Genomic DNA, 115,343 nt, shown 5'->3' with positions numbered 1-115,343 from the left:
AAATGTAAAATAAATAATTGGTATCATCATGCTCAGCTCGACTGGGCATCGTAATGCATAATTAAGTAATTTTGTACTCTTTTATCGCTTTAAGGTTCCCGTTTTCACGGGAATGACGATCGTCGAAAATATCTCGTTATGCTAGCTCGACTGGGCATCTTAATGCAATGATAAAGTAAATTTCTTGCCTTTTATCGCATTAAGGTTCCCGTTTTCACGGGAAAGAAGACTTTGGGAAATATTTATAAAATATTATTTGGTACTACCTTCTATAGATTCGCCTTTAACATATAAAACCTTAATACTTGTTCTGGCATTAGAGGTTAATGTAATTGCCTTATTAAAAGGTAAAGGAGATCCTGCAGGAGTTAAAGTTACTTTTACAAATCCTTTTTCACCTTTTTTAACAGGTGTCTGCGTATATTCTCCCACAGTACATCCACAGGTAGTTTCTATCTTTGTAATAATCAAAGGAGCATCGCCAATATTTGTGAAATTAAAGGTGTAAACAACAGGTTTATTTAAGACTACTTTTCCAAAATCATGCGTTTCAGTCTCAAATTTAAACTCAGCAGGTTTAGTCTGTGCTTTTACAATCACGCTAATACCTAATATCAACACGGCTAACAGAATTAATTTTTTCATGGTTATTTCGCTTTTAACAAATTTACTATATAAAAGGGTAAAACAAAAAGTATTCCAAATATTATTTGCCTAGCTTATTAAAGCATAATTAGAAAGAATTGTATCTTTGTGCCCTAACCATAATTACTTATGATGTCAGATGGAAAGCTTACCACTAATCAGATTGATGCTTCAGAATTAAGTTTCGATGACTTTAAGTTAATCGTAATTAACGACTATAAAATAGCTTTTGAGAGCCGCCAGGCTAGTTTGCTTGGTCGAAAGGAAGTATTAACTGGTAAAGCAAAGTTTGGCATTTTTGGTGATGGAAAAGAAGTTCCACAAATAGCAATGGCAAAAGCCTTTAAAAAAGGCGATTGGCGCTCAGGCTATTACCGCGATCAAACTTTTGCCTTTGCAACTGGAATTGCTACAATAAAGGAATTTTTTGCCCAATTATATGCAAACCCAAGCGTAGAAGCAGATCCTTCATCTGCAGGTCGACAAATGAACTGTCATTTTGCTACACGTTCGTTAAACGAAGATGGTTCTTGGAAAGATTTAACCGATATTAAAAACTGTTCTTCAGATATTGCGCCAACAGGCGGACAAATGGCCAGGTTAGTTGGCTTAGCATATGCTTCTAAATTATTTAGACAAAATCCTGAATTAGATTATTTGAAGAACTTTTCTGTAAACGGAAATGAAGTTGCTTTTGGTACCATTGGTAATGCTTCTACTTCAGAAGGTGTTTTCTTTGAAGCGTTTAACGCCGCTGGAGTTTTGCAAGTGCCAATGGCAATTTCAGTATGGGATGATGGGTATGGCATATCTGTGCCAGCAAAATATCAAACCACAAAAGAAGATATTTCAGAGATATTAAAAGGTTTTCAACGAGAAGAAGGAACTAACGGTTACGAGATTTTTAAGGTAAAAGGTTGGGATTATCCTGCTTTATGCGAAACTTATCAAAAAGCAATTGATGTGTGTAGAACAGACCATGTGCCTGTTTTAATACACGTTACAGAAGTTACGCAACCACAAGGTCACTCTACCTCTGGCTCTCATGAGCGATATAAAGAAAAAAATAGGTTAGAATGGGAGAAAGAGCACGATTGTATTTTGCAAATGCGCAAATGGATGATCGAATCAGCTATTTCGACTGATGAAGATTTAACGGCATTAGAAGAGGAAGCTAAAGTATATGTTAAAAATATACAAAAAGAAGCTTGGAACGAATTTTTAGAGAGTATCAAACAAGAGCAAAGTGAAGTTATCAATATGATTAATGCTTTTGGAAATGATAGCCCGATGCTAACTAAAATTTCTGCTCAATTAGCTTCTACTCCAGATGCATTAAGAAGAGAAGTAATTTCTACTGCCCGCAAAGCTATCCGTCTAAGTGTCAATATGCCCTCAACAGAGCGTGATGTTTTGGTAAAATGGTATCAAAAGCAGGCAGGAATTAATGAAGAAAAATATAGCTCTAAGTTATTTACAGAAGGAAAAGAAAGTCCATTTTTAGTAAATGTAATTCCTGCTGAATATAGCGAAAGCAGCAAAATGATAGATGGTAGGGAATTGTTAAACGCTTGTTTCGATTCTAATTTTGGTAGAGACCAACGTTTAGTTGCTTTTGGAGAAGATTTAGGACATATAGGGGATGTAAATCAGGGTTTTGCTGGTTTGCAAGCTAAATATGGTGATTTACGAGTTACAGATACAGGTATTAGAGAAATGACCATTATTGGTCAAGGCATTGGATTAGCCATGCGTGGTTTACGCCCGATTGCCGAAATACAATATTTAGATTACTTGTTATTTGCTTTAAATATTTTAAGTGATGATTTAGCGAGTTTATCTTACCGTACCAAAGCCGGACAAAAAGCACCAGTTATTGTACGTACGCGTGGTCATCGTTTAGAAGGTGTTTGGCATTCAGGTTCACCAATGGCTGTAATTTTAGGTTCTTTACGTGGTTTACATATCTGTGTTCCGCGTAATATGACACAAGCAGCAGGAATGTATAATACACTTTTTAGATCTGATGAGCCTGCATTGGTGATAGAATGTTTGAATGGCTACCGTTTAAAAGAGAAATTGCCTGATAATGTAGGCGAGTTTACCATCCCTTTGGGTAAAGCTGAAATTATTAAAGCCGGAACAGATTTAACTGTAGTTACTTATGGTTCTACACTTCGCATTGTTGAAGAAGCGGCAGAAGAATTAGAGCAATTAGGTATATCTATTGAAATTATAGATCCACAAACTATATTACCATTTGATATGGATCAGCTGTGCAAAAAATCACTACAAAAAACTAACAAATTGTTAGTAGTAGATGAAGATGTGCCAGGTGGTGCGACAGCCTTTATTTTACAACAAATTTTAGAAGAACAACAAGGTTATTACTTACTAGATGCTCAACCTAAAACATTAACTGCAAAAGCACATCGCCCACCTTATGGTTCTGATGGTGATTATTTTAGCAAACCTTCAGTTGATGATGTAATTGAAGCGGTGTATGCGATGATGAACGAAAGCAATCCACAACAATTTCCAGATTTGTTTAACTAATCAACAATTTAACTTATATTGATCTATTCATCCCTAATGGATCGTTTTATGCTATTAACTCATTTTTTGGGGCAAACTATTGCTCTTAAATTCATCTGTAACTTATTTTAAGGATGAATTATAAATTTACGCTCTCTATCTCAAAAATATGTTTTCTTACTTATTGCTTGCTTTTAATCAGCATTGCAACATTTGCACAGGTAAAATCTCCTCAATTAAAACTAGATAGTTTATTAAAGGTCAATGCAAATCATGTAAAACAGGATTCTGCAAAGTTGGTCATCTTAAAAGAAGTTTATTATCAATCCATGCGGGTTAAAAACTTCGAGAAATCTGAAGAATTTGTAAATAAAAGTGTTCTTTTAGCTAGAAAATTAAACTTAAGAAGATTTGAAGCCCAAGCGTACTATAAGTTGGGAATGTTTTATCATGGTTTTACCAATTTCTATAAGGCAGAAGAAAACTATAAAAAAGCGATAGCAGCTTACACTGCTATTAATGATTTAGATTGGGTTGCCGGAACATATTTAAATTTAGGTGCACTTTATACAGGCGTTCCCTATTATGTTAAAGCATTAGATGCTCATCAAAAAGCAATCGATATTTTTTTAAAAAACGGTAATGAAGTTGACTTAGCAAGCTGTTACGCTAATATTTCAGGAATTTATATGGATTTAGGTCAGCAAGATTATGCCTTAAACTATTTACAAAAAGCACTAAAAATATTTATAAAAGAAGATCCAAACGATCGTGGCGTAGCTGTGGTTTACAACAGCATTGGTCAGGCTTATTTTACAGCTTCAAAAGAAGAGTTGATTAAGATGGGAGCGAAGCCAAATCAAAAAAATGCCCTTGCTTTAGAGAATTATAAAAAGGCTTTAAACGTTGCGCAAGTAAATAACGATTCAACTGTTTTAGGTCCACTAAATAAAGATTTTGGGAATGTATATGAGGCAATGGGTGAAAAAGATTTGGCACTTAAAGCGTATCAAAAAGCAAACGAAATTAATTCAAAAGCAGACCATAAAGATGATTATGCTAACAGTTTACTGGCGTTAAGTAATTTTTATGAAAAAAATAACGAGTATAGCAAAGCTGAAGATCTTTTAATAGAAGCCTTAAAAATTGGACAACAAGTGAACTTGTTAAATGTACAAAGAGATGCATATTTGAATTTAAGTTCAATAAATGAGAAGCAGGGGGATTTCAATCAATCGCTCAAAAATTATAGGCAATATATACGAGTTAGGGATCAAATTTTTAACCAGGAGAAAGAAAAGGAAATTATACGAAGGCAGTTACAAATTGATTTTGGTGTAAAAGAGAAAGATTACCAGTTAAAGCAACAATTAACAGATGTCGAATTACAACGACAGGTTTTATTGGCTAAGCAGCAACAACAAGAGTTGACTTTGAGTAACCAAGAAAAGATACTTCAGCGGTTAACATTTCTTAAAAAGCAAGCCGATTTAGAAAATGAAAAGAGATCTCAAGCTAACTTGCTAAAACAACAACGACTAAAAGCCCAACTAGATAAAGAGATAAAAGATAAGCAGATTGGATTGCAGCGAACTGAATTAAAATTCAATAGAAACGTAAATTTAATTTTAGGCATATTGGCTTCAATTTTATTAGCCTCTGCATTATTTGTATATTATACACAGCGTAAAACTGCAAAGCTGAATAAGATTGTATCGGAGCAAAAGCTAGAATTAGAAAAACTTGGAAAAGTAAAGGATCGCATATTTAGTGTTGTAAGTCACGATATGCGGTCTCCAGTAAACTCATTAATTTCATTTATACAATTGTTAGAAGACGGCAATATTAATCAACAAGATTTAACAAAATATGCTGGGCTTTTAAAAACTACTTTAGGATACACTTCATCTATGATGGAAAATCTGTTGAATTGGGCCTCAAGTCAAATGCAGGGTTTTAAGCCTATTATTGAAAGATTTGATGTTGAACTTTGTGCGCAAGAAGTTTTGAATTCACTCCACGCCAATGCAGTTCAAAAAAACATTACGATTATAAATGAGATTAAGTCCGGTAGTATTTGTTTGGCAGATATGAATATGACCGCATTGGTTTTGCGTAACCTAATTAGTAATTCCATTAAGTTTAGTGCAAAAAATGAAACGATTAAGTTGTCTTCAAAAGTAGAAAATAATACGATTGCAATCTCGGTAATTGATAATGGTGTTGGTTTATTAAAAGAGCAAATAGATAATTTTAATAATTCAGGTTACCAAGAGATAGGGAAAAGCACAATCGGTACCAATCAAGAAAAAGGTACAGGGATTGGATTGGTGTTGTGCCATACATTTACAACTTTAATGAACGGTTCTTTAAAAGTTAAAAGTGTAAAGAATAAAGGCAGTGTTTTTACTTTAGCTCTACCAAAAGCCTAATTAGCTGCAAATTTTCATCTTCAACTTCTATACTTTCATCGACTATCTTATTGGCTTCATCGACTTTCCAAAAAAAGATAACAATTTTTGTAGAAATTGTGAGCATTCAGTATCGCAAAAACTGATTCTTAACAATGAGTATTACAAAAATGAAAGCTTACGGAAAGTTCTTTGGTAATTTCTTTATCTACTTAGTACACCAAGGAATGAATAAGGATAGAATGGTAAAAAGGTCAAAATAGTTAAGGCTTATGCCTTGAAATAGTTTTATTTGCTATTTTTTCTACTAATTCTTGTCTATTGATTAAACTAACGGGAACAGTATTGTTATGATTTAATACAATTTCATTCTGTGTAATGGTAGCAATCTGATTAAGATTAATAATATACTGTTTATGCACTCTGATAAAGAAAGCAGGAAGTTGACGTTCTAAGCTTTTAAGGTTGACTAAGGTGACATGCTTATCATTGGCAGTATAAATCTTTGAGAAATCGCCCATGCTTTCTATATAAATCACATCATTATAATTTAATCTAGTAAAGCCTTTAGTTTCTTTAATAAAGAAGTGATCGTCGGTATCTTCTGCTGGAGGTGGATTGCTATTTAAACTTACCTTTTTTTTAAGGTCTAAATATTCTATTGCCTTTGTACTTGCCTTTAACAAACGTTCAAAAGTGGCAGGTTTTACAATAAAATCTAAAGCATCTAGATTAAAACTTTCTGCAGCATATTCCGTAAAAGAAGTAATGAAAATAAAAACAGGAGGGCTTTTTATGCTTTTCAATAAGCCCATTCCAGATAACTCTGGCATGTCAATATCAGAAAATACAATATCTATTGGTTCATTTGCTAGCACTTCTGCAGCTTCCACACCATTACTACAAACAGCCTTAATATCAAGTTGATTAACTTTACGCAGATACATTTCTATTGCATCACGTTCAATCTCATTGTCATCTACTATTAAACAGCTGTAGTTCATAATGCTTAAATTAAGATTTTTATAAATTGATAGGATATATAAATCTTACAACTTAGTCTACATTGCTGTATAACAGGAAATTAAATTTCAGATTTTTGTAAGCGCTAAATTCTAAAAGTATTTATTGATGTTTTTTAGTGCCAGTATAATTTTTTTCGCCAGCCAAAATAGAGATAGCTAAATCATTCTCTTCTGGTGGAACTGGGCATCGATACCCATCGCTATATGCACAATAAGGATTATATGCTTTGTTAAAATCTATTTCCACTCGATTATCTTTAATATCATTTAATGATAAATCAATATACCTACCGCCACCGTAAGTAATTTTACTATTGGTTTCATCGGTAAATGGCAAAAACAATAAATCTTTATAAGTTGGATTTGTAAGCAAACTGATGTTTCTGTACAAAATCATTTTTAATTTCTTTCCTTTTAAAGTAAACGTTATTTGCGCATAGCGGATAAATTCCTTACTTGTTCCATCATACGTTGGCATATTAAAAATTTTCTCGTTTTTTAATATTTCTACAGTGGCAGTTATTTTATAAGCGCTATCTGCATCGAAAAAATGAAGGTCTTTTAAATCAGCTTCTTTAAGCGGAGAACGAGTTTCTTTAATAAAATCTGCTTTATATGCTTCGCGATGTTTAGCAATTTGTTCCTTGTAATTTTGAGCAAAAACAGTAAAGCTGATGAAACTAAATACTACCAGAAAAGATATTTTAATTCGCATGATTGGTTAAAGATTAAATAGTAACGTCTTTCTCAGCTTGACTGAGAATCGTAATGCGAAGATAGGACTTGTTTATTGTATTACGATTCCAGCTTTGCGGGAATGACGGGCTTGAGTATCAATAAACTTTGTCAATCTTTAGAAGATTGACAAAGTTAAATCCTTACGACTTTATTTCTTAACAAATGGTCGGCTAGTACTAGAGCTACCATTGCTTCAACAATTATAACTGCTCTTGGCACAACACAAGGGTCATGCCTGCCTTTTCCTTTAATTTCTGCAGCTTCTCCGGCTGAATTAATGGTTTGTTGGTTGTGCATGATAGTTGCAACAGGTTTAAAAGCAACTACAAAATTAATATCCATTCCGTTTGCAATGCCACCTTGTATTCCTCCCGAAAAATTGGTCAAAGTTTTAGGTTGATCTCCCGCAAGGAAAATGTCATTATGCTCAGAGCCTCTCATTTCACTGCCAGCAAAACCAGATCCATATTCAAAACCATGTACCGCATTAATGCTTAGCATCGCTTTTCCTAAATCTGCATGCAGTTTATCAAAAACAGGTTCGCCTAAACCTACTGGGCAATTTTTGATGATACAACCTACCTTTCCGCCTACTGTGTCGCCATCTTTTCGCACGGAATCAATAAAATCTATCATTTGATTTGCAGTAGCAGGATCTGCACAGCGAACAATGTTTTCTTCTCTTTTTTCTAGCAAAGATAATACATCATTACTGTCTAAATTTGGTGCTACAATGGCTCCTACGGAAGTAACATGTGCGAAAATTTCGATTTCAAATTCCTTTAAGAGTAGTTTAGCAATTGCACCCGAAGCTACACGAGCAGCAGTTTCTCTAGCAGAAGAACGCCCGCCACCACGATGATCGCGAATGCCATATTTTGCATCATAAGTATAATCTGCATGAGAAGGACGATACACATCTACATTATGTCCGTAATCTTTAGAACGCTGGTCTTCGTTAGGAATTAATAAACTAATAGGAGTGCCTGTACTTTTTCCTTCAAAAGTTCCAGATAAAATCTGAACAGTATCACTCTCTTTGCGTTGGGTTGTGATTTTAGATTGGCCGGGTCTGCGTTTATCCAATTCAGATTGTATAAAATCTAAATCAATCGTTAGTCCTGCCGGACAACCATCAATAATTACGCCTATGGCTACACCATGCGATTCACCAAAGGTGGTTATTTTAAATAATTTTCCGAATGAATTGCCTGCCATTTTTGTTAGTATATAGTAATTAGTATCTAGTATTTAGTAGTTAGATTGGTTTGTTATAATAGTTTTCCAAGTTATAGTAAAATATCTAAATACTTTGTACTAAATACTAACTACAGTAAAACCTGCTTTCTCTAAGTCATCCCAAAAATAAGGATAAGATTTTTCAACTACCTGCTTTTCTTCAATTTCTACGGTGTTAATTTTTAAAGCTAAAGGAGCAAACGCCATTGCCATCCGATGATCTTCGTAAGTGCTAATGGTTATTTTTTCTGGGAAATGTAAACCAGAACAATCTAATTTATAGCTTAAATTCTTTTCAATAAACTTTACACCAATTTTAGCCAACTCAGTTTTTAAGGCTAATACACGATTGGTTTCTTTAATTTTTAAGGTTTCTAATCCAGTAAAAGTTGCATCATGTCCTAATGCCGCACATACTACAACAATGGTTTGAGCTAAATCTGGACATTCTTTTAAATCAAAAATTTTTCGTTCTACTTTTTTAGGCTCTTTTTTGAGATAAACACCTCCGTTTTTAAACTGAGAAGTAATTCCAAAGTTTGCCATAATCTCCGTGATTTTACTATCACCTTGTAGACTATAGCCATTTAAGCCAGGTAAAAAGATTTCTGCTTCATCAGATAATGCTGCAATAGCGTACCAATAAGAAGCTGCACTCCAATCTGGTTCAACATATAATTTTGCAGTTTTAAAAGATTGAGGCTCAATAGTGATGGTATTTTCATTCCAATCGTTTCTGATACCGACCTGCTCTAACATTGCCAAAGTCATATCCACATATGGCTTTGATGTTAATTCACCTTCAATTTCTAAAGTTAATCCCAATGGGAGAGATGAGGCGATCATTAGCAAAGCCGAAATATATTGACTGCTGATATCTCCTTTTATCTTAACTTTTGAACTTGTTTGCTTTAAAGGTCCAGAAATTTGTAAAGGAGGGAAACCATCATTTTCCAGATAGGTGATATTCCCTCCAATACTTTTTATAGCTTCGGCCAAAATCCCAATAGGCCTTTGTTTCATTCTTTCCGTTCCAGTTAATAAAAAGTCACCATTTTGAATAGCTAAATAAGCAGTTAAAAAGCGCATTGCTGTACCGGCAGGACCAACATCTACAGTTTGCAGTTGGGAATTATCAGTTTTTAAACCTGAAAGAATCCCATTCAAGGTAACCGTATCTGCGGCTACAGAGAGATTATCTACACTAACTAAGCCTTTACTCAATGCACTGATAATTAACGCCCTGTTGCATTCGCTTTTAGAACCTGTTAATTTAATTTCGGTATCAATTTGTTTGTTTCCTTTAAAAGAAAGCAATACGTTTTTAGACATTATCTTTAGTTCAATTGTTAATTTGTTCACTAGTTCATCGGTAAATCTACCTTGAAATATTGAACTTATACTCTTCATTAGTTTTCAACTAGCTCAACTGTTTTTGCGATTCCACAAATGAACGATTGAACTAATGAACCAATTTATTTCACCTCTGTATGCGCTTCAGCAGCAATTCCTGCTTCTGCTTTGCCAGCATTCATAATTTCTGTTTGTCTACGAATAGATTCGCCATGAACCAATTCTAAAAATTTCTCCGTAAAGTTTACATCTAATTTTAACGCCTTGGCAAAAGCAGTACGTTTTTTCATGATTTCATCCCAACGGTTAACCTGTAAAATGGTTACTTTGTTATCTCTTTTAAATTCACCAATTTTTTGAGTAATGCTCATTCGCTCAGCTAATTTTTGAATTACTAAATCATCGATTTTATCAATTTCCTTTCTTAGGTCGGCTAATTTATCTGCAAACTCTTCGTTTTTAGATTCAGGTTGACGTAAAGTAAACTTGCCTACCATTTCTGCTAAAGCTGCAGGTGTAACTTGTTGTTTAGCATCTGTCCAGGCAATTGAAGGATCTAAATGAGATTCGATCATTAACCCTTGCATATCTAAATCTAATGCTTTTTGAGCGATGTAAGGAATTAATTCACGGTTACCACAAATGTGACTTGGATCGTTAATAATTGGCAATTCTGGACATAAAGTTTTCAATTGGATTGCTAATTCCCACATTGGTTCGTTACGGAAAGCGCTTTTCTCGAAAGATGAAAACCCACGGTGAATAGCACCTAATTTAGTAATCCCAGCTTTGTTAATACGCTCTAAAGCACCAACCCATAATTGTAAATCAGGATTTACTGGGTTTTTAACTAATACAGGAATGTCTACACCTTGTAAAGCATCAGCAATTTCTTGTACCGTAAATGGATTTACCGTAGAACGAGCTCCAATCCAAAGAATATCTACTCCAGCTGCAAGCGCTTCTTCTACGTGTTTTGCATTGGCAACTTCAACAGCTGTTGGCAAACCGGTTTCTGCTTTTGCACGTTTTAACCATTCTAAACCAATACTTCCTATACCTTCAAACTCTCCCGGACGGGTACGAGGTTTCCAAATACCAGCTCTCAATACGCTAACTTTTCCAGTAGCAGCTAATAAATGTGCAGTCGATAATAATTGATCTTCGGTTTCTGCACTACAAGGACCAGAAATAAGTAAGGGTTCGTTTTTGATGTTTATCCAGCTATCTAAAGGTTGGATGTTTAATTGTAATTTCATTTTTTTGGGATTTGTATGTAAGTGTTTTTATAATTAGTATTTAGTAGTTAGATGTTTTTAGCACCTTGTCTTCCGGACTTTCCGACTGTTAAACGGTATCGTTTTTCTCGTATTCGCCCATGATGTTAAAGTTCACTGTATATTTTAATGCTTTACGAATGGCTGTATCATAATTTTCCATATTACTCCATTCCATATCAACATAAAAATAATATTCGTTTCTCTTACCCAAAACAGGCATCGATTGTATTTTGGTTAAGTTTACATTTAACTCTGCAAAAATATTTAACACTTTAGAAAGTGCACCAACATGGTTGCCTACTTGAAAGCAGATCGATGCTTTATTAATCTCTTTTGTGTCTTCTATTTTTTGTTTTTGAAGGATTAAAAAACGTGTATAGTTTTTCTTGTTTGATTCTATTCTGCGTTCTATGATGTTTAATCCATATAATTCTGCAGCTAAAGTATTTGCAATCGCAACAGTATCTGTCAATTGTTCATCTCTGATTTTTTTAGCACAAGCTGCAGTATCATTACTTTCAATTACCTGAATATTTGGATAATCGTCAAAAAAATCAACACACTGTCTGATGGCGATAGGGTGAGAGGTGGCGAATCTAATATCTTTAAACTTAACACCAGGTAGGGCCATTAAGTGCAATTGGATAGGTAAATAAACTTCACCGCTAATGGCAAAATTATATTCTCTAATTAAGGTATAATTGGGTAATAAACTACCAGCAATAGAATTTTCTATGGCCATAATTACAAAGTCAGCTTTATCATTTTCTAAACTTTCGCAAGTTTGTTTAAATGAATTACATTCGATGGTTTCGATATCTCTACCAAAAAATTTAAATGCTGCTTCTTCGTGAAACGATGCTTTAATACCTTGTATGGCTACCCTTGTTTTTGTTTTCATTTTGCGTTAAGCGTTAAACAAAAAAAGTCCCAGCTTTTGGCCGGGACTTTTTATATACATTCAATATTATTATCTATCTTTTTGCATACTAGCCCCGGCTCTTACTAAAATAGTAAAAGTAACCAAAGTAATATGTGTTTGTTAATTGCATTTTTTTCTTGTTGCTGACAAATGTACAATACAGAATTTAATTTGTCAATAGAGAAAGGAAAATAATTTAAACAGAATTAAATTTTATTTATTGTTTGCGAATTTAGCCTCTATGTAAGCTTTAGCTTTCTTGCTTAGCTGATTGTATAATCTTTTGTTGAACTCGCTCTTGTTCGTGTAATTCTTGCTGCATTACTTTAGCAATTTTTGTACTGCCGTCGTGGCTCCAACCAGGAGGATTTAAGATATATTTTACCTTAGCCATAAACGTGGGTGCTTTTTTAACATCAGCTTTTAAAGCAATAAACTCATGAAAGATAATATTAACCGGTCCCGTATCTTCTGGTTGAGTGGTTAAACCATATTTTATGGTGTCTTCTGGTAATTCTTCTTGAAAAGTGCCAAACCATCTATCCCATAAAATAAGCACCATGCCCATGTTTTTATCTAAATAACGTACGTTACTAGCGTGGTGAACACGATGATGAGATGGAGTTACGAAAATGTATTCGAACCAAGGATGTAGCTTGCCTACTGCCTGCGTGTGTACCAAATTACCATAAATCTGAGTTACGAGATAGGCAAAAAGGATATCTAGAGCGGTAAAGCCCATAAATGCTAGCGGTAGATAAAAAAACACACGGTATAGCGGTTCAAAAACTGTGGAACGGAAACCTGTAGTTAAATTAAAGTGCTCTGAAGAATGATGTGTAACATGCATTGCCCAAAAAAACCTTACATAATGTCCAACAGTATGTAAAAACCAATATAAAAAATCTTGTGCTAAGATTAAAACAATCCAATAAATCCACACATTTGAAATTTCAAATAACCTGAATTGGTAACAATAAGCTAATAAAAAGAAGGTAGCCGTTTTCATGCAAAGGTTAATCACCACTGCAACGGTCATTAAATAAATATTAGTCCAAGTATCACGTTTGGTGTATATTTTTTTGTCGTGTACATAACTAATATACATTTCAACTAAGGTTAAAACGATAACAAAACCAAACAACCCACCTACAGAAATATCGCTCCCAGTAAATTTCATCTTATAAACTATTGTAGTATGCTAAACTGCTTTTAATATCATCATTGGTTACACGGCAGTTAAAAACGCATTTGCCAATTTCATCTAGTAAAGAGAACATGATATGCCCATCTTCATTCTTTTTATCGCTTTGCATCAATTCTAATAAAGTATCAAAGCTTTTATCAACAATTTTATATTTAGGATAAATAGAAAGTAAGTATTTGCTAATATCCGCCAACTCATCTTCTGTTAAATTACAGTATTTTGCAGATAAATACGCTTCACAAACCATACCAACTGCAATAGCTTCGCCATGAGTTAATGGTTTTTTACTATTTGTTAAGGCATAACTTTCTACCGCGTGACCAATGGTATGACCAAAGTTTAAAATTTTACGTAATCCTTTTTCTAAAGGATCTTCAGTGACAACTTCGTTTTTAATTTCAATAGAACGATAAATTTCTTCAGGAATTAAAGTTTCGTAATTGCTTATTTTTAAACGTTCGTAATAGCTTTTATCTTTAATTAAACCATGTTTTATCATTTCTGCAAAGCCTGACAAAAGTTCTCTTTTAGGTAAGGTCGTTAAAAAAGAATTTTCGATAAACACAGCTTGTGGTAAACTAAATGTTCCCACCATATTTTTAACATTGTCGATATCAATTCCTGTTTTACCGCCAACTGAAGCATCAACTTGTGATAGGAGTGTAGTAGGGATATTAATGAAATCTATTCCTCTTTTGTAGGTTGAAGCCACAAAACCACCCATATCTGTAATTACACCACCACCTAAATTTATCATCAAACATTTGCGGTCGGCGTCAAAATCTAATAGGGTTTTCCAAATGCCAATACAGAAATCAATGTTTTTATTTTCTTCACCTGGGTCAGTTTCAATGATATCAAAATCTTCTAAATCATCTAAAAAAGCCCTAAAGGTAGGTAGACATAATTCTGCAGTATTGGTATCTGCAAAAACAAAAACCTTACTGTATTTATTTTGATCTAAGAGTTCTTTTAACGGACTTAAACCTGTTTCGAAATAAATAAAATGATCAGCGTTTTTTATAGGTTCCATTAAATTACTTCAATTATTTTGCCCATAAAATCAATTTTATCGCCAGTGCGCACTTTAAGACGTTTTCTATAATCTACAACGCCATTATATTTTACCAAACCATCTTCTACAACAGTTTGCGCTTCTCCACCACTTTGTACCAATGAAGTTGCTTTTAAGAGTGCAATTAGGGGAATAAATTCGCCTTCGAGTTTGAACTTTATCATTATTGTGCAAATTTACGAATATTTATAAAGTGTTTTGCCTTAACAATGTTTGTTATTTATATTTTTGCACTCTTCTGACTAATCAAAACACTCAAATGGAACTATCGCCCAGAAAAAAAATCAATTTTGACAATACAGAAATCGCTTTTCGTAATAAAACTAACGGTGAATTAAATCAAGCATATTGGTTATTTAAAATGATTGGCAGTAATTTCCTAACTAAAGTGGGCCCGCCAATTACTAATTTCTTGTTAAACATTGGTTTTCCGATTAAAGGGGCGATTAAAGCTACTATTTTTAAACAATTTTGTGGTGGAGAAACCATTAACGAATGTGAGCATACAATTGAGCAATTGAGTTTAGGAAATGTAGGAACAATTTTAGATTATTCTGTAGAGGGAGAAGATGAAGAGGAAGTGTTTAATTTTACATGTGAAGAGATTATCAGAACTATTCATAGAGCAGATGGTGATCCTAGAGTACCAATTACGGTATTTAAAATTACTGGTATTGGCCGATTTGCTTTATTAGAGAAATTAGACGCTAAACAGGAATTAACGACTACAGAAGCTGAAGAATTTAAAAGAGTGAAAGCAAGATGCGAGAAAATCTGTCAAGCAGCATTTGATAAGCAAGTTCCCATAATGATTGATGCCGAGGAAACTTGGATACAAGATACTATTGATGAATTAGCATTAGAGATGATGACCAAATTCAATAAAGAGAAATTGGTTGTTTACAATACCTATCAAATGTATCGCCATGATAAATTGGCAGATTTAAAAGCAGATTATCATATTGCAAAAGAAACAGGATTTATTTTAGGTGTGAAAATGGTTCGCGGGGCCTACATGGAAAAGGAGCGTAAACGCGCTGCAGAGATGGGTTATCCATCACCAATACAACCTGATAAAGCTGCTACTGATAAAGATTACGATGAGAGTTTAAGGTTTTGTGTGAAGCATATTGATCAAATTGCATTTGTTTGTGGCACGCATAACGAAGAAAGCTCTCGTTTATTAACAGAGTTGATTGATGAAAACAACATTCCGCACAATCATCCACATATTTATTTTGCACAACTATTGGGCATGAGCGATAATTTGAGCTTTAATTTATCTGATGCAGGTTACAATGTTGCTAAGTATGTTCCTTATGGTCCAATTAAAGCAGTAATGCCTTATTTGTTTAGAAGAGCGCAAGAAAATACTTCTGTTGCCGGACAAACAGGAAGAGAATTAGGTTTAATTAGTAAGGAGAAGAGTAGAAGGAAGTTATAGGAACAAGGATTAATCAATGTTCTTTTTATTCATCTACTTAACGATAAAATAACCAATTGCTAGCCAAACCAGTCCTTTGACTAAAAAGAAGAGAAAGCCCCAAAAGCCAAGTCTTTTGACCCACAACTTAATTTTTTCTACTCTTTCGGCTTTCATCTTGCAAAAATAATAAAACCTGTGTTTATTTAATAATTTAGTCTTTAAACACAGGCTTTTAAATCATTTGTAATCAATTGTTTAATATTTCTTCTGTAGTAAGTTTTCTTACTTTTAATATTTTGAATTCTTTAATTCCATCGGGCATTTCCCAATTGATTAAGTCGTTTGTTTGGTAGCCTAATAAGGCAATACTAATCGGGGCGAAAATGGATACTTTTTGAACTTTAATGTTTGCTTCTTTAGGCGTAACCAATTTAAAAACATACTCTTTATGATCTGCCGTGCTCACAATGGTGGCTTCTGTATATAAAGAAACTACATCATTTGGCAAATCTTCGTCGTTGAAGATCTTAGCATCTTTAATTTCAGCTCTCAATCGTGATTTGTTGTAATCACTCATAATTGCTTTTTCAAAATGTTCATTTAAAAATTTAAAATCACTTTTTGAAAGTAGGATTGATTTTTTCATCATCTAAAAAATTAGGTAAGTAAATATTCTACGGTTTTACCGAAGTTTTGAATAAAAGAAAAGAAATGAATAAGTAATACTTATTTCCCCGAGTTAAAAAGAAGGTTGGACAGAACCCGGGGTTAATTAATAAAGTCTTTACTTGAAGTTTGGAAAGTAAAGCCTATTGCATAATTTTTTCGCGATAACTTACTATTTAAAACAGCATAAGCCAATACTTGCCTTCTATTAAAGGCAAACATGAGATTAAGAAGCTGTTTTATGGTATGCATGTAGCAAATATGCCTTTGAATATTGATAATTCAAAATTTAGTGGGATTAATTACTTAAAAAGGAGAAATAAAAAATCTCAGCAAAATTAATTGCTGAGATTTTAACAGTATAATTCCTCGCAAGCTCGGAATGCCAAATTCTTTTATGCTAAATCAAAACGATCTAAATTCATGACTTTGTTCCAAGTAGCAACAAAATCTTTTACAAATTTCTCTTGGGCATCACTGCTTGCGTAAACTTCTGCAATTGCTCTTAACTCAGCATTAGAGCCAAAAACAAGATCTGCTCGGGTGCCCGTCCATTTTAATTCATTTGTTTTTCGATCTCTACCTTCAAATACTTGTTGATATTTATCGCTTGATTTCCATGCAGTGTCCATATCTAGCAAATTAACAAAGAAATCGTTGGTTAAAACTTGAGGCTTATCTGTAAATACACCGTTTTTAGATTGATCAAAGTTGGTGTCTAATACACGTAATCCTCCAAGTAATACCGTCATTTCTGGCGCCGTTAAGTTTAATAATTGTGCTTTATCAACTAACAAGGCTTCAGCAGAAACTCTATAATTTGAATTTTGATAATTACGGAAACCATCTGCTAATGGTTCCATAGCACTGAAAGATTCTACATCGGTTTCTTCTTGAGAGGCATCCATGCGGCCTGCGGTGAAAGGAACAGTAATATCTTCACCTGCATTTTTGGCTGCTTTTTCTATACCAGCACCTCCTGCCAAGACAATTAAGTCTGCTAATGAAACCTTTTTCCCATCCGTTTGTGCGTTATTGAAATCCTTTTGGATTTGCTCTAAAATGCTTATCACCTTATCAATTTGACCTGAAGTATTTACTTTCCAATATTTTTGTGGTGCTAAACGAATGCGAGCTCCATTTGCTCCGCCACGTTTATCAGAACCACGGAAAGTTGATGCCGAAGCCCAAGCAGTTGACACCAATTGAGAAATAGATAAGCCACTTGATAGCACTTTTTCTTTTAAGCTAGCAATATCGCTGTTGTCAATTAATTTATGGTTAATAGCAGGAATAGGATCTTGCCACAACAATACTTCAGTTGGCACTTCTGGACCTAAGTAACGCTCACGCGGACCCATATCACGGTGTGTTAACTTGAACCAAGCACGAGCAAAGGCATCAGCAAACTGATCAGGATTTTCTAAAAAGCGTCGTGAAATTTTTTCATATGATGGATCTAACCTCAAAGATAAATCGGTGGTCAGCATTGTAGGTTTATGTTTTTTACCAGCATCATATGCATCAGGAATAATGTCATCGGCATTTTTTGCCACCCATTGATGCGCTCCTCCAGGGCTTTTAGTTAATTCCCATTCAAAACCAAATAGGTTTTCGAAAAAATTATTGCTCCATTGAGTAGGAGTAGTAGTCCAGGTTACCTCTAATCCACTTGTAATGGTATCGGGTCCTTTACCACTGCCATAGCTATTGTTCCATCCAAAACCTTGTTGTTCTATGCTTCCAGCTTCGGGCTCTTTACCTACATGATCTGAAGAAGCAGCACCATGTGTTTTTCCAAAGGTATGGCCTCCGGCTATTAAAGCAACAGTTTCCTCATCGTTCATGGCCATACGTGCAAAAGTTTCACGTATATCTCTCGCAGCCGCTATCGGATCAGGATTGCCATCTGGTCCTTCTGGATTTACATAAATTAATCCCATATGTGCTGCAGCTAATGGTTTTTCTAAATCTCCAAAATGTTTTTTTCCATCGGCATCCTCATCAGAAGATACCACACCATGTGCTGCAACACCTTCTTCTCCCTTCGCATAGCGATCATCATTACCCAACCATGTAGTTTCAGATCCCCAATAAATATCTTCACTAGCTTCCCAAACATCGGCTCGACCGCCACCAAAACCAAAAGTTTTAAAACCCATCGATTCTAAGGCAACATTACCTGTTAGCACCATTAAATCTGCCCAAGAAATTTTATTGCCATATTTTTGTTTAATAGGCCAAAGCAAACGTCGAGCTTTATCTAAACTCACATTATCAGGCCAACTATTTAAAGGTGCAAAACGTTGTTGCCCTTGTCCAGCGCCACCGCGACCATCGCCTATACGATAAGTACCAGCACTGTGCCATGCCATACGAATAAATAAACCACCATAATGACCAAAATCTGCTGGCCACCAGTCTTGCGAGTCGGTCATTAAATCAGTCAAATCTTTTTTTAAGGCTCCTAAATCAAGGCTTTTAAATGCTTCTGCATAATCAAAGCCTTCATTCATAGGGTTTGATAAAGATGAGTGTTGGCGCAGCATATTTAAGTTCAACCTATTTGGCCACCAGTCACGGTTTTTTGTACCACCACTATTCACAGTGTTGTTTAAACTACCATTGTGAAATGGACATTTGCTAATGTCGTTAGAGTTATCTTCCATAATTCATTTTGTTTAGGGATACTAGTTCTAGAAAGAACGTATAGTAAATTTAACGAAACTATTTCAACTATAAACCTCGATTAGAATTTATAATTAATTTCTCGTCTTAAACAAATCTATATAGAATGGATTGGCAAAGCAAAAGCTTTTTATCTATACTGATATAGGTAAAAGCTATTTGACTCTGAAGGGCTGTTTGGCATTTAATAATTCCCAAAAAAGGATGAAATCACTAGCCAAACTGTACAATGGATATTGAAATGTAGCAGGTTTGTTTTTTTCGAAAAAGAAATGACCAACCCAAGCAAAACCATAACCGATAAAAGGGATAGCGACTATAAAACGCCAATCGTGAAATAACATTCCGGTAAACAAGGAAAAAATAAGTAATCCGGTTCCTATAAAATGTAAAACTCGACTGGTGAAATTTCTGTGCTCCGTTAAATAGAATGGATAGAATTCTTTTAAGGAGGTAAATCTTTTTTCGCTCATTTTATGGATTGTTTGTAAGCTTAAATTTAATAAAATATCTTGTTGAGTTTATAAGATATGATGCTGTTCTAAAAAACCTCTTAACTTTTCTGGATGAACATCCATTAGTAAAGTATGTAAACCTGCCTTTTTAGCGCCTTCAATATGCTGCGGACTATCATCTATAAAAAGTGTTTCATTAGGATTTAAGTTATTTTCTTTTAATACCTGCTCAAATATATTCACATTAGGCTTACGTAAACGCATGTGTTGCGAGAAATACGCCTTTTCAAAATGTTCATCGTAATTAGCTATGCCAAACTCTTTTTTAATATAATTGATAATCCATTCGTAATGAATTTCATTGTTATTGCTCAATAGAAAAGTACGGTATTTCTCTTTAACTTCTAATAAAACTTCGTGATTATTGCCCGAAACACCAATTAATAAACTGTTCCACGCTTCATCAATTTGTGCATCTGTAAGGTTCGGATTATGCGCTGCGGCTCTAATTCCAGCTCTAAACTCTGTCGCATTAATCCCAGCAGTCTCAAAATTATCAAATAATGAATTATGATTTTTATGTGCAAAAAACTCTTCTACATTGGTGATACCTAATTGTAATAGAGCGGCTTGGGTACGTTTAAAATTGATTTCGAAAATAACGTTACCGTAGTCGAAAATAATATTTTTTATTTTTTCCATAAAAAGGGTTTCCAAAATTCGTTGCAAATATGTAACATTGCACTCGCAAAACCTAATTGGTTTTTCGGGGCCTATAGCTCAGTTGGTTAGAGTAGAAGACTCATAATCTTTTGGTCCCTGGTTCGAGCCCAGGTGGGCCCACAAGCCTCTCAGTATCCTGAGAGGCTTTTTTTATGTCTTGAACCAACAAAACACTAATACAATGTGTAAGTTAAGTTATTTCCAACTGTCTAGGCTCATTGCTGGTAAACAATAGTTCAATGCTGGTTAACAAAGGCTCAATGCTGGTAAGCAAAGGCTCAATGCTGGTAAGCAAAGGTTCAATGCTGGTTAACAAAGGCTCAATGCTGGTAAGCAAAGGTTCAATGCTGGTAAGCAAAGGTTCAATGCTGGTTAACAAAGGCTCAATGTTGGTAAGCAATTGTTCAATGCTGTTAAGCAATAGCTCAATGCTGGTAAGCAATGGTTCAATGCTGTTAAACAATAGTTTAATGTTGCCAAGCAATTGCTCAATGCTGTTAAACAATGGTTCATTGTAAAGGCAATTAGACTTTTATCTTCTTTACTATCAGTCTTATGTTTAACTAATATTGACCTTAACCGATATTATAAGTAGATTTAGCCTCAATTAAGTTTTAATATCCCATCAAATGAAAAAGTTCTTTTTTACCGCATATTTAACACTTGCATTCTTTTGTCTTGCATTTGGTCAGCAGCTTAAATCCCCGAATGGGAAACTAACCATGAACTTTGCCTTGTTGGCAGATGGCAGTCCGAGTTATAGTTTAGCTTACAAAGACAAAGCGGTAATTAAAACAAGTAAATTAGGATTAGAATTAAAAAACGATCCAAAATCACTCTTAAACGATTTTACAATTACCAACACGCAGACCTCAACTTTTGATGAAAACTGGACACCTGTTTGGGGGGAAGTTAAAACCATTAGAAATCATTACAATGAGTTTGCAGTAACGCTAACCCAAAAAGTAACCAATAAACAAATTCTAATCCGTTTTAGATTATTTGATGAAGGTTTAGGTTTCAGATATGAATTTCCTACACAAAAAGGACTAACTTATTTTGTAATTAAGGAAGAAAGAACACAATTTGCTATGACTGGCGATCACACTGCATTTTGGATAGCAGGAGATTACGATACCCAGGAATATGATTATACGACTTCAAAGCTTTCGGAAATACGCGGTTATGCATCAAAAGCTAGAACAGAAAATCTTTCTCAAACCGGGTTTTCGCTAACTGGTGTACAAACTTCTTTAATGATGAAATCTGCTGATGGGCTTTACATCAATTTACATGAAGCAGCATTAATCAATTATCCATGTATGCATTTAAACTTGGATGATAAGAAAATGGTTTTCGAATCTTGGTTAACACCAGATATGAAAGGGGATAAGGGGTATATTCAAGTTCCTTTTAATACACCTTGGCGTACCATTATGGTAAGTGATGATGCTCGCGATATTCTTGCCTCGAAAATGATTTACAATTTAAATGATCCTAACAAAATTGAAGATACTTCGTGGATTAAACCTATTAAATATGTAGGTGTTTGGTGGGAAATGATTACTGGTAAAAGTTCATGGGCTTACACAGATGATTTCCCATCGGTACAATTAGGTATTACCGATTATAGCAAGGCTAAACCAAATGGAAAACACGGCGCTAATACTGCTAATGTTAAGAAATACATTGATTTTGCAGCTCAGAATGGTTTTGGAGGTGTTTTGGTAGAGGGATGGAATCAGGGATGGGAAGATTGGTACGGTAATTCTAAAGACTATGTTTTTGATTTTGTAACGCCATATCCAGATTTTAACATGGCAGAAATTAGAGATTACGCAAAATCGAAAGGTATTAAAATGATTATGCATCATGAAACTTCATCGTCTGTACGCAATTATGAACGCCATTTAGATACGGCTTACAAGTACATGAAAGCTAATAATTATGATGCTGTTAAGAGTGGTTATGTTGGTAATATCTTACCAAGGGGCGAAAATCATTATAGTCAATGGATTATCAACCACTATCAATATGCAATAGAAAAAGCAGCTCAATATAAAATTATGGTAAACGCTCATGAGGCGGTTAGACCAACAGGTATTGCTCGTACTTATCCTAATTTAATTGGAAACGAATCGGCTAGAGGTACAGAATATCAAGCTTTTGGTGGCTCAAAGCCTAATCACGTTACTATTTTGCCTTTTACACGTTTGCAAGGTGGTCCGATGGATTATACGCCTGGGATTTTTGAAATGGATATTAGTAAGTTAAACCCTGGCAATACTTCTCATGTAAATAGTACTATAGCCAATCAACTTGCTTTGTATTTAACCATGTATAGTCCTTTGCAAATGGCCGCCGATTTGCCTGAAAACTACAATCGCTTTCCAGATGCTTTTCAGTTTATTAAAGATGTTGCTGTAGATTGGGATGATAGTAAATACATTGAAGCCGAACCTGGTCAGTATATTACAGTTGCTCGTAAAGCGAAAGATACGGGGAAATGGTTTTTAGGAAGTGTAAATGGTGATAATTCTCGCACTGCGGAGTTTAAACTAGATTTCTTGGACAAGGGTAAAACTTACATTGCCACTATTTACGCTGATGCAAAGGATGCGCATTATAAAACAAATCCTCAAGCTTATGTAATTAGTAAAGTTGTAGTCACTGCGCAAACCAAACTTTCGCAATTTGCAGCACCCGGTGGAGGATTTGCCATTAGCTTTTTAGAAGCCGATAAAGCTCAAACTAAGGGATTGAAAAAACTATAGTATATCATGTCGTTATTCCCGCGTAAGCGGGAACCACGTAAGTGCTCAGCGAAGCTATCTTAAAGAACAAAGAGTTTTTATACGCATTAAGATTCCCAATCGAGTTGAGAATGACGAGCAGATCTTATCACATTTTTATGTTAGCCACAGGTTAACAGATTTCTATCAATTTATTTTGTCGTCATTCCCGCGTAGGCGGGAATCTTAAAGCGTAAAATTTAATTTATACGCATTAGGATTCCCAATCGAGTTGGGAAGGACGAGCAGATCTTATCACATTGTTATGTTAGCCACAGGTTAACAGATTTCTATCAATTTATTTTGTCGTCATTCCCGCGTAGGCGGGAATCTTAAAGCGTAAAATTTATTTATCGCATAAGAATTCCCAATCGAGTTGGGAAGGACGAGCAACTGCCTTATCATATCTTCATTGGTTTCATTGGTAGTCATTTCGAGCATAGCCGAGAACAACTTAGTGCTCAGCGAAGCTAAATCTTTGAACTTTGTAATAGTATAAGTTCAAAGATTTCTCCATTTCGCTACCCTACAGTCGAAATGACGGAGTGTTATTTACGTTGGAAGAATTTCATTCTTTAGGCAAGCTTTCTCTCACCTTTGTAATAGTACAAGTTCAAAGATTTCTTCATTGCGCTACGCTACAGTCGAAATGACGGAGTGTTATTTACGTTTGGAAGAATTTCATTCTTAGGCAAGCTTTCTTTCGCCTTAAAACTTTTTGGGGTATAAATTTGTTAATAAAGTAATTTTTTACATAAATGCATAGAATTATGAAATTTTCAATAGTAGCGCCAGCGGTGCTTTTAGTAGTCGCTCTAGGAACAGGTTGTGTAAGCAATAAAAAGTTTGCCGAACTGCAATCTAATAATACTAAACTACAGCAAAGTAACGAAGAACTTAATCAGAAATTAAGAGCTAGCGAAAGCGATGTTTCTGGGTCAAAAATTAGAATTAAAAGCTTAGAAGAACAGATAGCTGCAGAAAAATCTAATGCAGCCGCATTACAAGCTGCGTTAAATAAATGTTTAAACTCTACCAGTCAGGGTAATGTTAACATTTCTAAATTGGTAGATGAGATTAATAGCTCTAATAAATACATTCAACAATTGGTTAATGCTAAAAACAAAAGCGATTCTTTAAACATGGTCTTAACTAATAATTTAACAAGATCATTAAGCAGAGAAGAAATGGGCGATGTAGATGTAAAAGTGCTTAAAGGTGTAGTGTATATTTCACTTTCGGATAATATGTTGTACAAATCTGGTAGCTATGAAATATCTGATAAAGCTAATACAGCACTAAGTAAAATTGCTAAAATTATTACTGATTATAAAGATTACGACGTGCTCATAGAAGGTAACACTGATAATGTGCCAATTGCTAAGCCAAACATCAGAAATAACTGGGATCTAAGTGCGCTGAGAGCTTCTTCAGTAGTTCAAGCTTTGCAAAATAGTTATGGTGTTGATCCTAAACGTTTAACTGCAGGTGGAAGAGGAGAGTATAACCCAATTGCTTCTAATGATAGTCCTGCTGGTAAAAGTCAAAACAGACGTACACAGATTATCATTACACCTAAGTTAGATCAGTTTATGGATTTAATTGGTAAAGCACCAGCTGAAACGAAACCCTAAATTACAATTGTTATAAATAAAAAAACCGTAATCTGCGTTATGCAGGTTACGGTTTTTTTATTTAACGTTGCTCTACTTTTAAAGCATAAAAGAAGCAATATCCTGGTTACTTCGTTGTATATTAAAATTGCGGGCTATTAGGACCTGTTTCATTGTTATTTTCCCAATTCTCTGCTTTTTCGTGTTCTTTCTTAGCATATTCATCAGCTTTTTCATGAACATTATTAACGTTTTGATCGCTTTCGCTTTCCTTTGAATTAGGATTAAAGCCTTTATCTCCATGTTGATTAACACTAAAAGGCTCCATTTCCATATTTTCTGCACCTGGTTTTGCTTCACTTTGTTTTTTCGCAATATCGTGATCATGTGCTTCTTGGTCATGGTTTTTTCCTAGACCTGCTATATTTTCTTTATTTTCCATGGCTTTAAATTTTTAGGTATAGTAGCTTAACAATACCTAATCATAAAAGTTTGTTTTGAGAAAGTAAATTGGATTGTAAGAGATCTTTCGCTAGGCTCAGGATGACAAAGCAACTTATAATAGTTCTGCCAATTCTTTAGGAGAAAGTGGTTTTTTTAATAGCTTTATTACGTAAGGATTTGCTTCAGCCCTTTGTGTGTCGCCAAAATCTAGGGTAGAAGAAAGCATTGCAACGGGACATTTGTCGGTAAGTGTAGTAGGGAATTTTTTGTATTGCTCTAAAAATTCAAAGCCATCCATTTCTGGCATTTGAATATCTAATAAAATGAAATTTGGTAACTTATCATCGTCATTCATGTATTTATTTAAATAATCCAATGCTTCTTCACCTGATTGACAAATAATGATTTCTTGAAATAAGTTAGATATGCTGATGAGTTTGGAATTAATTTTTAAATCAATTTCATTATCATCAATTAACATTACTTTTTTAATATCACTTTGCATTAGGTATCGTTATTTTAAAAGTTGTACCATGGTCAATATCCGAACTAACAGATATTCGACCTTCAATTTTATTTAACGCTTCTTTTACAATGAATAATCCTAAACCACTGCCGTGATGTACTTTACTTTTAAAGAATTGAGTAAATATTTTCTCAAGGTGCTCGTTTAAGATACCCATTCCATTATCTGTAATGCTGATTTGTGCAAATTCATTGCTTACTTCAACATCTATATTTACTTTTTTGTTGAGCTCTGTTACCTTTTGGTATTTAATTGCATTAGATATAAGATTGCCAAGAATGACTTCAATTCTAAATAAGTCGCCGTTAAACTCTACTTGTTGATCAATATTAACTGTAAAGTTTGTGTCTTTATCCGTATAAGAATAAACATCTATCAAGTCGGAAATTAATTTATTGAAATCTACGGGGCTTTTATCTGCTACTGTTTTATTGTTTTTATAATATTGCAGTGTTTTTTGGATGTAATAATCGAGCTTATTAGAACAAGTTTCTATTAAACTCCAATATTCGCCACTAGAGTTAAATAAACCCTCCATTTTTACTAAGCCTACAATTCCAATTACTGAAACTAGTGGAGCCCTTAATTCGTGAGAAATGCTGTAAATAAAACGGTTCAATTCGTCATTCGTTTTCTCTAACTCAGCTATTTTATTGCGAAGATCTACCTTTGCTTTATAAGCATCATACGCATTTTTTATAGAGTTGTGGAGCTCTAAATCATTCCAAGGTTTAGTAATATAACGGTATACATCACCATGGTTAATTGCATCAGCCAATGCTTCAATATCTGTATAACCAGTTAAAATGATACGTATTGGATCTGGGAAGGTTTCTGTAATGCTTTTAAAAAACTCAACTCCAGTAATGTTGGGCATTTTCTGATCGGCAATAATAACATGAATGGTTACATTCTGAAGAATTTTTAAACCTTCTGCAGCAGAAATGGCAGTATAAATCTCATAATGACGTCTAAAGCTAGCTTTAAACGCTTGTAGGTTGTTATCCTCGTCGTCGATATATAAAACTCTTACAGTTGGCGTTTTCATGATTGCTTATTGCGGATTTATATTCAAGGTAATAATAAATTCCGTTCCTTCACCTAATTTAGAATTAACTTCTATATGGCCTTTATGTTTTTCGATGATGCTAAATACAATAGAAAGTCCTAATCCTGTACCTTCGCCAATATCTTTGGTGGTAAAAAACGGTTCAAATATACGATGTTTTACCTCTTCAGTCATTCCTATCCCAGTATCTTTAATACTAATTTTTACCTGCTGATCTTCGTACCATGTTTTAATTGTTAAAAACTCTTCTTCTCGCTGTACTTCTTTCGTTTTAATCGCTTGAATAGCATTAGATACCAAGTTCATAAATACCTGATTGATTTTTCCAGGTAAACATTCTACTTTTGGTAAGTTGCCATATTCTTTAATTACAGTTAAATTATCTGGTAAATTGTTTCTTACCAATACTAACGTTGATTGTAAACCTTCATTCAAATCTATCGGCTTCATATCGGTTTCGTCAATACGACTAAAGTTTCGCAAGCTTCTAATAATTTCTGCCGTACGTTTTGCTCCCTCGCTAATACCCGATAAAAGAGAAGATATTTCATTGTTAACAAAATTCAGATCGATTTGCTTTTTAAAAGCTTCAATTTCTTCTACTTGCTCTTTTACATCCTTATCAAAATCAATTTCTTCGTATCGAGTAATGATTTCTTTTAAATCATTAATGTCTAACTCTAAAGGTTTAATGTTAGAGGTTACAAAATTAATTGGGTTGTTAATTTCGTGAGCTATACCGGCAGTTAACTGACCTAATGCAGCCATTTTTTCTGCATCTACTAGCTGAGATTGCGTATCCTTTAAATTGGTTAAGGTAACATTGAGCGTTGAATTTGTGTTTTGTAATTCTTCTGTTCTTTCTTGCACCTTTCTTTCTAAGACAATATTTTGTTCTTTAATCAGTTTTTGGTTTTCTAATGAAGCGTTTAAGGCTTGCGCCTGTGCCACTTCATTCTCTTTTTTAAAGAAGTTAATTTTATCTGCCAATGCAAAAGAAAGTAACATTACTTCAATAGCAGATGAAATTTGTAAAAGATAAATAGTGAAGTTATTGTAAGGAATAATTCCATAATCTTTCATAATGAAAAGTATTGCCCCAATTAGCAAAACAGACCATGCTACTAAATAATATCCGGCAGGTTTAAAATGTTTTTTAAAGTATACAAAGTTGGCAGCAGATAATGCAAGTATGGTTCCGGTAATGGTGAGGAACTGCATTGTCATAAATGCATAATAAATTCCAAAAAAGTATAATACAGCTAAATTAACCAGTGTGAGATAAAAGAATATGGTGATTAGCTTATTCCAAGTTTTAGAAAATACTTTTGTGTTTAAGAAAGAGAGTGTAAATAAACTCGTAAATACGAGTGTTAAACTCGAAAACAGCACGACAGAATAATTATCTAATACGCTACCTTGTACCCAAAAATACTTAGAGGAATATCCTTGTATGGAGATTTGCGTTAACCAAGTAAAAAGGATATAAAATATGTAGTATAAGTAACTTTTATCTCTGATTATGATAAATAAGAAAAGGTTATATACAAACATAATAGCCATAATGCCCGTGTAAAACCCAAAGATGATACCCCGTAAAGAAAAGGTACTTAATAAAGAGCCTTCGTTTTTAATACTTACTGGTGCCAAAAAAGTTTCTGTAGCCCGTAATTTTAAATAGATGATGTCATTCTTATAAATGAATTCGGGAATATTGAAAATTTTACCTTGGGCTAAGGTGTTGTTGGTGTAAATTGAGGAGCTGTGTGGTATTTGTAAAACACCTCCATTTCTAATGATATACATCTCGGCAAGCGCTAAACGAGATTGATCTATAAACAAAATGTCGTTCTCAAAAGATTGATCGTTTTGCCTTGCCAATTTAATCCAAAACGTAGCGCTATCTAAACCAAAATTGAAGATTTCCGTTTGAATAGATGTAAACTTTTTATCTAATAGTTCACTTAAACTAGCCTTGTTCGTGCCATCTCTGTAATATGAAGCAGTAAAACCGTTTTCAACAATACCTTCTTTATAACCTACGGCGCTTGCATTAAAAAAACTCAAGCTAAAAGCAAAAAAGAATAAAATGTGTAAAATTCTTTTCATACGCTAAACTGTTAAATCGAAATGTAAAGTAATGGTTTCCCCAGTTTTAGATTGTATCTGTTGCTGTGTAATTGAGTTTGCTCTCATATTCATTGCAATACTTCTTTCGGGTTCGTGAGTTAAAGGTAATCCTTTAATGTCATCAACTAAAATTGAGGTTGCGGTTAGGTCTTCTTTTGGATAATAAAATTTTCCGTTAATACCGATTTCATTAATTACCCTAAAACCACCTCGAATAGAATTGCGATAGGTTGCTGGAGCACATAATCCAAAAAGAGTACTTAAATTAATTAAATCGGCGTAAGCCACACAGGCTGTACTCAAATGCATACTACCAATACCTAAACCTGCAATATCCCAAGAATTCCATAATCCGCAAAGTTCGCCAGTACCTGCATCGGTTCTTTCTTCAACCATTTGATAAATGCGGTCATCCATGTAACCAACGGCATCTTCAATTGGTAAAGGATTTTTACGATTAGCTTGATGAATCCTGCCTCCTGCGAGTGCACGACCGCCTTCTTCTGCAGTTACTAAGATCACAAACACATCTGGATTTAGTACCCAATCTATTTTTGCTGAGGTGATTTGAGTAATTCCAAAAATTTCTAACACATGGGTATGACCCTCTATAAATTTCATACAGGCATCACGATTATCAACCGCTCTAAATGCCTTGAAATATAAATTATCTATATGTGGTTTATGCTCTTCCAATGGAAAGTATTTTAGAGGTTGATTTTCTGATGGTTCTTTCTGGCGACGGCGTTGCTTTAAATATTCTAAACATAAAAATCGCCTGCTCGTCGTCTGTTATATTAAATAATTGTTTAAAGCCTTGTTCGGCCTGTGTTAATTGTGCTTTGCTTTCTAAAGGAATGTTTAGGCTATCTTCGACAGAATTTTTGTAGAAAAAGATAAGTGGCACATTTACAGGGTGTATTTGTAAGTTTAAAGCTGTAGCACCAAGCCATAATTTTTCTGCTGCTATACCACCTTCAATAAATGAATTAATTTCACCTTTAGGCATGGTAATTAATCCTACGGCAGATGAAGCCATGAATTGCTGCATAGATAATCTTTTGAAACCGCTACCGCCATTGATTTGCTGTAAAAAGCCAATCATCTTTTTATCTTTTAATAAACGTATTCCAATTTGGTCGTTATTGCTTAAATCTAAAGTGTGAATACCAATTCCATCCTCAGTTGCATTTACCTCATCTAAATTCCAACGCATTTCTCTAGTAATAAAATCCTCATGTGCTGCAGGAATAAATAGTCGCAGCAAATCTGTATGAGTAGAAATGGCACCCAAAGCTTTTATTTGTTCTGGATTTGTTAACCAAGTTAATTTTGCATTGGCAATTTGTGCAACTAAACTTGATAAATGATTTAAGTCAGTTTCATCTATCTCTTGTCTTGGTGTAATTTTTCTATTGGTATGCCTTAAATCAATTTGCGATGCCAATTGTTTTTCTTGGTCACTTGCTGTATGGCTTTGTATAAAATTAAACCAGGCAATATGTGTTGGTGCTAATTGAGGTGTTAATTGCCAATTAGTATTTAAATTCAAGTTTGCAGCAGCTAATAAAAGGTTTTCAATTGCTGCGCCTAATGAAATGTATGAAGAAATATATTGGGGGTCTAAATAGGCTTGAGCTGCACTTTTTTCTAAAAATAAATGTAAAATACCATTTTTATAATGCCATCTCCAAGGTTGATTATTTCCACCAGATGGTGCCTTAGTGGCAGCTTGTATTAATTGATCTAATATATCTTCTGAAATTGGGGTTGCATTGTTTTCAAATGCTAATCGATGTTCGCTAATAAATTCTTCCAACTCATTCGTTTGAAGAGGGGCGATGTGTTTAACTTCAGCATCAGTTGGGGTCGTTGGAATAGAATCGCTGATTAGCTCATCCATATCTATAAAAAATCTCCCAGAAACGCTAAGATTACCTAATAATATTTTTCTAGAGAGATCAGCTGTGATACCACCACCGTAAGTAACTGCACTTGCTAATTGCGGCCAAGTAGAAATTGTAGCCATAATCTCTACAGCAGATGCTTTCATACGAGGAGATAGCGTTTCTACACCTGTTACTGCAGTAATGTAAGGAATTCTTTCATCCATTGTTGAGAGCGTTTTGTATTTGCTCATGTCCAAATGCTCAACCATTCCATGTAATACAGGTCTGTTAGGTTCTAAATCAAATCTTTCGATATCAATAGTTCCTCTATCACTCCCTTCCATTAAAACCGGTATTCCTAAAGATTTTGCTTTGTTACGAGCATTGATTTTTATATCAAAGCTATCGCATTCGTCAATTAGCAAATCTAATTTACCGTTTTTTGTTAAAAAGTCATCTAGGTTTTCATCTGTAATCCCATCTTCAAAACAAACCACATTTAAGTATGGATCTATTTCTGCAATTTCTCTCGCTACAATAACTGTTTTTTTAATTTTAAGATTATATACTCCAGTTCGAATTCTGTTGATGTTACTTAAATCTAATTCATCAAAATCTGCAATACGCAACTCTCCAAAACCTCTCTCCATTGCCAATGTTAATGAAACGGATTGACCAACAGACAGTCCCATTACTCCAATTTTCTTTTGAGAAAGGAGAGTTTGCTCTTTATCAGTAATTTTGTGTTTGTTTCTATTGGTGCGAACTAATGCAAATTCTGGTTCGTTTAGTAAATGAACTAATTTTTCTGCCCATGGGTAATAAACCCAAACTCCATATTCTTCCAGAGGTTTTCCGCCAAAATGGTTTTCAACAGCTTTGGCTAATTCTGTTGGTGGTAAAAAAACGATAGTAGGATGTAGGCATTTTATTAATTCTTCTACCTGGGTATAAATATGATCGTAAACTTGTAGGTTGTTTTTGTTTGAAATTAGGGTTTCAACTTCTTTTTTTTGAGCACTATCTGTTAGATTAAAAAATAATGGTTTGTAAACATTATTTTGAGCTGCTGTTTGTGTAATGAGCTGAGATAAAGATGGATTAGAACCAGTTTTAGGCTGCATTTTGAGTGTTAAATAACTACTTGTTAATAATAAAAATTCAATTATTTGTTAAAACAACTAAATTAGTCTTTTAAGAGTTATAATAAAAAAGTATTTTTATCTTTTATTAAGATCCTGATGAGTACAAACATTTTATATGTTGATGATGAACCGCACAATTTGAGTGCATTTGCAGCTACCTATCGTAGGCTGTATAAGATTTTTACTGCCGAATCTGCAGAAGAAGGTAGAAAAATTTTAGATAAAGAAGATATACATATCATTATAACCGATCAGCGAATGCCAAAAACTACTGGAGTAGAGTTTTTGGCTTCAATTTTAGAGGCACATCCTGATCCAATACGAATGATACTTACAGGTTATACTGATATTGATGCTGTAATTGATGCGATTAATAAAGGCCAAGTTTATCGATATATTCAAAAACCTTGGATGGAAGAGGATTTAAGAATTAATATTGAAAAAGCAATTGAAATTTATACGCTTCGTAAGGAGAATAAAGAACTTACAGAGAAATTGTTAGTTGCAAACCGACAATTAGAATTTATTGCTCGACAAAATTTACTTTCGTAAAAAGAAAATTCCTTAAAAATCTTAAGTTTAGTATTTTTAATATTATATTGTAAAATGCGCTCTAAACTTTTGATAGGTAATACTTTGACCAACAATCTTTGGCTTATTATTATTTTATTTTTATTGATAGGATTTTCTCCAAAAGCAATTGCTCAAAATACATCTAACAAAGGAAAAGATTTTTATGTTGCTTACAGTGGGCATATAGACAGCCTACAATCTAGATTAACATTATTTTTATCAGCAGATCAGGTTACTAATTATCAAATTTATATTGGGAATACACTCATAAAAAGCAGTAGTGTTGCTCCAAATTCCCCAATTCCCGCTAATACCTGCCTTCCTGTTACTATTGATCCTAATCTAAATACAGTATATATCAGTAGTTCTGATGTTATCGAACCTAATATGGCTATCCATGTTGTAACCGATAAACCCATTTCTTTATATAGTGTAATATCCAATAATGCTCGTACTGGTGGTACCCTTGTTTTGCCAACAAATACATTAGGTAAAGAGTATTATACATTTAGCCATCTTAGTCGTGCTTCTAAGGGAGCTTATGCTCAGTTTACAATTATTGCAACTGAAGATGCAACAGAGATAGAAATTACACCCACATTAAGTGATAAGGATAATATCCATCCTGCAAACGTTACATTTAAAAAGATATTAAATAAAGGAGATATTTATCAATACCAAGCAGTAGCAGATTTAACAGGGAAAGATTTGTCTGGTAGTCACATTAAAGCGTCCAATGGCTGTAAACCCATTGCAGTTTTTTCTGGTAACTCATGGGCTGCATTTTGTGAGATAGGGAGTTCAATAAATGCGAGTAGTGGGGATAATTTATATCAACAACTTTTCCCTGTAAGTGCATGGGGTAAAAAATTTGTAACTGCGCCATTTTATAATAGTACACATGGCAATACAGATATTTTGAAAATTATTGTTGCACAGGATGCTACCTCTATTACAATAAATGGCACAACTAGTGTCTTTGGAAAAGGAGTAACCTATTTTAACGCTAGTAGTGGTGGTAATGTAATCTTAGCAGATAAACCCATTTCAGTAGCACAATTTCAAACTACTCAAGGTTGTAACTTAAACAATCCTGGTAATAACAATATACAATACCCCGGAGATCCAGAAATCACAGTTTTAAACCCGATAGAACAAACTTTAAATAATATTACGGTTTTTTCAGACTTGAGAGCTGTGGTTGGAAACTTAACAAATATAGATCGGTACTATTTAAATGTAATCATCAAAACTGCCGATGCACCTTCTTTCAGGTTAGATGGTAATCAAGTAGCTGGGTTTACTGCAATAGATTCTGAATATAGTTATGTAATTATAAATGTAACTGGTACTCAACCACAGCATAGACTTACCGCTGCTAGTGGTTTTTCTGCCATTGCATATGGATATGGCTCTGTAGAGTCGTATGCATATTTGGCTGGTGCAAATATCCAAAACTTTACTTTTCAACCTGTCAACTCTGCTACAAATCAACCCATTACTATAGGTTGTATAGGCGAAGTAATGAGCCTAAAAATTAATTTACCTTATCAGCCCACTCAATTAGTATGGGATGTAGAAAATGGCGATGGGTTAATTACTCAAAGTAATCCAGTTGCTCAAGGTTCTTTCAAAAAAGATGGTATAGATTATTTCACTTATGTTTATCCTAATCGTATCATATATCCTACTCCAAAAGATTATACATTTAGGGTAACTGCAACAAAACCCTCAGCAGATGCATGTGGAGCCACCGAAGAATTAAGTGTTGGTTTTACTGTTGATCCACTGCCTACCGCTTCATTTACAGCTGTCGCAGAAAAATGTGCTAATCAAGAAGTTACTTTTACAGATACCAGTAATCCAAATGTTAATGGAAAAGTTATCACCAAATGGCACTGGGATTTTGGAGATCCAGCATCTGGAGCATTAAATACATCAATCATACAAAACCCAAAGCATGCTTTTATAGCTCCAGGCACTTATACCATTAAGCTCTTTGTTGATGCAGAGAATGGGTGCGAATCGGATGTGTTTACACAAAGTATAACAATATACCCGGCTCCTAACACAAAATTTGTAGTGCCTACTACCTGTATGAATACAAGCTTCATATTTACAGATCAATCTACTATTAGTACATCAATTTTTACAGATGCCAAAATCGTAAATTGGCATTGGGATTTTGGTGATGGAGTGAGCGAAGATAGACCAGATTCATCAAGCCCTAATCATCAATATATAAAAGCTGGAACCTATACAGTTAACTTAACTACAACTTCTAATAAAGGCTGCACAAATACCTATTCTCAACAAATGATTGTTACGGGCTTACCTGTTGCAGATTTTCTTACTCCAGATTTTTGTTTAGCTGATGGCTTTGCCAATTTCATTAATAAATCAAAAGATCAAAATGGGAGTGAGGTTGGCTTAACTTATGTATGGGATTTTGGAGATCCAGCTTCTGGAGCTGCAAATAGTTCAACACAAAAAGATGGTAAACATGCTTATAATGCAATAGGCAATTACACGGTTAAGCTTAAAATTACTAATGTAAATGGTTGTACAGATGAGAAATCTTATCCATTCTCTGTAAATGGGGCTGTTGTTAAAGCTGATTTTACCATTAAAAATGAAACAAATTTATGTAGCGGTAAAGATGTAATTATAAATAGTACTTCTGCAGCTGCGTTTGGCAATATAACCAAATTAGAAATTTATTCCGACTATGTAAATAACCCTACAAGTTTTATTACTATTCCATATCCTAAACTCCCAATAAGTGATGATATAGCTTTAACCTATGCTCCGTTTGGAGGAAATACAAATAAAACCTATACCATCAAATTAGTAGCTTACTCGGGAGAAAGCTGTAACCTGCCTGTTCTTCATAATGTTACTATAAAACCTGCCCCTCAATTAACTTTTAGTGCGCTAACTCCAATTTGTGAAAACAATGGTAATATAATGATTACCCAAGCTTCTGAAAGCTCAGGAATAATTGGAACTGGTGCATATAGCGGTACTGGTATAAAGGCTGATGGTACTTTCGATCCAAAACTTGCTGGCCCAGGTATACATCACATTACCTATACCTTTACCCCTCAAAATGGTTGTACAGTTAATATTGGGCAAGATATTGAAGTTTATCCAATTCCTACTACTAATGCTGGAGCAGACTTTTATATTTTAGTAGGTGGTGAGAAAAAAATGCAAGCTAATGCATCGGGTACTGGCTTAACTTATAAATGGACACCTAGTATTGGGTTAAGTGCCGACAATATTTTAAATCCAATTGCAAAACCAGAAGTTGATACACAATATACATTAACTGTTACATCAGACCAGGGTTGTACAACCGTAGATCAGGTATATGTTCATGTGTTGCAAAATGTATATGCTCCTAATAGTTTTACACCGAACGGCGATGGAGTAAATGATGTTTGGAATGTGAAATATTTGGATACTTATCCAAACAGTACTGTTGAAATTTTTGACCGAAATGGGCAAAGAATTTTTTTTAGCAAATGTTATCCTGTACCATTTGATGGAAATTATAAAAATCAAGCACTACCTGTCGGAACTTATTACTATATTATCAACCCTAACAGTGGACGAAAAAGCATAACCGGAAGTTTAACCATTATAAGATAGTTTTGAAAAGAAGTTACTACCTCATCATTTTTATATTTGGAATAAGCTTATCATCATTTGGTCAGCAAAGGCCGCAGTATACACAGTATATTTTTAATAATTATCTACTAAATTCTGCATTAAGTGGAATTGAAAACTATACCGACTTTAAAGCTGGTTATAGAAAACAGTGGTCGGGTATTGAAGGTTCACCCCAAACTACTTTTGCCTCTGCACATTGGAGTTTAGGGAGTGATTATTTATGGAAAAACCCTTTATCTATGCCAGAAAAAGGAGATGATCCTATGAGTGATAATTATATGCAAAATTATACAGCATCACCTTCTCATCATGGTATGGGTGCTATGGTAGTTTTAGATAAAATAGGGCCAATATCTAGATTAGATGCAAATTTAACCTATGCATATCATCTTCAATTATCAGGAACTTTGAACTTGTCCGTAGGTGCTGCGGTAGGAATTACCAGAATAGGACTAAATGTAAATGAATTAGATTTGGAAGATCCCAATGACCCTGCTTTAAATAATACCGTAACTAGTCAGGTTAAACCAGATTTAGGGATGGGTGTATGGCTATATGGTGCAAGATTTTTTGCAGGAGCATCTGTGCAACAAATCTTACCTCAAAAATTGGCTTTTACAAGCGACCCAAATTACAAAAGCGGAAAGGAAGTTCCTCATACTTTTATTACTGCAGGATATAAATTTTTTATTGATGAAGGTATTTCAGCTATTCCTTCTGTGATGGTTAAATATGTAAATCCTGCACCACTGTCGGTAGACGCGAACTTAAAAATTGCCTTTAAGGATCGTTTTTGGCTTGGAGGGAGCTATCGATATAATGATTCTTACTCGGCAATGGCTGGATTAAACATTAATAAACTAATTAATCTAACCTATTCATATGATTTTACAACCTCACAATTAAACAAGGTGAGTTATGGTAGTCATGAAATTGTATTGGGTTTACAATTGAATAATGCGTATCATATACTAAGTACAATGAGAATGTGGTAAATTCTCCTCCTCAGTACTTATTATCTAGTCGAAAAAGTCCGAAAGTCCGCTTTGATATTGAGTTGTTAGTCTGATATTTTAAGTCTTGTTATTTTTTAATCATTACGTTGGTTTGGCAATTTCCGGACTTCCGGACTTCCGACTTTGAACTCTCTTTAAAGTTCTTTTCTCAATCTAGCAACCGGAATATTCATTTGCTCGCGGTATTTTGCAACGGTTCTTCTGGCAATGTTATAACCTCGTTCTTTTAAAATTTCTGTTAACTTTTCATCAGCCAAAGGTCTGCGTTTATCTTCGTTTCCAATACAATCCTCTAATATTTTCTTCACTTCTTTATTAGAAACTTCTTCGCCATTTTCAGTTTGAATAGCTTCTGAGAAGAATGATTTTAGCAAGAATGTACCAAATTCTGTTTGTACATATTTAGAATTTGCAACTCTCGAAACCGTAGAAATATCCATTCCAATTTTATCAGCAATATCTTTTAAAATCATTGGACGCATTTTACGCTCATCTGCAGTTAAAAAATATTCATACTGATAATGCATAATGGCATTCATCGTTTTAAGCAAAGTTTGTTGCCTCTGTTTAATGGCATCAATAAACCATTTAGCAGAATCAAGTTTTTGCTTCACAAACTGAACAGCTTCTTTTAATTTTTTATCCTTTTGAGCAGCTTTATCGTAATGATCAAACATATCCATATAAGAGCGGCTTACTCTTAACTCTGGTGCATTTTTAGAGTTAAGTGTCAGAATTAAAATCCCATCATTATTACTAATGTGAAAATCTGGTATAATTTGAAGCTGTTTAGTAGTAACTTGATTAGAATCGCCTGGTTTTGGATTTAAGCGCAAGATCTCAGCAACAACTTCTTTTAATTCTTCGCTATTTAATCCAACAGATTTTTCTAATTTATCGTAATGTTTACGAGTAAATTCATCTAAATGATGCTCTACAATCGTAATTGCTTTTTTAATAATTGGATTATTAGGATCCTTACGTTTTAATTGAAGAGATAGGCATTCTTGTAAATCGCGGGCAGCAATGCCTGGAGGATCAAAACTTTGAATTACCTTAAGCATTTCCAATACATCTTCTTCCTCAATCATTACATTTTGTGAGAAAGCCAAGTCATCTATCATAGAAGTAATAGGACGACGTAAATACCCATCATCATCTAAACTTCCGATAATCTGTTTGCCGATAATAAAATCTGTATCAGATAAAGGAACAAGATCTAATTGTTCTTGTAAACTTTCAAAAAAAGTACTTTCAATAGCTATTGGTGTTTCTTTTTTTTCTTCATCATCATCACCATTACTATAAGAAGTGCTATAATCGTTGGTGTTATCGTCTTGTAAATAATCTTCTACATTAAATTCATCGGTACTACTGCTTTCTTCGCTAGATTCTTGATTGAAATCATCTCTTTCATTCAAATCATCATATTCACTTATCGGCTCATCAGCAGTCATTAAGCTGGGATCCTCTAGCGCTGGATTTTCTTCTAATTCTTCTTTTATACGAGTGTCTAAAGCAACGGTAGGCACCTGCAACAATTTGATAAATTGTATCTGTTGCGGAGAGAGCTTTTGTAATAATTTTTGTTGTAGATGTTGCTTTAGCATATGTAGAAGTAGCAGTTTAATTTTCAAAAATAAGCATTTGCTTTAAAATTAAAGGCAAAAGGTAATTATTATTCTTTTTTTAAATTTTTAGGCAGTTTATCTGCTTAATTCAATATATTTATTTCTATTAAGTTAAACTAAAAACAAATATTATGGGCTTTGTAAAAGAATTTAAAGAATTTGCAATAAAGGGTAATGTAATGGACCTTGCTGTCGGTGTTATTATTGGTGGTGCCTTTGGTAAAATAATTGATAGCGTGGTGAAAGATTTAGTGATGCCAATTGTCTCTTCAATAATTGGTCAGCCTGATTTTAGCAATTTATACGTGGTATTAAAGGGGAATGTGCCTGATGGAACAACACTAGAAAAAGCGAGAGAAATTCCAGAAACTGCAATATTTGCCTACGGAAGTTTTTTAACAGTAGCTTTAAACTTCTTTTTATTAGCCTTAGTAGTTTTCTTATTAGTAAAGGGAATTAATTCTTTAAAACGTAAAGAAGAAGCGAAAGCCCCAGCAAGTCCACCCGCACCAACAAAAGAAGAATTGCTATTAACTGAAATTAGAGATTTATTAAAAAATAAATAGAACAAAAAAGCCCTCAAATCTGAGGGCTTTTTTATTAGAAAGTTCTTTTCAGCTTTGGGTCTGTGACAATGATATAATCTCCCAAATCTTTGTATTTGCTCCAGTCAGGTTGATCAAAATCTTCTGCTGAGAAAGATGAAATATTTAAGATTTTTAATTTAGGGGCATACTTTTTAAGTTGTGCTAATGTGCCTAACTTTTCATCACTATGAAAACGACCATTAACCTGAAAAATCTTTTTACTAACGTTGCTTTTAGCGTATTTAGCAATACTCCAAGCCATTGTTGCATCCCAGAAATTTTGCGTTTGATAAACTTTCATCCCGCCCATATTGTGTCCGCCTAAGGTTTCAATAAATTTATCATAATACCTTCCAGTAGCAGTATCAATAGGTAATGGAGCAATAAATTGCTTAGAACCTTGTGGTAGTTTATTTAGAATTTCTAATCCACTACGTGTAACTACATTACTATATCTAGCAGCGGCATTACCTCCAATAACATCTAAATTATTCAATTTTGCTAACTCAATCATAGGTTTATAATCCTGGTAATTATTCCAAGCTCTGGCTTCTTTAATAAAATTTTTTTCAGAAATGATACCTTTTAAATATTCATTAATTACAGGTTGTACATCAGTATGAAACATTTCCATTGTTAAAGTTGCATTGCCAGGATAAGCCATTGCAATCTTTTTAAATAAAGTTGCTTCTAAATAATGTCCAGTAGAATCATTGTGCTCTTCACCAAAAAATAAAACATTAGCATTACCCAAATCAGTTACAATATCATCAACAGTTACAATTTTTTGCTTCTTTACATCATAAATTTTATAATGTTTGCTCATGTCTTGAGCGCTTGCAAATAAGGGTAATAACAAAATAGCAATGCTGAATAATCTTTTCATAGTTTTAATTTATTGTGCGTAATATTTAGTTCCCTAAATTAACGAATAATTTTACCGAAATACATTTATTACCAGCGAAGCAATTTTTAAAATAATCACTAATTAAATCAGCCTTTGCCATTAAAATAGTATATTTAAAATCTATTCCGCATATAACTAAATCCAGTTATAATTTTTCAATTTTTCTGTATGCTTACTGCGATATTAAGGCGACCTTATAGCGACCTTACCGCGACTTATGTTTTGGTAGAGTCCTAGTCAACTTCTAGTTTGGTTTAGGTTGGCTACTTAATTTGCATTAGGTAATTTGTCAAAATTGGTGCTTTTATAGAACAAGACTACAGTCAATCTGCAAGAAGGTTATAAATACACCTACTTAAGATAGGGTGTTGATGTTTTACCGAGTAATAAATGCGCTTTACCGAGAATAAACTCATAAATAGCAGTGAACTGTTTGCTAATGTAAAAGTTCGTTTTACATTTGGACTATAATTATCACACAAATGAAACCTTGATAAAGCAAATGAGTAAAATCATGATAGCTTAATCATTTAAAGAAATAAAAATGGAAAATAATAATTTAAACGAAAATAGAGATATGAACCATTCAAGTAAAATACTTGCTGGTTTAATCATAGTAGTTATAGGGTCACTTTTATTAGTTAATAACCTTGCTTTTAGTTTACCGAACTGGTTATGGCATTGGAGCAATATTTTAATTCTAATTGGTTTACTTATCGGCATTAAACATAATTTTAGAAATGGCAGGGGCATTATACTAATTGTTGTGGGTGCTTTTTTTACCTTAAAAGAAGCATTGGATAATGTAATAGATTTTGATAGAATAGGATGGCCTGCATTAATTATTGCAATTGGTTTATTTTTAATTCTTAAACCAAAAAGTAGCTTTAAAGGCGATGGTTGTGGAAGAAGAAATAAAAGATGGAAAAAAAGATTTGGCGAGCCAGATACATTTCAGGCTTATCCGGGAGCTGAAACGGAAGCAACAGCTGTAAATGAAAAAAAAACGAATAACAACGATTACTTAGACTCAGTTAATGTATTTGGAGGAAGTCATCAGAGTATTTATTCTAAAAATTTTAAAGGGGGAGAAATAACAGCAGTATTTGGTGGTTGTGATCTCAACTTAACCCAAGCAGATTTTGAAGGCGAAATAATTATAGATGTTACAGCGATTTTTGGAGGATGCAAAATTATTATCCCACCAGGATGGATTGTAAAACCAGAAGTAACTGCAATTTTTGGTGGCATGGATGATAAACGAAGCATTCAGCCAATTGTTGAAGGACAAAGCAAGATTTTAATTGTTAGGGGCATCGCATTGTTTGGTGGAGTAGATATTAGAAACTATTAATCAATTTTAAAGCTCGTATTTTGACGACAACCCCATTATCTATAAAGCAAATAAAAATTGTCTCGGGCGCTATTCTAGTCTGTTGGATAGCACTGTGCGCACTTTTTATTTATTATGCTTTAAATTTTAATTGGCAAATTGCCCTGGCCGATAGCATTATAAGTAATGGTCTATTGGCCATTGGTTGTGTAATTGTTAGCAATATGCTAGGCTATTATCAGCCTAAAAATGAGAGAATGTTATTTCTGCTGCTTTTAACTGCTCTACTAACAGCTATCATTGTTTTTTTGGCAAAATACGGACTTAATTATTTGTTTAGTAAGGAAAAACAGTATCAAGTATTTTTAGAATTTTCTCTTCCGTTTAGAGCTATAGTTGCCTTTTTGTGTTTAACATGGTGCGCCCTAGCAAATATTTTGTGGTATAGGTTAGAAGAGCAATCTGAAACCCAAGGACGCTTATTAGCTGCTCAAAATTTAGCAAAAGAAGCAGAGCTTAATAAGTTGAGACATCAGTTGCAACCCCACTTTTTATTTAATAGTTTAAATTCAGTTTATGCATTAACCATTGTAAATCCAACAGAAGCAGGAACAATGATTACTAAACTGGCGGCTTTTTTACGTGGCACTTTAAAACGTGATGATGAAGTTTGGGTTAATGTAGCAGAAGAAATGGAATACATTCAATTGTATTTAGATATAGAAAAGGTACGTTTTAGTCATCGGTTAACAGTTGATGTACAAATTGAAGAAAATACATTGGGTTTATGCCTGCCGGGTACTTTATTACAGCCTATTGTAGAAAATGCAATAAAATTTGGACTGTATAATACTTCTGCAGCAATAACCATTACCATTAAAGTAAAATTAGCACAAAATGCCTTAGTTATTTGTGTAGCAAATCCATACGATCCAGAAATGACATCGACTAAGGGAACAGGGTTTGGGCTATCAGCAATTCGTCGTAGATTATATTTATTATTTGCCGATAGTAATTTGTTGCAAACTGAAACACAAAACAATAATTTGTATATTACTACGCTTAAAATACCTCAAAAAGATGATAAGAACGATACTAATTGATGATGAAGCCTTAGCAAGGGACGTAGTTAAACATTATTTAAATTCGTATCCTGATATAGAAGTTGTTGCCGAATGTAGCGATGGGTTTGAGGGTTTAAAGGCTATAAATCAGCATCAACCTGACTTTATTTTCTTAGACATTCAAATGCCAAAAATTAGTGGTTTTGAAATGCTGGAGTTAGTAGAAAAACATCCGGCAGTAATTTTTACCACTGCTTTTGATGAATATGCCATTAAAGCTTTTGAAGTTAATGCAGTCGATTATTTATTAAAACCCATTGAAAAAAGTCGCTTCGATCAGGCAATGCAGAAACTGCCTGCTAAACTGGCCAAGGGCGAAAGTAGTAATGAGTTACTCGAGACTGCAGCGTTATCACCAGCACAAAATAACCGTATTGTAGTTAAAAATGCTGGTGTAATTAAAATTATCCCAGTAACAGAACTTCATTATATAGAAGCAGACGATGATTATGTAAAATTGAGTACTACTGAAGGTAATTTTCATAAAAATAAAACGATGAGTTTCTTTGAGCAAACACTTGATGCAGCACAATTTATTCGCATTCATCGCTCGTACATTATTAATTTAGCCGAAGTAACCAAAATAGAACTCAAGGAAAAAGATAGTTACGTAGTACTCTTAAAATCAGGTATTTGGCTGCCTGTTAGTAAAACAGGATATGTAAAATTAAAGCTAGCACTAGGTTTATAGTTAATTTGTTCTTAAATTGAATTAAATTTAAGGAATGAAAACTAAATTAATCGCTACCGCTTTTTTTAACTTATTGCTAGCTATTTCTTTGCAGGGAAATGCTCAAGATCCTACCACAAAAATTGTAGAATCATTACAAAAGTATACTACAGAAAGACCCCAAGAAAAAGTTTACCTGCATTTCGATAAGCCCTACTATGCTGCTGGTGATACGATTTGGTTTAAAGCATATACAATTACCGCTGTAAATAATTTACCCACAAATTTAAGTAACACACTTAATGTGAATATGGTAAACGAAAAGGATTCGGTTTTGCATGCAAAAAAAATACACCTCGAATCGGGAATGGGAGTTGGAATGATGGTTTTGCCATTTGGTATTAAAAAAGGCAATTACGTGGTTTATGCAAATACTCCGTGGATGCAAAATTTTGGACTAGAATCTTACTTCAAGAAAACGATAAAAATAGAAAATCCATTTACAACCATAGCGCCAGTAGTTAAAAAAAATACGAGAAACTCAGAGCTTAGTTTCTTTCCAGAAAGCGGTAATATGATTGTCGGTATTCGTTCAAAAATAGCTTTTAAATACATAGACCAAACAGGTTTTGGTAAAGCAATCTCTGGAGATATTGTTAATAAGAATAACGAAAAAATAACCTCTTTCGAAACAAGTCATGCTGGTATGGGTATTTTTGCCATCACACCAGTTGATGGTGAAATATATAGTGCAGTTTTTAATGAAGATGGGAAATCGAGAAAGGTGGCATTACCTTTAGCAAAAAAAGCTGGTTATGTTCTTGCCGTCAATAATTTAGATACTACGAATTTATTGGTGAAAATAGCAATATCTCCAGAACTCGTAAGTGAAAAAGATGTTGTAATTGTGGCCCAAAATAATGGTGTTGTTAAATATGGCGCTAAAATTAAATCGGCCGCTGCTATTACTACTATTATTCCAAAAAAAGATTTCCCTACGGGTATAGCACAGTTAACATTGTTCGATGTAAACAATTTGCCTGTTGCAGAACGACTTGTTTTTATCAATCATAATGATGATTTAAAAATGTCATTATCAACAGATAAGTCCAGTTATAATAAAAAAGATAAAGTAGCATTAACATTAGATTTAACCCATGAAAAACAAGTTGGGTTAGGTAGTTATTCTATAGCTGTAACTGATGAAAGTAAAGTGAAATCTTCAGAAGATGAAGAAAATGGTATTTTTTCAAATTTATTGCTAACATCAGATTTAAGGGGATATATTGAAAACCCAGGCTATTATTTTAATAAGTCAAATGTTGATGCCAGCAAACATTTAGATTATTTATTGCTTACAAATGGATGGCGAAGATTTAAATGGGATCAAGTACTTAATAATACTGCACCGCCTCTAAATTATAAAGTAGAAAAAGGGATAACAATTTCTGGTATTGTAACTACAATGGGCGGTAAACCAATTCCTGATGCAAAAATAAGACTACTTTCTAGTAAAGGAACTATTTTCACTACAGATACGGTAGCTGGTAAAGATGGTAAATTTACGTTTGACGAAATAAGCTTTATGGATAGTGTATCGTTTATCATTCAAGCTAAAAACAAAGATAAAAGTAATATTAAACTTACGTTAGATCAACCCTTAACACCGGTGTATAAAGCTTTTTCAGATACTTGGGATGTTGCTGCAACAGATATGACTAGTTATACTGAGAATATCAAAAAGCAATATGCAGCCGATTATACAGCTTTTAAAAATAATTCAGCTATACTTTTAAAAGCAGTTGAAATTAAAGGGCAAGCTAAAAAGGATGCTTTTCTAGCTAGATCATCAAATATGAATGGAGCTGGTAATGCTGATAAAGTAATTACCGGAGACGAACTCGCTAATGCTATAGATTTATTTGACTATCTAGATAAATGGGGTGGAGGGATGTCTAAAATTAATGGTCAAATGATTTTATCTAGAAATAGAAATACAAATGTACCTGGAGGAGATGGAGACGCCGTTGTTCAATTTTATTTAGATGGATCGCCAGTTAGTCAGGAATTTATAGAGGCCATGCCTGTAGAGGACATTGCTTTGGTAGAGGTATTGAAAAATGCAGCATTCACTACTGTTTATGGTAGTGGGGGTGCTGGTGGAATAATTTTAGTTTCTACCAAAACAGGAAGTTCTTATAAGCATAGTATTTCGCCAGGTATTATTGGTTTTAAAGCTCAAGGTTTTGATGCTTATAAAGATTTTTATTCTCCAAAATACACACCAAATAACATTGCAAAAGAAGATTTACGTTCAACTATCTATTGGAATCCTAATGTGATTATAGGTAAAGAGAACAAAAAAACGTTAGATTATTTTAATGCTGATGGAATTGGTACCTATAAGGTAGTAGTTGAAGGCATTAACGCAGATGGAAAAGTGGGTAGAGCTATTTATAAATACACTGTTAAGTAAATTTATTTAAACCAACAGCAAATTAACCTTAATAAGGTTCTATTTAAAGGTTAGCAGGTAAATGAGAGGTTAAAGCAAAAGAATTACTATCTTTAATTTCTATTAAAAATAAAAAACTAAACACTCTTGCATTTATAGAAAAATCGCATTATATTTGCACCTCTTATTTAAAAACTCTAGTTAAGATATTATACAGTTATGAAAAGAACATTCCAACCTTCGCAAAGAAAGAGAAGAAACAAACATGGCTTCCGCGAAAGAATGGCTACAGCAAACGGTAGAAGAGTATTAGCTTCTCGCCGTGCAAAAGGAAGAAAAAGATTATCAGTTTCTGACGAGCGTCGTCATAAAGCATAATTTTTGATTGCCACCTTATTTAGGTGTTAGCAGTCTATCTGCAAAATTGCAATCAAAAACATGAACAAATTTAACAAAGAAGAACGGTTATGTAGTAAAAAGTCATTAGACTTACTATTTAAAAACGGTTCTTCTTTTTTATTATATCCATTTCGCATTACTTTTCTTTTTGTTGAAGAACCACATAAATATCCTGCACAAGTAGTAATTAATGTGGCTAAAAAGAGATATAAACATGCGGTAGATCGTAATCTGATTAAACGCAGAACTAGAGAAGCTTATCGCTTACATAAAGAACCACACTTATATACAGCATTAGCAAATAGTAATAATTTATTGCTGTTATCTTTACAGTTTGTAGGTAAAGAAAAGTATGAATTTGCTTTTTTTGAGAAAAAGTTAATTGCTTCCTTTAAAAAGTTAATTACTCAAATTGGGAATCATGAAAATAATTAAGCTTTTATTTTCATGGTTATTTTTGGGTATTATTAAACTATACCAATTATTACTTTCCCCTTTATTAGGTGCAAGTTGTAGGTTTACTCCCACGTGTTCACAATATGGAGTAGAAGCTATTAAAAAACATGGACCATTTTATGGTGGTTGGCTCACGTTAAAAAGAATTGCGAGCTGCCATCCGTGGGGTAAACATGGCCATGATCCGGTGCCTTAAAAAGTTAAAAGTTTAAAGTCAAAAGTGGATTTAACTTTTAACTTTGCACTCACAATTTTAACTATTTATGCCAACCATCTTACAAATTGAAACCGCTACCCAAGTTTGCTCTGTTGCTTTAGCTGTAGATGGAGAAACTATTGCATTAAAAGAAGAAAAAGCTCAAAATATTCATGCGTCTAGTTTAACCTTATTTATTGATGAGGTAATGAATATAGCTAAGTTAAAGTATGCAGATTTAGATGCCATAGCAGTTAGTAAAGGGCCAGGTTCATACACAGGCTTACGTATTGGCGTATCAACAGCAAAAGGATTATGTTTTGCCTTAGATAAGCCGTTAATTGGTGTTAATACTTTACAAATGATGGCGAATGGATATTTAAGTCAGCATCCTAATTATGGAGGATTAGTTTGTCCGATGATTGATGCTCGTAGAATGGAAGTTTTTACAGCCGTTTACACTAATAAATTGCATGAAGTGGTTTCAGTTAATGCCAAAATTATTGATGATAAAAGTTTTGTATTAGAATTAGATAATAATTACATAACATTTATCGGTGACGGTGCTGCAAAATGTGAAACTATGTTAGATAGTCAGAATGCACATTTTTCTACAGTAAATTTTAATTCTGCAGCTAATATGAGCAATTTAGCATATAGTGCTTTCCAAAATGAAAACTTTGAAGATGTAGCTTATTTTGAACCGTTTTATTTGAAAGATTTTGTGTTTACTACATCTAAAAATAAAAGTTAAGTCAACTCCTTCTCTTAAATGCTTTAACTCTTTTTAAAGAAATTGAATAAGCTTCTGAAAACTCCTCTATAAACTTTCTCTCCGTTTACACCAGGCATTGTACTTAAATTTTGAGGATGATTTACCGTACGTCCAAACTTAATACCTAAGCCCATATAAAATGAGCCGCCATTGTAACCAGAACCAACTGTAGCGTCGCTTTTATTTATGCCTTTAGCTAATGAAATAGTTTTTCCAATATTATCAGTACCTAAAAAGAATTCGAAATTTGGTGTTTGATACATACCCTGTAAGCCAACCATTATAAAATCATTTAAATTATAAACTGGTATTACACTTGCAGATAATGCACTACTTTTAAAAGTATTAACTAAGGCAATATCTCCTCCAGGATGGAATAAGTTTTTAGATATAATGAAACTAGGCTTGTAAAAATTAAAGGTCTTAGAGATTAGAAAATCTGCTTTTGCATTGGTTGGGGTAATAAATCCATTTTTTACAACAACATCTTTAGCTATTGCGGTAATTTCTTCATTTATAGCACTGCTACTTTTTGTAGAAACGTCATATATACTCTTCAGTGTATTAAATTTAGCGATATAGGAACTATTGCTCCATTTAATCAGTCCTAAATCCTTAATATTTCCCATCAGAAAATAACCAGATTTAGAGGTATAAGTTGTTCCTAAACTAATAGATGCCCCAGGGTTTTTAAAAGTAGGGAAAAATGTTCTTTTTGATATTTCATCATTATAAAGAAAGCTCCCTTTGTAGGTTCCATTTACACCAATATCCAATCTGTCATTTGCATCAGCGTAAAAGTAGGAGTTATCAATTTTTAAGGAGTTGTAAGCAATACCACTTAATAAACTTAGTTTAATACCAAATGCAAGTCGTTTATTATAATTCTCTCTAATACTTAAACTAAATTGATGATAAGATTGCTGATAACCATTATCATTAAATACATCTGTATAAGGACCTTGATCAAAGCGTTTGTAACTGTCAAAAATGGCTAATGTTTCATTAGTATATTTGACACGGGAGTCGGAGCGTACTTGCCAAGAAAGACCTACTTCCTGATTATATTTATATGAACTAAAAATTCTAAAGGTTAAAACATACACATTTGTATTTTGATAAAAAGTATTAGGACTTCCAGTTCCTAAGGGTAGATTTCGAGTGCTATAGATGTTTTCATTAATTGATTTTCGTATTACTTCTGAAGCTTTACCTCCATTTGCAGCATTAATACCTAAATTTGGTAGAAAAAAGTTAGAAGCAAATTTACTAGAGCTATCTAATGTGAATGATTTTGCAGCTGGATTTTCAAAAGCATCAAACTGTGTTTTGGTATTAAATAATCCGTATTGTTGAGCTTTTAAAATACTGGCAACAAATAAAAAACCGACTAATAAAATGTATTTTTTCTTCATCAAACTACGGGTTTGTTTGTAAGCTATCAGTTTCAATTGGTTTTTCGGTTTTTTTATGCAGTAGTAAATTACTTAAAAATTTACCATTATCCCCAGACAATTGATAACAAAATGCATCAAATTCTTTAAAGCCATTTTTTGATTGATATTGTTTGTAAAAAGGCGATTTTAAATTACGACCAAAAATATCATTCGAGTTTGGATTGTTTACATAAAAAGAAATGGTTGCAGATGAAGACAATTGATCTCTAAAATCTGTATAATTCTCATCATGAATTAACAGTTCATCATTTCTATAACGACTTAAAAATACTTGTAAACTGCTTGCATTATTTGCCATTACCATATAATTATCAATAATGGTATAAAAAGGTCGTTCAAATTTTTTGAACGGTTCTCCAAAAAAGGAATAAGCAATATTAGCTTCTTTAAATATTTTAATATCAGGTGCATAATCTGCACTTAAATCTAATAAGAGTTGGCTTACTTTTTCTCCATTAACTAAAGCAACTGCACCAAACTTTTCACCACTGCTCAATTGAAAAGTAACAAATTGATTTTTAAAAAACTTTGGGAAGATCTGGTTTAAATCCAATCGGTATTTTTGATTGATTGAATTTATATTCTTATTTACATTTTCGCTATTTTTCTGCTTTTCAAACCACGCAGTTAAATTCCCAAACCAATTTTTATAATCATTGATTGTATAAATGGTATAGTTTGCGGTTTTTTGAGGAAGTATATTATCAATTATTATTTTTTGCTCGGGTACTGTGGTGAATAATTTATAATAACTGTTTAAGTCGTTTACATCTGTATTTCCATTAAATAATAAGTTTTCTTTGCTGAAATTATAGCTCAAGGCCGCAAAACTATTCTGTTTATTGAAAATATTTAGCTCTCCGTTTATATTACTGTTTAAAATACTTTTAAGGAGGGAAGGAGTTTTATTAAAATTGATATAAAGATTAGCTAGTGTATTTTTGTTAAAACGACTATTAGATTTAATATAATTTGCAAAATTTGGATCGGTCAAGCTTTGTCCTTTTAAGATATTTTTAACAACTTTTGGTGCATTGGAAATTACTACTAATAAATCTTTTATCCCTACAAAACAACTAGTGCTATCAGTAAATGTAAGTTGATAGATTTCTCCGATCTTATTGACTTTTATTTTTGAAGAATTTAAACGACTTACTAATTTTTGTGGTTCATTTCCCGATTTAAGTTGAGCGCTAATTAAATAATCAACTTTATCACTTTCACCCCCTAAAACTCCTATATATACTTTCTGACCATCAATTGCAGTATTAATTTCATGTTGGCTTAGTAGATTTTCTTTTAAAGATTTAAAAGTTTTTACTTTGCTCTCTCCTAAAAGATGTTGAAATAATTCTTGTCCACTTAAAATTTCATAGAAGCTTTTATCATTTTCAAAACTTAAAACAATACTTGAGTTCGAAGCCACTGCATTTAAAGACAAGTCGTTAGCATTTGTCTCTGTATTTAGGTTAGAAAAATAGAGATATGCCATTGCAATCATCCCTAACAGTAAAACTCCGAGCGTTATGTATATCCTTTTCATGATTGTGTAATACAAATTTAATTTAATTTTAGGATTACAGAGATTATAAGGGCATTTTGTTAATTTAGCAATTGTATAAAGCCGATAACTCATGAACAAACGTATTATTCTTACTGCTGCCTTTTTTGGTGCTTTGGCGGTTATTTTAGGAGCATTTGGTGCCCATAGTCTTAAAAACTTAATTAGCGCAACATCTTTAGAAATATGGCAAAAAGGAGTAGAATACCAGTTTTATCACACTTTTGCATTACTTTATTTATCTACATTTGCTAGGTATAAAAATAAACTGATAGGTTTTTCATATATTTTCTTTTCAGTAGGTATTCTATTATTTTCCGGCTCACTTTATTTATTAGCACTAAAAGATACTTATCATTTAGCGATAGCTCAATTTGTTGGACCAATAACACCTATTGGAGGTTTATGCTTTATTTTGGGATGGGTATGCTTGTTTTTAGCAGCACTAAAAGATAAATAATGCAATTTGCAGATACACTCGATTTTTCTGAAAGAGAAACTCTTTTTGTTGAGGTGATATTACCTTTATCACTTGCTATAAATTATACCTATCGTGTTCCTTTCGAGTTAAATGATAAAGTTGCAGTTGGTAAACGGGTTGTTGTGCAATTCGGAAAACATAAAATTTATACTGCATTAGTTAAAAGTATTGATCAACAGCCACCAGAATTTTATCAGGCTAAATATATAATTGATGTTGTAGATGATTATCCAGTAATTACAGAAAAGCAATTTGAGTTTTGGAATTGGATTACGTCTTATTATTTATGCAATGAAGGTGATGTAATGGCTGCTGCTTTACCTACAGGGCTAAAATTAGCAAGTGAAACAATTTTGGTTCTTAAGGATGAACTGCCAGAAGAATTAGAGTTAACAGAAAAGGAAAGCTTAATTATTAATGTTCTTCAAAAACAACAACGGGTTAGTATTGATGAAGTGATTGAACTGCTTGGACAAAAAACTGTTTATCCAATCGTAAATTCTTTATTAGCTAAAGAAGCTATTTATGTAGCAGAGGAAGTAATTGAGAAATATAAACCATTATTAAAATCTTTTATAAAACTTAATCCATTTTATAAGGAAGAAGAAAATCTTAAGCAATTATTTACAGTTTTAGAACGTGCACCTAAACAATTAGATGCGTTGTTAGCCTATTTAAAATTAGCCAAAGGCGATGTTTTTATACCTAAACAGCAACTGCTTGAAGAAAGTGGAAGTGGACAAGCTGCTTTAAAATTATTAATCGATAAAGAAATATTTAGTGTAGAAAAAAGAGCGGTTAGTAGGTTAAGTGACTCAAATGATGAATTTGAAGTCAATTTTGAATTGAGTAGTGCACAACAAAAAGCCTTCGAAGAAATTGAATTTCAGTTTACCAATAAAGATGTAGTTTTATTACATGGAATCACAGCTTCTGGCAAAACTCAACTTTATATTAAACTCATAGAAAAAGCGCTAGACCAAGGAGGACAAGTCCTTTTTCTCTTACCTGAAATTGCGTTAACTACGCAGATTGTGGAGCGAATTAAACGTTATTTCGGGGACAAAATCGGTGTATATCATTCGAAATTTAACGATAATGAAAGAGTAGAAATTTGGAACAAAGTACTGAATGGTTCTTATAAAGTTATTCTTGGCGCTCGCTCTGCAGTATTTTTGCCATTTAAAGAATTAAAATTAATTGTTGTAGATGAAGAGCATGAATCATCTTATAAACAACATGAACCAGCTCCTCGATATCAAGCAAGAGACGCAGCCGTTTTTCTTGGACATTTACATCAAGCTAAAGTTATTTTAGGCTCGGCAACGCCATCTATAGAAAGTTACTACAACGCTGAAACTGAAAAGTATGGGTTGGTAACATTAAATGAAAGATTTGGTGGAGTGCAATTGCCATTACAAGAAGTAGTTAGCATAGCTGAAGAGACTAAGCGAAAAAAAATGACATCGTATTTTACAAGTGTGTTGATAGATGACATGACTGTAGCATTAGAAAATAAAGAGCAAATTATTTTGTTTCAAAACAGGAGAGGTTATGCAACTATTTTAATTTGTGCAACTTGTGGATATGCTCCTAAGTGCGTTAATTGTGATGTTAGTTTAACTTTCCATAAAACCAGTGGTAAGCTACATTGCCATTATTGCGGTTATCATCAAAGCAGTATAAATATTTGTCCGGCTTGTGGGTCAGTGCACATTGAGCAAAAAGGATTCGGAACAGAAAGAATAGAAGAAGAATTAAGCCTTATTTTTCCAGATATTAAAATAGCAAGATTAGACCTAGATAGCACTCGAACAAAAAACGGAATGCAACAGATAATTTCTGATTTTCAAGATAAGAAAACACAGATTTTAATTGGTACGCAAATGGTTGCCAAAGGTTTAGATTTTGATAATGTTAGCTTAATTGGTGTTATTAACGCAGATACATTGCTTAATTACCCAGATTTCAGAGCATTTGAGAGAAGTTATCAATTATTAGCACAAGTAGCTGGTAGGGCAGGTCGTAGAGATAAACAAGGTAAAGTATGCATACAAGCTTATGATGATTCCCACCGTATTATTAAACAAGTAATTGAAAATAATTACAATGAAATGTACGTTGATGAAATGGCTGAGCGTAAGCAATTTAATTATCCGCCATTTACGAGATTAATATTTATTAACGTAAAACATAAAGATGCAAATGTGTTAAATTTTGCAGCACAAACTTTGGCCAATGCATTAAAAGCACAATTGGGTAATCGAATTCTTGGTCCTGAACAACCCTTAGTAGCTAGAATTAGGAATTACTACATCAAACAGATTATCATTAAAACTGAGAAAAATGCTGCAATACAAAAGGTAAAAACCGTATTAAAAGAAACGATTAAAGATTTTAATGCTCAAAAGAACTTTAAAAGTGTAATTACCCAAATTGATGTTGATCCGTATTAATTTTTGCTAACTAAGTGAATTTGTATTCCAATAGAAATTGGATTGAGTAAAAACTCCCATTTGTTATATTTTGAAATAGAAGTAGTGTTAGCAGCATCTTGCTGAATTGCCTCTTGCCTTTCGTAAGAATAATAGAAATCCAAGCTTGTTTCTGCAAAGAAAGATAATTGCTTTACTGGGCTTACTCTAATTCCTAGTAAAGGAGTAAAAATAAACCCATTTTTTTCTGCATCTACATTATAAGGCATGTTCATGTTTTTTGGATTTGTTGTTTTAACATCTCCGGTAAAACGGTTTGCACGAAAACCTAGATCCGAACCAAAATAAGGTTGAATTCTTGCATAGTTTAAACTTTTCTCAAAGCCAACCTTAAAAGAGTAGTCTGTTACTGTTCCACTTGCTATTTCGCAGTTTTCGCATTCATTATAAAATGAAATATCTTTTCTGAAATAATTTCCACTTAATCGATAGCTAATTTGATTATCGTTAAATTTAACCAAGGCACCGTTAAAATAAGTATTCGTATAACTTTGAGAATTGGTTTGATTTAATATTTTTGGCATTTGTATAGAACTGTAACCTCTTACACCGATACTATAGTTATAGTTGCCATCAATTTGAGAGAATGCAGAATAAGAAATAAGTAAGCAAAAAATACTAAATAATAATTTTTTCATAAGGGATGATTATAAATAATTAGATTTCAAAAATAGAAATTATTTACCATTAACACGCAATTGGTTTACCTCATGATAAGAATAAATTTTTAAGGTTGATTTTGTGTTTGTTAGCAATTAATTCCATTTAAACTCCTCAAATTTTAGGTACATTAGAGTTCAAAAAACTATTTTTGAGCCTGATGGCATATAAATTCATAGATAATTACAGAGAACAAGGCGCAAGGAAAAAGCTAGTCGAATTATTAAAGGAAAGGGGTATTACAGACCAACGTGTATTAAAAGCAATTGGTAAAGTACCGCGTCATTTCTTCTTTGACGAAACCTTTTGGAATCAGGCTTATAAAGATATTGCTTTTCCAATAGGGGATGGACAAACTATTTCACAGCCTTATACTGTTGCTTATCAAACCGAGTTGTTGCACATTCAAAAAGGGGATAAGGTTTTAGAAATCGGAACAGGATCAGGGTACCAAACATGCATATTAATGGAGTTGGGAGCTAAAGTTTATACAATAGAGCGCCAACCAAGTATTTATGCACATACTATCAAAGTTTTACCAGGGATGGGCTATAAAGCTAGTTTTTTTCTTGGTGATGGTTCTAAAGGAATTGAAGAGCATGCTCCTTATGCCAAAATTATTGTGACGGCAGGTGCTCCATTTGTGCCAGAAGTTTTATTAAAACAATTAAAAATTGGAGGTATTTTGGTTATCCCCGTGGGTGATGAAAAGTCTCAAAAAATGATTACCGTTATTCGTGTAAGCGAAAATGATTTTGATAGAATTGAATTAGATACCTTTAGGTTTGTGCCATTGGTTGGAGATCAGGCTTGGTAATTTAGCTCATTAGTTGAAATAGTTCACTCGTTCATTAGATTAAGCTTTTTACTAATGAACTAATGATACCAATGAACTAAACCTTCATCGCTCTATCCATTTCGCGTTTGCTTTCTCGATCTTTTATGCTATCGCGTTTATCGAACTCTTTTTTACCTTGTGCTAATGCAATTTCTATTTTTGCGAAACCTCTTTCATTAGTAAATATTCGTAGGGGAACAATTGTGTAACCTTTTTCTTCGCCTTTTACTTTTAATTTTTTAAGCTCCTTCTTTTTTAGCAATAAAACTCTATCTCTTTTTATGTCATGGTGGTGAAAAGAACTGTGGCTATATTCAGAGATATGAAGATTTCTAACATACAATACATCACCAATAAACATACAAAAAGCATCAGTCATGTTGGCTTTCCCTTGTCTAATTGCTTTAATTTCAGTGCCTAACAAAGCTATTCCTGCAATAAAACTTTCTAATACATGGTAATCAAAATAGGCTCTTTTATTTTTTATTTGAATATCGTTCTTCATAATATCTGCTAATATCTGAAAGAAAAGCCGATAAAATAAACTTTATCAGTGTTTTTGATCAATCCTAAGTTAAATCCTGCATCAAATTTTAAATTTTTTGTAACAGAATATCCCATACCACCATTAAATGATAAATCAAATTTTTTATTCTCAAAATCATAGTTGTAGTAGCTTTCAACAAATGTTTCTAAAGATTTACTGAGTTCTTTTCCAACAACAATAGATTGTAATAAGCCGGTATGATATCCACTCTGAATTGATTTTAAGATGTCTACTTGTATTTGAGTGCCAAAATCAAACCCATCTCCTATATCTACACTTAAAGGAAAAATAATGCCACCTTCAACTGCATTATTGTCTTTGCTAGTTGGTAAATTGATATAAGGCATTAATGCAAAAGCAGTTTTGCCACCATCATTTCCCCATAAATTATGCTTTATGCGAATTGTTAAATCTCCAAAGCCTGAAGTATTATTAAACTTTTTTCCTGTTGCATCTTTATCATAGGAATTAACATAACTTCCAACAACCAACTGTAAGTCAGTGTTATGTGTTAAACCGAGTTTTAAATTGGCTAAATTATAGTTGTTCTCTACAGAAGTAATTCCATCATTTTTACTTCGTGAGGTTTTAAACAGATCTGTTTCCATTTGAAAATGACCAGCGTCAACAGAATTAGGGTTTTCGGTTATATCTGGCCTGTCAGTAGACATATCTCGCATTTTATCTCTTGGTACAGGATTAAATAAAGTATACTTTTTTTGTAATTCAATCTGACTAAATGCATCACTCTGTATAATTGCCATTATAAGCACCAACAATATTATTTTTCTCATTTTATCTTACAATTAAAACTGGGATAGTTACTTTATGTCGCACAGAATCTACAGTAGTACCAAAAATTATATCTTTTAAGCCTTTATGACCATGAGCGCCCATTACTAATAATTCAATTCCATTTTGCTTACTAATTTCGGCTATTGCTTTTGCCGTTCCTCCAAATCCAATATGTGCACTCGATTCATAACCTAGTTCCTTTAAATTAAGACTATATTTTTCTAAATTTTCAGTATCTGCTTGCGTTTCATGATCCCTTGTATTTTGCCCTAAATATCGAGCTGCAGCTGTTTCAACAACATGAATTAAATAGTAATGTGCTTCCTTACCACCTTGAATTAATGCGTGTCGAATGGTATTTCGATCATTTTTCGAGAAATCTACAGTAATGCCAATTTTTTTGTAATTGATTTTATCAAAGTGTTCAATAGCTAAAGCATTTCCGTGAGGTACATTTCCAATCCTTTGATTTTTCTTGATAAAAGGGTATATGAAAATATAGATTAGTAATAAACCAATAGCAGCAGCAATCGGGATTACAATAGCATAAATATACCATCCGTTTGATGCAGCAATCCAACTTGAAATTTCCTCAACAACAAGTTTGATGTTTAAACTTACAATAACCACTGCACTCATCCATGCCAGAACTTTCACCCACGTTTTAATGGTAAAATCCTTCATTTCTTTTTTATCTGAGGTGAGATGTATTAACGGAATGATGGCAAATCCTAATTGTAAACTCAACACCACTTGACTTAAAATTAATAAGCCGCCTAAAGCATCGTTTCCAAACCATAAAATAGTACAAAAAGCAGGTATAATTGCTAATAAACGCGTAATTAAACGGCGCAACCATGGCTGAATTCTTAAATTCAGGTGTCCCTCCATAATAATTTGTCCTGCTAAAGTTCCAGTTATTGTAGAACTTTGCCCTGCAGCGATTAAAGCAATAGCAAATAAGGCGGGAGCAATTGGACCAAAAATATGGCTTAGTAATTTGTGTGCATCCTGTATCTCAGCAACTTCATGAAATCCATTAGTAAAGAAAGCTGCTGCTGCTAAAATCAAAATAGCGGCATTTACAAAAAAAGCAAGATTTAAAGCAATTGCAGTATCTATAAAATTGAATTTTATGGCTTCTTTTATTCCATTTTTATCTCGATCAAATTTTCTAGTTTGTACTAAAGAGGAATGTAGATATAAATTATGTGGCATTACAGTTGCACCAATAATACCAATTGCAATGTATAAAGCTTCTCCAGAAAGAAAGGAAGGTTCAAAGCCTTTGATTACATCTTTTATATTTGGCTCTACAATAAACATCTCTACTAGAAAAGAAATACCAACTATAAATACCATGGAAACAATAAAGGCTTCCATTTTGCGCATTCCTTTATTTAGAAGAAATAACAATAAAACTGTATCGAATATAGTGATTGAAATTCCCCAAATTAAAGGAATTTTAAAGAGTAAGTTTAAACCAATTGCCATTCCAATTACTTCTGCCAAATCACATGCGATAATTGCCGTTTGAGCTAAAATAAAAAGAGGAATGTTTACCCATTTTGGATAAGCATTTCTTGAGGCTTGGGCCAAATCTAATCCCCTTACAATACCTAAACGAGCACTTAGTGATTGTAATAAAAGCGCAATTAGGTTAGACATTAATAATATCCAAATCAGTTGATATCCAAATTTACTACCACCAGCAATATCCGTAGCCCAATTTCCAGGGTCCATATAGCCAACACTTACCAAATAGGCAGGGCCGATAAATGCTAAAATTCTTCTCCAGCCTTTACGCTTATTTGTTGATACACTTTGATGTACTTCGCTCAATGATTGTTTTTGGCTCATATTTATTTGCTAATTAAGATGTGTAACGCAACTTCTCTACTAATGTTTATTTTTTTCTCATCAATTAATAGTTCAACAGAACCATCGAAATCTAGAATCTCTGATACTTCTATTTTTTTACCTAAAGTCAGACCTAGTTTTTCTAGATGCTTTAAAAAAGGTGAGGAGTGTTCACTTACACCTGTAATAGTTCCTTTATCATTAATTTTTAGTTTACTTAACTTGATGAAAGATAAATCTGCAAAATTTCCATGTCGGTCTGGTATCGGATCTCCATGTGGGTCTACTTTGGGAAATTCTAAAAACTCGTCTAATCTTTCAGTTAGCAAAGTCGACTTAATATGTTCTAATTCTTCAGCAACTTCATGCACTTCATCCCATTTAAAATTTAGTTTCTCCACTAAAAAAACTTCCCAAAGACGATGTTTTCGAACAATATTAATTGCGGCTAGTTTTCCTTTTTCTGTTAATGTTACACCTTGATATTTAATATAATCTACTAATCCTTTGTCAGAAAGCTTTTTAAGCATATCCGTTACCGATGCTGCTTTAGTTTGTGTACGTTCTGCTATAGCATTTGTTTGTACCGGATTGCTTATTACCGAAAGGTGATAGATTGTTTTAAGATAATTCTCTTCAGTAAAGGATTGCATTTTTGTTTATCTAATTTTAAATTTAGACAAATCTAAAAATTATTTCGTAAAATAAAAGGTAATTTTTTTAAGATATTATAAAATAAAATTTGGCTTCTTCATACTATGTGCTACCTTTGGCTATAATCACTATTTTATGGCAACAGAATTAGATAAAATCGATTTTAAAATTCTTAAACTTTTACAAGAGAACGGAAGAATTACCAATTTACTTTTATCGCAGGAAATTGGTTTATCTCCCGCACCAACATTAGAGAGAGTTCGTAAACTTGAAATGGCTGGTTATATTAAAAGTTATCATGCTTTAGTAGATGAAGAAAAATTAGGACTGGGAATTAAAACTTTTATTCAGGTTCAGTTAGATTTCCATAAAAATAATACCATTCAGATCTTTTTAGATGAAGTAAATCAAATTAAAGAGATTACAGAATGCCATCATGTAACTGGTCAGGCAGATTTTTTATTAAAAGTTTATGTTAACGACATTAAGTCTTATGAACGCCTAATTATGGATAAAATCAGCAAAATTTCTGTTGTAAAAACTTTCCAGACAATGATGATTATGTCGACAACTAAAAAAGAACCAATTGTGCCTTTAGAATACTAGAATATAGAAGTTAAACTTTAGTTAATTCTCGATTTGCCAATTGATAGGTTTTAATCCTTCTTTTATAAGAATTTGATTGGTTTTTGAAAAAGGTTTCGATCCAAAAAAACCATTATATGCAGAAAATGGGGATGGATGTGCTGATTTAAGCACATGATGTTTGTGAATATCGATTAAAATTTCTTTTTGCTGGGCATATCTTCCCCATAATAAAAACACTAATCCAGTCTTTTTTGCAGATAATACTGAGATTATATGATCTGTAAATTTCTCCCAACCCTTATTTTGGTGAGATCCTGCTTCATGAGCTCTGACAGTTAGCGTTGCATTGAGTAATAAAACACCTTGATCTGCCCATGCAGTTAAGTTACCATGACTTGGAATTTTAAAACCTTCGATATCATCTGCCAATTCTTTATACATATTTTTTAAAGAAGGAGGGACGGCAACACCTTTTTGAACAGAAAAGGATAATCCATGTGCTTGGTTTTGTCCATGATAAGGATCTTGTCCCAGAATAACAACTTTAACCTTATCAAAAGGAGTGTGGTTAAAAGCATTGAAAATGTCTGCACCTTTAGGATAAACAGTAAATCCTTTTTGCTTTTCTTCCAGCAAAAAGGATTTCAATTCTTTCATATAAGCTTTTTCAAGCTCATCGCTTAAGACATTTAGCCAACCAGGCTCTAAAGCAGCAGCCATATTTATTTTGTTTTAGCAACAGCTAGTGCTTTAAGCATGTCTTTTTCTAATGTTTCTTGTGGTCTTTCAGTAATACGAGCAACCTCAGTTCCTTTTTTATCAGTAAAAATAAAGGTAGGTACATTCGTAATTTTAAGATTGTCGATTAAGCCGTTTTCCGCATGTTTAGTACCATCAACTGCAATAAACTCAATTTTATCTGCGTCAAATTTTAACGCATCCATGATTTTCAAAAAATGTGGAACTTGAAATTTACTATCACCACACCAAGTGCCTAAAACGATAGTCACTTTCTTGCCTTTTAAAAGTTTAGCCAATCCATCTAAAGATGTGGAATCTGGTTTATAACTAGCATAATTAGGGTCATAACTCTCTTTAAATTCGGCAAAACTTGTAATTGCCTCTCTAGTGCATTTATTCAGCATTATTTGTTTATGTCTATTTGGATCTTCAATTTTTTTATTTAATTCTTGCGCTCCTACGTTCATAGCAAATAAGATGATTAGGCCTGTTAATATGTTCTTCATATTATATTTTTTTGTTGAAATTATAAATTTTAAATCTAATTTTTGGTATTTAAACACGATATTTGCACAAATATTATAAAACTATGCCAAATTTAATACGTCTCATTATAGGTTTCGCTTTTGTAGGTGCAGCAATTGCACTCATGATTTTCGGTTTCTGGGGCTGGGGAATACTTTTAGTGTTTCTTAGTATTTTTATATTCGTTACTTATTTCTATAATGAAAACATGCTTATTGCTCAATGGTTTTTACGTAAAGATAATATGTCAAAAGCCGAGCATTTTTTAAGGAGAATTAAAAGCTACGAAAAAGAATTAAATAGAGTACAACATGGTTATTATAACTTGCTGATTGGTTTAATAGAGTCTCGAAAAGCTCCAATGAAATCGGAAAAGTATTTTAAACAAGCACTAAGTTTAGGTTTACATATGGATCATAACGTAGCTCTAGCTAAATTAAGTTTAGCTGGTATTGCCATGGGAAAAAGAAATAAGCGTGAAGCTCAAATGTATTTAACCGAAGCTAAAAAAGCAGATAAAAATAAATTACTAGCTGATCAAATTAAACAAATGAAAGATCAGATGGGATTAATGGACAAGCAACAGCAAGTTCGCTACAAATAGGTTTATTAAAAATGAATATTAAAGCTATCTCTTAGTAAAGAGATGGCTTTTTTGTTTTTATAGATTTAATTTTATTCTTTTTTGGAATGTGCTTTTCAAGTTCTTCAAAACCAAATTGAATTTTGAATTGTAGTGTATAGAAAATCTATACCTATGGCAACATCACAAGAAGGAAGTACTAACAATACTCAAGAACAAGATAATATTAAAGATTTAGGTGGATCTGAAGCAATAACAAAGCTTAAAGAATTAGCAGAAAAGGCAGAAAGCTGTTTTTTTTGTACGAACATTAAAACTGGCGTTCCGTTATCGATACGACCAATGGCAATCCAACAGGTTGATGAAGACGGCAACATTTGGTTTATGAGTATGAAGGATAGTCACAAAAATGAAGAAATTGCTACAGACCCGTTCACTCATTTACTTTTTCAGGCAGGTGCGCACTCAGGATTTGTAAATATTTATGGAATATCAGAAATCAGCCGCGATCAAGCTAAAATTGACGAACTTTGGAGTCCCTTTATTAAAACGTGGTTTCAAGGTGGAAAGGATGATCCAAATATTACTCTAATAAAAGTTATCCCTTCAGAAGGTTATTATTGGGATACTAAACATGGAACTGCTGTAGCATTCTTAAAAATGGCTGCTTCAGTTATCACTGGAAAAACAATGGATGATTCGGTAGAAGGGGTTTTAGATATTGATTAAAAGATATCTATTTCATATTTAAGATGCTGAAATAGATTTAGAGAATCAATTGCTGGTTACTTATCGTCTAAGTGATCAAATCCTTCAAATTCTTCCCTTTGATTTCTTTTACTTAAGATATCATCTTGATCCGCTTCACCTCTTTTAAAGAAAAATGCTTCGGCTTGTATTCTTTTTATTAATTGGTGAACCAAAGATAAATCGAAGGCTTCTTTACTTAATTTGATGCAGTATTCTCTATCTGTAATTTCTAAACTTGAAGTATTCATATAGCAATGATTTTATTTCGATTGCTGTAAATATAGAAAAGGCTTGCTAAATAATTGTTAGCAAGCCTTTTAAGTTTATGTTATGTTTGTGTTAACCTTCCGATTATTTACGTGATAAAAACAAACCATCATCAGTTTTATTCACTTTTAAAATTCCTTTACCGGTAAGCCCTTTTAAAGTTGTATCCCACTTTTTATTACTCCAATCAGTAAGTTTTGTTTTAATATCAGCTAAGAGAAATTGTTCTCCTTCCTTAACTAATGTGAATAAATCAGTTTCTTCAGCTGTAAGTTCTATTTTCTTTTTCTCTGGGCGCATCTGCGGGAAAAATAAAACTTCTTGTATGGTAGATTGGTTAGTCATTAACATTACCAAACGGTCTATCCCAATACCCAAACCTGATGTTGGTGGCATTCCGTACTCTAATGCACGAACAAAATCATCATCCATTGCCATTGCTTCATCATCGCCTCTGGCCGCTAATTTCAACTGTTCTTCAAAACGTTCTTTCTGATCAATAGGATCATTTAATTCTGAGTAGGCGTTGGCAATTTCTTTTCCATTTACAAACAGTTCGAAACGTTCAACCAAACCATCTTTACTACGGTGTTTCTTAGCTAATGGCGTCATTTCTAATGGATAATCAGTAATGTAAGTAGGTTGTATTAAATTGGCTTCTACTTTTTCGCTAAATAATTCATCAATCAATTTACCACGGCCCATCGAATCATCTATTTCGATGTTTAATTTTTTACATTCATTCGCAATTTCAGCTTCGCTCATTGCAGAAACGTCTATTCCTGTATATTTTTGTATAGACTCATACATTGTTAGTTTTTCGTATGGTCCTGCAAAATTGATCTCATGTTGACCAACTTTTACAATTGCTTGTCCATGGATAGCTAAAGCAATCTTTTCTAAACATTCCTCTACCATTTCCATCATCCAGATATAGTCTTTATAAGCTACATAGATTTCCATAGAAGTAAATTCTGGATTGTGGGTACGATCCATTCCTTCATTTCTGAACATTTTACCAAACTCATACACGCCATCAAAACCAGCAACAATCAATCTTTTTAAATACAATTCGTTCGCAATGCGAAGAAATAATGGCATATCTAAAGTGTTGTGATGTGTTGCGAATGGACGAGCTGCTGCACCTCCATGTACGGCCTGTAAAATAGGTGTTTCTACTTCCATCCAACCTTGATTATCGAAGTAATTACGCATGGTATTAATCACTTTTGAGCGATTAATAAAAATTTGTTTGTAATCTGGATTAACTGTTAAATCTACATAACGCATTCTGTAACGCAATTCGGGATTGGTAAATCCATCGTAAACATTACCATCATCGTCACGTTTTACAATTGGTAATGGGCGTAAAGATTTAGAAAGTACAGTGAATTTAGTAACATGTATAGAGATTTCTCCAGTCTGAGTAGTGAAAACATAACCTTCAATACCAATGAAATCGCCAATATCTAATAATTTTTTAAATACTGTATTGTAAAGTGTCTTATCATCTCCAGGGCAAAGTTCATCACGTTTTAAATAGATCTGAATACGACCTGTTGCATCTTGTAACTCGGCAAACGATGCAGCTCCCATAATGTTACGGCCCATTATTCTTCCAGCAAGGCTGATGGTTTTGTAGGCCGTTTTATCCTTTTCGTAATTCGCTAAAATGTCTGCTGCATTAGCATTGATTTCGTAAGCTTCTGCAGGATAAGGGTTGATGCCCAATTCGCGGAGCTGTTTTAGTGAATCGCGACGTAATAATTCCTGTTCTGATAATCCTGTACTCATGTATTGTATATTTTTGCAAAAGTAATGATTTACTAGCGTTTATGATAATCGCTAGCAATAAAAGCCGCAGAAACGCAGATTTTAATTTAAGTTGAAGGCCTCTGTTTAATTAATCAGCTTCAACCCCTTCTTGATACATTTCATTAATTGCTTCGGCGTATTTCTTTTCTACCACTCTACGCTTAACTTTCATAGTAGGAGTAATTTCACCTTCATCAATACTGAAAGGATTACGCTTAATTTTGAAATTTTTAATGCGCTCAAATTTAGCTAGTTCATTAGATATTTTCTTAATATCCTTTTCAAACCAATCTTTTATTTCCTTATTTTCTATAAATAGGTCTTCCTCTAGGAAAAATGATTCTTTTAAATTGAAAGTTTCCTGTAAAGTTTCTTTGTTTGGGATAATTATAGCTGTAATAAACTCACGCTTATCTCCAATTAAGAATAGCTGGTCAATTTTTGGACTTTTTAAATAGATGTTTTCAACAGGTGTTGGATATACGTTTTTGCCGTATGCATTTACAATCATGTTTTTCAACCTATCTGTGATTTGTAGGTTGCCCTTGTAAAAACGACCAATATCTCCCGTGTGGAACCATTTATCTTTATCAATAGCTTCGGCAGTTTCTGCAGGTTTGTTAAAATAGCCTTTCATCACACAATGACCACGAACAATTACTTCGCCTTCTGCGCATTCAAAATCTTCATTAAATGTATGATGAGTTTGTATGTTGATGATTTGCTTTGTTTCTACATCTTGAATTCCGATTTCAATACCAGGAATAACTCGACCTACGGTACCATATACCTGACGATGATATTCAGTTACAGACATAACTGGTGAGGTTTCTGTTAATCCAAATCCTTCTAAAATTTTGATACCTAAATCGCCAAAAAACTCTCCCACATTTTTAGGTAAGGCAGCACCTCCAGAAATCATGAACTTTAATCGTCCACCAGTTTTTTCTTTAATTTTACTGAATACTAATTTTTCAGCAATAGCTTTTTTGGCTCCTAAAATTAAGCCTGCACTTTTACCAGCTTCCTTCGCATAACGATAATCCTTTCCAGTTTCTAAAGCCCAATTAAAAATATTTGCTTTTAATCCACCAGCTGCAGTACCAGATTTAATTGCTTTATCATGAATGCGTTCTAATAAACGAGGTACACAAGCCATTACAGTTGGTCTCACTTCTCCCATATTTTTAGCTAATAATTCTAAACTTTGAGCAAAAGCAATTTTACAACCTTGAGCACAACACACATGATAAGTGGCGGTGCGTTCAAAAACATGAGAAAGTGGTAAAAATGATAAAAATGTTTCAGTTTCATCAATCACAGGAATCTGTTGTAAACACACATTTACGTTTTCTACAAAATTATTATGTGTAAGCATTACGCCTTTAGGTGTGCCGGTTGTACCCGAAGTATAAATTAAAGAGGAAACATCTGATGGTAAAACTTCTCTTCTTCTTTGGTTAATTTGTTGTTGCTCTTCCTTACTTACTGTTTTTTCCAATAAGGTGGTGAATGGAACTATTTCAGCTTTATTTCCTTCTGGGATTGATACTTTCTCATATCCAGCAAATGCAGGAATGATATATTTTAATTCTTGGCAATTAGCCGATATCTTTAAAATTTTCTTGAATAAGAATGGATTACCAATTAAAATTGCTTTAATACCAGAATCGTTAATGATATACTCTACTTCATGTTCGGATAAAGTAGGGTAAATGGAAGTATTGATGGCACCAATTTGCTGTATTCCTTGATCGAAATAAACATATTCTGGTGAATTTTCGATCATTAATCCTAATCTATCGCCTTTAGCAATACCCTTTTCTAAAAAAAATGCTGAAATAGAATCTGCTCTAAGTAAAGTATCCTTAAAGGAAATTTCTTCCCAAGTTGTATTTCTTTTATGTATTAAAAAGGTTTCTTCAGGTTTGTGAATATTTTCTACGACATTACGTAATAAACTAGGAACAGTAGAAAATTCATTAAATGATACCATGTGCTAATTTTTGGTTTGTTTTGGAATAACAATGATAAACTTTTCGCTTTAATAATACAAGCTAGCTTATGCATTGAGTAACAAAAAAGGCACCGAAAAATCGATGCCCTCTAGGAAATTTAATAAAAGTATATTAAACAGAAAAACTTTCGCCACAGCCACATGAGCGACTAGCATTAGGGTTATTAAAAGCAAATCCTTTACCATTTAGACCATCAGTAAAATCAAGTTCAGTACCTGCCAAGTATAAAAATGATTTCATATCTAAAGCTATTTTAATACCGCGGTCTTCAAAAAACTGATCGCCGGTTTTTGCTTCGTTATCGAAATCTAAATTATAAGATAAACCAGAGCAGCCACCACCTTTTACAGAAACACGTAAAAAGTAATCAGAACCTAATTCAGAATCCTGCATTAAGTGATCAATTTTGCTTTTTGCTTTATCAGTTATAGTAATCATAATATTTTGTTATGAATTGTGTATTAAATGTCTACAAGTCAAGGACTTAACCTAAACCAAACTTTTAACACGTAAAAGCTATTAGTGATGAGATTTAGCTAATTCAAATGCTTCTAAACCGTTTTTAACGCGATAATCGTTAATTGCAGATTTAATTGCATCTTCTGCCAATACAGAACAGTGAATTTTTACTGGTGGTAAAGCTAATTCTTCAACAATATCCATGTTATCGATCGTTAAAGCTTCATCAATTGTTTTTCCTTTTAACCACTCAGTAGCTAAAGATGAAGAAGCAATTGCCGAACCGCAACCAAATGTTTTAAATTTAGCATCAGTAATTACATTGTTGTCATCAACTTCAATTTGCAAACGCATTACGTCTCCACATTCAGGAGCACCCACTAAACCTGTACCAACAGATTTACTGTCTTTATTTAAAGTGCCAACATTGCGAGGGTTGGTATAATGTTCCATTACTTTTTCTGAATATGCCATATCTATATTTTCTTTAAATCTCCTTTAGGAGATGAATTATTAATTAGTTATCATTTAACAGGTTTCAGCAGTTACTACAAAGTGCCAATTGAAGACTGTTAACTATCTAGTGTTCTGCCCACTCAATTTTACTCAAATCGATACCATCTTTAAACATTTCCCAAAGTGGAGAAAGGTCTCTTAAGTGGTTAACGGCTTTTTTAGTATTTTCTATAGCGTAATCAACTTCTTCTTCGGTTGTAAAACGTCCTAAACCAAATCGGATAGAAGAGTGTGCTAAATCATCAGATAAACCTAAACTTTTTAATACATAAGATGGTTCTAAAGAAGCCGAAGTACAAGCAGAGCCAGAAGAAACTGCTAAATCTTTCATTGCCATCATTAAACCTTCACCTTCTACATATTTAAAAGAAATATTTGCAACATGTGGTAAACGGTGTTGTGTATTACCATTTACATAACTTTCTTCCATAGTTGTTAATGCAGCTTCTAATTTATCACGTAAAGCAGATAAACGTTTTGCTTCTTCATCCATTTCTAAGCGACAAAGTTCGCAGGCTTTACCTAAACCTACAATACCCGGTACGTTTAATGTTCCTGAACGCATACCACGCTCGTGGCCACCGCCATCCATTTGAGAAGTAACTTTAACTCTTGGATTTTTACGACGTACATATAAAGCGCCAACGCCTTTTGGTCCGTACATTTTATGAGCGCTAAATGCCATTAAATCAATCCCATCTTCAATTACGTTCACTGGTATTTTACCAACTGCTTGTGTTGCGTCGGTAAAAAATAGAGCGCCATGTTTGTGTGCAATTGCAGCTATTTCTTTAACAGGTTGTACAACTCCAATTTCATTGTTGCCATACATAATCGTTACTAAAATAGTTTCTGGGGTCATTGCAGCTTCTAATTCAGCTAAATCAATTAAACCATCTTCCTTTACTTTTAAATAAGTAACTCTCGCACCTTGTTTCTCTAAATGTTTACAGGTATCTAAAACAGCTTTATGTTCTGTAGTTGCGGTTATAATATGATTACCTTTTTCTGAGTACATTTCAAACACGCCTTTAATACCTAAATTATCAGCTTCTGTAGCGCCAGAGGTAAAAATGATTTCTTTTTCGGTACAGCCAATTAATTTTGCTACTTGCTCACGAGCATAATCAACACCTTCTTCGGCTACCCAACCAAATGGATGGTTACGGCTAGCTGCATTACCAAATTTTGTTGTAAAATACGGCAACATAGCCTCAAGCACTCTAGGATCGAGTGGGGTGGTAGCATTATTATCTAAGTAAATCGGAAGTTCCATTATTTTTAATTATTCTTATTAATACACAAAGATACAAAAAAACTTTACGAACAATTATAAATAATAGCTATGAAGCTATAGTTAAAACATGCATTTTTACATTCCCATAACCATAACAGCTATGAATAAGATAGAACATATTGGCATTGCCGTAAAAAACCTGACTAATTCGATAGATATTTATCAAAAATTGCTAAATACTGATTGTTATAAAACAGAGCTAGTTGCCTCGGAAGCTGTAAATACTGCTTTTTTTAAGACTGGAGATAATAAAATAGAATTGTTAGCAGCAACATCGCCCGATAGTGCTATCGCAAAATTTTTAGAGAAAAAGGGAGAGGGAATTCACCATATCGCCTTTGCTGTTGATGATATTTTAGAGGAAATGGAACGTTTAAGAAATGAAGGTTTTGTATTGCTTAACGATCAGCCAAAAAAGGGAGCGGATAATAAAATGATTTGTTTTGTACATCCTAAAGAAACTAATGGAGTTTTAATGGAACTTTGTCAGGAAATTAAATGGGTTTAATTAGTTTATTAGTTTCATTGGGTTGGATGAATATTAAGTTTGAAAAGGTATTAAAATTATTGTCATGAGCGATATTACATCATTGCTAAAAATTATCAATAAAGATTTCGATTTGCCGGAAAACTTAAATGAAGATCAGCTTTTGGAAGTGATGGTGAATGCATTTGCTTATCTAATAGATGAAGATTTTCAGAAACTTTTGCAAATTTTATATAAAGCTGATGTAGATCAGGATAAATTAAAGATCTTATTAGAAAATACAGCAAATTCCAGCTCTGCTGAAATAATAGCACAAGCTTATATTGCCCGACAAAAAGCAAAAATTGAAACTTGGAAAAAGTATTCTAACAGATAATTAATCAATATTTTTATTATGTAGATTAAATTTAGTTGTTCACTTGCAATTAAAAAATAAAATTATGATATTTGCATCCTCTAAAATTAGACGAAAATAAATTTAAAAACATGAAACTGCCGTGGGTAAACTCCCGCAAAAAGCAATAAAACGCTTACGATAGCTTCATAAACATAAAAAAAATAGAAATGAAAAAAGATTTGCATCCATCAAGCTACAGATTCGTAGTATTTAAAGATATGTCTAACGAATATGCGTTTTTGACTAAATCTTGCGTTGAAACAAAAGAAACTATTAAATGGGAAGATGGTAATGAGTATCCTTTATACAAATTAGAGATTTCTCACACGTCGCACCCTTTTTATACTGGTAAAATGAAATTGGTTGATACTGCAGGTCGTATCGATAAATTTAAAACTCGTTACGCTAAAAAATAATTATAGCTATAAACTAAATATTTCGAAAGTCCCGATGCATTGCTCGGGACTTTTTTTATTTTTGTTGCTTACGACCCAGTCATATCTTCACCCATTAAAATAATAAATAAATTATGATAACTTCATTACCATTGAAAACGATTTTATGCAAATGAAAATCAATTTATTTGATGATAAATCTTGGCTTTCGCTTAGACCGCTAACATTTACAAGGCCTGTAGCTGATTTAAGAATTGGCATTTTAACCATTGCTGAAAAATGGGCTAAACATTTTAATGCTGATTTTGGCTATGTAACACAAGATTATCTAAGTGTAAAATATCCATCAGCTGCTGCTAATATATTTATTAATGGTTCGATTTGTCCCGATGAACAATTAATAGAAGCAGTTCTAAATCTAAAAGCTGATGAAGTTTTGGTTAAAGGCGAAATAGTTATTGCTTATAAGGAAAAACTAAGCTTTAATGATGCCATAAATAAATTGAAACAAGTAAACTATTCTACTGTTTTTACTCAAGTTCAATTTCCTGAAGATATATTCAGAAATAACCACACAGAATTAGTTAAAGATTTTGATTTATTAACTAAAGGAAAAACATCAGCTACGCTAAGCAATACGAATACTTTTTTAGGAGATAATATTTTTGCAGAAGAAGGCGCAACGGCTGAATGTTCTACATTTAATAGTTTACAAGGACCAATTTATTTAGGTAAAAATAGTCAAGTTTGGGAAGGATGTTTCATTAGGGGTTCTTTTGCGCTGTGTGAAGGATCTTCTGTAAAGATGGGCGCTAAAATTTATCCCCAAACTACCATTGGTCCACATAGTAGAGTAGGAGGCGAAATTAATAATGCTGTAATTTGGGGTTATTCATCAAAAGGACATGAAGGTTACTTAGGGAATGCAGTTTTAGGTCAATGGTGTAATATTGGTGCGGATAGCAATAATTCAAATCTTAAAAATAATTACGCTGAAGTTCGTCTTTGGGATTATGAAAAAGAAAGCTTTCGTAAAACAGGGTTACAATTTTGCGGGTTAATTATGGCCGATCATGCTAAATGCGCTATTAATACCATGTTTAATACTGGAACTGTAGCAGGAGTAAGCGCTAATATATTTGGGGCGGGATTTCCACGCAACTTTATACCAGATTTTGCTTGGGGTGGTGCACATGGATTTGAGGTTTACGGTTTAAATAAAATGCTAGAAACAGCAACAAAAGTTTACGACAGAAGAGATACAATATTAGATACAACAGAAACAGCTATTCTATCGCATGTTTTTGAACTGACAAAAAAATATAGACACTTTTAGATTATGAGAAAGAAAATAGTTGCGGGTAACTGGAAAATGAATTTGGATTATAGCGAAGGTATATCCTTATTCTCGGAAATTATAAATATGGTTAGAGATGAAAAGAACGGCGATCAAATTGCTGTAATTTGCTCACCTTTTATCCATTTAAATAGTTTATCGCAATTATCTGCTGGAATAGTAAAAATTGGTGCGCAAAATTGCCATCAAAAAGAACACGGTGCTTACACGGGTGAGATTTCTGCCAAGATGGTAAAATCTACAGGCTGTGAATATGTAATTATTGGTCACTCAGAACGCAGACAATATTTTGCGGAATCAGATTCTTTATTAGCAGAGAAAACAACTATCGCCCTGCAAAATAACTTAACACCTTTGTTTTGCATCGGTGAAACTTTAGACGAAAGAAATAACGGTAGTTACTATCAAGTATTAGAATCGCAATTAGAAAATGGAGTATTTGGTTTAAGTGCTGAAGATTTTTCTAAAGTAGTTTTAGCGTATGAGCCAGTTTGGGCAATTGGTACAGGTTTAACCGCTACACCAGAACAAGCGCAAGATATACATGCCTTTATTAGAGCAAAAATTGATGCGAAATATGGAATGAATGTAGCAGACAATACCTCAATTTTATATGGTGGAAGCTGTAACCCAAAAAATGCAGCAGAATTGTTTGCACAACATGATATTGATGGTGGATTAATTGGCGGCGCATCTTTAAAATCTCGTGATTTTGTAGATATTGTTAAAACCTTCAATTCGTAATGGATTATAAAAAAATAGCTTTTAATTTTAGTGATATTCAAGAATATCAGCATGATTTATTAATTGCAGAATTAGCAGAAATTGGCTTCGATACTTTTGAGGATACAGCTCATGGTTTTGATGCTTTTATTATCGCAAATCAATTTAACGAAACTGCGTTAACTAATGTTTTAAAAGGTTTTGATGATGAACTAAGCTATACATATGAAATTAGTGCAATAGAACCTCAAAACTGGAATGAGGAATGGGAAAAGAATTTTAGTCCGCTTATTATTAATGAAGATTGTTATGTTAGAGCAACTTTTCATGAACATCAACCTCAATATAAATATGAGATTGTAATTGATCCAAAGATGGCTTTTGGTACTGGTCATCACCAAACTACCACCATGATGATGCTCTATATTTTAGAAACAGATATGCAAGATAAAGTGGTATTAGACATGGGAGCAGGCACAGGAATTTTGGGTATTTTGGCTGCTAAAAGAGGCGCTAAAGAAATTATAGCAATAGACAATGACGAGGTTTGTTACCGCAGTGCGATTGAAAATGCAGCATTAAATGAAATCATGAATTTAACATCGCTTTGGGGAAGTAAAGAAACTATCCCTACGGTTGATTTTGATATCATTTTAGCCAATATTAATAGAAATATTTTGCTTGATCAAATTTCGAGCTATGCTTCAGTTTTAAAAGAAAAAGGTACTATCTTCTTTAGTGGATTTTATGAAAGCCCAGATTTGGATATAATTAAAGAGCATTGTGCTCAATTTAATCTTAGTTATGTTGATCATAAAAAAATTGGGGATTGGGTTGCTGCACAATTTTTAAAAAATTAAATAATTAAGAAGAGGGACTGAATAATTCATAATTTCTCTCATTCTCAATTCAAATTAGTAAATATGCGTATACATTTTATTGCTATTGGTGGGAGTGCTATGCACAATTTAGCCATTGCTTTACATAAAAAAGGATTTAAAGTTACCGGTTCTGATGATGTGATTTTTGAACCATCAAGTACAAGACTTGCTAATTATGGTCTTTTGCCAAAAGAAAATGGTTGGTTTGAAAGTAATATTACTCCAGATCTTGATGCGGTAATCTTAGGAATGCATGCTCGTTTGGATAATCCAGAACTTGTAAAGGCGCAAGAAATGGGTTTAAAAATATATTCATATCCAGAATATATTTACGAGCAGTCTAAGGATAAATTAAGAGTTGTAATAGGAGGTAGTCATGGTAAAACTACCATAACTTCCATGATTTTACATGTATTAAATTATTACAAAAAAGATTTTGATTATCTGGTTGGAGCTCAGTTAGCAGGCTTTGAAACAATGGTTAAAATAACAGACTCTGCTCCAATTATAATAATAGAAGGCGATGAGTATTTAGCATCACCAATAGATCGTAGGCCAAAATTTCATTTATATAAAGCAAATATTGCTGTAATTAGTGGCATTGCATGGGATCATATCAACGTTTTTCCAACATTTGAGGATTATATTTCCCAGTTTGATAAGTTTATTGACACGATAGTTGAGAGCGGAAAATTAATTTATTGTGAAAATGATTTAGAATTACGCAAAGTAGTTGTTAACTCTAGCGCAACTATTGAAAAAATTCCCTACAGCATTCCTGCTCATGAAGTAATAGATGGTGTAACATATCTTTTGCCTCAACGGACACCATTACAGGTGTTTGGCGATCATAATTTAATGAACCTAAACGCAGCTAGATTAGTAGTTGAACAACTAGGCATAAATGAAGATAAATTTAAGGAGGCTATTTCTTCTTTTACGGGTGCAGCTAAAAGATTGGAGCTGTTAAATCATACAAAAGCAACTAGTGTATATAAGGATTTCGCACATTCTCCATCTAAATTAAAGGCAACTATTGATGCTGTAAAGGCACAATTTGCCAATAGAAAACTAGTAGCTTGTATAGAACTTCATACTTTCAGTAGTTTAACTAAAGAGTTTTTGCAGCAGTATCGTGATACGATGAAAAAGGCTGATGTTGCAATTGTATACATCGATGAAAAAACGTTTAAACACAAAAAGATGGATCCTGTGAGTGAGAATGATGTTCAAACATCTTTTAATGATAAAAACATTGTTTTTTTTAGTGAAGCTACACAATTGGAAAGTTATTTAAGAAGTTTTAATTTTGAAAATACAAACCTACTGCTAATGAGTTCTGGTAATTTTGGCGGTATGGACTTAGTTAAATTGGCACTGGAGTTGAATGTCTAGACGTAATAAACAGACTGTTACACCAAAAAATGATCAAATGAATATCATTGGTACAAACATTAGACTATTACGCCAAAAAAATGGATGGAGCCAGGGAGAAGTAGCCAGGCTCTTAAAAATATCAATCCCAGCATTTTCAAAAATAGAAACAGGTGTTACCGATATTAACATTTCTAGGTTAGATCAAATTTCTAAATTGTTTGACGTATCTAGCTTAGAGATTATTTCTAGAGGAGAAAATAAGTTGGAAATGGGCAATTTTGTCGAAATCAGTATGCTAAAAGATAAACTTGCTTTAAAAGAACAAGAGATTACCAAACTTCAAAAAAAGATAATTGATCTTTACGAAGAGATTAGAACCATTTCACCGTCAAAAAACCTTTCTCAACGTTAAATGTCGTTTTCCAAAAGTGGCACCAGTTGCTTGGTGTATGGCTATCATCTTTTCATTAAAATCGCCAACCCAAGATAATTCTAGTTCTGTATATTGATTTTTTGGTAATACATATTCACCAAGTTTTATAAACAAAGCAGATTCTAATCCTAGTTTTTGATACTTAGTTTTGGTTCCCATTACGATTGCACGCATACGAGTAACACCAACCCAGCGCCTATATGCAAATTTTAATTTTTCAAATAAACCTAATTTTCCGTTTAAACCTTTAATCATTTGGTTAGCATCTGGAATAATTACAACAAATGAAGCCGGATCGCCATTAGCATACGCAAACCAAATTAGTTTTTCATCCATAATAACTTCCATTTGTTTAAAACTTTCTTTTAAGGTTTCTTTTTTAATTGGAACGAAGTTTTCAAAATCTTGCCAACCGTCGTTATAAATATCCATTAAATCATTAATGTATTTATCAGCATTACTTTTTTTGAAATGTTCAAAAGTATAATCGGGTTTAGCAGCCACCCAATTTGCAATTTTTGTAAACCTAGCAGGAAAAGGAACTTTTAGGTTGATGTGATTTGTTAACTGTTCGTAAGCTGTTTCAAAACCATAATCTGTAAAGAATTTATGATAATAGGGTAAATGATAGTTCATTCCGTAGGAAGGTGGTGTAAAACCCTCTACAAGTAAACCCCAGAAGGAATCATTTTCTCCAAAATTAATTGGACCCTCCATTACTTTCATGCCTTTTTCTTGCAGCCAGTTTTTTGCAGTATCAAATAATAAGAATGCAGCTTCTTTATTATCTATACACTCAAAAAAACCCATTCCACCCGTTGGTTGTTCGTAAATGTGGGCTTTTTTATCGTTTATAAATGCCGCAACTCTACCAATAGTTTTGTGATTGTTATCTTTTAAAATCCATCTGGTACATTGACCATGTTTAAAGAAAGGATTAGTTTTTTCGTCAAAAATCTTTTCAATATCCTGATCCAAGGGACGGATCCAACTTGAATCATCTTGATAAATAGTGTCTACAACGTTTAAAAATTCTTTCTGACTTTCTTTATCCTTAACAGGTATAATCTTCATTTGGAGGTAGGTTTAAAATAAAAAGCACCCTTAATAGGATGCTTTTAAGTATTCGTTTTATAGTTTATTAAAATCTATCGTCGTCATCGTCGTCGTCATCATCAAAACTTTCAAATGTGTCTAGATCATCTAAAGGTACATCAAAGTCATCTTCTTCCTCATCTAAGATCTCATTATCTTCAATATTATCATCGTCCTCATCGTCTGATTCTTTCTTGCTTGACATCGGCTTATTTACGGGGTTTTTCAGGTTTGGTTTTTTTGGCGTTTTCATAACACAAAAAATATTAATAGTAGGAAAGTTTTAATGATACTTCTAAATTACATAAAATCTTTTTAAATAGAAAGAAACCTATTTTTTTGAAATTTTATTTATCTCAAAATTAAAACAAAAAGATTTTTTTTAAAAGTTTTTTTAATCTTTTTCTGTTGCTGAAATGCAAATAGTTACGTTAAAAGGAGGGTTTTTAATCATAATCTCAAACGATTATAAAACAAAAAAGCGTCTCAACTTAATTGGGACGCTTTTAACACACAAATGAAACCTGAATTGAGATATAGTTTTAGGTTAGGTTAAAAAATATCTTTTGTCAATCCTATAAGAACGTTTTTATAACAATCATTTCTGATTGTTGAATATCTTACAACAAGTTTAATGCTAATAATAAAAAGAATAAATAATATTTAGTAAGTGGTAGGAATAATTGAGTAAACGGTAAAATTTATTTTAAAGGGACTAAAATCGTAATGGTTGTTCCATTATTTCCATTCTGATCAATGTACAGCTGTATGGGTTTTACTTCAATTTTATTTAATAAATTTATTCTTTCTTGTGTTAAATTCATTCCTTTGCTAATATGTGTGTCAATTTTAGTAGATAATGAATTTTTAATACCAATACCATTATCTATTATTTTAATCCATAGATAATCTTCATCTTGTTGGTTGATATTTATTTTAACCTCGCCTCCATCTTCTTTAGGCATAATCCCATGCCAAATAGCATTTTCAATATAAGGTTGCAAAAGCATAGATGGAATTAAAGTTTCTTCTTTGTCAATGTTTTCATCAATGTTTATACTGTAAATGAGTTTATCTCCAAAACGATTTTTCTCTAAACTTAAATAAAGATTTAAATAGTCGATTTCTTCTTCTAGGTTAATGTAACTTTTGGTACAAATTTCTAGGTTCTTGCGTATCAATTTCGCAAATCCTGTTAATACTTTATTTGCAGAAGATGTATTTTTTGTATTAATATAATGTTGGATAGAATTCATTACATTAAATACAAAATGGGGATTCATCATTGCTTGTAATGCCCGTTGTTCAAGCATTAATATCTTATTTTTATTTAAAAGCTGTTCTTGTTCTTTATTTTTTTGCCTTCTTGTAATTCTTACAGCGATTACATATAAAAAATATGCACCTATAATTAATAGAATGATTAAGAACCACCAAGTTTGCCAAAAATGTTTTTCTAAAACAAAACTTATTTTAGCTGATGTACTCCATTGGCTATCTTGACTTTTTGCGCTCACTTCAAAGCAATAACTACCTGGTTCTAATGATGATAATTCTAATCTTCTATTTTTAGTTTCAGACCAATTGGCATTTTCCTTTAAACGGTAGCGGTATGTTATTTTACGATTTTTAAAATCGATGGCGCTATAATTAAAAGTAATATTGCGTTCACCTGGTTTAAGTACAAAGTTTGAAGAACTTAAATCTAAAGTTTCATTGTTAATGATAATAGAAGAGATATAAGTTTTTGGTGCTTTAGTTTGCAAAGATTTTTGATTGTTACTAAAATAAACCAAGCCATTATTTGTTGCAAAATATGCGGTATCTGTATCAATATATAAGTCGTTCAAATCATCTGACAAAAGATCATTTGCATAATCAAAAGAATTGATAGTGAATTTGTTATCTGTTAATGAAATGCGATTTATTCCGGTATTGCTTATTGCCCACAGGTAATCGTTCTTTACAAAAAGCTTATTTATAATATTATTGTTAAGTCCTTCTTTTTGTCTAATTAACTTGATGATTTTTCCATCCTGCATTATCACAATTCCGTAACCATCAGTGGCCATTGCAAATGATCCACTCTTTAATTGTTTGATATCATTTATCCTTTTAGAAAGCAATGGGTAGATTTCGTAATATTTAGTTAATTTATTAGAATTAAATTCTGATAATCCACTAACATTAGAAAACCATAAATTTTGCATTTCATCGTAATAAACGCGATAAGAGCGATCTTTGAAATAATCTTGATTTTCCTTATAATTTAAAGAAGAAAACTCGAGTTTATCCTGTCTGTTGTTAAGTATAACAACTCCTGATGATAGAGCTAGAGCCAATTTGGTGGTGGTATCTAAACTGAAGTTTTTAATTACAAAAACTGAATTATTGCTTTCTTTTAAATACTTGGCATTAGTTTTTATAGGGTAAGTTGATGACAGTGAGCCTAATCCGTAATCTGATGCGAAATACGCAGTTTTATTGTGATAATCAAAAGCTAACTGTTTAATGATACTGTATTTTTTTAAATCAGGGATATTAAATTTTTGTACTGTTTTACTTTTCTTATCTAAAATGTTGATGCTGGCATTGTTCATACCCATCCAAAAACGGCCATTTCCATCTTTTGCAATACTTTTAACAACATTACTTGTCAACCCATTTTCCTTGTTAAAAATATATACACGTTCTTTAGAATCTGGCAATCTATAAATACCGTTTTTAGTAGTAAACCATATGTTTTGATTACTATCTTTTATGATTTGATTTACATCAACATTTTTAAGTAATTGTTTTATCTTTCCATTAAAATCAATTACAAAAACACCGCTATTATTACTTAGCCAAAGAGATCTATCATCAACATAAATATACCCTGGGCTATTGCTAAGTAAGTCTTGATCTATTTTTAAGATTAAGCGATTTGTTATTCCATTTTTACTGTTTAATCCAACTTTATCTAAAAAGTAAACAGAATTATCTCGTTTATCAAATAAGGTCTTATAAGACAAAGGCAAGAATTTGTCGTCGGTTAAGACAAAATTATTTTTGATATAGAGGAAAACTGCTGTTGTACTATATGCCCAAATATTTCCCTGTTTATCTTCATGAATAAAAGCATTACCATATTGCTTTTCAATATTAGGAGAAATATACTTAATTAACTTTTTTCCATCCCAAACTCCTATAATATTTTTATTAGTTCCAAACCAAATTTTACCTTTACTATCTTCAAAAAAAGATACAATAACTGCATTAAAATTTAACTGTTTAAGTTGTTTATCGTTATCAGGATTATAGATTTTACCATTATAGAAATAGCTTAACTGACCATTTAAAGTTAGAAACCAAATTCTCCCTTTACTATCTTCTCTTAATTGTAAAACTTGATTATCTGGCAAGCCATCATCTACAGAAAAATTCTCGAACATCGTGCCATCAAATCTACTTACACCAGCATCTGTAGCAATCCAGATGTAGCCCTTTTTGTCTTGCAAAGTATAATAACAATTGTTACTGGGTAAACCATCTTTTGTGGTATAATGGGGTAAGTATGCAGTTTGTGCATTACCTTTAACTAAGGGCGCAAAAAGTAATGCCAGTAGCCAAAAAAGCATATGTAGGTATTTATTTATCACCTTTAAAATTGGTATATGCTTTTATTTTCTCAAAAAAATCGCTAGCTCTTCTACGCGAAACATTTATCGTTTCGCCATTATCCAAAATCACTTGAAGTCCGTTTTTAGAATTATACTCCTTAATATATTTAAGGTTAACAATGCTAGATTTATGAACTCTGACAAACGTATTTTCAGGTAAAATCTCTTCGTAATCTTTCAAAATTTTAGAAACAGCAATTTTTTCTAGATTTAATAAATGGAAAACAGAATAATTACTGTCGGCCGCTATGTGAATAATATCATCAATATCAACTAATCGATAACCTTGCCCACTTGGTAATGTTATTTTTTTAATACCAGTTTTATCTGTTAAATCACTAGCTAAATTTTTAAGACTTTCATTTCTATTGTTTTCGCTTTTATTTAATTTAACATATCTATCGGCTTTGCTTACTGCCTCTTTTAATTCATCAATATCTATTGGTTTAAGTAAATAATCTAGTGCATTTGCCTTTATAGCTTTTAAAGCATATTGATCATAAGCGGTTGTAAATATGACTGTTGCGTTTGCATCTTGCGCTTGGGGAATTAATCCAAAGCCATTTTCGCCAGGCATGGCAATATCTAGAAAAATAAGATCTATAGCATGTTGAGCTAGTAAATTACGTGCCTCGTTTACAGATTTTGCAATACCCAAAATATTTACATTCTCGCAGTTTTCCTGTAAAAGAAAATAAAGCGATGAACGGGCAAACTCTTCATCATCAACTATAATTGCATTTAGCACGGTGGTTCCATTTAAATAGGGCTCAATTTATCAAAAAATAGAGGCAATAGAAAATATTTCTTTCCCTAAAAATCCATAGCTATTTAAGTTCCGTAAGTAAAGGATAGAAAACCTTTTAAACGAACCTTAAATTAAAAATCATTCTTATGGAAAATTTAAACGAACAAGACGTATTGCAAGATGAAAGCAACTTCTTGGATGCTAAATTACAGCGCCGTTCTTTTTTGCAATATGCAGGAGCTGGTGCCGCGGTTGTAGCTTTAACAGCTGCTGGCTGTAGAAAAGACAGAATTAATACACCAATGACTGGTGTAACACTAGATTTTAAAGACGATTTTGGAGTATTAAATTATGCGTATGCTTTAGAACAATTAGAAGCAGCATTTTACATTCAAGTAGCATCTGCACCACCATCTAGCTTTAGTGCTGCAGAAAAAGCTTATTTTCAAGATATTCAATATCATGAAATTGCTCATAGAGAATTCTTTAAGAATGCACTAGGCACTGCTGCAATTGGTAGTTTGTCAGTAGATTTTTCTAGTATTGATTTTACAAGCAGAACAAGCGTTTTAGGCGCTGCTATGGCTTTTGAAGATTTAGGTGTTGGTGCTTATAATGGTGCAGGTGTACGGTTAAAAAATACTATATACCTTTTAGCTGCTGGTAAAATTGTTTCGGTAGAAGCACGTCATGCTGCGTATATACGAGATTTAATTTCTAATGGGACATTTGCAACTGCTCCTCAAGTAAGTTCTGATAAAGGACTTGATATGGCTTTGACACCAGATGTTGTACTTGGGGCTGCTGGTAAATACATCAAAACGAAAATTAACGTAATTAATCTTTAATCTTAAAACTAGAAATCATGAATATCGTAAATATATTAGAAGAAATAGAAAAAGTTGACGGTGAGATCTATGAAAGGTTAAATCCACGTAGAGCAGCAATGAAAGATTTTTTTAACATGGGTAAAAAGATAACATTGGCTGCAATGCCACTAGCTTTAGGCTCAGTTTTTCAAAAAGCATATGGACAATCTACTCCACAAGCAGTTACGGATGTATTAAACTTTGCTTTAGCTTTAGAGTATTTAGAATACAATTTTTACAATCATGCATTAGCAGGTACACCAGCTACCCCAATACCTGCAGGAGCTCCATTGGCAGCAATTACGCTTATTCGCGACCACGAGTTAGCTCATGTTAATCTATTAAAAGGTGCATTAGGTTCTGCTGCAAGGGCTCCAATACCTTATTCGGATACTGATTTTACAGCTGGTGGAACTTTTCCAACCGTATTTAGTGACTATGGTACTTTTTTAGCTGTTGCACAAGGTTTTGAAGATACTGGTGTTAGAGCATACAAAGGTCAGGCAGGAGTATTAGTTGGTAATACTGTTTTAACCACTGCTTTGCAGATTCACTCAGTAGAAGCAAGACATGCTGCCCATATTAGAGCGATGCGTACTGCTCTTTCTGGTGGTACTGCTGTATATAAACCATGGGTAAGTCTAGGTTCAGCAGGTCAGGCAAATGATTCTGGTGTATCGCAAGTAGATGCAGTTTACGCTGGAGAAGACACAACTGTACAAGCAGGTGTTAATATTGTTGGAATTAATGGTAATGCTGGCGTAACTAAAGCAGCAGCAGTTGAATGTTTCGATGAACCACTAGATAAAGCTTCGGTTATCACTATTGCAAACTTATTCCTTCAACCAGGTAAGAAACTATCATAGGTTATATTTTGTTTAAGTAGAGGGAAGGAAGCAATTTGTTTTCTTCCCTTTTTTGTTTTCTATTTAATTACTTATTAAGTTTTCGCAAAAAAAAAGCGCTCTATGCGCTCTTTTAGAATTATTATTCAACTTATTTACCGTTGATATAAATCTCGTTTAAGTATGTGCTTATGTTTTTAAAATCTTTTCCGTCAGGTAAAATGCTTGTAATACTATAAGCAATCCCATCTACAAAAACGATGTTCATGTAAAGCGTATTTTTATTTACATCATCTCTTCCAAAAACCGAATATGCTGTATTTCCCTTTACGGCAATTATTTTAGCAGGTTTAAAAGTATATTTTGCCATAGTTGGCATTAAACCTTCCATAAATTCGTCTGCAAAGGTTTGTTTTACAACACCTGCATTGAAATCTTCTAATGAAAGTCCTGTTGTTTTTAAAAGGTCAACAACGGAAACTAGATAGACAACATTATCTTGATCTCTTACGCCATAACTTTGCTCATTAATTTTTTTAGGTTCAATAGGGAAATTTACACTAACCTTGTCGTTAATTTTTTGTTTAAACCAATCTTTTTGAGCATTAACTTGGATACTTGAAACAACGACGAATAATAATAAAATAGATTTTTTTAACATGGGAGCTAATTTAAATTAATTATAGTTTAATAGGTAATTATTTGTTCTTCTAGGTGAGCTGGTAACTCACGGTAATTGTATTGCTGTCCGCGTAGTTGTGGTTCAAAACCAGCTTCTCTTATAGCTGTTTGGATACCATTTGCTGTAAAACGATGTGGAGCACCAGCAGCAGAAACTACATTTTCCTCTATCATGATAGAACCAAAATCATTAGCACCAGCGTGTAAACACAACTGAGCAATGGTTTTTCCTACTGTTAACCAACTTGCTTGTATATTTTTCACATTAGGTAACATTATTCTACTTAACGCCAACATTCTTACATATTCATCTCCTGTTACATTATTGCTAATGCCACGTAAACGTTTTAATAGAGTACCGTCATCTTGAAATGGCCATGGAATAAAGGCTAAAAATCCCTTAGCATGCTCTGGTTTTTCACTTTGCACTTCTCTAATCCAAACCAAATGCTCAAAACGTTCTTCAATTGTTTCTACATGGCCAAACATCATTGTTGCAGATGTTGTAATATCTAATTGATGAGCAGCTCGCATTACATCCAACCACTCTTGCCCACCACATTTACCTTTAGAAATTAGGCGCCTAACTCTATCATTTAAAATTTCTGCACCAGCGCCAGGTAAACTATCCATACCATTTGCTTTTAATTCCTTTAAAACTTCGGTGTGTGAAATTCCCTCTAATTTAGCAACGTGTGCAATTTCTGGGGGACCTAAAGCATGTAGTTTTAAATCAGGATATAATTCTTTTAATTCCTTAAAAAGGTTAGCATAAAATGATAAACCTAAATCTGGATGATGACCGCCTTGTAATAAAAGTTGGTCTCCGCCTAAGCGGAAAGTTTCTTCAATTTTAACTTTATAAGTTTCAATATCAGTTATATAACTTTCATCGTGACCGGGACGACGGAAAAAATTACAGAATTTACAATTGGCAATACATACATTTGTTGTATTCACATTACGATCTATTTGCCAAGTAACTTTACCGCTTGGAACTTGAATTTTTCGTAATTCGTTTGCTATGTAAGCTAACTCGGCAGTTTCTGCATTATGGTATAAAAAAACGCCCTCTTCTTTTGATAAAAACTCGAAATTTAAAGCCCTCTGTAATAATTCAGCAGTATTCATAGTTTCAAAGATAGTTATCAGTTTTTAGTTATCAATTTCTCTGTTCATAATTTTACGTAAACCCGAGACTTTCGAGTAGTCTAATTCGGACTTTTATATATCTTTACAACTCTAAAAAATGATATGGTAGATTTTAATCGCTTCAAACTGTCTAATGGTTTAAAGGTTTTGGTACATGAAGACCCGACTACACCAATGGCAGTTTTAAATGTTTTGTACGATGTTGGTGCGAGAGATGAGGAACATAATAAAACTGGTTTTGCACACTTATTTGAGCATTTAATGTTTGGTGGCTCGATCAATATCCCGAGCTATGATGAACCTTTGCAGCGTGTTGGTGGCGAGAATAATGCTTTTACCAGCAATGACATTACGAACTATTACATTACGTTGCCCGCAACAAATATCGAAACTGCTTTTTGGCTAGAAAGCGATAGAATGTTGAGCCTTGCTTTTTCTGAAAAGAGTTTGGATACACAACGAAATGTGGTAATGGAAGAGTTTAAACAGCGTTATCTTAATCAGCCTTATGGCGACGTTTGGTTAAAATTACGCCCACTAGCTTACAAAACACACCCTTATCAATGGGCTACAATTGGTCAGGATTTAGCTCAAATAGAAAATGCAAAGATGGAAGATGTAAAAGCATTTTTCAAGAAGCATTATAATCCTCAAAACGCAATTTTAGTAGTTGGTGGAAATGTAAAAACAGAAGAAGTTAAAAAATTGGCTGAAAAATGGTTTGAGCCTATCCCGGCTGGAGAAAAATATAGTAGAAGCTTACCTAAAGAATTGCCTCAAACTGAAGCAAGAACATTAACCGTAAATGCAAACGTTCCTTTAAATGCAATTTATATTGCCTTTAAAATGCCAACTAGAACAGATTCAACGTATCAAACCTATGATTTAATGTCTGATATTTTATCGCAAGGACAATCTTCTCGCTTATACAATAGCCTGCTAAAAGAGCAGCAATTATTTAGTGAAATTAATGCTTATCTATCTAGCAGTTTAGATGAAGGTTTATTTGTTGTAGAAGGTAAATTAATTAACGGAGTTGATATGGATGTTGCAGAAAAAGCTATTTGGGAAGAATTATATAAGCTAACAACTGATTTAGTGAGTGATGATGAGTTGACGAAAGTTAAAAATAAATCAGAATCTATTATGGTATTTGCTGAAATGAATTTGTTAGATAAGGCAATGAATTTAGCCTATTATGAGTTATTAGGTGATGCAGCTGCTTTAAATACAGAAATAGACAAATATTTAGCCGTAACTGCAGCGCAAATTAAAGAAGTTGCAACCACAACTTTTGTGAAAGAAAAATCATCTATTTTATATTATTTAGCCAATGCTTAATCGTACACTAGCACCTGCTTCAAAACAGGTTAATGATATTAATTTTATTGCCCCAACAAAACAGCAACTAGATAACGGCATTCCTGTTTTTACTGTAAATGTTGGTCAGCAAGAGTTAGTTCGTATCGAATTTATATTTGAAAACGTAAACTACGATCAAAATAAGCCATTACAGGCAGTAACTGTAAATAGTTTAATTAATAATGGTACCAAAACGTTATCTGCCAAGGAAATTGCAGAGAAAATAGATTATTATGGTGCTTTTTTGCAAACGGAATACGGTGCAGACCAAACAACAATAACACTTTTTAGTTTAAACAAACATCTTCCAGCAGTATTACCAATTGTTCAATCAATTTTAAATGAAAGTGTTTTTCCTCAACAAGAGTTGGATATTTTCATCCAAAACCAAAAGCAGAAGTTGCAAGTAAATTTGCAAAAGAACGATTTTATTGCTCGTAAAACATTTGCCAATGCCATTTTTGGAGATACTGCCTACGGTTCTGATATTTCTTTAGCAGATTATGATGCACTGAAAAGAGAGGATCTTTTGGCTTACTTTAAAGCTGCTTATAAGCCTGCAAATTGTACAATTATTGCCGCTGGTAAGTTTGAAGCCAAAGAATTCGACTTACTAAATCAGTTTTTTGGTAAAGAATGGGAAAATAACCATACATCAAAAATTAATCAATCTACGTATGCTCCAATTGTTGGTGGAGAAATTTACATAGAAAAAGCAGATGCTGTCCAATCGGCAATTCGAATGGGTAATTTGAGTATTAATCGCAAACATCCAGATTTTCCTGCCTTGCAGATAGTAAATTGCTTATTGGGCGGTTATTTTGGATCTCGCCTGATGGCAAATATTCGTGAAGATAAAGGTTACACTTATGGCATTGGTTCTGGTATAGCTTCTTTAAAAAATGCTGGCTACTTTTTCATAGCAACCGAAGTTGGAACAACTGTTTGTGTAAATGCTTTACAAGAAATTGAGAAAGAAATTAACATTTTAAAAACAGAATTAGTTGGAGAGGAAGAATTAGATTTAGTTCGCAATTTTATGTTGGGCTCTATGTTAGGAAGCTTAGAAAATGCTTTTTCACATGCTGATAAATTTAAAAATATTTACTTCTCTGGTCTAGATTACGATTATTATAGCAAATACATTGATACCGTAAAAACCATTAACGCTGAAGAATTGAAAAGTATAGCAAATTCTTATCTAGACTGGGATGCAATGACAAGAGTAGTTGTTGGCAAAAAATAACACTAAAATTAGCCAAAACCTTTTAAGTGGTTACTGGTTGTAGTAATATAAAGCAAATTTGATGAATATCCCTGTTGAAAATCCGCTATTTACCTATAAAATTAATCCTGATTTAGCTGAAATAGATTGGGATTATGTAATTTCTTTATTTTATAAAATTAACTGGAAACATCGCAAAGCGGAAGAAATAGCAGCTGCATTTAAAAATAGTACAACAACTTTATTTATTTTTAATGATGATCAAATCATAGCTTTTGGTAGAGTAGTGGGTGATGGTAGATATTATGCCATGCTTGCCGATATTGTAGTTGATCCTGATTTTCAAGGCCAAGGGTTGGGAAAATATCTAGTGACTACGTTAAATAACCAATTAGTTGATTATCACTTTGTTAATCTAAGCGCTGCACCTGGTGCTGACGCTTTTTATAAAAGTATGGGTTGGAAGAAACAAACCACAGCTTTTATTTGGCCTCAAGGGCCAAAGCAGTTAAGGCAACATTGCGAGGAAGATTAATTTATTATTTACTCCGCAAAATTGTTACTTTTCCATCCATTGTGCTCACCAAAACATTTTTTCCGTCAATTACATTTACGGTATTAATCATTGAGTTATCAATTTTATGTTGCCATAAATTTTGATGTGTTTTTGCATCAAAAGTATAAACGACACCATTTTTTGTTCCATAAAAAACAACTCCATCTTTTTCAACTAAATCTGATGGAATATGCTCATAGCCAAACCCAGCATTTAATTTCCATGCTAATTCAGGAACCGATGTATTAGTTTTATAGGCAACAATTTCGTCTTGCATAGTTTTGCCATATATGGTCGTACTATCAGCCGACAAACCAATTGATTCTCTTACCATTGCTTCTTTAGTTCGCCATAAAGTCTCGCCTGTTTTTGCATTAATTGCAGTTAAAAAACGATCTGGTGCAGCAATGTACACTACGCCTTTGGTAGCCACTGGCGTAACCATGGCCGGAGAAAACATTCTATTTCCATTACCATTATTCCATTTCCATGCTAATGTTCCAGTTTTTAAATCAAGTGCATACAAATGCCTTCCCCAAGAGCCAAAAATAACTTTGCCCTGATAAATTAAAGGTTTTCCAACAATTGCTCCTTCTACACCATCAAATTTCCACATTACTTTTCCAGTCTTAATATCCAAAGCTCTAAAACTATGATCACTTCCTCCTATAAAAATTACATCACCATCAATTACTGGAGATCCCAATACAGAATTTGGAGTTTCTACTTTCCACACCTGTTTGCCATTTGCAATATTTAAGGCATATATATTTCCATCTCCAGACCCTAAAATAACCAATTGATTTTTAATTACAGGCGATGAATAAATAGCGCCTTTCGTATTAAAAGTCCATACTTTTTTTCCTGTCGTTTTATTCAAAGCTTCAACTAAACCAACACTGTTTCCGAAAATAACTAAACTATTGCTATAAGCAGGTGTATTTACCACATTTGCGTTTGAATGATAGGTCCATAACTCTTTAACGTCACTATATTTTTTATTAATGTCATAATTAGGCCTGTCGTATGCTTTTAAAGTTTGATGAACAAAAGTTTTTAAAGGAATTTTCCTCCAAGGAGCCAATAGCTCTTGAGCTGGTTTTTTAAGCGAAAAATAAACAGTGTCTTTTGTCATATTTACCACATTGTATCCACCAATACTATCTTTTGCCCTTAAATTTGAGCGGCCCATTGTTCCAAAAACCCCTTCAAAATTATATTGATGATTATTATGACCATGACCACAAATTATATACTGAATGTTTTTAGTTTTTAATCGATCAGTAACCTCATACCAATTATCTAAACTGTTATCAATAGGATAGTGGTTGGCGAAAATAATCGGCATATCTTTAGGTGTTTTCTTCAAAATGTTATCCAACCAAACAGTTGCATCTCTTGGAATGTGCCCATCAGACATGCGTACGTAAGGTCCTGAAGCACATCCTATAAAACGATAACCTTTATAATCAAAAGTGAATTTATCATACCCAAATTCTTTAATAAAAGTAACTCCACCAGATTCTGACCAGCCTGTATCGTGATTGCCTGGCATAATATAATAGGGTTTCTTTAATCCTGATAAGATTTCTTTAGCCAATCTCAATTCTTCATTAGTACCCATTTCGGTAATGTCTCCAGTGATAATGGTAAACTCTAACTCTGGTTGGTTATTAATATCTGCAACAGTTCTTCTTAAATCTTCATCTGCATTTGAGCTACCGATATGAGTATCACTAACAAAAGCATATTTAAAATTTTGGGCATGAACACCAACACTAAAAAGTGAAACGACTAGAAATAGGACTATTTTTTTCATAAAATTTAATTAATGCTTAAAGATGCTCAATTCTTTTTAGGTATAACAAAAGGTAATGATATTTTTATATTGACGATTATGTTGTATCTTTGCCTGGCAAATAATAAATCCTAATTTATTTGCTATGCAACTCGATCCCCAAAAATTTATTGCTACTGGTTTAACATACGATGACGTATTGTTAGTGCCTGCATATTCAGAAATTTTGCCTCGTGAAGTGAATACAAGCACTTTTTTGACAAAGAAAATTAAACTTAATGTGCCATTGGTTTCTGCAGCCATGGATACTGTTACAGAAGCAGAATTAGCCATTGCCATAGCACAAAATGGAGGTTTGGGAATGCTGCATAAAAATATGACGATTGAAAGACAGGCTGAAGAAGTTCGTAAAGTAAAGCGTTCGGAAAGTGGTATGATTCAAGATCCTGTTACCTTATTAGAGAACTCTACAGTTGCAGATGCTTTTAAAATTATGAAAGAGCATAAAATAGGGGGGATTCCTGTGGTAAGCACTGATAATAAATTAGTGGGCATTATCACTAATCGCGATTTACGTTTTCAAAAAGACATGTCGAAGCCTATTGTAGAGGTAATGACAAAAGAAAACTTAATTACTGCTCCAGAAGGAACAAATCTAATTCAAGCAGAAGAAATTTTACAAAATTATAAAATAGAAAAATTACCTGTAGTAAATGCAGAAGGGTATTTGTGTGGATTAATCACTTTCAAGGATATCCAAAAAGTAAAAAATTATCCTGCTGCTTGTAAAGATGAAAAAGGTCGTTTACGTGTTGGTGCTGCGGTTGGAGTTACAGCAGATACCATGCAACGTGTAGATGCATTGGTAAAAGCAGGAGTAGATGTAATCACTATTGATACGGCACATGGTCACTCAAAAGGAGTGGTTGATAAATTAAAAGAAGTTAAAGCAAAATACCCAGATTTGCAGGTAATTGTAGGTAATATTGCAACAGGTGATGCTGCTAGATTTTTGGCAGAAGCTGGTGCAGATGCTGTTAAAGTTGGTATTGGTCCAGGCTCTATTTGTACCACTAGAATTATTGCTGGTGTAGGAGTTCCACAGTTATATGCTGTTTTTGAGTGCGCTAAAGCATTAAAGGGTACAGGAGTTCCAGTTATTGCAGATGGAGGAATTAAACATACAGGCGATATTTCTAAAGCAATTGCTGCTGGTGCAAGTACAGTAATGGCGGGTTCGCTATTTGCAGGTGTAGAAGAAAGTCCAGGTGAAACAATCATTTATGAGGGACGTAAATTTAAGTCTTATCGCGGAATGGGCTCTATTGAAGCGATGGAACAAGGTTCAAAAGATCGTTATTTCCAAGATGTAGAAGATGATATTAAAAAACTAGTTCCAGAGGGAATTGTTGGTCGTGTACCATTTAAAGGAACTTTAGCAGAAGTAATGTATCAATATGTTGGTGGTTTACGTGCTAGTATGGGCTATTGTGGTGCAGGTAGTATAGAAAAATTGCAAGAAGCACAATTTGTTCAAATTACTGCTGCGGGTATGAGAGAAAGTCATCCTCACGATATTACCATTACTAAAGAAGCACCAAATTATACTAGATAGACTGGAAGTCTGAAAAATTAGAAAGACGGAAAGTCAGGAAGTCTAAGCTAAAAGTGTCCTTGCGAGGAACGAAGACAACCGAACAGAGAGGGTTTACGAACACAATTAAAATAATAACTAATTGTGATAATCTTAAAACGTTTGCATTTAAGCATTCGAAAAGCAATTGCAGCGGGGCATCGGTTACGATAGCCCCGCTTGTCGTTTCAATCTTTTGTGCTTCGACAAGCTCAGCATGACAAAAGTATTTTAACTTCAATCGGGTTTAAAAACTCATTTGGTAAAATTATTTAAGTTGCATAACCCCATATTTTATTCCGCTTGAAAAAAATAATTAAAATTAATTCCAAATATAATTTGGTTAATAGAATAATTCAAATAAATTTGTCTATATAATCTATAGATTTAGTAGATTATAAATTAACCTTAATTTTTAGCTAAAACAATGACGATGAAGCTCAATTACCTATCATTTTTTATTTTTATTTTATTTTCAATCCCAGTCACAATTTACGCACAAAACCCAATTAAAGGTGTAGTTAAACGTACAAATGGAGATCCCTTACCACATGCAACAGTAAAGATAAGGGGAACAAACATAGCTGTTAGCGCAGATGAGAACGGTTCATTCAGTATCAATTCAAAACAAGAACTTCCATTTTTTCTTCAAGTAAGTTCAGTTGGTTATAAACCTCAAGATTTTCAGATTTTAAAAGTGGATAGTACAATCTTAGAATTAACACTTGTGGAAGACGCGTTGTTAGATCAAATTGTAGTAACATCTAGAAGACGTTCTGAGGTTTTACAAGATGTGCCAATTGCCATCACTGTTATCGGTGGACAGATAGCTGAAAATGCAGGCGCTTTTAATGTTAATCGTTTAAAGGAACTAGTGCCTTCTGTGCAATTATATGCTTCAAATGCTCGAAATACAACGCTTAACATCAGAGGCTTAGGCTCAACTTTTGGTTTAACTAATGATGGTATTGATCCTGGAGTTGGCTTTTATGTTGATGGTGTTTACCATGCTCGTCCTGCGGCTACCTCTACAGATTTTTTGGATATTGAACAAATAGAAGTTATCCGTGGTCCTCAAGGAACCTTATTTGGAAAAAATACGACTGCTGGTGCATTTAACATTACTACAACTAAACCCACTCAAGTACCCAGTGCAAAAGCAGAGTTGAGCGTTGGAAACTATAATTTCATCCAAGCAAAAACATCAATTTCTGGAGGAATAACAAAAAATCTTGCAGCAAAACTTTCCATTTCAGGAACTGAAAGAGATGGTACAATTTGGAATACTAAAGAAGAGCGTAAATACAGTGGGCAAAATAACCTAGGTTTTAAAGGACAGTTATATTTTACGCCATCAGATAAACTACAAATTTTACTAAGTGGTGATGTAAGTATCCAACATCCAGCTGGTTATCCATTGGTAATTGCTGGTGTTACTACCACAGAAAGAAGTGCTTATCGCCAGTATGCTAAAATAGTTTCTGATTTAGGCTATCAACAACCTAAAATAAATCCATTTTCTAGAGAAATAAATACAAATACACCTTGGAGACACAATCAATCAATTGGAGGTATTTCTGCAAACATTGATTATAAAATTGGTAATGGAACCTTAACTTCTACAACCGCTTGGAGGTTTTGGAATTGGGATCCAACAAATGACAGAGATTTTTCCGAATTATCTGCATTAACTAAATCTCAAGGTAACTCTCGCCACGACCAATATTCGCAAGAGTTTAGATATTCTGGAAATATAACCGAAAAATTAAGTGGTGTAATTGGCGTATTTGCCCTAAGTCAAAATTTACAAGGCTTAGATCAAACAGAAGAAGTAGGCAAAGATCAATGGAGATTTGTACAAACAAATAATACAGGCACACAAGCATTGTATTCAACCCCAGGTTTATTAGATGGATTTGGAATTAAAACTAATTCGACCATTAAATCATTAAGTGCAGCTGTTTTTGCACAAGTTGACTGGGAATTTTTAAATCATTTACATATTTTACCGGGTTTACGATATACTTATGATAAAAAAGATGTTGATTATAATCGCGTAACGTATGGCGGTTTACAAACATCAGATCCTACGTTGCTTGCGCTTAAAGCAGCGGTGTATAGTAATCAACAATTTAGCATCAACACGGATAACAACAATTTATCTGGTAACATTACTTTATCATATCGACCAAACGATAGATTAAATGCGTATGGAACTTTTTCTACAGCTTATAAACCAGTAGGCGTTAATGTAGGAGGGCTGCCAACAAATAGTGCTGGACAAGCAGATTTGTCATTGGCTGTAGTAAAACCAGAATATGTTGAACATTATGAACTAGGTGTTAAAACGAAATTAATTAAGAATTTATTGATAAATGTTACCACTTTTAATACGAATATTAAAGATTATCAAACCAATGTGCAATCTCCACAATTGGGCGTAAATAGGGGGTATTTAGCGAATGCTGAAAAAGTTAACGTTAAAGGATTAGAGGTTGATGGAAGCTATCAATTAGAACGATTTTTAACCTTAAATGCTGCTGTGGCTTACCTTGATGGTAAATATGTGAAATTTACAAATGCTCCTTTGCCTTTAGAAGAAACTGGACATACAGAGGTTATTGGCGGAACAGCTACGCAAGTTGCATTTAAAGATGCTTCTGGAGGTAGATTGCCGGGTATCTCTAAATGGAATATTTCTGGAGGTGCAGAATTTAGTGTTCCTGGTAGTTTGGCTACAAAAGTTGGCAGATATTTTATTGCCGGTGATGCAAGTTACCGTTCGGATTATTCTTCAAATCCAACTCCATCTAAAGTATTAAATGTAGATAGTTATTCTCTGTTAAATGCAAGAATAGGATTTAAATCAGAGAAATTCTCTGCTTTTGTTTGGAGTAGAAATATTGCCAACAAAAATTACTACGAACAAGTACAAGCGGCGGCAGGTAATTCTGGTTTATATGCAGGAGTACTTGGAGATCCAAGAACATATGGTGCTACTTTGCGTTATACATTTTAGGTTGGGCTACTTATTAAGATTTTAAAAAAATAATTCTGTGTTGGATTATATTTGGTTAGTTAGAGCGGTTTTTACCGCTCTTTCTTTTTGTAAAATTTCTGAAGAACAAAAATAAAGCAATCTATTATGTAGTTTTAAGGCAAAATAAATGTCATGCAAAAAATAAATTCACTTTGTGTGTATTGTGGTTCTAATTTTAACGGAGACCCAGTTTTAAGGAAAGCCATCGAAGATTTAGCCGAAACAATGGTTTCGCAAAACATCACCTTAGTTTTTGGAGGTGGTAGTGTAGGAGTAATGGGAGTAATTGCCGATGAAATCTTAAAACGTAATGGTAAAGCTACAGGCGTAATTCCTCAGTTTTTAATGGATAAAGAAGTAGGTCATAAAGGTTTAACAGAAATGGTGATCACAGAAAATATGCATCAACGGAAGCAAAAAATGGCAGACCTTGCAGATGGTTTTGTTATTTTACCTGGAGGTTTTGGTACGTTAGAAGAACTATTTGAAGTGTTAACTTGGTTACAATTAGGATTACATGGTAAACCAATTGGTGTATTAAATATAAATGGATTTTACGATCCTTTATTTAAACAAATGGATGTTATGGTAGAGCATCGCTTTTTAAAGCAAACCAATAGGGATCTTGTTTTTAACGAAACAAATGCAGAGGTTTTAGTAAATAAAATGCAGAATTTTACAGCTGCACCAGATGATGTTTGGTTTAGAGATAGAAATTTAGTTTAGTTATAGAAAATTATCTTTGGTAATTTCCCAAGTCCAGGGTTTTTTAAAATTGTTTAAGGTTCGTAATTGAGCATAGTAAAGTGTTTCTTCACTAACATCATTCAAATTATTTCGGGCAAAAATATTTCCACTTGTAAGTTTCATTTTTTTATTCACAAAATCATATAATTTATCTGTCATCTCACCAGATGTGATATTGTAATAAATATTATTGGCCTGAGTTAATACCCAATCTTTATTTTGGTATTTAAACTGATAATTTAATTTCCAACGCCAATTACTGCCGCCTTCAAAAGCTAAATTTAGACTGTTGTTTTCAATAGTTAGATTTTTAAATGGCTCACCGAGTTCACCACCTTCTTGCGAACGAAGAATGAAATTATTATTTTGCATGGCAAATTTATAATTGTTTGAACGTGCATTCTTAAAATAAACAGCTAAAATTCTAGGTTTTTGAAATTCTTTAATCAACTCTGTTTCTCCATCTCCATAAGCCCTTTTTTCAATAATTGGGTTGTTAAATTCAAGCACAAAAACTAAATCTTCTACTTTATCATTATTTAAATCTCCAAATGCAGTATCAATTACTTTCCAGTTTGCTGGTGTAAATGCTCTAATATCTGTTCCTTGTGTATTAAGTTTTGGATAAGTAAAAGTTTGTGCAAAACTAAATTGCCAGCAAAATAAAGATAAAATCAGAGTTAAATATCGCATGTTATGAAAAACGTTTAAAAATTTAATTTAGCATATTAACTCATCATGAAAACTAAATACCATTACAGGTTTTAGTTTTAAAAATATATCCTTTAACTTGCTAGCATGAACATAGAATTCAATAAAAATGAAGATGTAAACAAGCAATTGGTTTATGAGCTTAAAACCAGGCTTAAAAAAATATATGTAGGTGGAGGAGAAAAGAATGCGACAAAACAAAAGGAAAAAGGTAAACTTTTAGCCAGAGAACGTATTGATTATTTAAGAGATAAGGATACTGAATTTTTAGAAATTGGTTCATTTGCTGCAGATGGAATGTACATTGCAGAAGGAGGTTGTCCGAGTGCGGGAGTTGTAACAGGAATTGGTTATGTATCTGGCAGACAATGCATGATTGTTGCGAATGATGCTACGGTGAAAGCTGGGGCATGGTTTCCCATGACAGCGAAGAAAAACCTGAGAGCGCAAGAAATTGCAATGGAAAACAGACTGCCAGTAATTTATTTGGTAGATAGTGCAGGTGTTTATTTACCTATGCAAGATGAAATTTTCCCAGACAAAGAACATTTTGGAAGAATGTTTAGAAATAATTCATTAATGTCTGCCGAAGGAATTGTTCAGATTTCTGCAATTATGGGTTCTTGCGTAGCAGGCGGTGCATATTTGCCAATTATGAGCGATGAAGCGATGATTGTTGAGGGAACTGGATCGGTGTTTTTAGCTGGCTCATATTTAGTTAAATCGGCCATAGGCGAAGATATCGATAATGAAACCTTAGGCGGTGCAACAACGCATTGCGAAATATCTGGTGTTACCGATTATAAACACCCTAATGATAAAGCTTGTTTAGATAGCATTCGTACGTTAATGAGTATGTTAGGTGCGCCTGAAAATGCTGGTTTTGATCGAATTAAATCGGCTTTGCCAAAACTAGATGAGCAAGAATTATATGGTATTTTACCTGAAAACAGAGAGAAACCATATGATATGAGAGATATCATTTATCGTTTGGTAGATAATTCTGAATTTGAGGAGTACAAAGCGCTATTTGGACAAAGTATTATTTGTGGTTTAGCTCGAATTGATGGTTGGGCAGTAGGTATTGTGGCTAATCAACGGAAAGTGGTAAAATCTAAAAAAGGAGAAATGCAGTTTGGTGGGGTCATTTATTCAGATAGCGCTGATAAAGCCAGTCGATTTATAATGAACTGTAATCAAAAGAAAATTCCTTTGGTTTTTTTACAAGATGTAACTGGTTTTATGGTGGGAAGTAGGTCTGAGCAGGGCGGAATTATAAAAGATGGGGCAAAAATGGTAAATGCAGTTGCAAATTCTGTAGTACCTAAATTTACTATCGTTATAGGGAATTCTTATGGTGCTGGCAATTATGCTATGTGCGGAAAAGCTTATGATCCACGTTTAATTTACGCTTGGCCAAGTGCTAAAATAGCTGTAATGGGCGGTTCGCAAGCTGCAAAAGTATTATTGCAAATTCAAGAGGCATCGTTAAAAGCAAAAGGAGAAATTATTACTCCAGAAAAAGAGGCTGAATTATTAAATGAAATTACAGATAGGTACGATAGTCAAACTACGCCATACTATGCGGCTTCTCGCTTATGGGTAGATGGCATAATTGATCCAATAGAAACCAGAAAAGTGATTTCAATGGGTATTGAAGCCGCTAATCAGTCGCCAATAAAAAAAGCATTTAATGTCGGTATTATACAGACTTAAATTTAATTTACCGCAAATGAAAAAAAATATATTAATTCTGTTCTCTTTTTTTGCCGTGTTAAGTTTAAAAGCTCAAGTCGCACCAGTTTATTTTTATGGTAATCAAGTAACTACAGATAGAAATAAAGCTACTTCTTATGCAATTTATGGAAAGTTAAGTGCTGAAAATATATGGACATTTAAACGATATGATTTATATGATAATCTTATACAAACTGGTTCTTATGAAGATGAAACTTTGAGTACACCTCATGGGAATTTTAATTTCTATATGGATATTCAAACGTTTAACGATTTTCACAACACAAAGTTTAAGCTAAAAGGTAAAACTAGATTTTTAAGTCAGCAAGGAAATTTTGTACATGGAGTTGAACAAGGAAAATGGATGGTTTATTATCCGGATGGGAATGTTTTAAGTACTCAAAATTATGTGAATGGCGAGTTAAGTGGAGAATCTAAAACATTTGATAAATTTGGCAATGTAGAGGAGGGTGGAAACTATATAAATGGAAAAAAAGACGGAGAATGGATTTCTATGGAAGGTACACGAAAAGATTTGTACGATAATGGAGTGTTAAAATCCAGCATTTTGATAAAACAAAACCGAAAAGAGAAGCGAACTACTAATCAATAAATTATGAAAAAACATTCCCTCAGTATAGTCCTATCATTCATAGTGTCATTTAGTTTTGCGCAAAATTCAGCTTCAATTCATCAGCAAGCAATTGTGGTTGATACACATGGTGATATATTGTTTAACCAAATAAAATCTGGAATTGATATTGGAAGATTGCAAAAAACCGGAAATTTTGATTTAGTGAGAGCTAAACAAGGTGGACTTGATGTTCAGGTTTTTTCCATTTGGTGTGATGAAAATGGTGGTTATTCTGTTGCAAATCAGGAAATAGATTCTTTATTCAGCTTAATAAAAAGGTACCCAAATAAGATCGCTTTAGCCAAAAATGCTTCCGAATTAGAGCAGGCTATCGCTGCAAAAAAAATGGTAGCCATGATAGGAGTAGAAGGCGGTCATATGATTGAGAATAGTTTGGAGAATTTAGAGAAATTAGCTCAAAGAGGGATGATTTATTTAACACTAACCTGGAATAATAGCACACCTTGGGCAAGTTCTGCGGCAGAAGAAACTTCAGGAAAAGTAAAGCCAGAAAATGCAGGTTTAAATGATTTTGGAAAACAAGTAGTACGTAAAATGAACGAATTAGGTGTACTTGTAGATCTTTCTCATGTTGGCGTTAAAACTTTTTTTGATGCAATTAAAGAATCTAAAAAACCTGTATTGGTATCACACAGTTGTGTATATGCTTTGAATCCTGTTGCGAGAAATTTAAATGATGAACAAATAAAAGCTGTTGGCAAAAATGGAGGAGTAATTTCCCTTAATTTCTATAGCGGATTTTTAGATTCGACTTTTAATACAAAACAGAAATTATTCTTTAGCAAATACGATAACGAATTAAAAGCATTAAGCTCAAAATATGGTCGTAGTAATGCAATTGATACTTTAATTTCTTTGCATAAAACAGATGCTGATGCGACACGTCCATCTATCGAATTGTTAATTGATCACATCGATTACATCGTTAAAATGATTGGGATTGATCATGTGGGATTAGGGGCAGATTTTGATGGCGCAGAATCATTTCCATTAGGTATAGATGGTGTAGCAGATTATCCAAAAATAACCTCAGCTTTGCTTAAAAGAGGGTATAAGCCAAATGAAATTACTAAAATTTTAGGCGGTAATTTTTTAAGAATTCTTAAAGCCAATAAAGGCAAATAATTACAATTGGTAGAAGGTTTATTCTTTTTACTTTCGGCTTGCTATTCGGCTTTGCCCTTTCCAATTTAAAGCTTAAATTTGCATTATTAACATAAAAAAATGTCTCAAGAACAAGAAATAGAACATGTAAAGTGTTTAATCATCGGCTCTGGTCCAGCAGGATATACAGCCGCAATTTATGCAGCCCGTGCAGATTTAAAACCCGTTATGTATACAGGAATGGAAATGGGTGGTCAGTTAACCCAAACTACAGATGTAGATAATTTTCCGGGTTATCCTGATGGGATTATGGGTCCAGAAATGATGGAAGACTTTAGAAAACAGGCAGAACGTTTCGGAACTCAAATTAGGTTCGGTTATGTAAGTTCTGTAGATTTTTCTGCATTGCCGCATAAAGTAGTAGTTGATGAAATTAAAACTATTACTGCAGATACTGTAATTATAGCAACAGGAGCAACTGCAAAATGGTTGGGTTTACCAAGCGAACAAAAATACAATGGTTTTGGTGTTTCAGCTTGTGCAGTGTGCGATGGCTTCTTTTTTAAAGGTCAGGACGTAGCCATTGTAGGCGCTGGAGATACTGCTGCAGAAGAAGCTACTTATTTAGCTAAATTGTGTAATAAAGTATATATGTTAGTGCGTAGAGATGAGTTTCGTGCTTCAAAAGCAATGGTTCATCGCGTGCTAAATACGCCAAATATTGAAGTGATCTACAATACAGAAACCACCGAAATTATGGGTAATGGTAAAAACGTAACAGGTGTTTGCGTATTTAATCACAAAACAAAAGAATCTAAAATTATTGATGTAGAAGGATTTTTTGTGGCAATTGGTCATAAGCCAAATACTGATATTTTTAAAGGTTGGTTAGATATGGATGATACTGGTTATTTGAAAACTACTCCAGGTACTTCTAAAACAAATATAGAAGGCGTTTTTGCTTGTGGTGATGTACAAGATCATTATTATCGTCAAGCAGTTACAGCTGCGGGTTCTGGTTGTATGGCTGCATTAGATGCAGAACGCTATTTAGCTGCAAAAGAGCATCATGTAGTAGCTTAAGGTTTTTTTAATTTTATAAATGTAAAGCTTCCCAATAATTGGGGAGCTTTTTTTATGACGCTTCAAGTTTATAGCTAAAATTTACTACTAAATTTTATATCTTAGGCAGACAAACACATGAATTTAGTATGAAACGAATTTTTTTACTTTTTGTAGCCACACTTACTGCTGTCCACAGTTTTGCACAAACCGATGCAAACATGGGTATTATTCCAGCACCTGTTTCCATTAAAAAAAACAATGGAACTTTTGAATTAGATAAAACAGTAACCTTAATTAGTAACGAAATTGCGAATGCTAAAACTGCAGATTTACTGAATGCTTTTATTGTGACTAAAGGAGGTTTTGCATTAAGAGAGGCAAAATCTGCAACTGTAGGACAAAAATCCATTATATTAACATCTGCAGGTGCTGAGAAATTACCAGCAGAAGGATATCTCATAAATATTTCTCCTACTCAAATTAAAGTAACTGGAACTGGAGCAGGCTTATTTTATGCAGCGCAATCGTTAATGCAGTTAATGCCTGAAAAAAAGAATGATAAAATAACAATTCAAACTGCAGAAATAAACGATTATCCGCGTTTTAAGTATCGTGGAATGCACTTAGATGTAGGCCGCCATTTTTTTCCGGTTTCTTTTGTTAAAAAATATATCGACTTAATGGCTCAATATAAATTGAACAATTTTCACTGGCACTTAACAGAAGATCAAGGTTGGAGAATTGAAATTAAAAAATATCCTAAACTAACTTCTGTTGGATCAAGTAGAAATGGTACAATTATAGGAAATTATCCAGGTACAGGTGGAACAGATAACGAAGTTTATAAAGGTTTTTATACACAAGAAGAAGTTAAGCAAGTAGTTGCATACGCTGCATCCAAATTTATTAATGTGGTGCCAGAAATAGAAATGCCTGGTCACAGTTCGGCAGCTATTGCAGCTTATCCAGAATTAAGTGCTTTTCCAGATAAAGATACATTTATCGGTGAAAAAACACCTTGGAGTGGCGATAGAAAAGGAAAACAAGTACAGCAAACTTGGGGTGTTTTTGATGATGTTTATGTGCCAACTGAAAACACGTTCAAATTTTTAGAAAATGTATTGGATGAAGTATTAGTGTTATTCCCATCAAAATATATTCACATTGGGGGAGATGAATCGCCTAAAGAATATTGGAAACAATCTGCCTTTTGCCAGCAATTTATAAAAGATAATAACTTAAAGGATGAACATGGTTTGCAAAGTTATTTTATCCAGCGTATTGAAAAATATCTAAATTCAAAGGGCCGTTCTATTATTGGATGGGATGAAATTTTAGAAGGAGGTTTGGCACCAAATGCAACTGTAATGTCGTGGAGAGGGGAACAAGGTGGAATTGAAGCTGCAAAACAAAATCACGATGTAATTATGACACCTGGTTCTGCTGGTTTATATTTCGATCATAAACAATCTATATCTACAGACGAACCATTGACTATCGGTGGTTTAGCTCCATATACAAAATCTTATGCGTACGATCCTGTTCCAAAAGAATTAAGCGCTGATCAACAAAAACATGTGATTGGTGTTCAGGCAAATATTTGGACAGAATACATGGAAACTCCTGCTAAGGTAGAATACATGATTTTGCCTAGAATTTTCTCTTTATCAGAAATTGCTTGGAGTCAAGTGGCTAGAAAAGATGTTAAGAATTTTACCGAAGAGAGAGTGCCTTTGCATTTAACTCGTATCGACAAAACATCAACTAATTACTGGGTGCCTACACCAATAGGTCAGAATGAAAAAGTATTGAATGGTGAAAACATAACAATTGACTTGAAAGCGCCAATGGCGGGATCTAAAATATTTTACACCTTAGATGGATATCGCCCATCAGAAACGGCTACAGAATATACTAGCTCTTTTAAGGTGATTGTTCCTCAAGGTCAAAAGAAAACCCTTAAAACCATTGTAATTACACCAAGTGGAAAAAGAAGTGTAGTTACTGAAACAATACTAAATAATGGTGCTCCAGACGTGAAAACCAAATAAGAATAACTTAAACATTAAGAAGTTAGGATAAAGATGTTCTAACTTCTTAATGATAGTATAAAAATAATTACTCATTTAAGAATGATATAAGAATCATGAAAGCTATTAAATTAGGATTTTTTGCCTTAGCCAGTATTTTATTCATTGCAGCTTGCACTAATAATGATCAACCAGCAATCGTTGCGAAAACAGCAGCTACACCAAAATCTGTAAATCCTTTTCCATTTTACAAAAGCATAGAAATTAAACCTGGTTATCACTTTGAAGTGGTGAGTTGGGGTAAGGGAGTTGATACATTAGGTGGATATTTATTATTAATGTCTGACTCGATTAAAAATAATTATAAATCGATTTCAATTGAGCGTAAAGGAATTATTACTGATGCTTGGAATATGGATTTAGATAATGATGGAAACCCTGAACTTTACATTCAATATGTGGCTAGGAAAAATGTGAATGATTTAAATGTTTACGAATTTGCTGGTAATAGCTTCGATAAAATTAGTTTTCCAGGGTTAAATAGCGACCTTAAAAAGGGTTATCAAGGAAATGACAAATTCTTTATCAAAAATGGAGATTTATTTCGCTCTGTGCCAGTTGTGACTACCGATAGCGGTAAAACATCTACTGTAATCAAGACAATTCAATACCAATTGAGAGGAAATAGTTTTTCAACAAGTGAAGTTAAACCTGAATAATTTTAGTTTTTGAACGTTATTTCTTATCTGAATTTATACTTAACCTAGAACTCATCTTTGGTATTTATTCATTTCTGATCTAATAAAATCGTCCCATCTACTTTGAGCTTCTAAATCAGAGCCATGTTTGGTTTCATTATCATAACGGTTTTGTAGATTGTTGTAATAGGCGCTTACCTTATTTGCATTAACCTGAATTAATCTTTTATAGTTACTGGGTGTATATTTTTGATTTCGAATTTGAATTTCACCTTCTTTTAATAATAAAAAGTTAATGTAAACATGGCCTTGTTCATGATTTAATAATTGCCTGCTCACTTTTCTATTACTGATTCGCTCTTGTTTTACCCAAGATTTTTCTGGAACAACGCCTGCAGAAAACTTAAAATCGATATGGAGATGATTGTCTCTTACAGTTGCGTTATAACTGTAATGCCAAGTCGTAGCAGTTTCTGCAGCGAATGCCGAATGTTCATCAGGTTGTGCTTTAAAATGAGTGTCCCAATCGATTTGTTCAGGATACACTTCCTGCTGCGTTTTAAAACTGCTAAAAAATAGCACTGCCGAAATGATAATTATTTTAACGTAAATGGATGTTCCGTTCTTCATTTGATAATATAGAACGAAAGCCGTGCCAATTTATTCTTGTTCGTGAAACTGTCCGCTAATGCGTTCAAATTTTTCAATTAACAAGGCAATCCTTTCTTTATCCTTTTTAATTACAGCTTTTCGTACCAAAGTAGAACAGAAAATCATCCAACCAAAACTTATAACGACAAATAAAATTTGTACCCATAAATCCAAGTGGCCTAAAATTTCGAAGAAGTAAAGTGTCATTCCTAAAGAAAGCGCAATTGCATAAAACCAATATAGACGGTTATACAAACTAAAGCGATTTAATTGATAGAGCTTAAGCTTTTCAATAAATTCATTAGGATTTACAGTGAAATCGCTTTTAGAAATGATGCGATAGTTATTGTATAAAATCACTGTATACACAGCAACAGCGATAATAATAATGCTAATTCCAGCGTGAGTTGTCCAAGACTGAAAATCAAAAAATAACCATAATGCAGCAACTGCTAGAAAAGAAAATGCCATACCCGCTATATTCAATAGCGATTTAGTACGCATACTACTTACTTCTTTTTTAGCTTGCTTCAACATTTCATCGGCAGATATTGTTACATCAACCTTATGCGTAGCCCAAAGCGCTTCTATATGATCAAATTCTTGCATTCTGATTGTATAATTCGGTCAATTTTTGTTTAATACGATGAATTTTTACTCTTAAATTCCCTTCGCTAATCCCTGATATTTCTGCAATTTCATTGTATGGCAATTCATCCAAAACCATAGTAATAATCAAACGATCATTTTCTTCTAATTTTGAAATTGATTTATAAAGCAAAGCGACTTGCTCATTCTTTTCAGAAAACTCTTCAACTCTGTTCTCTATAATGTTTTCTGTAAGTTCATCTTTAGCTTGCCTTTTTTCCGATCTCAAATAAGTTAAACAAGTGTTTACGGCAATACGATAAATCCAAGTAGAGATTAACGATTTATTTCTAAACTTATCGAGATTTTGCCAAACCTTTAAAAAAGTTTCTTGTAAAAGGTCGTTCGCAGAATCTTTATCGCCTGTGTAACCATAGCATAAGTGAAAAATCTTCTTAGAGTTTTTGTCGAAAATTTCTTTAAATAATACGTCTTTTTGGCTCACTTATTTGGTGTTGATAATCTATGGTTAGATGTTAGAAATTTAGTTTTGTTACGGTTTCAAATATGTAAAATAAGTAATGCTTTATCAACATTGTTTAGAGAATAATTTTATTATTGTAGTTTTACGGTTTGAAAAATAGCTAAATCTAACCAATGTCTAATAAAAACAAACTTACGCTCTTTATTTTCATCGCACTTATTTTAGGTGTGGTAGTAGGTTATTATTTAAATGTAAATAATTTCAGCAAAAATAATAATGCAATTGTTGGCGCAGATGCACAAGTAAAAAAGATTGAAATTCAGATGGGCAATCTTACCGATACAACGGTAAGTGAATATGCAGTACTGAAAGCTCAAAAAGCAGATCAAGTTAAAATTCGCAAAGAGAATGAAACCGTTAGGGAAAAAAAACTTGAGCCATTTACCTTATTAAGCGATATTTTTCTTCGTTTAATAAAAATGATTGTAGCGCCTTTAGTTTTTACAACTTTGGTTGTAGGGGTAGCTAAAGTAGGTGATATTAAAGCTGTAGGCCGCATCGGCGGAAAAACAATGTTATGGTTTATCAGCGCATCGCTAATGTCGTTACTACTAGGAATGCTATTGGTAAATATTTGGAAACCAGGCGAAGCTATGAATCTTCCATTACCAAGTAGTCATACTGAAACTGGAATTAAGGCCACCGCATTATCGGTAAAAGATTTCATCTCGCATATCGTACCTAAAAGTTTTGCCGAATCAATGGCTACTAACGAGATTTTACAGATTGTAATTTTCTCTTTATTTTTTGGTGTCGCAACTGCGGCAATTGGTGAAAAAGGAAAAGTAGTAATTGAATTTTTTGATTCAGTAGCGCACATAGTTTTAAAAGTTACAGGTTATGTAATGAATTTTGCACCTTTTGCGGTATTTGGAGCAATGGCAGCAATTGTTGCGAAACAAGGAATTAGTGTGTTGTCAACTTATGCTTTATTTATAGGCGAATTTTATTCTGGAATGCTCATTTTATGGATATTGCTAATTTTAATTGGCTATCTCATCTTGAAGAAAAGAATATTTAACTTGATGAATAGGATGAAAGAACCGATTATGTTAGCTTTTAGTACAGCTAGTAGTGAGGCTGCTTATCCTAGAACGATGTTGCAACTGGAGCGTTTTGGTTGTAAAGACAAAATTGTAAGCTTTGTTTTACCATTGGGATATTCATTCAACCTTGATGGTTCGATGTTATACATGACCTTTGCTTCAATATTTATTGCGCAGTGTTACGGCATACATTTGCCGCTAGACAAACAGTTAACCATGTTGCTGATTTTAATGTTGACAAGTAAAGGTATTGCAGGTGTGCCACGTGCTTCATTGGTTGTAATTGCTGGTACAATTGCTACATTTAATATTCCTGAAGCAGGCTTAGCCTTATTAATTGGTATCGATCCATTGTTGGATATGGGCAGATCAGCAACTAACGTTGTTGGAAATAGCATTGCAACAGCAGTAGTTAGTAAATGGGAAGGTGAATTGACTGGTCCATTAGATTAATTCAAAATATAGTATAGACATGACGAGTAGAGGGAAAAAAATATTTTTATTTTTATCAGTTGTAGTTCCATTTTTAATTTATTGCATTGTGTATTATGCGCCGATTATTCGGAATGCGCCATTTAAAGCAAAGGAATTTGTTTCGTTAGAATATAAGTGGGGAGTTGGAACCAATTTGGAAAACTCTTATAATTCGGCAACAGGCGAATACAGATATTTAAATGATAAAGATTCGTTAATTATTAAGCATGTGGAACTTAATGCTAGAGATAAGAAATTTTTAGATAGCAACGCAGATGAACAGGGTTTTTGGAATTTACCAGATATTGTTGCAAATAATGAAAATGATGTAAAAAATTCTAAAGCACCGCGTTATTTCATGAAATTCAATTATCAAAAAAAATCAAAAGAAGTTACTTATTTATCGGATTTTGAAGGTAATATACGAATGAAAAATGCAGCTGTACAGATGCAGAAAATCATTGAGCAAAGTATTATAGATGCTGAAGAAAGACAGAGAAAATAATTTTTCTAATAAGAATTGAGCTAATTATCCCATTTTCTAATTCTTCTACTAATATGGCTTTTAACATTAAAAAAAACTTATCTCTGATAGCAACTGTTGCCGTGATTTTAATTATAGCAATGGTAGGTTATTATTTAGTGAGTTTAAAAAAAGCACCTTATCCTGTGACTGATTTCGAATCATTTACCTATAAATGGGGCGTTGGAGATACTTTGTCAAATTCTTATTCTTCTACAGATGGAAACTATCAGTATATAAACAATAGAGATTCGGTAATTAAAACTCATGTTAAATTGCGTGCTAATGATATGATCTTTATTCACAATAAAATTAATGAATTAGGATTATGGAATTTGCCAGAAGTTATTGGCAAAAAAGTATCAAACTCCAAATCGCCAGTCTACGATTTACAATTTTACTATAAAGAGAAATCTAAAAGAATACTTATTTACAGCGATTTTGAGGGTAATATTCAATTGCTAGATTCTGCTATGCAGATCAAAAATATAGTTCAACAAGCTATAGATGAGGTAGAAAGCCGATATAACAACTAATATTCTAAGTATTACAAAATTTGTTTTTTTAACGCCATTGTCGTAAGTTTACGATACAATCGTAATATGGAAAAGTTAACATTACAAGAGGAAGAAGCAATGCTTGCAGTTTGGCAAGTTGGAAAAGGATTTATAAAAGACTTTATGGATGCCTTGTCAGACCCAAAACCTCCGTATACCACTTTAGCATCAACTATTAAAAATCTAGAACGTAAGGGATTTTTAAAAAGCGAAAAATTTGCAAATGCCTATCGTTATAGTGCAAAAGTGAAAGAAACTGATTATAAAAAGCGTTTTATGACTGGGTTTGTAGATAACTATTTTCAAAGTTCTTATAAGGAACTAGTTGCTTTTTTTGCTAAGGATAAAAAGATAAGTGCAGAAGAATTGAAAGAGATTATCAATTTGATTGAGAACCCTGATAAATAGATTAGCTATGCCAGCTTTGTTGTTGATTTTATTGAAAATTAATTTGGTGCTATTGCTTTTTGCTGCAGCTTATTATCTTGTTTTACGTCGACTCACCTTTTATACCATCAATCGTATTTTTTTAGTATTAGGAATAATTTTTTCTACGATTTATCCTTTTATTAATCTTACCGATTTTTTTCACAGACAAGAACAAGTTAATCCAAATGTAGCTGCATTAGTACCAAAGGTAGATATGAATGCATTGATTCAGAATAATGTAATACTAGATTATTGGAAAATTATACTTATTCTATTCTATGTTGGCGTCGTTTTTATGGCATTAAGATTAATTGCTCAATTTATTTCACTTTACCGCGTACACCAGAAATCAAAACCTGGTTCAGTTAAAGATCTTTCAGTTAGAATTTTAGATGAACAAGTAAGTCCATTTTCCTTTTGGCAAACGGTTTATGTAAATCCAGAAATACACTCGACTGATGAATTGGATACTATTTTGGCTCATGAACAAATCCATGTGAAAGAATGGCATACGCTTGATATCATTTTAGCTGAAATTAGTGTGGTTTTTTATTGGTTTAATCCTGGTGTTTGGTTGATGAAAAAAGCAATTAAAGAGAACATTGAATTTATTACTGATGCTAGAATTGTAAAAAAAGGAATCGATAAAAAATCTTATCAATATAGTTTGTTAGGAGTTGGTAGTTTGCAACCAAGTGTAGCTTTGGTTAATAATTTTAACTTATCCGATTTAAAAAAGAGAATTAAAATGATGAATGCAAAACGTTCATCGCCTAAAAAATTAGTGATATATGCATTAATTTTGCCTGCACTCTTAATTACATCGTTAGCATTTACTATTTCTAAAAAAGAAGTTAAGCAACATTTAATGCCTCTTGAAAGGGTTTTAATAAACGCAAATCTAATGGAGAAATCAGCACCAGATTTAACTTTAACTACTCAAAAGGTTGTAAGCAAAAAGAAGATAAATGAAAGAAAACCGATAAGTATTACTATTGATACAGCTCATAAGCTCCAGAATTTTATTTTTATAAAAACGATCTCTATTAACACTGATTCTACAAACTTAGGGTTACAGCAGGGTGATGAAAAAATTGTGGAAGGATTTGCTTTAAAAAGTGATAATCCTAGTTCGATTGAAGATATTAAAATTAAACTAAAAGGGACAGCAATTGGACCTAACGTAGCTGTAAATGATGTTAATATTACTCCCATAAATGCTACGAATGTAACAGTTATGGGTTTTAGTATACCTAAAACTTCGGAGGCTCAAAAAACTTTTTTTAGGAGTAGGAATGGTCAAAAAGTAGATACCGTTAAATCGACTATTAAATTTTTGTATGTGCTTGATGGTAAAAAGGTTGATGAAAAGGAATTCAATAAAATCAATCCAGATCAAATTAAAAATATAACTGTAAAGAAGCAGGAAGATAAGATGGCTGAGATTACTGTTGTGGGTAAAAGCAGTAGAATAAAGTAATACTAATCCATGATTCAATTATCATAAAAAAGCCCCTAACTAAAAGTTACAGGGCCTTCAACTAATTACTAACTATATACTTGGTTTTATTATTTTCTCTTAGATCTAAAAACTAAATGTAGCTTTCATCATTGCAACTCGACCAGGAATATAATATGTGCCTGATGAGAAAGAGTTTGCAGAAAGATAATTAGCTTCAAACTTTTTAATATTCGCTAAATTGGTTATTCCAAATTCTAAGTCTGTTTTTAGTTTTTGGAATTTATATCTCATGTTGAAATCAGCGAAAATATATTTTAAGTCTGGTTGGGTAGATTGATGGGTAAATATATGTTCTGCAGATAAGGTCATAAACACACTTTTAAATGCTGTTGCAGTAATCGAAGATTGTTGTCTTAACTGTTGATTATTGTTTTTAATAGCATTTATTTTCGATGTTTTATTCGTGCTTATTGAATAAGTTGCGTTATAAGACCAATTAATAAAGTTATTTATCTTAGAATCTAGACCAACATTGTAAGTAGTGCTTTGAGATGTAAATGGCAATAATTCATTGTTTTGTAATTGCTCAAAGGTGCTTTGGTTAAAACCAACGCCAGCATTTATTGTACTTCTAATATTAAAAAGATATTTACTAGCATTAGCACTAAACGATAAACTATTCATGTCATTCACATAAGGCAAAACGATTCTTTGTTGTATTGAATTGCTAATCGTGTAAGAAGAAATGGTGTTTACCGTTGATGTTGAGTAATTAGCATTTAAATTAAAGAAAAACATCTGCATTGCTTTCCTAAAACTAAAAGCTGCCCCAATATTTTGTGATTTTCTTTCCGAGATTGGTGCATCGTTTGCAAAAAGTGAACGATAATTTTTTAAAATGGTACCACGATAAATATCATCAATTCCACCTAAATTATTATTAAAAGAATAATTGGCTGTAACATAATTCTCAATTCCTGTTTGATATTTTACACTTAAAGATGGATTTACAAAAAACTTATCTAAACTTTTGTCCAAATCTTTTGCTTTGTCTTCATAATTAATTAGGTTATAACTAATTGGTAATCCTAAACTTGCTTTAAATTTCCCAAAGTTATATTCATAAGTTGCATCAGTATATAGTTTCGTTTTAAGCCAATCTAAATTGTTGGTCATTTGCGAAGAAACTAATTCTGTAGTCTGATTATTTTGAACACGATATAATTCTGAATTTAATTCATGCTGCTGAACATTAAATCCCAACCTGTAAGTTTGAGTAAATTTATTGCCTACAAATGCAAAAGAGGTATAGTTATTTGTGTATAAAGTTGGTAATTTAACGTACTGGTTTAATCCTGCATACGGATTTCCATTATTTAAAATTGCTTCATTTAATCCAGGATTAATCGTTAAAACTTCTGGTTGCGTTAATTTACTGATGAAGGAATAAAAGTTAAATGTATTATCAGATTTAAGCTTTTTTCTGTAATTCAATTCATTAGAAATATCGAAATTTTCTTGTTTTAAGAATTGATTTGCACCAATGCCGTTAGTTACAACTCCAGAATTTGTTCTCGTTGTACCGTAATTAACGGTTAAATTATCATTGAAATAATACTTATCTGCATTTGCGAGTACGTTGAATTTAGCCTGTAATTTCTGTGGGTTAATCGCATTCTCTTGAAGTTCATTATATGTGATTGTTTGTCCAGATAAATAAGTTTCAGAAAACTTACTATACTGCTGGTCTCGCTGATCATATAAATAAGAGATGTTCGCTCTTATCTGCAAATCCTCACTAAATTTGTAAAGATTGTTCAAATTTGCTAAGCCAGCGCTATTAAAAAGTGTTCTTTTTTGAGGTAGGGTAGGTACACCAGCAGCACCAGCAGAAAGAAAACTACTAGGTTTGTCATTGCCATTATTTCCACCAAAAAAAGAAGTTAAATCTATACCTGGGTCAACACCAATATTGTTTCCTTTAATGTTGTTAATGAACTTTGCTTTTTTCTTAAATAGCATCGCATTGGCATTTCCATCAAACCTATTAGGAGTTCCAGCCCCAGCTTTAATATCTCCCATTACTTTAATTTTCGCTTCTTCTTTGATCACTAAATTTAAGGCTACATCCTCGCTCATGTTGTTTTTTCGCAACATTTTAATTGGTTGGTCTTTTTCTATTACCTGTACTTTATCAACTGCTCCATGCGGAATACTTTTAGTGCCAATAGAATATTTATCATCTAAAACATTGTCTCCATCAATATACAAGGCCGAAATTGGTTTTCCATTATAACTCACTTTTCCATTTTCTTCTACAGTAATACCTGGCATTTTTCTCAATACATCCCCAATACTCCTGTCTTGTTTATCCGCAAAATCAGATGTTTTATAGTTTAAAGTATCACCATTTAAAGTGAGTGTTGGCTTATTTTTAACTTCCACAGTTTTAAGAGTGGTTTCGCTTTCCTGTAAAATTAAATCGTAACTTTTGTTGAGGTCTGTAATTTCAATTGCTTTCCTTGTATAACCTATGCTTGTCGCCTCAACTGTTAAACCTTTGTTTTCTTCAGAAAAAGATAAAGTGTACTCGCCCTTATCATTGGTTCTCGTAAAGCTTAAAATGTTACCTGTTACATCTTTTAAATTAATACTTGCAGATAGTATAGGTGCACCTTTAGCATCTTTCACTTTTCCTTTTAGCTGTTTTTGCGCATAGGCGGATGCAATGCCCACTAAAAAGAAGAGCAAAGTAATTATATAATACTTTTTCATCTGTTTATTATTTTTTGATGATGAAACTATCATGTTTTTGATATCATAGCCTAACGACTTGTGAAAATCATGATAGTTTCATTTGTGTGTTTGTTTGGTTAGGAATTACTGGAGCTATTTATTTTCTGGTAGCTCTATTGGGTTGTTGATCACTACTTTGTTAGTAATTGGAATATTAGACGCAACTTTGAAACTGCGAGATACGCCCATTTGTACACCCTGCGCTGCCATTTGTGCATTCATAAAACCTTGAGGATCCTTATCTCTTGCTTCTTTTAATTTGTCAATTTCTTTTCTAGTCGTTTTAATTGCGTCTGCTGGAAGTTTAATTTCGCTACCTAAATATGAATTACCATCCATACCCATAATATTTACCACACTATTTGAGCCATTTGGGCCTATGATTTTAGGTAGTCCATCTTTTTCGACTGCTTTTGCTTCTTCTGGTATAACATTATCCATTCCTGCAAATAGAAATTGAACTTCTTTTTTCTCGTCATAAGCTTCAATAATTAATCCAGGTAAGCCATTTAATTTCCATGGTCCACTTTGAAATGGCAGATCGGTAGCATACCAAGCAATCCAATTTCTACCTTTAAAATATGCAGTAGCTTTTTGACATTTTACGCCTGAAAAACTAAGGGTATCTTTTGAAAGTTTCCAATTTATTTTTGGTGCTTCTTCTTCTATTAAGTAATTGTTGAACAGTCGTTCTTTAGTTATGAATTTGTTTTCCTTTGCAAAAAAGAAATAATCTAATAAACTAGATGATTTTGGTGGTGCGCCATCAATTTTTATACTAAAAGTACCACTACCTGCTTGGTTTTTCATTTGCTCTTGAATTTGCTTTTTCGTTTCTAGTTCACGATTGATTTTATCATAACTCGTAAATACAGAAGCATTTTTTCCAATTACCAACAACATATTTTCGGTAAATGGTTTATCTCGCTGTGTAGTATCTTGAATATGACTAAATGTGTATTTTACCCTAGCTAGGGCTTTGTCAGGATTTTGAGCTAATGCAATTGAACTTATTGTAAAAGCTAAAAGTGTAGTGAAAAGTGTTTTCATGTTGTTCTTTGGTTTATGTCAATTAATTATTCGTAATTCTACGATAATTTCGTAATAAATAAAATGATTTAACATATTTTAACTATATATCTTAATAGTAATTATTTCTTTTCTGGCAATTCAATTGGATTATTGATGGTGTTATGACTAACACCTGTTGTACTACCTCCAATAAATACTTTATCTCTTGGTACGCCTGATGCAGCAGCTATAAAACCTTTTGGGTCCTTTTTAAATAGATCTTGAATTTTATCATATTCAACTCTTGTTGTTTCTTTAGCATCTTTTTGCAATGCGATTTCATGACTAAAGAAAATACTTTTATCGTACGCTTTTGCTAATTCTAACTCCTCAGCACTTAGGTTTTCTCTTTTTAAATTATCGATTCCATTAAATAAAAATTGAACCTCATTTTTATTATCGCTAGCTTGTATAATTAATCCTGGAAGTCCATTTAATTTCCATGGTCCACTTTGAAACGGTAGTTCTGGCGCATACCATACAATCCAATTTCTTCCTTTAAAAGTGGTAGTTGCCTTTTTGCATTGAACGCCATTAAAGCTTGTGGTATCCTTTGTAATTTTCCAATTGATACGCTGAGAAGGCTCATTAATTAAATAATAGGCATTCATAAATCGTTCTCTGCTAACTAATTTATTTTCCTTAGCAAAGAAATAAATATCAACTTGGTTTACAGGCTTAAAGGGCGATCCTGGAGCTCGTTTAGCTTTTGGTAGTTCTAAATCTCTTTCTAATTTATCTAAACTGGTATAAATTGATGCATTTTTACCAATTACCAATAACATGTTTTCAGTATAGGGATTATTCTTTTGCGTGGTGTCTCTTACGTGAATAAAACTATATTTTATTCTGGCCAACACATTATCAGGTTTTTGGGCAAAAGAAATAACACTAATTAAAATTGCAAAGCTAGTTGTTAAAAGAATTTTCATAATGGTTAATATTAAGTTTACGTAAATCTACGAATATTTCGTAATAATGAAGCATTATTTATTATTTGTATCATACTTGTTTCTTTTATAAGCTTGGTATTGTTTACTAGTAGCAAGAAAATTTGTTAAATAGACCTGATTGGAGTGAGCATAGAGCGTAGCGGAATAAAATGGAAAGCAGGAGAGGTGTAACCGATGACGGCGAACTGGCTCTTCTACTACGTATTTTTTTATTGATTATAGTATTACTCGTTTACGAACTATAACTACAAGCTATTATCTATTGCGCTTAAGAAATGTAATGTAAATTATTTTCGCTATCTGTTTGTGTTTGAATAGTATTTATTCTATATTTGCACCTCGATAAAAAATATACAATTTAAAAAATAATTATTTAACAATGTACGCAATAGTAAATATAGCAGGACAGCAATTCAAAGTTGCAAAAGACCAGCACCTTTTTGTACACCGTTTACAAGGAGATGAAGGCGCTAGTATTGAATTTGACAATGTATTGTTGGTTGATAATGGTGGTAAAATTACAGTAGGGGTTCCTGCAGTAAAAGGTGCATCGGTTACAGCTAAAATCGTGTCTCATTTAAAAGGTGATAAAGTAATCGTTTTCAAAAAGAAACGTAGAAAAGGTTACAAAAAGAAAAATGGTCACCGCCAGTATTTCACCAAAATCCAGATTGAGAGTATCACTCTGTAGTTAATTTTTTGTTTAATTGTCAAATTGGGTTTCCCAGTTTAAAAAATATAAAATCAAATGGCACATAAAAAAGGAGCCGGTAGTTCTAGAAACGGACGTGAATCGCATAGCAAGCGTTTAGGTATCAAGATCTTTGGTGGTCAAGAAGCTATCGCTGGAAATATCATCGTTCGTCAACGTGGTACTAAACATCATCCAGATAAAGGAGTAGGTATTGGTAAAGATCATACTTTATTCGCTTTAGTACCTGGAATTGTAACTTTTAAAAAGAAACAAGATAACAAATCGTATGTTTCTGTATTACCTGTAGTTGCTGAAGATGCACCTGTGAAAACAGCAGTTAAAAAAGTTGTAGCTAAAAAAGCACCTGCAAAAAAAGAAGTTGAAGCAAAATCTGCAGCAGTTAAAGCAGCAGCTCCAAAAGCACCTGCAAAAAAAGCAGCAGCTCCAAAAGCTGAAAAAGCACCTGCAAAGAAAGCAGTTAAAGCTGATGATGCTGAAACAGCAGAATAATATTGTAATTTAATTACTATAATAAAAGCCTCGATAAATTATCGAGGCTTTTTTGTATATGGCATTTTAATACTGCAGTGTTCTAGATGTATGAAGAAAAATTAGAAGGAATATCCAATTGATTCTATTCAGATATTCGTAAGAATTGGATATAGTAATAGACATTCCAAAACTATATATAAATGAGAAAGCCCCTTCAAATTGTAAATTTGAAGGGGCTTTACGAAGGATAGGATTTTTTATTTAATATTATATTTTAATCCTATTTCAAATTCCCCATTACTATAAGTTTGTAAATCACTAGTATTGGTTGTGTATTGACATAAAACAGAAAGTTGCTTTTTATAAACTGTTCCAATACCAACCGTTACACTATTGGTGTTATGATAAATTGAATTAAACTGTAGCTTATTTTCGAACATTTGAACATTCATACCCACATCAAATAAATCTTTGTAATTAGCTACTCCTCGATATGTTAACATGGGTTCAAAACTAGTTAATGTACCTGGCTTAGTAAAAAACTTATATCCAATACTTGTCATGTATAATGAACGGTCAACAACATCTTTTATCTCACTCTTATCGAACGCTGAAATTAAGTTAGGAATAGCTATCTGAACTGTTAAAGATTTGCTACGGAAGGCCATTCCAAAATCAGATTCAAACTTCATTTTTCGAGCATTAAAATCTTGTATAATTTGTTCACTAGCATCTCCTTGTATTTTATTTAAATCAATCCACTCATTTACTCCCCCTATAGAAGCTCCGAAATCTATAAATTGATCTTCCATATTTAATTTTAAATGATAAGCATAAGTAGCCTTTATGTTTGTTCTTCTTAACAAACCGGCACTTTCATTGTATAAATAAAGACCTACA

At 33.1% G+C, this 115,343-nt stretch carries 106 protein-coding genes and 1 tRNA gene (1 of these 107 running past the window's edge); 53 read left to right on the top strand and 54 right to left on the bottom strand.

The window, feature by feature from the left end:
* Positions 1–252 precede the first annotated feature (252 nt).
* On the bottom strand, positions 253–645 hold the full coding sequence (locus tag HQN85_RS05755) for a DUF1573 domain-containing protein (RefSeq protein ID WP_173269825.1): 393 nt from the start codon (positions 643–645) through the stop codon (positions 253–255).
* A gap of 129 nt (positions 646–774) precedes the next feature.
* Here HQN85_RS05755 and HQN85_RS05750 point away from each other — a divergent pair, with 129 nt between their 5' ends.
* Positions 775–3,201, top strand: coding sequence for an alpha-ketoacid dehydrogenase subunit alpha/beta (locus HQN85_RS05750; protein WP_173269822.1), 2,427 nt, complete (start codon positions 775–777; stop codon positions 3,199–3,201).
* A gap of 113 nt (positions 3,202–3,314) precedes the next feature.
* On the top strand, positions 3,315–5,612 hold the full coding sequence (locus HQN85_RS05745) for an ATP-binding protein (RefSeq protein ID WP_173269819.1): 2,298 nt from the start codon (positions 3,315–3,317) through the stop codon (positions 5,610–5,612).
* A gap of 242 nt (positions 5,613–5,854) precedes the next feature.
* Here the strand turns inward: HQN85_RS05745 and HQN85_RS05740 are convergent, their stop codons facing one another.
* From HQN85_RS05740 to HQN85_RS05700, 9 genes are all read right to left on the bottom strand, one after another.
* Entirely contained in the window at positions 5,855–6,595 is a 741-nt protein-coding gene (locus HQN85_RS05740) for a LytR/AlgR family response regulator transcription factor (protein WP_173269816.1), read from the bottom strand.
* A 121-nt stretch (positions 6,596–6,716) separates the two neighbouring features.
* A complete protein-coding gene (locus HQN85_RS05735) occupies positions 6,717–7,331 on the bottom strand; it encodes a DUF1684 domain-containing protein (RefSeq protein WP_216847226.1) in 615 nt (204 codons plus the stop codon).
* 155 nt (positions 7,332–7,486) lie between these two features.
* Positions 7,487–8,572 (bottom strand): chorismate synthase, encoded by a 1,086-nt coding sequence (aroC, locus tag HQN85_RS05730; RefSeq protein ID WP_173269813.1) that lies wholly within the window; start codon positions 8,570–8,572, stop codon positions 7,487–7,489.
* A 99-nt stretch (positions 8,573–8,671) separates the two neighbouring features.
* On the bottom strand, positions 8,672–9,925 hold the full coding sequence (aroA, locus tag HQN85_RS05725; RefSeq protein WP_173270245.1) for a 3-phosphoshikimate 1-carboxyvinyltransferase: 1,254 nt from the start codon (positions 9,923–9,925) through the stop codon (positions 8,672–8,674).
* Between the two features lie 143 nt (positions 9,926–10,068).
* On the bottom strand, positions 10,069–11,205 hold the full coding sequence (locus tag HQN85_RS05720) for a chorismate mutase (RefSeq protein ID WP_173269811.1): 1,137 nt from the start codon (positions 11,203–11,205) through the stop codon (positions 10,069–10,071).
* A gap of 88 nt (positions 11,206–11,293) precedes the next feature.
* On the bottom strand, positions 11,294–12,127 hold the full coding sequence (locus HQN85_RS05715) for a prephenate dehydratase (protein ID WP_173269808.1): 834 nt from the start codon (positions 12,125–12,127) through the stop codon (positions 11,294–11,296).
* Positions 12,128–12,398: 271 nt separating this feature from the next.
* Complete coding sequence (locus tag HQN85_RS05710; RefSeq protein ID WP_173269804.1) at positions 12,399–13,328, bottom strand: sterol desaturase family protein; 930 nt, start codon at positions 13,326–13,328, stop codon at positions 12,399–12,401.
* A 1-nt stretch (position 13,329) separates the two neighbouring features.
* Positions 13,330–14,388: a 3-dehydroquinate synthase gene (gene aroB, locus HQN85_RS05705; RefSeq protein WP_173269801.1), complete on the bottom strand. Its 1,059-nt coding sequence runs from the start codon at positions 14,386–14,388 to the stop codon at positions 13,330–13,332.
* Positions 14,388–14,594 (bottom strand): RNA-binding S4 domain-containing protein, encoded by a 207-nt coding sequence (locus HQN85_RS05700; RefSeq protein ID WP_173269798.1) that lies wholly within the window; start codon positions 14,592–14,594, stop codon positions 14,388–14,390. The genes aroB and HQN85_RS05700 overlap by 1 nt, the downstream gene beginning before the upstream one ends.
* A 95-nt stretch (positions 14,595–14,689) precedes the next feature.
* Between HQN85_RS05700 and HQN85_RS05695 the strand changes: the two genes are divergently transcribed.
* Positions 14,690–15,874: a proline dehydrogenase family protein gene (locus HQN85_RS05695; protein ID WP_173269796.1), complete on the top strand. Its 1,185-nt coding sequence runs from the start codon at positions 14,690–14,692 to the stop codon at positions 15,872–15,874.
* Positions 15,875–15,907: 33 nt separating this feature from the next.
* Here HQN85_RS05695 and HQN85_RS15805 read toward each other — a convergent pair whose 3' ends face one another.
* The 5 genes from HQN85_RS15805 to HQN85_RS05675 all read right to left on the bottom strand — a co-directional run bounded on the left by HQN85_RS15805 (position 15,908) and on the right by HQN85_RS05675 (position 20,367).
* Positions 15,908–16,030 (bottom strand): hypothetical protein, encoded by a 123-nt coding sequence (locus tag HQN85_RS15805; RefSeq protein ID WP_262888136.1) that lies wholly within the window; start codon positions 16,028–16,030, stop codon positions 15,908–15,910.
* A 73-nt stretch (positions 16,031–16,103) separates the two neighbouring features.
* Positions 16,104–16,502, bottom strand: coding sequence for a GreA/GreB family elongation factor (locus tag HQN85_RS05690; protein ID WP_246249619.1), 399 nt, complete (start codon positions 16,500–16,502; stop codon positions 16,104–16,106).
* A 415-nt stretch (positions 16,503–16,917) separates the two neighbouring features.
* Positions 16,918–19,191, bottom strand: coding sequence for a catalase/peroxidase HPI (katG, locus tag HQN85_RS05685; protein WP_173269790.1), 2,274 nt, complete (start codon positions 19,189–19,191; stop codon positions 16,918–16,920).
* A 174-nt stretch (positions 19,192–19,365) separates the two neighbouring features.
* A complete protein-coding gene (locus tag HQN85_RS05680) occupies positions 19,366–19,683 on the bottom strand; it encodes a DUF962 domain-containing protein (RefSeq protein WP_173269787.1) in 318 nt (105 codons plus the stop codon).
* 48 nt (positions 19,684–19,731) lie between these two features.
* A complete protein-coding gene (locus HQN85_RS05675; RefSeq protein WP_173269784.1) occupies positions 19,732–20,367 on the bottom strand; it encodes an HAD family hydrolase in 636 nt (211 codons plus the stop codon).
* Between the two features lie 67 nt (positions 20,368–20,434).
* On the opposite strand from HQN85_RS05675, the gene HQN85_RS05670 reads away from it, so the two are divergent.
* Positions 20,435–20,508: transfer RNA gene (locus HQN85_RS05670), tRNA-Ile, on the top strand.
* A 70-nt stretch (positions 20,509–20,578) separates the two neighbouring features.
* Here the strand turns inward: HQN85_RS05670 and HQN85_RS05665 are convergent.
* On the bottom strand, positions 20,579–20,893 hold the full coding sequence (locus tag HQN85_RS05665; RefSeq protein ID WP_173269781.1) for a hypothetical protein: 315 nt from the start codon (positions 20,891–20,893) through the stop codon (positions 20,579–20,581).
* Between the two features lie 124 nt (positions 20,894–21,017).
* Between HQN85_RS05665 and HQN85_RS05660 the strand changes: the two genes are divergently transcribed.
* A complete protein-coding gene (locus HQN85_RS05660) occupies positions 21,018–23,162 on the top strand; it encodes a glycoside hydrolase family 97 protein (protein WP_173269779.1) in 2,145 nt (714 codons plus the stop codon).
* 788 nt (positions 23,163–23,950) lie between these two features.
* Positions 23,951–24,814, top strand: coding sequence for an OmpA/MotB family protein (locus HQN85_RS05655; protein ID WP_173269776.1), 864 nt, complete (start codon positions 23,951–23,953; stop codon positions 24,812–24,814).
* A gap of 121 nt (positions 24,815–24,935) precedes the next feature.
* On the opposite strand, the gene HQN85_RS05650 is transcribed toward HQN85_RS05655, so the two are convergent.
* The 6 genes from HQN85_RS05650 to HQN85_RS05625 form a co-directional block, all read right to left on the bottom strand.
* Positions 24,936–25,235 carry a hypothetical protein gene (locus HQN85_RS05650; protein WP_173269773.1) on the bottom strand — a complete coding sequence of 100 codons (300 nt, stop codon included), beginning with the start codon at positions 25,233–25,235 and terminating at the stop codon, positions 24,936–24,938.
* 114 nt (positions 25,236–25,349) lie between these two features.
* Entirely contained in the window at positions 25,350–25,742 is a 393-nt protein-coding gene (locus tag HQN85_RS05645; RefSeq protein ID WP_173269770.1) for a response regulator, read from the bottom strand.
* Positions 25,732–26,811 carry a hybrid sensor histidine kinase/response regulator gene (locus HQN85_RS05640; RefSeq protein WP_173269766.1) on the bottom strand — a complete coding sequence of 360 codons (1,080 nt, stop codon included), beginning with the start codon at positions 26,809–26,811 and terminating at the stop codon, positions 25,732–25,734. The genes HQN85_RS05645 and HQN85_RS05640 overlap by 11 nt, the downstream gene beginning before the upstream one ends.
* A gap of 6 nt (positions 26,812–26,817) precedes the next feature.
* The gene (locus HQN85_RS05635) at positions 26,818–28,941 is read right to left on the bottom strand and encodes a sensor histidine kinase (protein WP_173269763.1); all 2,124 of its coding nucleotides are present in this window, start codon (positions 28,939–28,941) and stop codon (positions 26,818–26,820) included.
* Positions 28,942–28,944: 3 nt separating this feature from the next.
* Positions 28,945–29,658 carry a hypothetical protein gene (locus HQN85_RS05630; protein WP_173269760.1) on the bottom strand — a complete coding sequence of 238 codons (714 nt, stop codon included), beginning with the start codon at positions 29,656–29,658 and terminating at the stop codon, positions 28,945–28,947.
* Positions 29,645–31,975 carry an Rv1355c family protein gene (locus HQN85_RS05625; protein ID WP_173269757.1) on the bottom strand — a complete coding sequence of 777 codons (2,331 nt, stop codon included), beginning with the start codon at positions 31,973–31,975 and terminating at the stop codon, positions 29,645–29,647. Before HQN85_RS05625 ends, HQN85_RS05630 begins: the two co-directional genes overlap by 14 nt.
* A gap of 117 nt (positions 31,976–32,092) precedes the next feature.
* On the opposite strand from HQN85_RS05625, the gene HQN85_RS05620 reads away from it, so the two are divergent.
* The 3 genes from HQN85_RS05620 to HQN85_RS05610 are packed head-to-tail and all read left to right on the top strand — an operon-like array spanning position 32,093 to position 37,239.
* Positions 32,093–32,548 carry a response regulator gene (locus HQN85_RS05620; RefSeq protein WP_173269754.1) on the top strand — a complete coding sequence of 152 codons (456 nt, stop codon included), beginning with the start codon at positions 32,093–32,095 and terminating at the stop codon, positions 32,546–32,548.
* A 54-nt stretch (positions 32,549–32,602) separates the two neighbouring features.
* The gene (locus tag HQN85_RS05615) at positions 32,603–36,223 is read left to right on the top strand and encodes a PKD domain-containing protein (RefSeq protein WP_173269751.1); all 3,621 of its coding nucleotides are present in this window, start codon (positions 32,603–32,605) and stop codon (positions 36,221–36,223) included.
* A 2-nt stretch (positions 36,224–36,225) separates the two neighbouring features.
* Positions 36,226–37,239, top strand: a complete 1,014-nt coding sequence (locus tag HQN85_RS05610; RefSeq protein ID WP_173269748.1) for a PorP/SprF family type IX secretion system membrane protein — start codon at positions 36,226–36,228, stop codon at positions 37,237–37,239.
* A 155-nt stretch (positions 37,240–37,394) separates the two neighbouring features.
* Here HQN85_RS05610 and rpoN read toward each other — a convergent pair whose 3' ends face one another.
* On the bottom strand, positions 37,395–38,870 hold the full coding sequence (gene rpoN / locus HQN85_RS05605) for an RNA polymerase factor sigma-54 (protein ID WP_173269745.1): 1,476 nt from the start codon (positions 38,868–38,870) through the stop codon (positions 37,395–37,397).
* A gap of 152 nt (positions 38,871–39,022) precedes the next feature.
* Here rpoN and mscL point away from each other — a divergent pair, with 152 nt between their 5' ends.
* The gene (mscL, locus tag HQN85_RS05600; RefSeq protein WP_173269742.1) at positions 39,023–39,457 is read left to right on the top strand and encodes a large conductance mechanosensitive channel protein MscL; all 435 of its coding nucleotides are present in this window, start codon (positions 39,023–39,025) and stop codon (positions 39,455–39,457) included.
* Positions 39,458–39,491: 34 nt separating this feature from the next.
* On the opposite strand, the gene HQN85_RS05595 is transcribed toward mscL, so the two are convergent.
* Entirely contained in the window at positions 39,492–40,364 is an 873-nt protein-coding gene (locus tag HQN85_RS05595; RefSeq protein ID WP_173269739.1) for a ChaN family lipoprotein, read from the bottom strand.
* Positions 40,365–40,929: 565 nt separating this feature from the next.
* On the opposite strand from HQN85_RS05595, the gene HQN85_RS05590 reads away from it, so the two are divergent.
* The 8 genes from HQN85_RS05590 to tsaB all read left to right on the top strand — a co-directional run bounded on the left by HQN85_RS05590 (position 40,930) and on the right by tsaB (position 47,772).
* Positions 40,930–41,739, top strand: a complete 810-nt coding sequence (locus HQN85_RS05590; protein ID WP_173269737.1) for a LiaF transmembrane domain-containing protein — start codon at positions 40,930–40,932, stop codon at positions 41,737–41,739.
* A 236-nt stretch (positions 41,740–41,975) separates the two neighbouring features.
* Entirely contained in the window at positions 41,976–42,821 is an 846-nt protein-coding gene (locus HQN85_RS05585) for a sensor histidine kinase (RefSeq protein ID WP_246249618.1), read from the top strand.
* Complete coding sequence (locus HQN85_RS05580) at positions 42,799–43,533, top strand: LytR/AlgR family response regulator transcription factor (protein ID WP_173269731.1); 735 nt, start codon at positions 42,799–42,801, stop codon at positions 43,531–43,533. Before HQN85_RS05585 ends, HQN85_RS05580 begins: the two co-directional genes overlap by 23 nt.
* A gap of 34 nt (positions 43,534–43,567) precedes the next feature.
* Positions 43,568–45,988 (top strand): TonB-dependent receptor plug domain-containing protein, encoded by a 2,421-nt coding sequence (locus tag HQN85_RS05575; RefSeq protein WP_173269728.1) that lies wholly within the window; start codon positions 43,568–43,570, stop codon positions 45,986–45,988.
* Between the two features lie 198 nt (positions 45,989–46,186).
* The gene (gene rpmH / locus HQN85_RS05570; RefSeq protein ID WP_055133745.1) at positions 46,187–46,345 is read left to right on the top strand and encodes a 50S ribosomal protein L34; all 159 of its coding nucleotides are present in this window, start codon (positions 46,187–46,189) and stop codon (positions 46,343–46,345) included.
* Positions 46,346–46,405: 60 nt separating this feature from the next.
* Positions 46,406–46,801: a ribonuclease P protein component gene (gene rnpA, locus HQN85_RS05565; protein WP_173269725.1), complete on the top strand. Its 396-nt coding sequence runs from the start codon at positions 46,406–46,408 to the stop codon at positions 46,799–46,801.
* Positions 46,788–47,018 carry a membrane protein insertion efficiency factor YidD gene (gene yidD / locus HQN85_RS05560; protein WP_131554126.1) on the top strand — a complete coding sequence of 77 codons (231 nt, stop codon included), beginning with the start codon at positions 46,788–46,790 and terminating at the stop codon, positions 47,016–47,018. Before rnpA ends, yidD begins: the two co-directional genes overlap by 14 nt.
* Positions 47,019–47,085: 67 nt before the next feature.
* Entirely contained in the window at positions 47,086–47,772 is a 687-nt protein-coding gene (tsaB, locus tag HQN85_RS05555; RefSeq protein WP_173269722.1) for a tRNA (adenosine(37)-N6)-threonylcarbamoyltransferase complex dimerization subunit type 1 TsaB, read from the top strand.
* Positions 47,773–47,795: 23 nt separating this feature from the next.
* Here the strand turns inward: tsaB and HQN85_RS05550 are convergent, their stop codons facing one another.
* Positions 47,796–49,208: a DUF5723 family protein gene (locus HQN85_RS05550; RefSeq protein ID WP_173269719.1), complete on the bottom strand. Its 1,413-nt coding sequence runs from the start codon at positions 49,206–49,208 to the stop codon at positions 47,796–47,798.
* A gap of 4 nt (positions 49,209–49,212) precedes the next feature.
* Positions 49,213–50,793 (bottom strand): hypothetical protein, encoded by a 1,581-nt coding sequence (locus HQN85_RS05545; protein WP_173269716.1) that lies wholly within the window; start codon positions 50,791–50,793, stop codon positions 49,213–49,215.
* A gap of 91 nt (positions 50,794–50,884) precedes the next feature.
* Here HQN85_RS05545 and HQN85_RS05540 point away from each other — a divergent pair, with 91 nt between their 5' ends.
* Positions 50,885–51,271 (top strand): DUF423 domain-containing protein, encoded by a 387-nt coding sequence (locus tag HQN85_RS05540; RefSeq protein WP_173269713.1) that lies wholly within the window; start codon positions 50,885–50,887, stop codon positions 51,269–51,271.
* Complete coding sequence (gene priA, locus HQN85_RS05535) at positions 51,271–53,748, top strand: replication restart helicase PriA (RefSeq protein ID WP_173269711.1); 2,478 nt, start codon at positions 51,271–51,273, stop codon at positions 53,746–53,748. Before HQN85_RS05540 ends, priA begins: the two co-directional genes overlap by 1 nt.
* Here priA and HQN85_RS05530 read toward each other — a convergent pair.
* Positions 53,745–54,425 (bottom strand): hypothetical protein, encoded by a 681-nt coding sequence (locus tag HQN85_RS05530; RefSeq protein ID WP_173269708.1) that lies wholly within the window; start codon positions 54,423–54,425, stop codon positions 53,745–53,747. The genes priA and HQN85_RS05530 overlap by 4 nt on opposite strands.
* A gap of 182 nt (positions 54,426–54,607) precedes the next feature.
* On the opposite strand from HQN85_RS05530, the gene HQN85_RS05525 reads away from it, so the two are divergent.
* Positions 54,608–55,264: a protein-L-isoaspartate(D-aspartate) O-methyltransferase gene (locus HQN85_RS05525; RefSeq protein ID WP_173269706.1), complete on the top strand. Its 657-nt coding sequence runs from the start codon at positions 54,608–54,610 to the stop codon at positions 55,262–55,264.
* Positions 55,265–55,340: 76 nt separating this feature from the next.
* On the opposite strand, the gene smpB is transcribed toward HQN85_RS05525, so the two are convergent.
* The 4 genes from smpB to HQN85_RS05505 are packed head-to-tail and all read right to left on the bottom strand — an operon-like array spanning position 55,341 to position 59,140.
* Positions 55,341–55,790 carry an SsrA-binding protein SmpB gene (smpB, locus tag HQN85_RS05520; protein ID WP_173269703.1) on the bottom strand — a complete coding sequence of 150 codons (450 nt, stop codon included), beginning with the start codon at positions 55,788–55,790 and terminating at the stop codon, positions 55,341–55,343.
* Between the two features lie 8 nt (positions 55,791–55,798).
* A complete protein-coding gene (locus HQN85_RS05515; RefSeq protein WP_173269700.1) occupies positions 55,799–56,626 on the bottom strand; it encodes a transporter in 828 nt (275 codons plus the stop codon).
* 1 nt (position 56,627) lies between these two features.
* Positions 56,628–58,487 carry an Nramp family divalent metal transporter gene (locus HQN85_RS05510; RefSeq protein ID WP_173269697.1) on the bottom strand — a complete coding sequence of 620 codons (1,860 nt, stop codon included), beginning with the start codon at positions 58,485–58,487 and terminating at the stop codon, positions 56,628–56,630.
* 2 nt (positions 58,488–58,489) lie between these two features.
* Positions 58,490–59,140, bottom strand: coding sequence for a metal-dependent transcriptional regulator (locus HQN85_RS05505; protein ID WP_173269694.1), 651 nt, complete (start codon positions 59,138–59,140; stop codon positions 58,490–58,492).
* Between the two features lie 136 nt (positions 59,141–59,276).
* Here HQN85_RS05505 and HQN85_RS05500 point away from each other — a divergent pair, with 136 nt between their 5' ends.
* Positions 59,277–59,747, top strand: a complete 471-nt coding sequence (locus HQN85_RS05500) for an Lrp/AsnC family transcriptional regulator (RefSeq protein WP_173269691.1) — start codon at positions 59,277–59,279, stop codon at positions 59,745–59,747.
* A 21-nt stretch (positions 59,748–59,768) separates the two neighbouring features.
* Here the strand turns inward: HQN85_RS05500 and ung are convergent, their stop codons facing one another.
* Both ung and HQN85_RS05490 read right to left on the bottom strand, forming a co-directional pair.
* Positions 59,769–60,449, bottom strand: coding sequence for a uracil-DNA glycosylase (gene ung, locus HQN85_RS05495; RefSeq protein ID WP_173269689.1), 681 nt, complete (start codon positions 60,447–60,449; stop codon positions 59,769–59,771).
* Between the two features lie 2 nt (positions 60,450–60,451).
* A complete protein-coding gene (locus tag HQN85_RS05490) occupies positions 60,452–60,976 on the bottom strand; it encodes a TlpA family protein disulfide reductase (protein ID WP_173269686.1) in 525 nt (174 codons plus the stop codon).
* Between the two features lie 83 nt (positions 60,977–61,059).
* Here HQN85_RS05490 and HQN85_RS05485 point away from each other — a divergent pair, with 83 nt between their 5' ends.
* Positions 61,060–61,599 carry an inorganic phosphate transporter gene (locus HQN85_RS05485; protein WP_173269683.1) on the top strand — a complete coding sequence of 180 codons (540 nt, stop codon included), beginning with the start codon at positions 61,060–61,062 and terminating at the stop codon, positions 61,597–61,599.
* Positions 61,600–61,752: 153 nt separating this feature from the next.
* Positions 61,753–62,307 (top strand): pyridoxamine 5'-phosphate oxidase family protein, encoded by a 555-nt coding sequence (locus HQN85_RS05480; RefSeq protein ID WP_173269680.1) that lies wholly within the window; start codon positions 61,753–61,755, stop codon positions 62,305–62,307.
* A 56-nt stretch (positions 62,308–62,363) separates the two neighbouring features.
* Here the strand turns inward: HQN85_RS05480 and HQN85_RS05475 are convergent, their stop codons facing one another.
* The 6 genes from HQN85_RS05475 to HQN85_RS05450 form a co-directional block, all read right to left on the bottom strand.
* A complete protein-coding gene (locus HQN85_RS05475; protein ID WP_173269678.1) occupies positions 62,364–62,576 on the bottom strand; it encodes a hypothetical protein in 213 nt (70 codons plus the stop codon).
* 103 nt (positions 62,577–62,679) lie between these two features.
* On the bottom strand, positions 62,680–64,389 hold the full coding sequence (gene lysS / locus HQN85_RS05470; RefSeq protein WP_173269675.1) for a lysine--tRNA ligase: 1,710 nt from the start codon (positions 64,387–64,389) through the stop codon (positions 62,680–62,682).
* A 109-nt stretch (positions 64,390–64,498) separates the two neighbouring features.
* Entirely contained in the window at positions 64,499–66,406 is a 1,908-nt protein-coding gene (locus HQN85_RS05465; protein ID WP_173269672.1) for an AMP-dependent synthetase/ligase, read from the bottom strand.
* Between the two features lie 133 nt (positions 66,407–66,539).
* Positions 66,540–66,866, bottom strand: a complete 327-nt coding sequence (locus HQN85_RS05460; RefSeq protein ID WP_173269669.1) for a HesB/IscA family protein — start codon at positions 66,864–66,866, stop codon at positions 66,540–66,542.
* Positions 66,867–66,947: 81 nt separating this feature from the next.
* A complete protein-coding gene (gene iscU / locus HQN85_RS05455) occupies positions 66,948–67,361 on the bottom strand; it encodes a Fe-S cluster assembly scaffold IscU (protein ID WP_090992274.1) in 414 nt (137 codons plus the stop codon).
* A 106-nt stretch (positions 67,362–67,467) separates the two neighbouring features.
* The gene (locus HQN85_RS05450; protein WP_173269666.1) at positions 67,468–68,679 is read right to left on the bottom strand and encodes an IscS subfamily cysteine desulfurase; all 1,212 of its coding nucleotides are present in this window, start codon (positions 68,677–68,679) and stop codon (positions 67,468–67,470) included.
* A 121-nt stretch (positions 68,680–68,800) separates the two neighbouring features.
* Between HQN85_RS05450 and mce the strand changes: the two genes are divergently transcribed.
* The 8 genes from mce to HQN85_RS05410 all read left to right on the top strand — a co-directional run bounded on the left by mce (position 68,801) and on the right by HQN85_RS05410 (position 74,729).
* Positions 68,801–69,208, top strand: a complete 408-nt coding sequence (gene mce / locus HQN85_RS05445) for a methylmalonyl-CoA epimerase (RefSeq protein ID WP_173269663.1) — start codon at positions 68,801–68,803, stop codon at positions 69,206–69,208.
* Between the two features lie 64 nt (positions 69,209–69,272).
* A complete protein-coding gene (locus HQN85_RS05440) occupies positions 69,273–69,563 on the top strand; it encodes a hypothetical protein (RefSeq protein WP_173269661.1) in 291 nt (96 codons plus the stop codon).
* Between the two features lie 188 nt (positions 69,564–69,751).
* Positions 69,752–70,000, top strand: coding sequence for a type B 50S ribosomal protein L31 (locus HQN85_RS05435; RefSeq protein WP_173269657.1), 249 nt, complete (start codon positions 69,752–69,754; stop codon positions 69,998–70,000).
* 151 nt (positions 70,001–70,151) lie between these two features.
* Positions 70,152–71,315 carry a putative sugar nucleotidyl transferase gene (locus HQN85_RS05430; RefSeq protein ID WP_173269655.1) on the top strand — a complete coding sequence of 388 codons (1,164 nt, stop codon included), beginning with the start codon at positions 70,152–70,154 and terminating at the stop codon, positions 71,313–71,315.
* 3 nt (positions 71,316–71,318) lie between these two features.
* Positions 71,319–72,080: a triose-phosphate isomerase gene (tpiA, locus tag HQN85_RS05425; protein ID WP_173269652.1), complete on the top strand. Its 762-nt coding sequence runs from the start codon at positions 71,319–71,321 to the stop codon at positions 72,078–72,080.
* Positions 72,080–72,919, top strand: coding sequence for a 50S ribosomal protein L11 methyltransferase (gene prmA, locus HQN85_RS05420; protein ID WP_173269649.1), 840 nt, complete (start codon positions 72,080–72,082; stop codon positions 72,917–72,919). Before tpiA ends, prmA begins: the two co-directional genes overlap by 1 nt.
* Positions 72,920–72,982: 63 nt before the next feature.
* Complete coding sequence (locus HQN85_RS05415; RefSeq protein WP_173269646.1) at positions 72,983–74,335, top strand: UDP-N-acetylmuramate--L-alanine ligase; 1,353 nt, start codon at positions 72,983–72,985, stop codon at positions 74,333–74,335.
* Positions 74,336–74,372: 37 nt separating this feature from the next.
* Positions 74,373–74,729, top strand: a complete 357-nt coding sequence (locus tag HQN85_RS05410; RefSeq protein ID WP_173270242.1) for a helix-turn-helix domain-containing protein — start codon at positions 74,373–74,375, stop codon at positions 74,727–74,729.
* On the opposite strand, the gene HQN85_RS05405 is transcribed toward HQN85_RS05410, so the two are convergent.
* The 4 genes from HQN85_RS05405 to HQN85_RS05390 form a co-directional block, all read right to left on the bottom strand.
* The gene (locus HQN85_RS05405; RefSeq protein WP_173269643.1) at positions 74,706–75,824 is read right to left on the bottom strand and encodes a GNAT family N-acetyltransferase; all 1,119 of its coding nucleotides are present in this window, start codon (positions 75,822–75,824) and stop codon (positions 74,706–74,708) included. The two genes, HQN85_RS05410 and HQN85_RS05405, sit on opposite strands and share 24 nt — an antisense overlap.
* Before the next feature lie 67 nt (positions 75,825–75,891).
* Positions 75,892–76,050 (bottom strand): hypothetical protein, encoded by a 159-nt coding sequence (locus HQN85_RS05400; protein ID WP_173269640.1) that lies wholly within the window; start codon positions 76,048–76,050, stop codon positions 75,892–75,894.
* Between the two features lie 496 nt (positions 76,051–76,546).
* The gene (locus tag HQN85_RS05395; RefSeq protein ID WP_173269638.1) at positions 76,547–79,465 is read right to left on the bottom strand and encodes a sensor histidine kinase; all 2,919 of its coding nucleotides are present in this window, start codon (positions 79,463–79,465) and stop codon (positions 76,547–76,549) included.
* A 10-nt stretch (positions 79,466–79,475) separates the two neighbouring features.
* Positions 79,476–80,255, bottom strand: coding sequence for a LytR/AlgR family response regulator transcription factor (locus HQN85_RS05390; protein WP_173269635.1), 780 nt, complete (start codon positions 80,253–80,255; stop codon positions 79,476–79,478).
* Positions 80,256–80,401: 146 nt separating this feature from the next.
* On the opposite strand from HQN85_RS05390, the gene HQN85_RS05385 reads away from it, so the two are divergent.
* Together HQN85_RS05385 and HQN85_RS05380 are read left to right on the top strand one after the other, a co-directional pair.
* Positions 80,402–81,103, top strand: coding sequence for a ferritin-like domain-containing protein (locus HQN85_RS05385; RefSeq protein ID WP_173269632.1), 702 nt, complete (start codon positions 80,402–80,404; stop codon positions 81,101–81,103).
* A 17-nt stretch (positions 81,104–81,120) separates the two neighbouring features.
* Positions 81,121–81,990, top strand: coding sequence for a ferritin-like domain-containing protein (locus HQN85_RS05380; RefSeq protein WP_173269629.1), 870 nt, complete (start codon positions 81,121–81,123; stop codon positions 81,988–81,990).
* Positions 81,991–82,120: 130 nt separating this feature from the next.
* Here the strand turns inward: HQN85_RS05380 and HQN85_RS05375 are convergent, their stop codons facing one another.
* Together HQN85_RS05375 and HQN85_RS05370 are read right to left on the bottom strand one after the other, a co-directional pair.
* Positions 82,121–82,630: a hypothetical protein gene (locus HQN85_RS05375; RefSeq protein ID WP_173269626.1), complete on the bottom strand. Its 510-nt coding sequence runs from the start codon at positions 82,628–82,630 to the stop codon at positions 82,121–82,123.
* A gap of 26 nt (positions 82,631–82,656) precedes the next feature.
* Positions 82,657–83,781, bottom strand: coding sequence for a CofH family radical SAM protein (locus HQN85_RS05370; RefSeq protein ID WP_173269624.1), 1,125 nt, complete (start codon positions 83,779–83,781; stop codon positions 82,657–82,659).
* A gap of 123 nt (positions 83,782–83,904) precedes the next feature.
* On the opposite strand from HQN85_RS05370, the gene HQN85_RS05365 reads away from it, so the two are divergent.
* The 3 genes from HQN85_RS05365 (at position 83,905) to HQN85_RS05355 (ending at position 86,924) form a co-directional block, all read left to right on the top strand.
* Complete coding sequence (locus HQN85_RS05365; protein ID WP_173269621.1) at positions 83,905–85,143, top strand: M16 family metallopeptidase; 1,239 nt, start codon at positions 83,905–83,907, stop codon at positions 85,141–85,143.
* Entirely contained in the window at positions 85,136–86,410 is a 1,275-nt protein-coding gene (locus HQN85_RS05360) for a M16 family metallopeptidase (protein WP_173269618.1), read from the top strand. Before HQN85_RS05365 ends, HQN85_RS05360 begins: the two co-directional genes overlap by 8 nt.
* Before the next feature lie 61 nt (positions 86,411–86,471).
* Positions 86,472–86,924 carry a GNAT family N-acetyltransferase gene (locus tag HQN85_RS05355; RefSeq protein WP_173269615.1) on the top strand — a complete coding sequence of 151 codons (453 nt, stop codon included), beginning with the start codon at positions 86,472–86,474 and terminating at the stop codon, positions 86,922–86,924.
* 4 nt (positions 86,925–86,928) lie between these two features.
* On the opposite strand, the gene HQN85_RS05350 is transcribed toward HQN85_RS05355, so the two are convergent.
* Positions 86,929–88,764, bottom strand: a complete 1,836-nt coding sequence (locus tag HQN85_RS05350) for an outer membrane protein assembly factor BamB family protein (protein ID WP_173269612.1) — start codon at positions 88,762–88,764, stop codon at positions 86,929–86,931.
* A gap of 124 nt (positions 88,765–88,888) precedes the next feature.
* Between HQN85_RS05350 and guaB the strand changes: the two genes are divergently transcribed.
* The 3 genes from guaB to HQN85_RS05335 all read left to right on the top strand — a co-directional run bounded on the left by guaB (position 88,889) and on the right by HQN85_RS05335 (position 94,142).
* On the top strand, positions 88,889–90,358 hold the full coding sequence (guaB, locus tag HQN85_RS05345; protein WP_173269609.1) for an IMP dehydrogenase: 1,470 nt from the start codon (positions 88,889–88,891) through the stop codon (positions 90,356–90,358).
* 451 nt (positions 90,359–90,809) lie between these two features.
* Positions 90,810–93,395 carry a TonB-dependent receptor gene (locus tag HQN85_RS05340; protein WP_173269606.1) on the top strand — a complete coding sequence of 862 codons (2,586 nt, stop codon included), beginning with the start codon at positions 90,810–90,812 and terminating at the stop codon, positions 93,393–93,395.
* A gap of 153 nt (positions 93,396–93,548) precedes the next feature.
* On the top strand, positions 93,549–94,142 hold the full coding sequence (locus HQN85_RS05335; RefSeq protein WP_173269603.1) for an LOG family protein: 594 nt from the start codon (positions 93,549–93,551) through the stop codon (positions 94,140–94,142).
* Here HQN85_RS05335 and HQN85_RS05330 read toward each other — a convergent pair whose 3' ends face one another.
* The gene (locus HQN85_RS05330; RefSeq protein WP_173269600.1) at positions 94,143–94,856 is read right to left on the bottom strand and encodes a hypothetical protein; all 714 of its coding nucleotides are present in this window, start codon (positions 94,854–94,856) and stop codon (positions 94,143–94,145) included. It abuts the gene before it with no gap.
* Positions 94,857–94,961: 105 nt separating this feature from the next.
* Here HQN85_RS05330 and HQN85_RS05325 point away from each other — a divergent pair, with 105 nt between their 5' ends.
* From HQN85_RS05325 to HQN85_RS05300, 6 genes are all read left to right on the top strand, one after another.
* Positions 94,962–96,590 carry an acyl-CoA carboxylase subunit beta gene (locus tag HQN85_RS05325; RefSeq protein WP_173269597.1) on the top strand — a complete coding sequence of 543 codons (1,629 nt, stop codon included), beginning with the start codon at positions 94,962–94,964 and terminating at the stop codon, positions 96,588–96,590.
* A gap of 16 nt (positions 96,591–96,606) precedes the next feature.
* Complete coding sequence (locus tag HQN85_RS05320; protein ID WP_173269595.1) at positions 96,607–97,224, top strand: toxin-antitoxin system YwqK family antitoxin; 618 nt, start codon at positions 96,607–96,609, stop codon at positions 97,222–97,224.
* Between the two features lie 3 nt (positions 97,225–97,227).
* On the top strand, positions 97,228–98,391 hold the full coding sequence (locus tag HQN85_RS05315) for a dipeptidase (RefSeq protein ID WP_173269592.1): 1,164 nt from the start codon (positions 97,228–97,230) through the stop codon (positions 98,389–98,391).
* Positions 98,392–98,490: 99 nt separating this feature from the next.
* Complete coding sequence (gene trxB / locus HQN85_RS05310; RefSeq protein WP_173269588.1) at positions 98,491–99,453, top strand: thioredoxin-disulfide reductase; 963 nt, start codon at positions 98,491–98,493, stop codon at positions 99,451–99,453.
* A 128-nt stretch (positions 99,454–99,581) separates the two neighbouring features.
* Positions 99,582–101,486, top strand: a complete 1,905-nt coding sequence (locus tag HQN85_RS05305; protein ID WP_173269585.1) for a beta-N-acetylhexosaminidase — start codon at positions 99,582–99,584, stop codon at positions 101,484–101,486.
* 95 nt (positions 101,487–101,581) lie between these two features.
* Entirely contained in the window at positions 101,582–102,184 is a 603-nt protein-coding gene (locus HQN85_RS05300; RefSeq protein ID WP_173269582.1) for a hypothetical protein, read from the top strand.
* A gap of 51 nt (positions 102,185–102,235) precedes the next feature.
* On the opposite strand, the gene HQN85_RS05295 is transcribed toward HQN85_RS05300, so the two are convergent.
* Genes HQN85_RS05295 through HQN85_RS05285 form a run of 3 tightly spaced genes read right to left on the bottom strand, consistent with a single transcriptional unit; the run spans position 102,236 to position 103,907 of the window.
* Positions 102,236–102,793: a DUF922 domain-containing protein gene (locus HQN85_RS05295; RefSeq protein WP_173269580.1), complete on the bottom strand. Its 558-nt coding sequence runs from the start codon at positions 102,791–102,793 to the stop codon at positions 102,236–102,238.
* Positions 102,794–102,823: 30 nt separating this feature from the next.
* Complete coding sequence (locus HQN85_RS05290) at positions 102,824–103,423, bottom strand: hypothetical protein (protein WP_173269577.1); 600 nt, start codon at positions 103,421–103,423, stop codon at positions 102,824–102,826.
* Entirely contained in the window at positions 103,410–103,907 is a 498-nt protein-coding gene (locus HQN85_RS05285; RefSeq protein ID WP_173269574.1) for an RNA polymerase sigma factor, read from the bottom strand. Before HQN85_RS05285 ends, HQN85_RS05290 begins: the two co-directional genes overlap by 14 nt.
* Positions 103,908–104,059: 152 nt before the next feature.
* On the opposite strand from HQN85_RS05285, the gene HQN85_RS05280 reads away from it, so the two are divergent.
* The 5 genes from HQN85_RS05280 to HQN85_RS05260 all read left to right on the top strand — a co-directional run bounded on the left by HQN85_RS05280 (position 104,060) and on the right by HQN85_RS05260 (position 108,455).
* Positions 104,060–105,445, top strand: coding sequence for a dicarboxylate/amino acid:cation symporter (locus tag HQN85_RS05280; RefSeq protein WP_173269571.1), 1,386 nt, complete (start codon positions 104,060–104,062; stop codon positions 105,443–105,445).
* 19 nt (positions 105,446–105,464) lie between these two features.
* On the top strand, positions 105,465–105,971 hold the full coding sequence (locus HQN85_RS05275; protein ID WP_173269568.1) for a hypothetical protein: 507 nt from the start codon (positions 105,465–105,467) through the stop codon (positions 105,969–105,971).
* Positions 105,972–106,024: 53 nt separating this feature from the next.
* On the top strand, positions 106,025–106,525 hold the full coding sequence (locus tag HQN85_RS05270; protein ID WP_173269565.1) for a hypothetical protein: 501 nt from the start codon (positions 106,025–106,027) through the stop codon (positions 106,523–106,525).
* 66 nt (positions 106,526–106,591) lie between these two features.
* The gene (locus tag HQN85_RS05265) at positions 106,592–106,954 is read left to right on the top strand and encodes a BlaI/MecI/CopY family transcriptional regulator (protein WP_173269563.1); all 363 of its coding nucleotides are present in this window, start codon (positions 106,592–106,594) and stop codon (positions 106,952–106,954) included.
* The gene (locus tag HQN85_RS05260; RefSeq protein WP_173269560.1) at positions 106,935–108,455 is read left to right on the top strand and encodes a M56 family metallopeptidase; all 1,521 of its coding nucleotides are present in this window, start codon (positions 106,935–106,937) and stop codon (positions 108,453–108,455) included. Before HQN85_RS05265 ends, HQN85_RS05260 begins: the two co-directional genes overlap by 20 nt.
* 105 nt (positions 108,456–108,560) lie before the next feature.
* Here HQN85_RS05260 and HQN85_RS05255 read toward each other — a convergent pair whose 3' ends face one another.
* From HQN85_RS05255 to HQN85_RS05245, 3 genes are all read right to left on the bottom strand, one after another.
* On the bottom strand, positions 108,561–111,212 hold the full coding sequence (locus HQN85_RS05255) for a TonB-dependent receptor (protein WP_173269557.1): 2,652 nt from the start codon (positions 111,210–111,212) through the stop codon (positions 108,561–108,563).
* 114 nt (positions 111,213–111,326) lie between these two features.
* A complete protein-coding gene (locus HQN85_RS05250) occupies positions 111,327–112,283 on the bottom strand; it encodes a GLPGLI family protein (protein ID WP_173269554.1) in 957 nt (318 codons plus the stop codon).
* A 101-nt stretch (positions 112,284–112,384) separates the two neighbouring features.
* Complete coding sequence (locus HQN85_RS05245; protein ID WP_173269551.1) at positions 112,385–113,236, bottom strand: GLPGLI family protein; 852 nt, start codon at positions 113,234–113,236, stop codon at positions 112,385–112,387.
* A 400-nt stretch (positions 113,237–113,636) separates the two neighbouring features.
* On the opposite strand from HQN85_RS05245, the gene rplU reads away from it, so the two are divergent.
* Both rplU and rpmA read left to right on the top strand, forming a co-directional pair.
* Positions 113,637–113,948 carry a 50S ribosomal protein L21 gene (rplU, locus tag HQN85_RS05240; protein WP_055133669.1) on the top strand — a complete coding sequence of 104 codons (312 nt, stop codon included), beginning with the start codon at positions 113,637–113,639 and terminating at the stop codon, positions 113,946–113,948.
* 57 nt (positions 113,949–114,005) lie between these two features.
* Positions 114,006–114,461: a 50S ribosomal protein L27 gene (gene rpmA, locus HQN85_RS05235; RefSeq protein WP_173269548.1), complete on the top strand. Its 456-nt coding sequence runs from the start codon at positions 114,006–114,008 to the stop codon at positions 114,459–114,461.
* 239 nt (positions 114,462–114,700) lie between these two features.
* On the opposite strand, the gene HQN85_RS05230 is transcribed toward rpmA, so the two are convergent.
* Positions 114,701–115,343 carry the 3' portion of a PorP/SprF family type IX secretion system membrane protein gene (locus tag HQN85_RS05230; protein ID WP_173269545.1) on the bottom strand. The gene runs 251 nt beyond the window's last position, so the window shows 643 of its 894 coding nt (coding positions 252–894); its start codon lies off the right edge, out of view — the gene reads right to left on this strand; its stop codon occupies positions 114,701–114,703.

The sequence above is a fragment of the Pedobacter boryungensis genome (assembly GCF_013204825.1).
GTDB lineage: Bacteria > Bacteroidota > Bacteroidia > Sphingobacteriales > Sphingobacteriaceae > Pedobacter > Pedobacter boryungensis.
The sequence above is the reverse complement of the archived record's forward strand: the minus strand, read 5'-3'. Positions and strand labels throughout refer to the sequence as shown.

What these genes read in the sequence shown, in the direction of transcription:
- HQN85_RS05550 (WP_173269719.1), bottom strand. Translation starts at nt 49,208, where the DNA reads ATGAAGAAAAAATACATTTTATTAGTCGGTTTTTTATTTGTTGCCAGT.
- HQN85_RS05335 (WP_173269603.1), top strand. Translation starts at nt 93,549, where the DNA reads ATGCAAAAAATAAATTCACTTTGTGTGTATTGTGGTTCTAATTTTAAC.
- rpoN (WP_173269745.1), bottom strand. Translation starts at nt 38,870, where the DNA reads ATGCTAAAGCAACATCTACAACAAAAATTATTACAAAAGCTCTCTCCG.
- HQN85_RS05320 (WP_173269595.1), top strand. Translation starts at nt 96,607, where the DNA reads ATGAAAAAAAATATATTAATTCTGTTCTCTTTTTTTGCCGTGTTAAGT.
- katG (WP_173269790.1), bottom strand. Translation starts at nt 19,191, where the DNA reads ATGGAAGATAACTCTAACGACATTAGCAAATGTCCATTTCACAATGGT.
- HQN85_RS05575 (WP_173269728.1), top strand. Translation starts at nt 43,568, where the DNA reads ATGAAAACTAAATTAATCGCTACCGCTTTTTTTAACTTATTGCTAGCT.
- mce (WP_173269663.1), top strand. Translation starts at nt 68,801, where the DNA reads ATGAATAAGATAGAACATATTGGCATTGCCGTAAAAAACCTGACTAAT.
- HQN85_RS05330 (WP_173269600.1), bottom strand. Translation starts at nt 94,856, where the DNA reads ATGCGATATTTAACTCTGATTTTATCTTTATTTTGCTGGCAATTTAGT.
- HQN85_RS05265 (WP_173269563.1), top strand. Translation starts at nt 106,592, where the DNA reads ATGGAAAAGTTAACATTACAAGAGGAAGAAGCAATGCTTGCAGTTTGG.
- HQN85_RS05680 (WP_173269787.1), bottom strand. Translation starts at nt 19,683, where the DNA reads ATGAGCGAAAAAAGATTTACCTCCTTAAAAGAATTCTATCCATTCTAT.
- HQN85_RS05710 (WP_173269804.1), bottom strand. Translation starts at nt 13,328, where the DNA reads ATGAAATTTACTGGGAGCGATATTTCTGTAGGTGGGTTGTTTGGTTTT.
- HQN85_RS05325 (WP_173269597.1), top strand. Translation starts at nt 94,962, where the DNA reads ATGAACATAGAATTCAATAAAAATGAAGATGTAAACAAGCAATTGGTT.
- HQN85_RS05590 (WP_173269737.1), top strand. Translation starts at nt 40,930, where the DNA reads ATGGAAAATAATAATTTAAACGAAAATAGAGATATGAACCATTCAAGT.
- HQN85_RS05700 (WP_173269798.1), bottom strand. Translation starts at nt 14,594, where the DNA reads ATGATAAAGTTCAAACTCGAAGGCGAATTTATTCCCCTAATTGCACTC.
- tsaB (WP_173269722.1), top strand. Translation starts at nt 47,086, where the DNA reads ATGCCAACCATCTTACAAATTGAAACCGCTACCCAAGTTTGCTCTGTT.
- rpmA (WP_173269548.1), top strand. Translation starts at nt 114,006, where the DNA reads ATGGCACATAAAAAAGGAGCCGGTAGTTCTAGAAACGGACGTGAATCG.
- HQN85_RS05465 (WP_173269672.1), bottom strand. Translation starts at nt 66,406, where the DNA reads ATGGTATCATTTAATGAATTTTCTACTGTTCCTAGTTTATTACGTAAT.
- HQN85_RS05480 (WP_173269680.1), top strand. Translation starts at nt 61,753, where the DNA reads ATGGCAACATCACAAGAAGGAAGTACTAACAATACTCAAGAACAAGAT.
- priA (WP_173269711.1), top strand. Translation starts at nt 51,271, where the DNA reads ATGCAATTTGCAGATACACTCGATTTTTCTGAAAGAGAAACTCTTTTT.
- HQN85_RS05735 (WP_216847226.1), bottom strand. Translation starts at nt 7,331, where the DNA reads ATGCGAATTAAAATATCTTTTCTGGTAGTATTTAGTTTCATCAGCTTT.
- HQN85_RS05530 (WP_173269708.1), bottom strand. Translation starts at nt 54,425, where the DNA reads ATGAAAAAATTATTATTTAGTATTTTTTGCTTACTTATTTCTTATTCT.
- HQN85_RS05655 (WP_173269776.1), top strand. Translation starts at nt 23,951, where the DNA reads ATGAAATTTTCAATAGTAGCGCCAGCGGTGCTTTTAGTAGTCGCTCTA.
- HQN85_RS05580 (WP_173269731.1), top strand. Translation starts at nt 42,799, where the DNA reads ATGATAAGAACGATACTAATTGATGATGAAGCCTTAGCAAGGGACGTA.
- tpiA (WP_173269652.1), top strand. Translation starts at nt 71,319, where the DNA reads ATGAGAAAGAAAATAGTTGCGGGTAACTGGAAAATGAATTTGGATTAT.
- yidD (WP_131554126.1), top strand. Translation starts at nt 46,788, where the DNA reads ATGAAAATAATTAAGCTTTTATTTTCATGGTTATTTTTGGGTATTATT.
- HQN85_RS05460 (WP_173269669.1), bottom strand. Translation starts at nt 66,866, where the DNA reads ATGATTACTATAACTGATAAAGCAAAAAGCAAAATTGATCACTTAATG.
- HQN85_RS05755 (WP_173269825.1), bottom strand. Translation starts at nt 645, where the DNA reads ATGAAAAAATTAATTCTGTTAGCCGTGTTGATATTAGGTATTAGCGTG.
- HQN85_RS05435 (WP_173269657.1), top strand. Translation starts at nt 69,752, where the DNA reads ATGAAAAAAGATTTGCATCCATCAAGCTACAGATTCGTAGTATTTAAA.
- HQN85_RS05500 (WP_173269691.1), top strand. Translation starts at nt 59,277, where the DNA reads ATGGCAACAGAATTAGATAAAATCGATTTTAAAATTCTTAAACTTTTA.
- smpB (WP_173269703.1), bottom strand. Translation starts at nt 55,790, where the DNA reads ATGAAGAACGATATTCAAATAAAAAATAAAAGAGCCTATTTTGATTAC.
- HQN85_RS05645 (WP_173269770.1), bottom strand. Translation starts at nt 25,742, where the DNA reads ATGCAAAGTGATATTAAAAAAGTAATGTTAATTGATGATAATGAAATT.
- HQN85_RS05365 (WP_173269621.1), top strand. Translation starts at nt 83,905, where the DNA reads ATGGTAGATTTTAATCGCTTCAAACTGTCTAATGGTTTAAAGGTTTTG.
- HQN85_RS05340 (WP_173269606.1), top strand. Translation starts at nt 90,810, where the DNA reads ATGAAGCTCAATTACCTATCATTTTTTATTTTTATTTTATTTTCAATC.
- HQN85_RS05625 (WP_173269757.1), bottom strand. Translation starts at nt 31,975, where the DNA reads ATGCAGCCTAAAACTGGTTCTAATCCATCTTTATCTCAGCTCATTACA.
- HQN85_RS05595 (WP_173269739.1), bottom strand. Translation starts at nt 40,364, where the DNA reads ATGAAAAGATTATTCAGCATTGCTATTTTGTTATTACCCTTATTTGCA.
- HQN85_RS05415 (WP_173269646.1), top strand. Translation starts at nt 72,983, where the DNA reads ATGCGTATACATTTTATTGCTATTGGTGGGAGTGCTATGCACAATTTA.
- mscL (WP_173269742.1), top strand. Translation starts at nt 39,023, where the DNA reads ATGGGCTTTGTAAAAGAATTTAAAGAATTTGCAATAAAGGGTAATGTA.
- HQN85_RS05405 (WP_173269643.1), bottom strand. Translation starts at nt 75,824, where the DNA reads ATGAAGATTATACCTGTTAAGGATAAAGAAAGTCAGAAAGAATTTTTA.
- HQN85_RS05360 (WP_173269618.1), top strand. Translation starts at nt 85,136, where the DNA reads ATGCTTAATCGTACACTAGCACCTGCTTCAAAACAGGTTAATGATATT.
- HQN85_RS05305 (WP_173269585.1), top strand. Translation starts at nt 99,582, where the DNA reads ATGAAACGAATTTTTTTACTTTTTGTAGCCACACTTACTGCTGTCCAC.
- HQN85_RS05245 (WP_173269551.1), bottom strand. Translation starts at nt 113,236, where the DNA reads ATGAAAATTCTTTTAACAACTAGCTTTGCAATTTTAATTAGTGTTATT.
- HQN85_RS05740 (WP_173269816.1), bottom strand. Translation starts at nt 6,595, where the DNA reads ATGAACTACAGCTGTTTAATAGTAGATGACAATGAGATTGAACGTGAT.
- rplU (WP_055133669.1), top strand. Translation starts at nt 113,637, where the DNA reads ATGTACGCAATAGTAAATATAGCAGGACAGCAATTCAAAGTTGCAAAA.
- lysS (WP_173269675.1), bottom strand. Translation starts at nt 64,389, where the DNA reads ATGAGTACAGGATTATCAGAACAGGAATTATTACGTCGCGATTCACTA.
- HQN85_RS05400 (WP_173269640.1), bottom strand. Translation starts at nt 76,050, where the DNA reads ATGTCAAGCAAGAAAGAATCAGACGATGAGGACGATGATAATATTGAA.
- HQN85_RS05715 (WP_173269808.1), bottom strand. Translation starts at nt 12,127, where the DNA reads ATGAAAACAAAAACAAGGGTAGCCATACAAGGTATTAAAGCATCGTTT.
- iscU (WP_090992274.1), bottom strand. Translation starts at nt 67,361, where the DNA reads ATGGCATATTCAGAAAAAGTAATGGAACATTATACCAACCCTCGCAAT.
- HQN85_RS05270 (WP_173269565.1), top strand. Translation starts at nt 106,025, where the DNA reads ATGGCTTTTAACATTAAAAAAAACTTATCTCTGATAGCAACTGTTGCC.
- HQN85_RS05635 (WP_173269763.1), bottom strand. Translation starts at nt 28,941, where the DNA reads ATGAAAAGAATTTTACACATTTTATTCTTTTTTGCTTTTAGCTTGAGT.
- HQN85_RS05255 (WP_173269557.1), bottom strand. Translation starts at nt 111,212, where the DNA reads ATGAAAAAGTATTATATAATTACTTTGCTCTTCTTTTTAGTGGGCATT.
- HQN85_RS05450 (WP_173269666.1), bottom strand. Translation starts at nt 68,679, where the DNA reads ATGGAACTTCCGATTTACTTAGATAATAATGCTACCACCCCACTCGAT.
- HQN85_RS05515 (WP_173269700.1), bottom strand. Translation starts at nt 56,626, where the DNA reads ATGAGAAAAATAATATTGTTGGTGCTTATAATGGCAATTATACAGAGT.
- HQN85_RS05290 (WP_173269577.1), bottom strand. Translation starts at nt 103,423, where the DNA reads ATGCAAGAATTTGATCATATAGAAGCGCTTTGGGCTACGCATAAGGTT.
- HQN85_RS05720 (WP_173269811.1), bottom strand. Translation starts at nt 11,205, where the DNA reads ATGAAATTACAATTAAACATCCAACCTTTAGATAGCTGGATAAACATC.
- HQN85_RS05675 (WP_173269784.1), bottom strand. Translation starts at nt 20,367, where the DNA reads ATGGAAAAAATAAAAAATATTATTTTCGACTACGGTAACGTTATTTTC.
- HQN85_RS05485 (WP_173269683.1), top strand. Translation starts at nt 61,060, where the DNA reads ATGCCAAATTTAATACGTCTCATTATAGGTTTCGCTTTTGTAGGTGCA.
- HQN85_RS05300 (WP_173269582.1), top strand. Translation starts at nt 101,582, where the DNA reads ATGAAAGCTATTAAATTAGGATTTTTTGCCTTAGCCAGTATTTTATTC.
- ung (WP_173269689.1), bottom strand. Translation starts at nt 60,449, where the DNA reads ATGGCTGCTGCTTTAGAGCCTGGTTGGCTAAATGTCTTAAGCGATGAG.
- HQN85_RS05350 (WP_173269612.1), bottom strand. Translation starts at nt 88,764, where the DNA reads ATGAAAAAAATAGTCCTATTTCTAGTCGTTTCACTTTTTAGTGTTGGT.
- trxB (WP_173269588.1), top strand. Translation starts at nt 98,491, where the DNA reads ATGTCTCAAGAACAAGAAATAGAACATGTAAAGTGTTTAATCATCGGC.
- HQN85_RS05280 (WP_173269571.1), top strand. Translation starts at nt 104,060, where the DNA reads ATGTCTAATAAAAACAAACTTACGCTCTTTATTTTCATCGCACTTATT.
- HQN85_RS05295 (WP_173269580.1), bottom strand. Translation starts at nt 102,793, where the DNA reads ATGAAGAACGGAACATCCATTTACGTTAAAATAATTATCATTTCGGCA.
- HQN85_RS05375 (WP_173269626.1), bottom strand. Translation starts at nt 82,630, where the DNA reads ATGTTAAAAAAATCTATTTTATTATTATTCGTCGTTGTTTCAAGTATC.
- HQN85_RS05620 (WP_173269754.1), top strand. Translation starts at nt 32,093, where the DNA reads ATGAGTACAAACATTTTATATGTTGATGATGAACCGCACAATTTGAGT.
- HQN85_RS05395 (WP_173269638.1), bottom strand. Translation starts at nt 79,465, where the DNA reads ATGCTTTTTTGGCTACTGGCATTACTTTTTGCGCCCTTAGTTAAAGGT.
- HQN85_RS05315 (WP_173269592.1), top strand. Translation starts at nt 97,228, where the DNA reads ATGAAAAAACATTCCCTCAGTATAGTCCTATCATTCATAGTGTCATTT.
- HQN85_RS05275 (WP_173269568.1), top strand. Translation starts at nt 105,465, where the DNA reads ATGACGAGTAGAGGGAAAAAAATATTTTTATTTTTATCAGTTGTAGTT.
- HQN85_RS05490 (WP_173269686.1), bottom strand. Translation starts at nt 60,976, where the DNA reads ATGAAGAACATATTAACAGGCCTAATCATCTTATTTGCTATGAACGTA.
- prmA (WP_173269649.1), top strand. Translation starts at nt 72,080, where the DNA reads ATGGATTATAAAAAAATAGCTTTTAATTTTAGTGATATTCAAGAATAT.
- HQN85_RS05475 (WP_173269678.1), bottom strand. Translation starts at nt 62,576, where the DNA reads ATGAATACTTCAAGTTTAGAAATTACAGATAGAGAATACTGCATCAAA.
- HQN85_RS05615 (WP_173269751.1), top strand. Translation starts at nt 32,603, where the DNA reads ATGCGCTCTAAACTTTTGATAGGTAATACTTTGACCAACAATCTTTGG.
- HQN85_RS05355 (WP_173269615.1), top strand. Translation starts at nt 86,472, where the DNA reads ATGAATATCCCTGTTGAAAATCCGCTATTTACCTATAAAATTAATCCT.
- HQN85_RS05540 (WP_173269713.1), top strand. Translation starts at nt 50,885, where the DNA reads ATGAACAAACGTATTATTCTTACTGCTGCCTTTTTTGGTGCTTTGGCG.
- HQN85_RS05385 (WP_173269632.1), top strand. Translation starts at nt 80,402, where the DNA reads ATGGAAAATTTAAACGAACAAGACGTATTGCAAGATGAAAGCAACTTC.
- HQN85_RS05650 (WP_173269773.1), bottom strand. Translation starts at nt 25,235, where the DNA reads ATGGAAAATAAAGAAAATATAGCAGGTCTAGGAAAAAACCATGACCAA.
- HQN85_RS05545 (WP_173269716.1), bottom strand. Translation starts at nt 50,793, where the DNA reads ATGAAAAGGATATACATAACGCTCGGAGTTTTACTGTTAGGGATGATT.
- rpmH (WP_055133745.1), top strand. Translation starts at nt 46,187, where the DNA reads ATGAAAAGAACATTCCAACCTTCGCAAAGAAAGAGAAGAAACAAACAT.
- HQN85_RS05440 (WP_173269661.1), top strand. Translation starts at nt 69,273, where the DNA reads ATGAGCGATATTACATCATTGCTAAAAATTATCAATAAAGATTTCGAT.
- HQN85_RS15805 (WP_262888136.1), bottom strand. Translation starts at nt 16,030, where the DNA reads ATGAAAGCCGAAAGAGTAGAAAAAATTAAGTTGTGGGTCAAAAGACTT.
- HQN85_RS05745 (WP_173269819.1), top strand. Translation starts at nt 3,315, where the DNA reads ATGAATTATAAATTTACGCTCTCTATCTCAAAAATATGTTTTCTTACT.
- HQN85_RS05370 (WP_173269624.1), bottom strand. Translation starts at nt 83,781, where the DNA reads ATGAATACTGCTGAATTATTACAGAGGGCTTTAAATTTCGAGTTTTTA.
- HQN85_RS05505 (WP_173269694.1), bottom strand. Translation starts at nt 59,140, where the DNA reads ATGCAATCCTTTACTGAAGAGAATTATCTTAAAACAATCTATCACCTT.
- HQN85_RS05695 (WP_173269796.1), top strand. Translation starts at nt 14,690, where the DNA reads ATGGAACTATCGCCCAGAAAAAAAATCAATTTTGACAATACAGAAATC.
- HQN85_RS05250 (WP_173269554.1), bottom strand. Translation starts at nt 112,283, where the DNA reads ATGAAAACACTTTTCACTACACTTTTAGCTTTTACAATAAGTTCAATT.
- HQN85_RS05585 (WP_246249618.1), top strand. Translation starts at nt 41,976, where the DNA reads ATGTTATTTCTGCTGCTTTTAACTGCTCTACTAACAGCTATCATTGTT.
- HQN85_RS05380 (WP_173269629.1), top strand. Translation starts at nt 81,121, where the DNA reads ATGAATATCGTAAATATATTAGAAGAAATAGAAAAAGTTGACGGTGAG.
- aroB (WP_173269801.1), bottom strand. Translation starts at nt 14,388, where the DNA reads ATGGAACCTATAAAAAACGCTGATCATTTTATTTATTTCGAAACAGGT.
- HQN85_RS05430 (WP_173269655.1), top strand. Translation starts at nt 70,152, where the DNA reads ATGAAAATCAATTTATTTGATGATAAATCTTGGCTTTCGCTTAGACCG.
- HQN85_RS05690 (WP_246249619.1), bottom strand. Translation starts at nt 16,502, where the DNA reads ATGAAAAAATCAATCCTACTTTCAAAAAGTGATTTTAAATTTTTAAAT.
- HQN85_RS05525 (WP_173269706.1), top strand. Translation starts at nt 54,608, where the DNA reads ATGGCATATAAATTCATAGATAATTACAGAGAACAAGGCGCAAGGAAA.
- HQN85_RS05510 (WP_173269697.1), bottom strand. Translation starts at nt 58,487, where the DNA reads ATGAGCCAAAAACAATCATTGAGCGAAGTACATCAAAGTGTATCAACA.
- HQN85_RS05640 (WP_173269766.1), bottom strand. Translation starts at nt 26,811, where the DNA reads ATGAAAACGCCAACTGTAAGAGTTTTATATATCGACGACGAGGATAAC.
- guaB (WP_173269609.1), top strand. Translation starts at nt 88,889, where the DNA reads ATGCAACTCGATCCCCAAAAATTTATTGCTACTGGTTTAACATACGAT.
- aroA (WP_173270245.1), bottom strand. Translation starts at nt 9,925, where the DNA reads ATGTCTAAAAACGTATTGCTTTCTTTTAAAGGAAACAAACAAATTGAT.
- HQN85_RS05750 (WP_173269822.1), top strand. Translation starts at nt 775, where the DNA reads ATGATGTCAGATGGAAAGCTTACCACTAATCAGATTGATGCTTCAGAA.
- HQN85_RS05410 (WP_173270242.1), top strand. Translation starts at nt 74,373, where the DNA reads ATGAATATCATTGGTACAAACATTAGACTATTACGCCAAAAAAATGGA.
- aroC (WP_173269813.1), bottom strand. Translation starts at nt 8,572, where the DNA reads ATGGCAGGCAATTCATTCGGAAAATTATTTAAAATAACCACCTTTGGT.
- rnpA (WP_173269725.1), top strand. Translation starts at nt 46,406, where the DNA reads ATGAACAAATTTAACAAAGAAGAACGGTTATGTAGTAAAAAGTCATTA.
- HQN85_RS05660 (WP_173269779.1), top strand. Translation starts at nt 21,018, where the DNA reads ATGAAAAAGTTCTTTTTTACCGCATATTTAACACTTGCATTCTTTTGT.